The organism is Exiguobacterium sp. s11 (assembly GCF_018619015.1).
GTDB lineage: Bacteria > Bacillota > Bacilli > Exiguobacteriales > Exiguobacteriaceae > Exiguobacterium_A > Exiguobacterium_A indicum.
In genome coordinates, this window is record NZ_JACSNF010000003.1 from 1 (window position 1) to 115,343 (window position 115,343).

Below are 115,343 nucleotides of genomic sequence, written 5' to 3' on the forward strand. Positions count from 1 at the left end.
GCGCTCGACTTGCATGTATTAGGCACGCCGCCAGCGTTCGTCCTGAGCCAGGATCAAACTCTCCATGAAGTGTTTGACTTGCTCGTTGTGTGACCGAAGTCACGATTGACGAAGCTTGCGCTTCATTCGTTTTTGTATTCCGTAGAATACGATTTTTGCCTCATCGTTCAGTTTTCAAAGTTCGTCTGCCGCCTTAGCGACTTTAATAGATTAACAGGTTGTTTTGATTATGTCAACCATGCTTTTTAAAAAACTTTTCAGCCCCAACGAACCGTTTATAAAAGGCGTCTCGCTGGAACATTTATTAATATAACAACAAAATTCGACAAATACAAGCATTATTTCAAAAAAACTTTGCAAAGAGTTTAAATCCCCTTCGCAAAGTCTTTACCTTCTTAACATGGCTCCTACTGTAAACGCAATATTCGCTGGGCGTTCTGCTAACCGTCTCATCAAATACGTATACCAGTCCACACCATGCGGAACGTAGATGACGATACGATAACCTTGTCGAACTAACTCTTGTTGTCGTTTCGGTCGCATGCCTTGAAGCATTTGAAATTCAAACCGTGATGGATCAATCTGTTTTATTTGAGTAAAGTCAATGATTTGCTGGATGATCTGTTCATCATGTGTCGCGATTTGCGTGTAGTTCCCATTTAACAAATTAACTTTTACTAATTGAAGGTATGTCTCATCTACTGTCTTCTTCGGTTGAATATAGATTTCATCGTCTCCGTCATACGCCCCTTTGACGACACGTATTGTTGCGTGAAGATACTCTAAATCAAAACGACTTCGATAGACGTTTGCTTGTAGCGCAATCCCGACGTTTGGATAGTGTTCATGTACGCGTTCGAAGACTCGGACGATCGACTCGACCATCATCGCTTCTTCCATATTGACTGTCACACGCATGTTTTGTTGATCTGCAACCTCTGCAATACGACTTAACTGTTGATAGGCGATATCCGGATCGATTCTTAATCCGATCGATGTCAGCTTTAAAGATACTTGTGCGTCTAGATCGTATGCTTTGACCTGTCCGATGACTTTGATGCATTCATTTGCGATGTCTACAGCGTCTTGTTCTGTCTCGACGAACTCACCTAAACAATCTACTGTTGCGGCTCGTCCATCTTGATTGAATTGTCTCACCGTGTCGAGTGTCTCTTCTGCGCCCTGCCCTCCAACGAATAATGTCCCACCAAGCGGTAATCCGACTTTTCTAGCTAATTGAATCAACAGTCTATTCTCAGCCAAGTATTCGAATACGGGTCCAGTAATCTGCTGTAACATCTGAATCACCCTCTCTCTTCTTTCTTACCCTCTCCCAATAAAAAAACGTCTTTCTTCTATATAGAAGAAAGACGCAGTTTGGATTAATGCAACCAGATAAAGTAACCGAGGAATCCGAGTGACAACACGTACATGATTGGGTGCACTTCTTTTGCTCGTCCTTTCGCGATCATCGTGACCGGATAGAAGAGGAAACCGAATGCAATCCCTGTTGCGATTGAATACGTCAACGGCATCATGATGACGGTCAAGAAAGCGGGAACCGCATACTCGAATTTTTTCCAATCGATTTGGAGCAGTGAAGCTGCCATCAACACACCAACGATGATCAATGCGGGTGCTGTGACCGGTGCGGTGATGATTGCGAGCAATGGTGAGAAGAATAAAGCGAGACCGAAGAATAAAGCTGTGACGATCGCCGTCATTCCTGAACGACCACCTGCTGCGACCCCTGCACTTGATTCGATGTAAGAAACCGTCGTCGACGTTCCAAGGATCGAACCTGCTACTGTTGCTGTTGAATCAGCGATCAATGCGCGACCAGCGCGTGGTACTTTATTTTCTTTGATCAGACCGGCTTGGTTTGCTACCGCAACCAGTGTACCTGCTGTATCAAAGAAATCAACGAAGAAGAAAGTTAAGATGACGATCATCATTTGAACCGTGAAGATTTCATCGAAGTGAAGGAATGCTTGTCCAAATGTCGGTGCGATGCTTGGTGGTGCTGAAATGACTTCACCAAGACTTGTTGGAATCGGAATCAAACCGAAGATCATTCCAGCGACTGCCGTTAGGATCATTCCGAAGAAGATCGCCCCTTTGACACCACGCGTCATTAGGACCGCAGATACGACAAGACCAAATACCGCGAGAAGCGTTGTTCCTTTACTTAAATCACCAAGCGAGACGAGTGTTGCTTCATTCGCAACGACGAGACCACCTGTTTTTAATCCGATGAACGCGATGAACAATCCGATACCTGCTGCAACTGCCATTTTCAATGGTTCTGGAATCGCATTGATGATCATCTCACGAATACCTGAAGCTGTTAATACCATGAAGACGAGACCTGAGACGAGAACGCCTGAAAGTGCGGTTTGCCATGGAATACCCATTCCGATGACGACGCTGTAGGCGAAGAAAGCATTTAGTCCCATTCCTGGTGCGAGCGCGATTGGATAGTTCGCCAGTAATCCCATCGTAACGGAACCGATGATCGCAACGAGTGCTGTGGCACCGAAGACTGCTCCTGCGTCCATTCCTGCTTCGGCTAATGTATTCGGGTTAACGAATAAGATATACGCCATCGCGAAGAATGTTGTCATGCCGGCGATGAACTCTGTACGCATGTTCGTACCAAGCCCATTGAAATCAAAGAAACGCGCAATCGCATTTTCTTTTGCTTTCGGTTGGTGTGGCTGTTTCAATTGTGTGCTCATGATTGCCTTCCTTCCAAATAAGCCGTCTCCTTGAAAACAAAAAACGGCCCTTACCTAAGCGGTAAAAGCCGTTTCAATAAGCGCACGATGCTGCGTGTGCGCCGTAGTAGGAACCTTTACGGTGTTCCTGTAGAGACTTCCAGGCCCTATCCCCAGAATTATACGGCATTATTTATGTTTTTTTAGTGGTATGAAAAATAAGAACAGACACATCGTAGCACGGTCAAATTCATGGGTCAACCATAAAAGCGAAATTTAACTACTTATTTTATCCGAACGTTCGGTTTTGAAAACGGTTTTTTGAAGGCTATTTCATGATTGTTAGAAATCAGCCCTATCACTGAGCGTATATACTCTTAAAGTAGTCGGATAATAGTCCCTCTCCTTTAAAACGATCCTCTAAAACATTCTGTACCTGTTGCAATTCATTTTCACGTGTTCCGTAAGCATTTGAGAACGATCCAAGATAAGAATACGCATAAATTGCTTCATTCGGACATAATTCATGAGCACGTCGTAACATGGATGCTCCTTTTTCTTCCCACTCGTTGTACTCTCCAAAATAATAAGGGGTCATCGAAACCATATAACCAAAACACCATAGAAAGTCCTCATGGTTCATAAAAGGACGTAAACCATCATGTGTAACTTCCTTTAGTAAAGATTCTAATTCCTCAATATCTATATTGTTCTCTGTAATTCCTAATGGTCCATGTTCAAAGGAGACGTACCAACAAAAAAAAGCCCAGTCGAATGACTGTTTTGAGATCTTCGGGATGTTGTCTCCAAGAATTCAAAAGATATCGTTTAGCTTCATTCCATTTTTCTAGTTTTTCTAATTGATCAACTTCAGTCCATGTCCAGTCTATCATGAGGCAGTATCCCTCTTTTCCATTAGATGATGTATTCCATAATACAGGAAGAGTCCACGCATCTCAGCAAACTAGAACTAAAGTACCTAAATTCGTCGGTTTAGTTAAAAAACGTCCAACGGTTTCATAATTTCGTTCACAAAAAGCCCCCTTCCATTCACAAATCATGCGAACAAAAGAGAGCTTTATTTTGAAATAAAGTGGTTGAAGGTGAAACAGACTTCCTTTCACCTATCCCCTTTAAATCGTTGATACCACAAGCTTCATGAGACGAATCGTCTCAGTAAGCCCAGTACTTATTCCCACTCAATCGTTGACGGTGGTTTCGACGTCACATCGTACAGGACGCGGTTAACGTTCTGGACTTCGTTGACGATTCGAACCGAGATTTTCTCTAACACGTCCCACGGAATACGTGCCCAGTCTGATGTCATTCCGTCAATAGACGTGACAGCGCGGATTCCGACCGCATAGTCGTATGTCCGCTCATCGCCCATGACACCAACCGAACGGATTGGAGGAAGGACTGTGAAGTATTGCCAGATTTCGCGCTCGAGTCCAGCTTTTTTAATTTCATCACGAAGAATGAAATCAGATTCGCGGACGATTTCGAGTTTCTCATCTGTGATTTCACCGAGGACACGAATTCCGAGACCTGGTCCTGGGAACGGCTGACGCCACACGATTTCATCGGAAAGACCAAGTTCTTTCCCGAGTTCACGGACTTCATCCTTGAACAACGTGTTGATCGGCTCGATCAATTCAAACTGCATGTCTTCCGGCAATCCACCGACGTTGTGGTGTGACTTGATCGTTTGTGCCGTATCCGTACCACTCTCGATGATATCCGTGTAGAGCGTACCTTGGGCAAGGAAGTCCATGTCCGTTAGTTTTGAAGCTTCTTCATCAAAGACGTAGACGAACTCGTTGCCGATGATTTTACGTTTCTGCTCTGGATCTGAGATACCACGGAGTTTGTCGAGGAAACGGTCCTGGGCATCAATCTTGATGACGTTCATGTGGAAGTGATCCGCGAATGTCTTCATGACGCTCTCCGCTTCACCCTTACGCAGTAAACCGTGATCGACGAACATACATGTCAATTGATCACCGATTGCTTTGTGAATCAAGGCTGCGACGACAGACGAGTCGACACCACCAGAAAGTGCACAGAGGACTTTTTTGTCGCCGACTTGTTCTTGAATCTTCGCTACTTCGATTTCGATGAAGTTCTCCATCGACCAATCGCCTGCACATTTACAGACTTCAAAGAGGAAGTTCTTGAGCAATTCTTTTCCGAAGACCGTATGGTTCACTTCCGGGTGATACTGCACACCGTACATTTTCAATTCTTCATTCTTGATCGAAGCGATCGGACATGACACGTTCGTTCCATCGACGACGAATCCGTTTGGCACAGATGTGACGAGGTCGCTGTGGCTCATCCAGACCGTTTGTTCAAGCGGTAGGTTCGCATACATCGGTGACGGGTCTTGTAACGTCAATGTGGCTTTTCCATATTCACGATGTCCCGCACGTTCTACTGTTCCACCGAAATGTTGTGACATGAGCTGCATGCCGTAACAGATCCCGAAGATTGGAATACCGAGGTCGAAGATTTCTGGGTCACACCGGTACGCATCCTCTGCGTAGACGCTACGTGGACCACCTGAGAAGATGATACCAGCAGGTGCGATTTCCTTTACTTCTGCTGCAGTGATTTTATGCGAATGCAATTCACTATAGACACCAAGGTCCCGAATACGACGTGTGATCAATTGATTGTACTGTCCTCCAAAATCGAGGACGAGAATCATTTCCTGGTCCAAATGTGCTTCCAAATCTGTTCCCGCCTTTCTGATTTCATGCGCACCCTATGAAAAAAGCCCACTCTTCGCCCATGGATAAAATGGAAAAAGAGCAGGCCGCTTCACAAAAAAATGTATACGAAGGGTCTGTTCCTTCATAGTCAGGTCGTTTAAGGTGACCCGGTAGAGACTCTCGCGCCATATTCGCGAGTATATACAAAGGAGATTGCATGTGTGTGATTTACGTTGTTCCCATTGTAACTGTATCGTTTCGTAAATATCAACCCTCTACATGACGAATGATATTTTCGAAATATTCACGTTTTTTCTCGGCAGATAATGATTCTCCACCATAGACCATCCGTTCGTAAGCATCCGTCAACGGTCGCATCGCGTACGTCTCGTAGTACCCATCGACTTCGTGAGCGAGTTCCGCAAGCGTCCGACCATCTTGATAATGGAATCCTTTTTTATCAAGACGTCGCAAGAGGTACCGGTACATCCGTCGGAATCCTTCTGGTCGCTCGATTTGTCTCCGGAAGAAGAGAATCGCGAGTGTTCGAATGATTGGTTTTCGGAACAGGTAAAGGAACAAGAGAGCGAGTGCCGTCATAAGGATTGGCCAAAACGGAATTGACTTCTGCTCCGTCTGTCCGGCGCTAGTCGTCTGTTCTTCGTCGAGAAGATTTTCCTGCGGACGATTTGGTGTCGTCGTCTCTGTATTATTTTCTGTTTCGCGTTGTGGATTTGTTTGCTCCGTCTCGTTGTTCGTTTCTCGGTCAATCGTATATTGACCTGCTCCGTCGAAGCTAACAGTCGGCTCAAGCGGTACCCAGCCTGGTCCTTCAATGTAGACTTCGACCCACGAGTGGGCATTTTTATTTCGTACCGTATAACTGGTCACGGCGGAGCCGATGACATCAGACTCGCCTCCCGTGAACCCTTTTACCCAGCGTGCGGGTAATCCAGCTGCCCGAAGCAACACAGCGGCGGACGTCGAGAAGTTATCACAGTATCCGAGCTTCGTTTCGAACAGAAATTGATCGACGTAATCTTGATTTTCTCCTGGTACGGCGACTTCCTCCGTATTATATTCGAAGTTTTCTTCTTCGAAATAGTTTTCAATCGCTCGCGCCTTGTCCCACGGTGTTTCTTCACCCTCAACGATTTGATTCGCTAAATCACGGACACGTTGTGGTAATCCATCTGGTAGCTGCAGGTACCGACGTGTGTCATCCGCTGATAAATCGAGCGGCTCATCTGTCTGTAACTGCTCTTCTGTGAAGAGTGGATAGGCATATTCGATTTGATAGTTGCGCTGCTGATTCGTATCGTCGAGATACGAGATTTTTTGATTCTCAGGATCAACCAGTACATTTTGTCGTTGCTGGTCGACCGTCAACCGAACATTATCACCATTGTACGGAACGAACGGCAGTTCACGTGCCATCTCAAACGTTGCCGTCTCATTTCTTGTCTTGACCTCTTTTCCGAAATGCGAGAAGAAACCACGCGCATCGATTTCCGGATTCGATTCCGACAGCACCCACCCCTTGCCGGTATAGATATCTTTCGTCTCGACTCGCCAGTAGCGGTTCCCTTCACTTTCGACTTGGAAAACTTCTCGATCGTCCATCTGAAACGGTCCACCGAGTTGCTCATCATTGTTACCGTAGCCGACCTTTTGAATCGCATTTGACGGCTCTCCTTCACCTTCAAGACCGGACGTCAAATCGTACCAACTGTCTTGCCATGTCGCATTGATGACAGGACTTTGGACAGCAGCGACGATGACAGCACCCATGATGAATAAAGCACTCAGCGGACGAACGTAAGAAGCGCGCGGTCGTTCGTTAACTTCCGTCGCATAGAGTAATAATAAAGATAGAATGATCGGATAGAGAATGAACGTCTCTCCCGAATAATCCGTCCACGTATCGCAATAGGCGATAAATCCGATGACACCGAAGGCAAGACCAAACACAAATCCGCGATTCGGGAATGTCCGCCGTGCTAAATAAGCGATCAAGAAACTGATCAGTCCGATCGAAAGTGCAAAGGCTGGTCGTCCCGGTAACTCACCATTGATGACACTTTGAACATCTGAGCTGATTTCCGTAAAGATGCCCCATGGTGCTGCTCCCGGCGTCAAAATCAAATAAAACGATAGGAGTAGTCCACCGAGACTTCCGAGTAAAAAGTAACGCCGCGATAGATGCGACAACAGCAACGGCAGAAACAGCATCGGTAAGAAGGACCAAAGATGTTCAAACGTCGTCAGTTCGAGAAGTGGTGGCATGAAACACGTCAGGACGGATGCCGCGATGGCGTTCCAAATCAAGCGTCGCATCATCGCACTCCCCTCCGTTCTGGTGTATAGACATGAACGGTGGCTTCTTGATTAATCTTCGAAATCCATAGTTCATTGTTCGATTCAAGATCCGGTGTGATGAAAAGGACGTTCCCGCTCAATCGAAGTGCCTTAGACGAGTACTCCCATGACTCGATGAACGTCCGTGTCCGACTCGGCTGCGCCGTCATCAGGTAATGCGTCAGTTTCGCACCCTCGAGTGGTAACGATAACGATTGAACAGCATGTCCGACGAGGTGAATGCGGTAGCTCAGCCGTCTTTTATTTAGCTGATCCGTCGCTTCTGCCAGCATCGAGATGACGCGTTCGAAAGCTTCACCCGCTTCCGTCCCCTCATCAAAGACGATCGTCGTCTCCCGTTCCTGCTCTCGTTCAAACGTTTTCGTCATTAAACCTTGGCGTTTTGCCGTCGCTTTCCAGTCAATCTGATTCATCCGGTCACCACTGACGTATTCTCGGACACCAACGACAGTAAAGGACGACTGACGAAGATCAAGCGACACAGGGGAGATTCCCCCATCGCCGCGATCCTCCTCATGCGGAAGTTGAACGGCAAGGCGTGACGGTTCAATCGCAAGATACGTCTCGACCGGAAACATCCGTTTCCGCTTGAACAGACCAAACGGATCCGTAATTTCAACGATACAGCCAGGAATCTGGTAGACTCCTCGACGAATCGATGGAATCGTGTAGTCGATTTGCTCTGTCTTCCGGTAGTGGGCACGGAGCGGACGGCTGATATCGAGTTTTTCTTCGCTGAGTTCGTTTGGAATCGCCTCCGTCACCTCGACGGCTCCGACCAAAAACGGAAAACGCCGGCGAACCCGTAAGGAAACCGGGATATCTGTTCCGGCAACGAGCATCTTATTCGAGACTTCGCGCGTCGCCAGTGCCTGCGTGACGGGCCAAACGAGGAAGAGCGTCCAGTAGACAGTCAGACCGGCCATGACATAAAACAGCAAGGAAGCGACATTTCCGCCATCGACGCGCGCATATGTCCATAAGGCAACCGTCGTCAAAAGGAGTACAGCGTAACGCCAACCAATTTGCCACTTCGTCATAGGGACTCCACGTCTTGTTGGATAGGTACAGCAACCTCTTTTTTGATTTGTTCTAAAATCCGTTCTGACGATTGACCGTGATAACGCGCGTCCGCTGTCAAAATCAAGCGGTGTGACAGGACCGGAATCAAGAGATGTTTGACATCATCCGGTAAGACGAAACTGCGTCCTTCCATGTATGCCCACGCTTGCGCGACTTTCATCAAAGCAATCGAAGAACGGGGACTCGCGCCGAGATAAAGTGAACCGTTCGTCCGGGTCGCTTGGACGAGATGGACGATATATTTTTTGACGGGCTGTGAGACATGGACGTTCTTGACTTCTTCTTTCATCTGGAGCAATTGCTCGCGACCAATCACCGCTTCGAGCGTTTCAATTGGTTCATCCCGTTCGAAACGTGTCAGTAGCTTCATTTCCTGGTGGAAATCAGGATAACCCATTTTGACTTTGACGAGAAAACGGTCGAGTTGTGCTTCTGGTAACGGATACGTTCCTTCGTGTTCGATCGGGTTTTGTGTCGCCATGACGAAAAAGGGATTCGGAAGCGTATGAATCTCACCATCGACGGTGACGTTCGCTTCCGCCATTCCCTCGAGTAAGGCAGATTGAGTTTTTGGTGATGTTCGGTTGATCTCATCGGCTAAGACGATGTTTCCCATTAAAGGACCCGGTCTATATTCGAATTGGCTAGTTTTCTGATTATACATCGATACACCCGTCAAATCTGACGGAAGTAGGTCTGGCGTGAACTGAACACGTTTGAAGGTCAACCCGATCGATCGGCTGAACGCACGAACGAGCATCGTCTTCCCGACTCCCGGTACGTCTTCTAATAGGACGTGACCGCCCGCTAGTAATGCTGCCAATGATTGTGTGATGACATCTTCCTTACCAATGATGACTTTCTCTACGTTGTCGATAATCGCTTGAATCTCCTTAGTGTATGTTCGCATTGTCAGGCCCCTTGCTCTCGTAGTAGTTGAATTTTCTGACTTTTTATATCATCTCATATTCCGCTACGCTTTTAAAGAAATACGAGCAGTTTCTAGCACATGAAAAAGGGGGAACGCCGTAGCGTTTCCCCCTTATTTGTTTCAGGAACGAACACATGCCGTGATCCGTTCTTGAACCGTGCAGTTGCACGTAAAACACGAATACATCCGTGTCAATGGACAACGTTCGTCAAGTCCGGTGATCCTCTTCTTTCAGAAGCGACATGCGATCGTTCCCTCTACATTGGTAATCATTCATGTGCATCACCATCCTTTCATATATTGAATATTACCGAATATGTTATAAACGAAACGTCGAATTTTAATTATTTTTTTCGATACCGCGCATAGGTCGTCGCGAGTGCGACCGCAAGGACCAGCCCTTTGATGATATTCAACGAATAGTATGGAACAGACAGCATGACGAGACCATTTTCAAGAATCCCGACAAGACAAGCGCCAACGAGTGTGCCAAGCGCATTCGGCTTCCCTTGTCCTGCGAACGACGAGCCGATGAATGCGGCTGCGACCGCTGGCATCAGATAACCGGAACCGGCATTGATTTGTGACGATCCGACTTGTGACGCAAGCAAAATCCCACCGACCGCCGCAAGTAACCCAGCAATCAGATACGCGAGTGCCCGGTAGCGGTTGACACGAATTCCTGTCAGTCGTGCGGCTTCCGGATTCCCGCCGATGATATAGAGAAAACGACCGTGTCGCGTATGGCTTAAGAAGACGTGTGTCACAGCGACGACGACGAGCATGATGACGATGATCCAAGGTGCCTGGCTGATTTTCGCGAATGCCTCCGGAATCGTGCCGACTGTTGGTGTACCGTCCAAGCGCGGCATTCCGGCACTGATTGAACCACCACCGGTATACGTCATCGCGACACCTTCGACGATGAACATCGTCGCAAGCGTCGCAAACAAATCCGGAATCTTAAACCTGACGATGAGTAAGATGTTCACCAGAGCAACGCTAAGAGATAAGAGAAGTGCTAAACCAATTGAGACACCGAGCGGTAGACTGTACCAAACGAAGAACGAGACGACGAAAGAACTCGCAAGCGTCGCGGTCGACCCGACCGATAAATCAAATCCATTGACCGTCAAAGAAACGGTCAAGCCGATTGCGATAATCGTCACGATGGAGATACTTCGTAAAATATTAATCAAATTCGTCCCTTGTAGGAATGTTGGAGCCGTCGTCGCAAAAAACAGGACGAGGGCAAGGATCGCGAGGACGATCCCCCAGTCGTTCAAGAATCCGAGGACAGGACGTAAACCCTTCCCTCGGTTCGTTTGTTTTGATACTACCTCATTCATCGTTGCCCTCCTCCTGTCGCATACCACAACAAGGTTTCTTCTGATGTGTCCGCCGTCTTCGTTTCATGGACGATCCGTCCATCGAACATGACGTAGATTCGGTCCGTGACGGTCAAAAGTTCATCCCATTCACTCGTCGCGTAAAGGATCCCTTTTTGTTGTTGCGCGAGTCCGTCAATCAGACGATAGATATCTTGTTTGGCTCCGACGTCGACACCTTTTGTCGGTTCGTCCAAGACGAGTACAGAAACATCGGTCAGTAACCATTTTCCGATGGCGACTTTTTGTTGATTCCCACCGGATAGTTGACCTACTTCCTGTTTCACGTCTGTCACTTTAATGCCCAGCTCCTTGACCCATTGCGATGCCTGATCTGCTTCTTTGCGACGATCCATCAGCCCCCAGCGGTTGACGAAATCATGAGCTGCCGCTGCTGTTAGGTTTTCTGCGACAGAATCGGCAACAAGAATTCCTTCTTTTCGTCGTTCTTCTGGAACGAGACCGATTCCCGCTTGAATCGCAGCTTGTGGATTGCGAAGGCGATGGGCTTTTCCACCTATCCGAACTTCCCCTTCCTGAAACGGGCGATCACCGAACAATGCTTTGCATAATTCCGTTTTACCGGCACCGACAAGACCCGCGATACCAACGACTTCACCTGCTTGAACCGTCAAGGAGATATTGTGGACGTCCCCATTCGTAGCACTCTCGACCGTCAGTACGTTCGTCGCGTTTACCCGTGACGTTTTCGCGACAGACGTAAGCCGACGCCCGAGCATTTGCTCAACGACAGCTTCCTTCGTGATGTCTGTCAAAAGATGTCGTGAGATGAGTTGACCGTCGCGCATGACCGAGATGGAGTCGCAAATCTCATATAGTTCCTGTAAACGATGCGAGATGAAGATAATCCCAAGCCCTCGTTCGGCTAAACGACGCACGACTGAAAAGAGATGGCTTGTTTCCGCCTGACTGAGCGGTGCCGTTGGTTCATCAAAAATCAAAAAACGGCGTTCTTGGACGAGGGCGCGGGCAATCAATACGAGTTGCTTTTCAGCAAGCCGCAACTCCTCGACACGTGTCTTAATGGAAATATCCGCCTGTAATGTCGCTAACGCTTCCTTGGCACGCTGTATGTAACGGCGTTGGGATACGAAGCCAGTCATCGTTCCGTCCGTCAACAGATCGAGACAGATATTCTCAGCGACCGTCAAATACGGGACAAGCGCCACATCGACCTCTTGTTGGACGAGGTCGATTCCAATCTGTTTCGCATCACGTGGTGATGTGATGGACAACTCCTTCCCGTCGAGACGAATCGTTCCTTCGTCCGCCGTTTCCGCTCCGGATAAGACTTTCATCAACGTCGACTTACCGGCACCATTCGCACCGACAAGCGCGTGGATTTCACCGGATTTCACTTCAAACGAGACTTGTTTTAAGGCTTGCACTCCCGGAAACGCCAGTGAAATCCCGGTCATCTTCAAGTGATGATTGGTAGACGTCATTGTTTCTTATGGACGTCACGCAACCGGTCCATCCACGGTTCATTGAATTTGTCCGATGTACTCCATCCTTTGATGATCGTATCGAGATTGTACATCGTCGTATCCTGCTTCAACGCCTTCTGCTCCACGAGTTTCGCGTCGAGATCAAAGCTATCCGGTGTCTTCTCGCCAGCGATTTTCTTAGCCAGTAATCGCATGTCCGTTTGTCCAATCAAGAATGGATCCACCGCACTCGTCGAGACCCAGTTACTGCCTTTTTCACGCATCAGGTTGATATCCTGATTCGAGACATCGATCGAGATCAGCGGGATTTCTTGACGTTTATTATCCTTGAGCGATTTGTAAGCCCCTTTTGCAACTTCGTCCCATGCACCCCAAACCGCATCAATGCTTCCTTTCGGATATTTCGCGAGAATCGCATTCATCTTCGTTGCGATATCCCCTTGGACATCTTGGAAGTTTGTCGGTCCAACCGTCTCAAGCGTTTTGATCTTACCGTCTGCTTCGTACGTCTTGTAGATTTCCTGACGACGATCGAGTGGAGCAAAACCTGGTCCGAACCAGAGTTTGATGACACGGACCGGCTTTTTGTCCGTCACCTTCGTCACTTCATCGAGCGATAGCTTCGCGAGTTGATGATCGTTTTGGAACGTTTCCGTCACACCTTTTAACGTCGTTCCTTTTTTCTTCGTGACCGTATCGAACGTTACGACCTTCAGTCCTTTGTCGACCGCTGGTTTGATCATGTCATAGGCGTAGTCTTCCTTACCGTGCGAGATGATGAGCCCATCATAATCTTGCTGAATCGCTTGCGCGACCAGCTCCTTGAACTTGACGTCGTTACCTTCCGAAATGAACGTGCTGACCTTAAAGCCAAGCGCTTCGCCTTCACTTCGTGCGCCATCAAGGAATTGTTTCGTATGGTCGTCCGATGCTAGGTTGCGGATGACGGCGATCTTGACGTCCGATTGAACCCCTTTTGGTACATCCTTGACGACCTTCGTCGTCGTGGCTTCTCCATTCGCACAAGCCGTTAGTAACAGTGCCGGTGCTAGGACGGCGTAAGCTAGTTTTTTCATGACATATCTCCTTATCCGAGGGGTTGAAGCCCTGTTAATTGTTCAATCGTTTCTTCATTCGGTTGCGTGATGACACCAAGTTCGGTGATGATGCCCGTGATGAATGTGTGTGGTGTGACATCAAACGCCGGGTTGAAGACGGCGACGCCTTCCGGTGCTGTCGCAATACCTTGGACAGTCGTCACTTCTTGCGGATCACGTTCTTCGATTTCGATCGCGTCTCCGGAAACGAGCGAGAAGTCGAACGTCGAGAGCGGTGCTGCGACGTAAAACGGAATACCAAAAGCTTGAGCAAGCAATGCCAATTGGAACGTCCCGATTTTATTCGCCGTATCGCCGTTTCGTGTAATGCGGTCGGCACCGACGATAATCGCATCGATCTGTTTTTCTTTCAGCGTATGGGCGACCATGTTGTCCGTAATTAACGTGACATCGATGCCGGCACGTTGCAGCTCCCATGTCGTCAATCGTGCTCCCTGCAGTAACGGTCGCGTCTCACTCGCAAAAACGGATAATTCGATGCCGCGTTCTTTTGCGATGTAGAACGGCGCAAGTGCCGTTCCATAAGCAGCGGTCGCAATCGATCCAGCATTACAAATCGTTAGGATCCGGTCGCCTGACTGGAACAATTCCAGTGCATGAATCCCGATTTGACGTGACGTCTGCGCATCCTGGTCGTATAAGGCGACCGTCCGTTTTTCCAACCGTTCGCGAATCTCTTCTACCGAAGTCCCGTCTTGAATGATTGGATTCAGCTGATTGAGTACATTTCGCAAATTGACGGCCGTCGGTCGTGTCGCGAGTAACGTCGCTGATGTCTCAAGCAAGGCTTGCTTGTAGACCGGAAGCGCCGCTTCAAACCGGTATGCTTCTTGAACGAGCACGAATCCCCCAAATAAACTGATCGCAGGTGCGCCCCGAACGCGCAGTTGTTTAATCGCCTCAACGGCTTGCGCGAGATCAGCAATGACTTCATAGTGCTCTTCCTGCGGTAGACGTGTCTGATCGAGAATCGTCAAGACACGGTCTTCGTAACGGATACTTTGAACGAATGTAGTCATCGGCTAAGTTCCTCCGTTACGTCAAAGTTTCGTAAATCATCGAATGTCCGGCATTCTGTACGGCGTTTGATTAACGCCGCTCCTAGACGGAGCGCGTGACGTTTCCGCTCTAAGCGTTCCGTCGTTGAATCAATTGATTCTAAATCAGCGACCGGTGCAAGACCAATCGTCCGCCGAATCAATTCGCAACCGGCAAAGCCAAGGGCATCCTGCAAGATCGTGCTCAGTACATCATCGACGAGTCCTGATGCCTGGAATGGTTCGACGGCTTCCCGTTCCCATAACGCACGGAACGTTGAAGCGAACGTCAGCCAGAACGTATCGATATCCTTGATTCGGGCGTCACGTCGTGTAGGGTAATCCGGATATGCTGCGAAGAATAGATGCGCAATGAACTGCCCGACATCAAATCCGAATGGACCATAAAAGGCGAATTCTGGATCGATGACTTTCGTTTCCGTCGCCGAGGCGAAGATGCTTCCTGTATGTAGATCGCCGTGCAGCAATGCATCTCCTTTCGTGATGAAGAGCGCTTCGAGTTTTGCGACTTCGCGTTTCAACTCATCGTCTGCCCATAGACGTGCCACCTCTTCTTCGAGTCCGGCTTCAATCTCGTTCGTCTCCGCGTCATGAAATGGATCCGTGAAGATTAATTTTTCCGTGATGTCGCACAAGTCTGGATTGTAGTACGTTCGGGCGACACGTTTCTTTTCAACCGGACCAAGCGCAAAGTCCGATGTATGGAATAACGTCCGAGCGAGATAAGAACCGATATGTTCCGCAAGCAACGGATACTGTTCACCTGCGAGTAAACCGCTTCGAACGATCGTCAAATGCGAAAGATCTTCCATGACTGTATACGCTTCTTCGTGACTAGCATGAAAAACACGTGGTACGAACGGCACGGCATGCCGTGCGAATTCGCGGAGTGCGGATTGCTCGATCCACGCCCGCTCGAGCGATAACGGCCAGCTCTCACCGACGACCTTCGCATATGGTAATGCTTGTTTTAGAATCAAGCGATGTTCGCCTTCTCGAATCCGAAAGACAAGGTTAAGATTCCCGTCGCCAATCTCTTCTGCTTCGACGGTTCCGTCGCCGATCAGTCCTAATGTCCGAACACGATCAATCGCGTCCTGTTCCGTGAATGCTTTGTATGTCATCTCAGTTTCCCCCTATGTGATACACGAAAAAGCGCCTCTTTTCGTCATCGAAAAGAGGCGCACAAAAGTCACTGCGTCCTCTTATCTCTCAGACGAAACGTCTGTTGGATGTAGCACCGTGCCTAGTGGTCGGTTGCTGCGGCGTCATCGGGCCAATTCCCTCTGCCAACTCGCGATAAGAGTCGTATGTAGTTGTCGTGTGTGATATTGATTTGAATCTTACGCAATCGACTTCCTCGCTGTCAAATCGAAATCAAGCAGAAACGGACATCATTTTTAAGTCATCTATAGAAAGAGTATTTTCAAAAAAATAAATTTTCTAAAAATAGTTTGACAAGTCACGATTCTCATGTAAAAATTGCAATTAGATTTCACAATTTCATCCAAATTCTTATCAAGAGCAGACGGAGGGACAAGCCCTACGATGTCGCAGCAACCGACCTTTTGGCACGGTGCTAATTCTTGCAGCTACTAAGCTGACAGATAAGAGTCCACGTTCGAATCATTCATGGTCTCTTGTCGCTGACGAGAGACCATTTTTTTGTTGAAGGAGGAAAGACATGGCTTATATCACTGCTACTTATCAATTGGCTGCCCGTGATCGACTCGAGCAGCGCGCTGAACAACTCGCGCTTGGTCTGACAGTCGGTTCTTGGACGGAACTGAATCATCTCGAACAACAACAACTCGCCTCGTTCAAAGGGGAAGTCGTACATACCGAAGAGCGCGATGGCAAAGGATATATCACGATTCGTTACCCGGAACATAACGTATCGCGCGACTTTTCTGCGATTCTGACGACCGTCTTCGGGAAACTCTCACTCGACGGTGAAATCAAATTAACGGAATTGCTACTACCCGATACATTTACGTCGGACTTTCCAGGTGCGAAATTCGGGATCGAAGGGGTCCGTTCCTTGATCGGTGTCGAAGATCGCCCATTGTTAATGAGCATCTTCAAAGGAGTCATCGGACGCGATTTATCGTTCCTTCGTGATCAACTCGAAGGACAACTCGCTGGTGGGATTGATCTCGTCAAAGACGATGAGATCCTATACGACAATCCGTTGACACCGACGATTGACCGGGCACGAATCGGACGTGAGGTCATCGATGCTCACTTCCACCGGACCGGTAAACGTGCGTTATATGCGATCACACTCAGTGGTCCCGTCTTTACGCTCAAGGATCAAGCCAAGCGATTGATTGATGCTGGAGCGACTGCTTTCTTGCTGAATACCTTCACATACGGACTCGACGTCTTACGCGAACTGGCAAGTGATCCGGAAATCAACGTTCCGATTTTCAATCATCCGGCATATAGCGGTGCGTTGATCGCTAGCCCGAATCACGGAGTCGCAGCTCCTGTCTTACTCGGCACATTACCGCGCGCTGCTGGAGCAGACTTGACGCTATTCCCGTCTCCTTACGGCAATGTCGCTTTGCCAAAGGATGTCGCCCGTGGCATCGCGGTCGAAGCGACCCGTCTCGGGCAGACGAAATCGATCTTCCCGGTTCCTTCAGCCGGTATTCATCCTGGACTCGTCGCTCAACTCGTACGGGACTTCGGGATCGATTCCGTCATCAACGCCGGTGGCGGCGTACATGGTCATCCGCAAGGTGCTGCGGCTGGCGTCATTGCTTTCCGTCAGGCACTCGATGCGGCACTCGCAAATGAATCCCTATCGACGGCAGCATCGCGTCATGAAGAATTACGAATTGCCCTCGACGCTTGGGGGATCAAGTCATGACCGTACGGATTCTTTGTGACTTCGACGGGACGGTGACGACACAGGATAACATCATCGCACTCATGCAGGCATTTGCGCCAGCGAGTGACTTCGAACCGTTGAAACACGGCGTACTCGACCGGACGTTATCGATCCAGAGTGGTGTCGGGCAAATGTTCTCACTTCTGCCGTCTGACGGAAAAACAGCCTATCTTGACTTTTTGTTGGAGCGTGCGGTCATTCGCGACGGATTTTCGGAGTTACTGCAGTACAGTCGTCGTCAAGGCATCGATTTTTCGATCGTCAGCGGTGGAATGGACTTTTTCGTCGAACCGATCTTAGCGCCCTTCCTCGACCAAGAACAGATTTACTGTAACGTCGCTGATTTCAGTGGTCCATTCGTCCATATCGATTGGCCAAACGCCTGCGATGCCCATTGTACGAACGGGTGCGGCTGTTGTAAAACGTCCGTTGCCCGGACACTACGTAAAGACGGTGACGTCATCATCGTCATCGGCGACTCGGTGACGGACTTCGAACTCGCAAAACAAGCGGATCGTGTCTATGCCCGTGATTATCTGATCACGTTGTGTGAAGAGAACGATATCGCCTATACACCGTTTGAGACGTTCCACGATATCGTTCATGATTTAACACGAGCGGAGGTGACAACATGACATTCATGCGACGCTATGAAGAATTACGCGCCATCAAACAAGAGCTTGCGGCGCGCGATTGGTTCCCTGGTACGAGTGGCAATCTCGCCATTCGGACATCCGGTGTCCCGGTTGAATTCCTTGTGACGGCAAGCGGAAAAGATAAACGGCAGACGACTCCTGACGACTTCGTTCATGTCGATGCGACCGGTCAATTGATCGGTGAGCAATCCGGGCGTCCTTCTGCTGAGACATTACTTCATGTCGAAGTGTTCAATCAAACGGACGCCGGTTGTTCCCTGCATGTCCATACGATTGCGAACAATGTGATTTCGGAACTCTATGGCGATCAAGGCAGTATCACCTTTTCCGGTCAAGAAATCATCAAGGCACTCGGACACTGGGAAGAGGATGCGACGGTCACGGTACCGATCATTCCGAATCATGCGGACATTCCGACGCTTGCCGCTGCTTTTGCACCTCATGTCACAGCAGACAGTGGTGCCGTCCTGATCCGCAATCACGGGATCACGGTCTGGGCACCGACCGCCTTTGAAGCAAAGAAACACCTCGAAGCCTTCGAGTTTTTATTCAATTACACGTTGACGTTGCAATCATGCCGTCAATCCATTCATTAAAAGGAGGAATCATCTCATGGCAACAGTCTTATTCCAAGAAACAAACACACGGTATACGGATCAAACGGAAGTCGCTGACTTCCTCGCGTCACGCGGCGTTCTTTACGAACAGTGGGACGTTTCGAAACTTCCAGCGCCTCTCGTTGAAAACTTCACACTGACGGATGCAGACAAACAAACGATTCTCGATACGTTCGCTCCCGAAATCAAAGACGTATCAGAACGTCGTGGGTATCAAACAGCTGATATCATCTCACTTTCGGATACGACACCGAACCTTGATGAGTTGCTCGTCAACTTCCAGAAAGAACATCACCATACGGATGATGAAGTTCGTTTCATCGTCAGCGGTCATGGCGTCTTCGCGATCAAAGACGAAGAGGTCGGCTACTATAACATCGAACTCAATCCTGGTGATTTGATTTCCGTTCCTGTTAACACACGCCACTACTTTACGCTTCAAGACGATCGTAAAGTCGTCGCCGTCCGAATCTTCGTCACGACAGACGGCTGGGTTCCGATTTATGAAAACGAGACGTCAACGGTCTCTTAAGAACGATAAAAGCGGCGACTTTCTTCTATTAGGAAGGGAATCGCCGCTTTTTCTTATCGCACAAACATATCACTACATTGATACGTAACAGATATAATGAAGGAAAAGCGATGAGGAAGTGAGCGTCATGCATATTCGTCCCGTAACGGAACACGACTTACCAGCGATTCTCGCCATCTATAACGAAGGTATTGAAGATCGGATCGCAACGCTTGAGACCGACCAAAAGGACTTATCCTTCATGACCCAGTGGTATGAGGAACGAACCGATCGATATGCCGGTTATGTCGCTGAAGATGACACAGGTGTCCTCGGCTTCATTTCACTCGATCCGTATAATCCGCGTCCTGTCTACGCATCCGTCGGTGAGATTTCGGTTTATATCACCCGGACTCATCGTGGACAAGGGATTGGTACACGTTTGCTTGAAACGGCTGAGCAACACGCCCGTGATCATCAGATGCATAAACTCATTCTCTTCACCTTCCCATTCAATAAAATCGGACAAAAACTCTATATCCGCTCCGGGTTCCGGATCGTCGGAACGTTTAAGGAGCAAGGACAGTTGAACGGCGAATATGTCGACGTCATGGCGATGGAGAAACGCTTGCGATAGGATTCATTGAATGCCAGACGGGGAATAGTCAATCCGAGTCATTGAGAGAGGATGAACCTAATGGATATTCAACAAATTCGCAATGCAACACTCGTTGTCACGTATGCCAATCAAGTCTTACTAATTGATCCGTTCCTCGGCGAAAAAGGCAGCTTGCCTCCCTTCGGTCAAACACCGAATGCCGTCGCCAATCCACTCGTCGACTTACCGGTCGATGTCAAGACACTGCTCGATCCTGACGCCATCTTCGTCACGCACCTGCACGCTGATCATTTCGATGATGCTGCTAAACAACTATTACCCAAGCATTTGCCACTCTATGCGCAGCAAGAAGAAGACGCGCAGCACATCCGAGAAGCCGGCTTCACGAACGTCTCTTCCTTCGATTCCGGTGTGACGATCGGTGATATCCAAATCCATCGAACAGGTGGACAGCATGGTGTCGGTGAAATCGGCGAACGGATGGGACATGTGTCTGGGCTCCTCCTCACCCATCCGGACGAACCAACACTTTATATCGCAGGTGATACGATCTGGTGCGACGAGGTCGCGCATGCAATCGAACAACATACACCCGATATCATCGTCGTCAACAGTGGAGCCGCCCAGTTCTTGACCGGAGAGCCGATCACGATGTCACAGCGTGATCTCCTTGCCGTACACGAAGCAGCGGCGGAAGCAACAATCATCGTCTCGCACCTCGAGTCCGTCAACCACTGTCTCTTGCGACGTGATATGATTGCTGACTTTTTAACTGCTTTCCATCTCTCTGCCCATTTCCTGATTCCGGAGGACGGCGAAACGATGTCATTTTAAGAACAGTAACCTTCATTAAAAAGAAGTCCTGCTTTTCGAGTAACAATCGAAAGCAGGACTTCTTTTTGTTATGGGATGACAAGACCTAACAAGCGAGCAAAGGCGACTGCTTGCTCTTCCGTAATGACAGCGCCTGGTAAAAATCGCGGATCGATCGTAATACCAGAGAGTTCCGTCTGCCGGAGGTCGAGACCTTTTAACAGTGTTTCAATCCATTGGCTATCTGTAAGCCGGACCGCTTCGAGTTTCCAATGGGTCGGCTTCACTTCGAAGAACTGTGCTTCTTTCATCGTCGTTTCGCTCCAGTGTTGATGACGGACCGTACTGCGAATGAACTGTGCGTAATCCGCAAGCCCTTCCTGAATCGTTAAATGGTCAAGCGTACAATCTTCAAACTGGATGCCCGTCATCCGGCATCCGACGAAGGACACACGGTGAAAACGAGTTTCTTGGAAGTGACATCCCGTTAAGTCGCATTGCTCAAAACGAATATCTTCGAACGAACCACGGTCAAAGGTCAGATTCGCGAACGAGACATTTTGAAAACACACTTGATAGGCATCGATGCGTTCTGTCAGTTCACTCGGCATCGACTCTTTCTCATAACGCGCTCCTTTTAGATACGGGTCATCGATTTCGACTTGATCGAACGTCTCTGGCTGAAGCGTCTTCGGTAATTCTGGTAATCGGATAACGGTCTCTTTCAATGAAGGTTCCCCCTTTTTTCTCTCCCTTAGTGTACCAAACTCCTTTTATATGAGGAGAAATCGTTCGAATTCCCCTTTTTTCAACAGTTTTTATTTTGAGACACTTTGAGACCATGCTATAGTCAAGGAAAATCAAAATAAGAACATACGTTCTTTTATGTAAAGGAGTGATTCAGATGTTTCCTTCCGTCGTTTTACCACAAGATAAACGTATTTTTTGCGTCGACAGTGTGTCCTTCTACGCCAGCTGTGAATGCCAGTATCGCAATCTTCCTCCCTTGACGACACGCCTGGCGGTCGTCTCCGATTTAAAACGAAGCGGATCCGTCATTCTCGCTGCCACCCCTGCCTTAAAAGCACTAGGAATCAAGACAGCCGGTCGACTGTACGAAATGGAGCAATTGCCATACGCTGTTCGTCGTACGATTCAACTCGTCGAACCACGTATGCTCGCTTATATGAAGACGTCGATTCGTGTCCTGGATGTCCTGCACCAATTCGCCCCACCTGAAGCCATCCGCGTCTATTCGATTGACGAAAGCTTCATTGACATGACCGGAACCGATCGCCTATTTGGTTCCGACCTGCAAGCTGCTCTCAAAATTAAAGAAGCGATTCTGAAACAGACCGGCATCCACGTCCGCATCGGGATTGGTCCAAATAACGTCATCGCGAAACTGACGCTTGATTTAATCGGGAAAAAAGAAGGCATCGCGCGATGTGGATATGCTGATGTCGCACGACGTCTTCATGACTTTCCGATTCGGAAGATGTGGGGAGTCGGACACCGCATGGAACAACATCTGCAGATGATGGGGATTGAAACAATCGGTGATCTTGCCATGCGCCCTGTCGAAGAGTTACACGAACGCTTCGGTGTCATCGGTGCCGAACTGTGGCATCACGCTTGGGGACTCGACGCGTCACCGACACTGCTCCCCCCGCGTCATCTGTTCGAGAAAGCCCCTCAACGGACGATTGGACACGGTGTGACCTTAATGCAGGACTATTATCAGTTCGAACGTATCCAGAATGTGCTCAATGAACTGGTACAGGATGTCGCCGCACGTTGTCGCTTTTCGAATCAAGTCGGCTGGACCGTTCACATCGGTGTCCGTTATTCTCGAAACGTCGTCCGAAGTGGTTTCTCCCGTCAAATACGGTTGCCTTACCCGACATCCGATGAACGCATCATTTTGCGTCACGTCTTACAATTGTTCGAACCGAATTGGCTCGATGGGGAACCTGTTCGATTTTTATCCGTTGCAGTGGGGCATTTGACTGCCGATCAAGGCACCTTACAGTTGTCTTTGTTCGAGGATAATGCGCGGCTCTGGAAACGGCGACGGTTATTAAAAGCAATGGATGTCGTTAACCTCCGCTACGGAAAAGGAACGATTCGCCTTGCTGTCTCGTTTCTTGATACGAGTGTCGCCAAACGTCGCCTTCGTTTTGTCGGCGGTCATCCGGGAGGTGATCTTCATGACAGCGTATCGTGATCGGGGAAATTTAAAATGGATTCCTTTTCTCATGCCGGAACATTTGCAATTGCTGCGGGAATATTATGTCCAGATGCATCAGCTCGACTTGCCTGAAATCGATGAACAGTTGCAAGAATCATGGCACTTTCTGCTTCAAGAAGCTTTAATAGAAGGAAACGAACTTGAAATCACGTATTATAAGGAAAGTAGCTACGTGACGGTCGTCGGTTTCGTCGAACGATTAGAACCCGAACGTTCCGTTCTCTTTCTGCGCGGACGTGAAGTCATTGAAATTCCCTTCACACGAATCGTCCGGATCGAAAACGGGTAAGCTCTCATACAGATGGATGCTTTAAATCGTGCCCGGAAAGAAGGAATAGTCATGTTGGATTGGTTTACTTCTCTCCCCGTCGTCGTGCAAGCACTGCTTGCCGGAATGATGACGTGGGGGTTAACCGCACTTGGTGCGGCACTCGTCTTTGTCTTTACGACGATTGAAAAACGCGTCATGAACATGATGCTCGGTTTTGCTGCCGGCGTCATGATTGCCGCGTCGTTTTGGTCGCTGCTTGCTCCTGCGATCGAGTTCACGGAGCAGGATGGAGGAATCGCCTGGATTCCTGCCGCCATCGGTTTTCTCGCTGGTGGATTTTTCGTCCGTCTCCTCGACTTCGTTACGCCGCATTTGCACTTATCTGCACCACTCGAGACAGCGGAAGGTCCTTCGACAGGACTCAAGAAAACGACGTTACTATTTCTTGCGATCACGTTGCACAACATTCCCGAAGGTCTTGCGATTGGTGTCGCTTTTGGCGCCGCTGCCTTAAACATGGACGGGGCGACCGTCGCCGGTGCCTTGACGCTCGCACTCGGGATTGGGATACAAAACATGCCGGAAGGGGCTGCCCTATCGATTCCATTACGCGGTGAAGGGATGTCGCGCCGGCGCGCCTTCCATTACGGTCAATTGTCAGCGATCGTCGAACCAATTGCCGCGATGGTCGGAGCAGCCGCGGTCTTCTTTGTTCAACCGCTTCTCCCGTATGCGTTATCGTTTGCTGCCGGAGCGATGATTTTCGTCGTCGTCGAAGAATTGATTCCGGAATCACAAGCAGAAAACGGATCCGATTTAGCAACGCTTGGTTTGATGGTCGGTTTTACGGTCATGATGATTCTTGACGTCGCTTTAGGATGAAGCCGTTGCAAAACGAGCAGTGGATGATACCGTCTTCTGCTCGTTTTTCTGTTTGTAGATTCAGGCGCATTCTAGCAAAACCAATCGATTTGAAGTTTTTCTGACCTTGTGTCCTAACAGAAAAATTTCCCTATCTCTCATAACTATCTCAATGTGAATGGACACGACGGAGTGTCTTAGTCATATCCTATGGAATCTAGATAACTGCTCACTCTTATTCAAACGAATCTAGGCATCGGGTTTCGTCTGAAGCGCATCATACTTTCTCAGACCTGCGCCCGATATTCCGATTAGTTCTATCTCACAAGAATAAAACATGATATGTTTTTAACTAGCACATCGTATAGAAGGAGATTACCATGACAATCATTGAACTTTTAAAAGCGCTCTTACTCGGTTTCGTCGAAGGGATGACGGAATTTGCACCGGTCTCTTCCACGGGTCACATGATCATCGTCGATGACATGTGGTTGCAAACTACCGATTTTCTCGGTAAATATTCGGCGAACACCTTTAAAATCGTCATTCAGCTCGGATCGATTCTTGCGGTCGTCGTCGTCTTTTGGAAACGCCTCTTCAGCTTGATCGGTTTGTATAAGATTGAAGGCGAACATGACGCAGCAGGGACACACAAGTTAAAACTACGGCACGTCTTGATCGGTCTTCTACCAGCAGCTGTTCTCGGATTGTTATTCGAAGATTTCATCGATGAGAACCTCTTCTCGATTGAGACGGTCATCATCGGTCTTGCAGTCGGTGCCCTCTTGATGATTGCAGCCGATAAATTCGGACCAAAGGAACCAAAAACGACATCGCTTGATCAGATTACATATCGCCAAGCAGCACTCGTCGGTCTGTTCCAATGTATTTCCCTTTGGCCTGGCTTCTCTCGTTCTGGTTCAACGATTTCCGGAGGGGTCTTCCTCGGGATGAATCACCGGACGGCAGCTGACTTTACGTTCATCATGGCTGTACCGATTATGTTCGGTGCTAGTTTCCTTTCGCTCGTTAAGAACTGGGAGAACATTCAACCGAACCACTTCGCATTCTATGCTGTCGGTTTCGTTGCGTCGTTCGTGTTTGCCCTCTTATCGATTCGCTTCTTCTTGAAGCTGATCAACAAGATCAAACTCGTTCCGTTCGCCATCTACCGTCTTGTCTTAGCGGCTGTCTTAGCTGTCATCGTCTACATGTAAGTTCAAACCGTTAGCTATTTTAGCTGACGGTTTTTCATTTTTTTGAAACTAATTCAGTCGCTTAAGGGTATATAGGGATGAGACATAATTAAAGGAGTGAATGCCACATGGCACGCAGAAGTCGGAGTACATCAAAACTCCCAATCATCATCGGAGTCGTTATTGTTGCCGTGATTGCCTTTTTAGCAATCGGACAATACAATAGCCTCGTCAATGTAGAAGAAGATGTATCGAATAAATGGTCGCAAGTCGACAACCAAATCAAGCGTCGTGCGGATTTGATTCCGAATCTCGTTGAAACTGTCAAAGGTGTCGCGGGTCAAGAAGAAAAAGTATATGGAAAAGTCGCAGAAGCCCAAGCTGGTCTTGCGCGTGCTGCGTCAACCGAACAACGGATCGAAGCCGACCAACAAGTCACGTCTTCGCTTCGCGGATTGATTGCCTTGCAGACGACTTATCCTGAACTAAAATCAAGCGAACGGTTCCAATCTTTGATGGATACGCTGGAAGGAACAGAAAATCGTCTCGGGATCGCCCGCAAGGATTACAACGATGCTGTAACCCTCTATAACAAAAAACGTCGGAGCTTCCCAACGACACTCTACGCATCCGCCTTCGGATTCGAGAAAAAACCATATTACGAGATTTCAGACAGCGACCGGGAAAATCCGACCGTCGACTTTAACAGTGATTCGAAATGATTCGGCGGTGGACGCGACTTCTATTGAGCGCGTTCCTCGTCTTCTTCCTCTTCGTTCCAACAGCTAGTGCCGTTTCAGAACGGACGGGAGCAGCCTTCTTCATTCAGGATGATGCTCAGCTGCTCAACCCTTCGGAAGAAGCCGAACTCGCGCAACTCGGTCAGGAACTCGAACAATATACGACGGCACAAGTCGTCCTCAAGACGGTTCCCGATCTAAAGGGACAGGATTTAAGCTCTTACGCCAATGAAACGTTCCGGCGCCAAGGCATTGGTCAAGAAGGAAAAGACAATGGTGTTCTTGTCGTCGTCGCTCCAAACGAAAAGGATCGCCAATTTCGGATCGAGGTTGGGTATAAACTCGAAGGGATTTTGACAGACATCACAGCCGGACGTATTCTCGATCAATATGCTGTTCCTTATAAAGAGAACGGTGAGTATGGGAAAGCAGCGTCTGAAACATATAAAGCGGTCGTCAGTGTCATTTCAAAGGATCAGTCGCTTGAGTCACAGGATCCTCCGAAAACACAAAATAACGACGGACTTCCGCTTTGGACGAAGATTCTGATCGGTGCTGGATTACTGATCTTATTGTTCCTCGATATGAAGTTCACCGGTGGTATGTTCTTCTTCGCGATTTTGAACATCTTCTCCGCGATCATGCGTGGTGGCGGTGGAAATGGTGGCAGTCGTGGTGGTGGCGGAAGTTCTGGCGGTGGTGGTGCCGAACGGTAGAAAAGGAGTCGTTTTTTCATGAGGATCATCTTAGGGTATTACCTCCTCCTGACACTCATCGGATTTGTCTCGATGTGGCAGGATAAACGTCGAGCGCAACAACATGCTTACCGGACACCCGAAGCAACACTATTGACGATTGCTTTCCTCGGTGGTGCGCTCGGTTCTTGGATTGGTATGTACACAGTCCGGCACAAGACACGGAAAGCGAAGTTCCAATGGCTCGTTCCAATAGCCGCTATCTTGCATCTCGCTTTCTGGTTTGTTTACACTTCACAATGAAAGAATGTGACCGATAGAGAAGAGAACGTACGGAAATGTGTCCGTCGTTCCTTCTTTTTTTGTATGAGGTCAATGATTATGAATAACAGGTTTAATTTCTTTTTTGTTCAGGGTAAAGAATTTAACCAATTTAATAAATACATCTTTTTTTGATGTACTGAGAGGTGGACATCCCTTTATGTGGCATCCTTGCGCCGAATGTACGACATCAATCCGTTTCGTTGAAGCGGGAGCACTCCATATTCAATCACCAACGCCAGAAATCTATTCCTATCAATCGTTCGAACAGCTCGAACAGTTATTGACATCGCTCTTACGTGTAGCGGATTATCCAGTGTCGTGTCGCGCCACACAATCGCGTTACGTGACAGCACCTATCCTAGCTTCAGCGCTTCTAGAACAACTGAAGCATCGATCTGCGATTGATTTTATCCAGCATGGGGTCATGACGAGCCACCTACAACCGATTTATGATATCCAGCGTAACGTGCTCGTCGCGAACGAAGCCTTGCTACGAGCAGCTGATGACAATACGCCGATTTCACCAGGTGTCCTGTTTTCAACGGCCTCGAAGATGGGACTTCATTCCCGTCTCGATCAACGAGCGCGTGAAGAAGCCATCCGTGCGACGCACCATATTGGTGGCACAGCAAAAACGTTCATCAACTTCCTTCCTTCGACGATCTATAATCCGGAGTATTGCCTGCGCCATACGTTTGAGATCGTCGAACGTTATCAAGTCGATCCGAGTCGGCTCGTCTTCGAAGTCGTCGAAACGGAAAAAATTGAAGAAGTCAACCATTTGAAACACGTCTTCGAACAGTATAAAAAGCAAGGCATTCAAGTAGCACTGGACGATGTTGGCGCTGGTTTCTCGACACTCGATATGCTGTCCTTGCTTCAACCGGATTATATTAAAATCGATCGTTCCTTCATCGATCACTGCGATACAAACTCAGAAAACGAAGCCTTTTTACGAAAAGCCCGCCATCTGACACGAGAAATGGGGATTCAAATCTTAGCGGAAGGTATCGAACGGCAAGAAGAACTTGATCTTTGCCGCGAACTCGGCTTTGATCTTGGTCAAGGATACCTACTCGGTCGCCCTGCTCCTTACGCTCGTTTTGCGAAAGCACAATAAAAATACGCACATGGACCGTCTGATGATTCAGTCCATGTGCGTATCTTTATGTTAAGTCGTCGAAACGGAAACCGTCTCGTTCCGTGTGATAGCATCGACTAATTGTTCTGTTGATACAATCGGACGCAACAGACGACACAGTTCCTCTTTTGATGTCCGTAAAGCAAGTGCTTCGACGACATCGAGCGATAATGCGAAGTCTGCGAGTGTCGTCGGCTGTTCTTGTACAAGAAGATAGTCACGCAACTCTGCATAATCGTCATCATGTCCGAGTAACTTCTCCTGAACGAGTAGTCCGTAACCGACCTTACTCCCGTGTAAAAACGCATGCGTTTCTGGATGAGGCGATAACGCGTTATGCACTGCGTGTCCGATTGCACCACGCGTCGCCGCGTCACCAAAACCACCAATGCTTCCGGCTAACGGAATGACGGTTTCGACGAGATGTTGGATTTCAACGGGATACTCACGAAAACGCGTTTCCGTTATATTCGTCGACAAGATAAGATCCTTACAACGTTCAGCTGTCCGAAGCGCCATCTCAATGATGGGATCTTCAGCCGATGATCCGCTTAAGGCACGTGCTTCATACCACTTCGCTAGCGTATCGACGAGTCCCGCTACAAAATAAGCATACGGACTTGCTGCGATGATCCGATGATCGAGTAAAAGGGCTTCAATCACGACGGGGAACGTATCAAATCGGATGTACTGTCCCTCTTCGTTATACATGACACTGAGCGGAGTCCACGGAGCACAGTTCGAGACGATCGTCGGAATGACGATGACCGGGCGTTGTAATTGAAACGCGACCTGTTTTGCCGTATCGATGACACTCCCACCTCCGAGCGCGAGAATCACATCGTATGGAGCACATACCTGTTTGAAAGCTTCCACTTGTTGATCCGTACAATGCCCTTCAAATGAAAGACGTGGTAATGCTGGTAAAGCAAAAGCGGCTGCTTCATAGGCTTGACGTCCATGAATCAGGACTGCTGAACGATTACCTATCACTTCTTTGAGTTGATCGAGCGCGTTTTCCTCATGTATGTATTGCAAAACAGCTTGTCGAATCACAGAATCGCCTCCTAATATTTGTTATCGCTCAGTATACGCAAAAGAACCCGCTTCGGCAATCATTCGATTTTTATAAGAGGAGCGCGTACACTAGAAAAGAGAAGAATTTACTAAAAAGGAGTCGATGAATCGATGCAACAGATTACGTTAAACAACGGTATCAGCATGCCCCAACTCGGATATGGTGTCTTTAAAGTACCGGAAGAAGAAGTATATGAAGCGGTCAGCGAAGCACTCCGCGTCGGGTATCGTTCGATCGATACGGCGATGATTTACGAGAATGAAGAAGGTGTCGGTCGCGCACTGCGTGACTCCGGCATTCCCCGAGAAGAGATCTTTCTGACGACGAAAGTCTGGAATTCCGATCACGGCTACGAAGAGACACTTGCCGCTTTCGAGACGAGTCTACAAAAGCTTGGTGTCGATTATGTTGACTTGTATCTGATTCATTGGCCGATGCCAAAAGAAAATCGTTATGTCGAGACATGGCGGGCGCTCGAACATCTCTATGCCGAAGGGAAGACGCGTGCTATCGGTGTTTCGAACTTCCATATTCCGCACTTGGAACGAATTTTAGCCGAAGGATCGATCGTTCCTGCCGTCAATCAGATTGAACTCCATCCGTTCCTTAGCCAAGAAGCAATCCGAGACTTTTGCCGCAAGCACGGTATCGTCGTTGAAGCTTGGAGTCCGTTGATGAAAGGACGCGACGCGTTGACGCATCCGGTCATCGTCGATATCGCGAATCGTCATCAGAAAACGCCGGCTCAAGTCGTCCTCCGTTGGCACTTGCAACACGACATCGTCGCGATTCCGAAATCCGTCACGCCAAGCCGCATTCGCGAAAATCTTGATGTCTTCGACTTCAGCTTGTCAGACGTTGATATGCAAGCGATTGATCAATTGAACGCCAACGTGCGTACAGGATCAAATCCGGATCATAAATAAGGCGAGACGATTCTCATTTAATCTCCATACAAAAAGAAGGTACTTTTCGGATTTGATCCGGAAAGTACCTTCTTTGATGATGACCCTAACGCGTGATTCCAATCGATTATTTTAGCGGTCTAAATTATTTCCATGATCTTGCTTGGCGATGTCCTCCGATTGATGTTTCGATTGACGACGTTCTTCGCCGTCTTGCGTTGCATCATGTTCTTTTTCCTCGCGTTCTGTTTCCGGACGTCGGAAATCGTCATCCCGACGCATTGCAATATCCGGTTCTCGGTTCCCGTCGAGTTTTTTTGAATGATCGATTGCCTGCTCGTCTTGCGGCATCTTATCCGTACCGGCGCGATGCAAATCAATTTCCGCATGCTCTTCCTTCGAATCTTTATCAACATCAAGCGGATTACCGGAGCCGAGCTGTGCATTGGAGTTCGCATCTGATGACGTATGCGTCTCTTCGCCACTACCATAGCGAACTTTAACATCAGGATGCGTATTGTCTGTATTTAAATGTGGATCGAACTGGATGTCTTGGACTTCAAGTAACAGAACGAAGCCCCCACCTTCGACTTCCGTTTTGCGTTGTTCGATTTCATTGTCTGATAGATCAAGTGACCCAAACAAATCATCGACTTCTTGATCGCGTCCTTTGTTCCCACGAATCCGATCAATCCAAGACGGTTTCGTCGTCGCGATTTCTGCGTCCATTTGGCTACGGACGAGTGCGATGTTCGACTTCTCCTTGACGATGACGTAGAAGTCTTCCTCCCGATGCCCTTGAATGTGCAGTTCGTCCATTTTTGAAATCAATTCTTCCTCTGAATAGAACGTTCCGATATATTGTTTTGTTTTCATGGATGTTCTCCCCTTATTAACACGATTTGTCATGCGTGACTTCTATAAGGAGTATTTCCTCTTTTGCGTTAAAATATGCCAAAAAACATGCGTTCCATTAAAACGTCATCTGTTTGACATGTAAACGATCATTCGCCGACGAGTTTCAGACCAATCGTCGCACTTAAGACGAGACCGATACAAACCAGTCGCTTCCAGTCTTTTGATTCGTTATAGAGCACCATGCTGAGAATCGCACCGCCCGCTGCTCCGATTCCCGTCCATACCGCGTACGCCGTTCCCATCGGTAAACCATTCATTGCAAGCGTTAAGAATAGGAAACTGAGTCCGAATCCTGTTCCCATCAACAGTAAATTCTTCGCATTCTTATTTTGATTGAACGTATTGATCAAGACGACACCAAACATCTCAAAGATTCCGGCAATGATTAAATAAATCCAACTCATGCTGATTTCTCCTCTCCACTGACTAACTTCAGACCGATGACGCCGACGAGTAAGACAGCGATCAATGCTAATTTCATCACGGAAGCGGCTTGATCGAATAACACGATGTCCGTCACGACCGTTCCTGCTGTTCCGAGACCGACGAAGACAGCATAGACCGTTCCGACTGGTAAATGGTTACTCGCTTTAATTAGCACGGTAAAGCTAACGATGATACAGACGATCGTTGCAGCCCACTCAAGTGGTGTTGCCGCATGTTTTAATCCAATGACCCAGCCCACTTCAAAACACGCTGCGACGATGATGCCAATCCAATACTTTGCCATAATAATTGCCTCCTAATAGGTAAATTCAAATGAAAAAGCCCGGGAGCAAGCGAGACGATTCGCTTTACTCCCGGGCTTTTATCCCTCCGTTGCATGGACAAACGTCCATGTTCCTCCCTCGGTCCAGCCGTACGGAACCCTAGAGGATACTCCCTATTCCATTCGATACAACCACCCTAGCATGCCCTTTTTCCTATGTCAAACAGGAATCTGTTCTCCATCTGTCAAATAGAATCAAAGTGACTTCATCTGAATGAGGAGGATGCTGCATGCGTTATAAAATCAATGATCAACTTCGGATTCGTCGTTTTACACCAGAAGATGTAGAAGCGGTTCACGCCTATGCCTCACAACCCATCGTCAGTCAATTCCAGTCATGGGGACCGAATACCGAAACGGATACGAAACAATTCCTACACGATGCGCTTGAAAGTGAACTCGAGACACCAAGACGTCGTTATGTCTTTGCCGTGACGTTTCCAAGTGACGTCGTCATCGGTGCCGGTGAACTCGTCATCACAGACGTTGAGAATAAAATCGCCGAAATCGGATACGTCCTCTCGCCTGATGAATGGGGGAACGGATACGCGACGTCAATCGCCTCTTTCCTTCTCCAATTCGGTTTCGAAAAACTAGAACTACACCGAATCACGGCAACGTGTGACCCACGAAACGTCGCTTCCGAACGTGTCTTGCAAAAGGTCGGCATGACGAAGGAAGGACAGCTTCGCGAGACGGTCTACCTCGAAGACCACTGGCGTGATTCCTTGATTTACGGCATGCTCGACTGGGAATGGCAAGTGGATCACGAAGAAGATAACTAACATACGACTTCAAACGGTGTGCCGAGGCATACCGTTTTTTCATGAACAACCTCCTATTTTTTTGATTTTTATCAATTTTTAAACAAGCGCATGCTACACTATTCATAATGACAAATTTTAAGAATTGGAGTGAACCTCTTGATGAAAAAATGGACTGCTCATGTTGCTGGACTTGCCGCAACGTTAATGTTGAGCTCGGTTTTACCCGCACCCGCTTTTGCTGAATCGCCACCTGTTCAACCGACAGCAGAAACACAAACAGTCACCGAGACAACCGGGACGGCTTATTTGAAAGAGGATGCTGCGTTGCTACAAACGGCTGATTCCACAACGGTCATCCAACAACTACCAGCGGGAACGACATTCAAGACACTCGGTACGGACGGTGACTTCACTCGTGTCAGTTGGCAAGAAGGTACTGCTTATGTCGCAACAAACGAGTTAACGCAAACAGCACCTGTTTTTCAAAAACAAGCAACGCTGATGTCGAAAAGTTCACTCTCATTAGTTGCTTCACCATTTGATCCCACCGTCGTGACGACACTTCCCGCTTATCAGCGAATCGATACATACGGCACCTTCGACACGTTCACGCGTCTGAAATGGAACGAGCAATACGTCTATGTATCGACGACACAACTCGAGCAACTTCCGAAATTGGTTGGGACGCGTTATGCCAAACGAGCGACTTCTCTTTTCGTTGAGCCGAAGACGACGAGCGCGAAGACTGCCGTCACTCAAAATCAATCATTCGAAACGTTCGGAACGACGGGTACTTTTACACGTGTGGCGACTAAGACCGGTTACGCCTTCGTATTGACGACTGATTTAGCTGATACGCAGGTCGTGAGCCATCCAGAAACAGGAGTGCGTTACGTCCAACAGCAGACGACGGTCTATGCCACTGCGACTACGAAAGGAGAAGTCGTACAATCGCTTCCTGTGAATACTTCTCTTCAGACGTACGGCGTCGAGGGTTCATTTACACGAATCAAACGAAACGACGAGTATGCCTATGTATTGACGGCACATCTCGGTACGTTGAAATACTATCCAAAGACCGCACGCCTCTATGTTCAGCGCGCTACACCGATCTATAGTGCACCGAATGCTTCCGGCTCCATAATCGATCAACAAAAAACAAATACTTTATTAACGATCTATGGTAAAAGTGGCGTCTACAGTCGAATTATTTTCCGCGGAGTCCATGCCTACGTTAAAACAGCTGATCTTGGTAGTGAAAAAGTATACGCCGCAACCGGAACACGGTACGCCAAACGCAACTTGTCCGTCTATACGTCTGCTTCAACGAAAAGTAAAATGATGTATTCTGTCAAACGAGCTGATAAACTAACGATTTACGGCACGAGCGGTAGTTACACACGATTAAAAAAAGGGACGGTCTATGGTTACGTCAAGACGAGTGATCTCGTCACGAAAAAGCCGGATCTGTATGACGTTACCGGTCAACGTTACGTGACAGAGGACGACGTCGTCATTCGGTCACAGGCAAAACTGTCGGGTAAAAAAATCGGTACGTTGAAAAAAGGAAAATCGATCACCATCTATGGAAAAAGCGGTTATTTTACACGTGTCAAATATAACAATATCTTTGGTTTCGTCGATTCGAGTCGGATCGGACTAAATAAACCAAAAGCAAAAGCGAAAAAAGGGACAACGTTTTATGTCCATCTGGACCAAACGCCACTCTTCTCTGCTGACGTCGCTTACAGTCGGCCAGCTGCCTATTTGAAAAAAGGGACAAAATTGATTGGTCTGAAATCAATTGATGATGATTTTTGGCAAGTTCGCTTAGCCAGCGGTCAAACGGGTTACGTCCTCAACCCTTATATCAGCACGAGCAAACCCGATATGAAACTGACACAAAAAGCAATCAATCGAACGAAAATCTATACCGTCAAACAGACGACATCCTTCTTTTCGAGTCCAACCAGTCCAAAAGGCAGCGGACTCGTTGAGCAAGGCAAACGTGTTTATCCGCGTCACCGGGTCGGAAACTTCTATGTCATCCAGTCAGGCTGGACACCCGTCTATCTTCCGGTCTCAGCTGTGACGATTACGTCCGATAAACGGGTCATTAAAAAGAATAACACGCGCGGTGAAAAGCTGATTCAAGCAGCCGTCCAACATATCGGTACACCTTACACATGGGGATCGCAAAATGCCGTGAACGGTGGCTTCGATTGTTCCGGTTTGATTCACTACGCGACAAATAAGGCTGGAAAATACGGTGGTCGGACGAACGTTCGCGGCTACTGGTACGGTGCTTTCTTTACGAATCGCCGGACGAGTATCTCGAGTGGTAAACGCTCAGATATCGTCTTCTTCCAGAACACCTACACGGATGGTCCATCGCATATCGGAATCATGCTCGATAGCGAACACTTCATCCATGCGGGCGGTTCACAGCTCCAAATCAACTCGATTTATGAACCGCGTTGGCAAGAGCATTTCCTCGGATTTAAATCGATGTAAGACAAAAAAAGACGAAGCCGTCGAATTCGACGGCTTCGTCTCTTCTTATCGCAACACGTCAGAATGTCATCTCGACGTATTTCGTCACTTGTCGATCCATCAAGTACAACTCGATCTGTTCACGATAGGCTTTATAATGATCGGATGCGATATGCACTTCAAGTGCCTCTTCGTCCCGATACACTTCATACAGCATGAATTGATGCTCATCCTCGATCGATTGGTGCAAGGAATAACGTAAGCATCCTTCTTCTTTTTGTGAGTCATGATAGACCGTTTGTAGAATCGGGAAAACTTGATCCGCGAGTCCTGCTTTGATTGTAAGTACAGCGTTGACGACGATTTCTCCCATGTTTCATTATCCCCTTTCGTGATTACCTGTATCTGTACCCATTTTCACGAAAAAACACACGTCAAAGGAGCTTGAAGATGCAAACTCAACTTTTTGAAGCACTCGAACAATTCGAACCGACGATGATCGCGTTACGGCGTGATTTCCATCGACATCCGGAACTCTCTTTTCAGGAAGTCCGCACACCAGAACGAATTGCAAACTTTTACGCGGAACGGGGCATCCCTCACGAAACAGCCGTCGGAGGTCGTGGTGTCGTCGCGACGATCGAAGGCAAACACCCTGGCCCAACGATTGCGGTCCGTGCAGATTTTGATGCTTTACCACTTCAAGAAGAGACAACACTTGCTTTCCGGTCAATCCATCCCGGTGTCATGCATGCCTGTGGACACGATGGGCATACGGCGATGGTGATGGCTCTTGCTGCTACGCTCTATCCGTTACGGGATCAATTGCAAGGAACGATTCGAATCATTCATCAGCATGGAGAAGAGGTCTTTCCTGGCGGAGCCATCCAAATGATCGAAGCCGGCGTTCTCGAAGGCGTCGATGCGATTTTCGCGACACATCTCGAAAATGATTTACCGGTTGGTACGATTGGGTTTCGGGAAGGACATACATTATGTGCGATCGACGAATTCGAAATCATCGTTCATGGTCAAGGTGGGCATGCCCAGGCACCGCACAAAACAAAAGATGCGCTCGTCGCTGGGGCACAACTCATCTGCAACTTACAACACCTTGTCAGTCGACGGGTCGATCCGTTCGAACCCGCTGTTCTTGCAATCGGATCCTTCCACGCAGGAACGGCGCCGAACATCGTCATGGGTGAAGCACGCATCGTCGGGGAGATCCGGACGTTCAATGAGACATTGCGGCATCAGCTCCGACAAGAAGTCGACCTTGTCGCCAAAACGACGTGTGCCGGCATCGGTGCTACTTATTCGATTGACTTCACGACGGGTTACCCGGCGCTTTGGAATCATCCGGACGAGACAAAACTTGTTCAGGAAGCCGCTTCTTTCTTACCGGAAGCATCTGTCCGGTCACTCACACCGATGATGGCGGCGGACGACTTCGCACATTATCTAACACACGTCCCGGGAAGTTACTTCTTTACCGGCTCCGGATATACGGACGGTCGCATCAATCATCCACAGCATCATCCGCAATACGAAATCAACGAACAGGCGTTATTGGTTGGTGCGAAAACACTCGGAGCGACGGTTTTACGTGCCTTGAAACCTAAGGATTGACTTTATTTCTATGTGAATGGTATCATCACAACAATGATAACGAATGACATCAACTTCATATACCCTTATCAAGAGTGGACCGAGAGATCTGGATCGATGACGTCCCAGCAACCTGCGTATAGCAAGGTGCTACGACCAGCAAAGCGAAAGCTTTGGTTGATAAAAAGCGGCGACTCCTTTTGCAACCAAGCGAAGGAGTCGTTTTCGTTTTTCTCGCTGTCAGACATACAATGGGAGTTTCCCACGGAGAGGAAGAGACGGATGGAAAAAGCAACATTTGCAGGTGGATGTTTTTGGTGCATGGTGACACCATTTGAAGAATTACCAGGAATCGAGGGAATCGTATCAGGTTACATGGGCGGTCACGTCGACAATCCGACGTATGAGCAAGTCAAAACAGGAACGACGGGACATCTCGAAGTCGTCCAAATCACGTTTGATCCGAGCCTATTCCCGTACGAGCGTCTGCTCGAACTCTACTGGCCACAAACGGATCCGACGGATGCAGAAGGTCAATTCCAAGATCGTGGCACGCAGTACGCACCAGCGATCTTCTATCATACGGATGCGCAGCATGAAGCAGCAATCGCTTCCCGTGACGCCCTTGCTGCAAGCAATCGTTTCAAACAACCCATCGTGACGCGGATCGATGCCGCTTCTGAATTTTATCCGGCGGAAGAGTACCATCAAGACTTCCATAAGAAAAATCCAGAACACTATAAAAAAGATCGTGCTGTCTCTGGTCGCGATGCTTTCATCGAGCAGGAATGGAAAGATACGATGACGGTCTAATCACCTCGAACCACATACAGTAGCTGAGACTGATTTCAAACATCTCGTTCTTCCCCTACTTTCCAGTAGAAAGTGGAGGATGACCGAGATGTCACTGGAGTCAGTCTTTTTGTATGTAAACAAATGATGTATTCTTTACCAACACCCTCACACAAATTTGTAACCGTTTACAAATGAAGTCTTTTGTTTTACGGTTAATAAAAATTAACCGGTTAAAAAGGAGATGATTGCATGGAACAAAAAGCGATTCACATATTAGAGAGCTATGAACAGTTAAAAGTGATCAGTGATCCGTTACGAACAAAAATCCTCATGTTTCTCGTCGAAAAACCACACACGGTACATCAGTTAGCCCACTTGCTGACGTTATCCCGCGCAAAGATCCTCTATCATGTACGAGAACTTGAAAAGCATGACTTGATTCGCCTCGTCCGGACGGAAGAACAGGGCGGCAATCTATTGAAATACTATCAAGCGATTGCTCGAGGCTACATTCCTGCCGATCATCTACTGAACTTCGTCGAGACGAACGAAGCGACCCGGCAGTCGTATCTTGAGGTATTGGACCGAGCAAAGACACGCGTCCTCACCGCTCCAACTACTGCTTTTTCTCCTGTGTCTTCAAACGTTGAAGACTGGATGAGCTTATCGCTTCAAAAGGAACTGACGATGTCTGAAGCCAATTTTCGGCAATTTTCTACCAAATATCGTGCTCTATTGGACGAGTTCACACGGTCCCCTTCACTAGACGAAGAAGATAAAAAACACTTCTATATCATGACGACTGCCTTTGCAATTGATGAACCACTATTTGAGAATGACGACGTCTAAACCGGAGGTGCCATATGCTGCCTGTTGAAATGGATACGCAACAATCGCTGTTTAAAAATCGATCTTTTTTATTTTTATGGGGGTCCGGTATGTGCTCTGCCCTCTCCCTATCAACCTATCTGTTTGTTGAACAATGGTATGTCATCCATACGCTAAACCAGGCGTCATATCTCGGATTCGTCCTCATGGCCACCTTGTTACCCCGTATTTTTCTCATGTTGTTCGGTGGCGTCTTATCCGATCGCTATAAACGTTCGACGATCATGCGCATCTCGAGCGCTTTACGGATCAGTTTCATTCTCTGTCTTCTCGTATTACTTCATGCCGATCAGCTTACATTGCTGACGATTTTAGGATTTGCCTTTCTATTCGGTAGTGTGGATGCATTCTTTTCGCCGGCGAATGCTTCCTTACTGCCTACACTCGTTCCGAAAGAACAACTCACTAAAGCCAATTCTCTGATTCAAACATCTAATCAAATCGCCCTTTTTTCAGGTCCGATTCTTGGTGGGGTCATCCTCAGCTATTCTTCTTACTCGCACGTTTTTCTCGTAATTTTCGGAACACTCTGTCTGACGCTCCTTTTCACGTATGGTATTCGTGAATCTAAGATCAAGCGAGCACGTCAGCATTCAGCTCTCTTTGAACTAAAAGAAGGGCTACATTACGTCTTTCACCTTCAGCAACTCAAGCAGACACTTTTTCTTGTCATCTGTGTCAATTTCTTTTTCTTTGGACCACTCTTACTCGGAATCCCCTTACTCGTTCATGATGTGCTCCAAGGAGATGCGATGGATTTAAGTTATATGCAAGGGGCTTATCAAATGGGAATGCTCGGAGGGGCGCTCTGGAGTGGTTTTACGCAGAAGAAAGCAAATGGGCTTAACTCATCGGTCCGATTGATTGGCGCCTTAGGTTTGCTTTTCTTCCTGCTTAGTCAAGTCCAGCAGATTTTGTTGTACCTGATCATCCTGTTATCACTTGGTGTCCTTTCTTCGATCATCAATATTCGCTTCATTACGTTCATCCAGTCTCAGTGTGCGGAAAAGACGATGGGACGTGTCATGAGTGTCGTGAATGCCGCGTCAAATGGTCTCGTTCCATTATCTTACGCGCTCCTTTCGTTTCTACTGTCGTTTCACGTTTCGATCACGACAATCATGTTGTACTGTGGTCTTCTCATTATTGTTCTCTCGCTTTACTTCAGAAGACGCATGATCCAGGTCGAAAACTAGTCAAAAAAAGACAGTGGATTGGAATGCCACCGTCCTCGTTCTGTATTCGGTTATTACGAAACACGTTCTAGTTGATCCTTTGCCTGTTGTTCCGGTGCCACGACTTGATACCGTTTCAAGACGAAGATGCCACACACCATGACAGCGAGACCGATGAGCTGACCAAACGATAAGTCGATTTGCGGCAAACCGAACCAACCGAACGTATCAACGGCGAGGGCAAAGCTTAACTGCGAAATCAGAACGACAGAGATCGCGACGGACGGACCAAGTAACTGAATCCCACGCATGACACAAAAAACGACGCCGACACCGACAAGTCCACCAAACCAATAGAGTGGCGATACGTTTTGAATCTGTCCGATTGTTCCACCACGAAACAGAACATACGTGACACTTGCTCCGATGAAACCGACGAAGAAGACCAGCGTCGTCGTCGCCCAAGCGCCAAACGCGTCACTCATCCGAGCATTCAATACCGTCTGTAAACTGATTAACATCCCTGCCAACACGGCACACACGATGCCTATTATCATGTTCGTTCCTCCCTACTCATAGCTGTTGCCGTTCGCCTTCTCGCGAATCCCCTCCAGATCGACGATGATGATTTTCCCGCGTCGTCGAACGAGAGTCTCCTCTTCACACAATTTCGTGATGATCCGATTGAGATGGCGATAACTCGTTCCAAGCCAGTCGGCGACGTCATGTAAGTTCGACGTCCGCATCTCCTGATAAAATAAACTGTCACTGGCTTCAGAAGCGATCGATAACAAATACCCTGCAAATCGCTCTTCAACTGTATACAACACATGGTGCGACGCTGATTTCGAGTCGGCATACCACTTCGCTGTGATCGTGCGTAATAAGAATTGCAGAAAGACGTTCGTTGTATTGTGCTCGCGTAAAATCGCATACGGCACGCTCAACACATCGACATCGGTCACCGCCTCAACTGTATTCAACACTTCTCGTTCATTGATGAACTCGGCGTCACCAATCACTGTCAGTGGTGTTTTGAATCGTAAAATCCGTTGTTTCCCTTCTGACGAGGCAGCAGATATCTTGACCTTGCCTGCGACGATGAAGTACATCCGGTCGATTGTCGCACCGGTCGTACAGAGGAGTTCTCCTTTTCGGAAGGTTTCTTCACGCAACCAAGCGCGCGTCTCTTCCGTCAAAATCGTATCCAGTCCATATTGTTGGATGACGGTTTCCATGTTCGTTCCCTCCCTTTAGGCAAGTGAGAAAATCGCAACTCCTACAAGCATGAGACCCACACCAACCCATTGACCACGATTTCCTTGTTTTTTTAAGACACCGAACCATCCCTTTAAATCAATCACAAACGCACATAAAATCTGTGCGACGAGTAATAAACACATCGCCCATGTCATCCCGAGTTTTTGGATTGCTGTCAGTTCCGTTACGACGACTAGCACGCCAATCAAACCGCCACTCGCATAAATCCATGGTAACTGACGGAAGCCACCGATTTTCCGATCTCGTACGAAACTGTAAATGACTAAACAACCCATCAGACCCACAAAGTGGACGATCAATACGGACAACCACGGTCCGACGCCTGTCGCAAGGCGCGCATTGAATATGCCTTGCAGGGCGATGAACAGACCGCTCATCAAAGCAAACACGACTCCTTGCACGTCATCTCCTCCTTTAATCTCTACACTAGAGTAGACCTTACTCATGCCCTACTTGAAAAGGACAAATGTCCCATTTTCAAAAAAACATGAAAAAACCCGCTGTCCACAAGTGGAATCACGGGTCCATCCCTGTATGCTCATGTCATGAAACGAGTCGTCGTTTGCTTCAGCTGCTCCTCTGCTTCCGTCATCATGCGCGTAAACAACGCCGCAACAGTCGGCACGTCATGAATCAATCCCGCAACCAGTCCAGCGTTGACATACCCTTTCTCCTCATCGCCCTCAAGAGCGCCTCTGATATGATACGACTCATTCGTCTGATCGAGAAAAGCAGCAGGTGTCTCTGCTGTGAGTCGTTCGACGTAAGGACCATCAAGGACACGTCGGACGAATCCGACGGAACGTCCGATGATGCGTGTATCGGTATCGGCCGCATCCATTAAGTGCGCCTTGTATGCCGAATGAACCTTCGCCTCTTCCGTCGCGATCAATCGTGTTCCGAGCTGTGCACCAGCCGCACCAAGTAACAGAACAGCTGCTAGTCCACGCCCGTCACCAATCCCACCCGCTGCCAGGATCGGAATGTTGACCCGATCGACGAGTTGCGGAATCAAGGTCAGCGTCGTCAACTCGAGCGGTGAATTGATGCCTGCCGCTTCAACTCCCTCCGCTACGAGTACATCAGCGCCTGCCTGTTCTGCCTTTAACGCCTGTTTGACTGAAGCGACAACCGCAATCGTTTTGATGCCAGCAGCTTGAAGTCGCGCTATGTACGGTGCCGGATTTCCTGCCGACAAGGAGACGACCGGAATCTTTTCTGCGATCGCGAGATCAATCAGTGCTTCCGTATAGGGAGACACACGAATCGCGATGTTCAAGGCAAATGGTTGATTCGTCAGCATTCGTGTCTCGTGGATCCGAGACGCCACTTCATCAACCGACAATGTCCCGCACCCGAGCGTTCCGAGTCCCCCGGCATTCGACACCGCTGCCGCGAGCGCCGCATGACTAATGTTACCCATTCCTCCTTGAATCAAAGGATATCGAATTTTAAAGAGCTCACAAATCAGAAACATGTCTTTCCTCCGTTCTCGCCTTCACTCACATGCTATACTGACATGGAATGAATAGTAGTTCATCTTATTATAGAAAAGAGGTCATTCTGTTATGAAGATTCCGTATCAATCGATTCATCCGAACGTCGCCTCCGATGTGTTCATCGCTCCTGGCGCTTATCTGATCGGAGACGTCACGATCGGTTCCGAGTCTACCGTCTGGTTCAACGCTGTCTTACGCGGTGACGAAGGACCGATTACAATTGGGAAACGATGCAGTATCCAAGACAACGCGACGATTCATCTCTATGAAGGGGCACCCGTCGTCATTGAAGATGAAGTAACGGTCGGACATAACGCGATTTTACATGGTTGCAAAATCGGACGTCGTTCGATCGTCGGAATGGGTGCGACCGTTCTTGATCATGCAGAGATCGGTGAAGAATGCATCATCGGGGCGAACACGTTGATTCCATCAGGAAAAGTCTTCCCACCCCGTTCGCTGATCATCGGCTCACCGGGTAAAGTCGTGCGTGAACTGACGGAAGCGGACCTCGCGATGATTCAGGAGTCGATTGATTCTTATGTCGATAAAGGATATGCCTTCCGAAACATTCTCGCAGAATCTGCTAAACAGAACACATCTGAATGACACGAATGCGGGGCGGATCAACTGATCCGTCCCGCTCTTTTCATTCGAATATATGCTCACCGCTCTGCAAACAGCGGGTGTTCCGCCGCGTCGTACGAGGCACTGCGTTGAGACACATCGTGCGTCTCTTCAAAGATCGATTCGAAGAACCGACTCGCTGGTTGTGCGAGCAATCGGTAATATTGTTCGAACAAGAGCGCCGCGTGATGTCCGCTCCAAGCATCCGGTAACAGTTCTTGCGGTAATCCGGGATCCGTGAACAGAAACTTCCGGTACTCATGTACGAGCATCGTCCGTTCGACGAAACACTGTTCATCCGTCATTTCTCCGAGTTGGAGCTGACTTTGATGGACGATGTATTGCCGGCTGTAATCCGTGATGAACGTCTCGTAACGCTCCTGCAATTCCTCCAGCGGAAACGCGCGCTCGACAAGGGATTGATCCTGCTTCGGACCGTGGTATTCACCGACGAAGAAATCGACATACTCTTCGATCTCGTACGACGCGATCAATCGTTCCGCCTCTTTTTCAAGTGGGTTCGGTGAAATCCAAACCCCGTTCGATAAGTTGCCAAACCCACTCCACGTTAGTTCTTTGCGGAGCTCATCGCGAATCTGGCGTTTATCCTCCGGAATCGTGTACATCAGCGTCCGCCACTTCCCGTCCCAGTCGTGCGGTGTTGATCTGTATATCCGGCGTGCGGCCTCCTCCATCCGTTCCACCCCACGTGGTGTCAATGAATAGAAGCTTTTATTTCCTTGTTTCTCGGAGACGAGCCAGCCTTGTTTAACCATTCGGGATACCGCGACCCGAACGGCCTGCTCGTTATGTCCGAACTCTTTGACGAGTCGAATTAAACTCCCGACCCAGATTTGATTGCCGTAATGGCGAATGTAATCGCCGTAAATCGTAAAGATCATCGATTGGGTGTTCGCACTCATGGTATTCACTCTCTCTTCAGTCGTTCATAGTGTGTATCGTTAGTATACGGGTTATTTCAAACGTCGACCATCCTCATCTTCCTTCAAAGCGTGGTGGTCGTTTTTCAGCGAAGGCTTGTAGCGCTTCCTGACGATCAGCCGTCGGAATGACGACTTCATAAGCCTCTGTTTCGAGCTGTAGTCCTTCTTCGAGTGAGACATCCCGCCCTTGATCAATCGCTCGCTTCGCTTGGCGCAAGGCAATCGGACCATTCTGTAACATCTGATTAGCAAACTCAAGACACGTCGTCATCAACGCTTCCCGGGCAACAACGGCTGTCGCGAGTCCGTACCGTTCTGCTGTCATCGCATCGATTTTTTTCGCCGTGAAGATCAATTCCTTTGCCCGCGTCTCCCCAATCAGTCGTGGCAAGCGTTGTGTTCCACCGGCTCCTGGAATGATCCCGAAGCTGGTCTCCGTCAAGCCGACGAGTGCATCCTCAACGAGAAAGCGGAAATCACAGGCAAGGATCCACTCGAACCCACCGCCGAGCGCGTGACCGTTGACGGCTGCGATTGTTGGTTGCGGCAATTGTGCGATCGAAGTGAAGACATTGCGGATCGCAAGGACATTGCGCCGGACTTCTTCTTCGTTTAAATGCACGCGTTCTTTTAAATCGGCACCGGCACTAAATGCTTTCCCCGTTCCCGTAAACAGGACGACCCGCGCTTCCGGGTCGACCGATAACGCATCGACCTGTTCTTGCAAAGCGACAAGCGTCGGATAATCGAGACAGTTCAAACGTTCTGGACGATCAATCCGGACGATTGCGATATAGCCTTCTCGTTCTAAGTGAATCATACGAGTCCCTCCCGATCGACGACAAGTGCGATCCCTTGTCCGACTCCGACACACATCGTCGCGAGACCATACGTCCGGTTCGTTCGGCGCATCTCATGCAATAATGTCGTCAAAATCCGCGCTCCACTCGCACCGAGTGGATGACCGAAAGCGATCGCACCACCGTTGACGTTGACTTTTTCGCTTGGTAAACCAAGTGCTTCGATGCAGGCAAGACTTTGAGCCGCAAAGGCTTCGTTCAACTCGATTTGATCGAGCTGTTCGACCGTCAACCCTGCCCGCCGGAGAACTTTTTCCGTCGCGTCGATTGGTCCGATTCCCATGATGGCAGGTTCGACCCCTGCTGTCGCACTCGCCCGGTAATACCCGAGTGGCGTCAAACCGAGTTCGTTCGCTTTTTCTTCACTCATCAATAACAGTGCCGACGCACCGTCGTTGACACCAGATGCATTCCCCGCCGTCACGGTACCACTTGGGAATAACGGACGAAGTGTCGCCAGTTTCTCACGTGTCGTCTCGGGACGAGGATGTTCATCACGATTGAAGACGCTGACGTTGCCTTTCCGGTCCATTTGTGTGACCGCAACCAGTTCGTCCGTGAAGCGCTCTGTCTCGATTGCTCGTTTCGCGCGTTGTTGGCTTTCAAACGCAAAGTCGTCCTGCGCTTCGCGTGAGATCCCGTACTGACGGGCGACGTTCTCGGCTGTCTCCGGCATCGAATCCGTTCCGTATTGATCTGCTAAACGATCATTGACGAAGCGCCAACCGATCGTCGTATCGTACATCGTCTGATTGCCACGTGGGTTGGCCTGATCCGGCTTCGCGAGAACGAACGGTGCACGCGTCATGCTTTCCGTCCCACCAGCGATATAGATATCGCCTTCACCTAAGGCAATCCCTCGTGCCGCCGCGATGACAGCGTCGAGCCCTGACCCACATAAGCGATTAATCGTCGTACCAGCGACTTCGACCGGTAGACCAGCTAGTAGTCCCGACATCCGGGCGACGTTACGATTGTCTTCTCCCGCCTGATTCGCATTACCGAAAATGACTTCCTCGATCGTCTTCGGATCGACTTGTGGATTACGCTCAAGCAACGCTTCGATGACGCGTGCTCCTAAATCATCCGGACGAACCTGACGCAAGGCGCCGTTATAGCGACCAATCGGTGTCCGAACGGCATCGATGATGGCGACCCGTTTCATGATGTCACCTCGCGATTCGTATAGTCATAGACGCCACGACCGGTTTTACGACCGAGTCTGCCCGCTTTGACATACTGTTCGAGCAGTGGTGCCGGACGGTATTTTTCGCCGAGCTTCTCATGCAGATACTTTAAGTTGTGAAGCCGAGTATCAAGTCCGACCAAGTCCCCGAGTTCGAATGGTCCCATCGGATAGTTTAAGCCGAGTTTGATCGCTTTATCGATCTCTTCTGGTGTCCCGAGTCCTTCTTGTAACATGTAGAACGCTTCGTTTCCGACGAGCGCACTGATCCGCGAAGTCACGAACCCAGGAAACTCACGGATGACGACCGTTTCCTTCTGCATCTGACGCGCTACCTGTTCAAGAGCTGCAACCGTCTCATCCGATGTCTCAAGACCACGAACGAGCTCGATCAGTGGCATCAGATGGACCGGATTGAAGAAATGCATCGCCATGACCCGGTCCGCCCGGTTCGTAAAGGACGCAATTTCCGTTGGACTCATCGTCGACGTGTTCGTCGCGAAATAACAGTCCGGACGTGTATTCGCTTCTAGCGTTTCAAAGACTTGCTGTTTGATGCTGAGTTGTTCCGGTACTGCTTCAATGACGAGATCCGCTTGTTGTGCCGCCTCAGCTAGGTCGGTCGACAGATGCAGTCGATCGAACAGTCCCTCGACCTCACTTGTCGTCATCTTGCCACGGATGATGCCTTTTTCCGCGATTCGTTCTAATTCTTGCAGTGCTCCTTTGACGTATTCCTCTTTGATATCAACGAGTGTCACCTGAAATCCGCGGTGTGCGGCCACATAAGCGATACCACGCCCCATGACGCCGGATCCGACGACGACGAGTTGTTCTACCATCTGAATTCCCCCTTATCCCCTGTGCTGTTAAAAAAGGCTGGACTTCCCGACGGAACTCCAGCCTTCCCTCTTGCTTATAGTCCGAACGGATTGAGTGGACGACTGCCGTAATACGACAAGATACTTTTTGTTTCCGTGTACAGATCAAGCGTCTCGATACAGAGTTCTCGACCGAAGCCCGATTGTTTGTAGCCACCAAACGGTGTGCCCGGGAAGGCAGAGAACGGACAGTTGACCATGACGATGCCGGCTTTGATTTGATTCGCGACACGTGTCGCTTTCGCGCCGTCTTTCGTCCAAACGGCTGATCCGAGTCCAAATGATGTATCGTTCGCTAGGCGAATCGCTTCTTTTTCATCTTTGAACGGCATGACGACGACGACCGGTCCGAAGATTTCTTCATTGACCGCTTTCATCTCGTGCGTGACGTCCGTGATGATCGTCGGTGCGTACCAGAAGCCTTTTTCGTATCCTTCTGGCGCTGTCGCGTGACCACCCGTGACGATTGTTGCCCCGTCCGCTTTCGCTGACTGGACGTATCCATCGATGACATCGACTTGTTGTTGGTCGATGATCGCTCCGACGTGTGTTCCTTTATCGAATGGATTACCAAGGACGAGTTGTTTTGTCTTCGCGACGAATTGCTCCATGAACGCTTCGTAGATCTCCTCGTGGACATACAGGCGCGAGCGCGCTTCACACGATTGACCGCTGTTATAGAAGATGCCGAACAACGAACCATCAACGGCTGCCGTTACGTCCGCATCTTCAAAGACGATGTTCGGTGATTTCCCACCGAGTTCGAGCGTGACTCGTTTTAACGTCTCCGACGCACGTCCCATGATGTCTTTTCCGACTGGCGTCGAGCCCGTGAAGGCGACTTTATCGACGTGAGGATGTTCGACGAGATGGTTGCCGATTTCGCGTCCGGATCCCGGGATGACGTTGACGACACCTGCTGGTACACCAGCCTCTAGACAAATCTCACCGAGAATGATCGCTGTCAACGGTGTCAAGGTCGCTGGTTTGACGACGACCGAGCAACCGACGGCGATTGCTGGTGCGACCTTCCAAGCTGCCATCATTAACGGATAGTTCCACGGAATGATTTGTGCACAGACACCGACCGCTTCTTTTTCCGTGTAGTTATGGAATTGTCCCGGTACGTTATTGACGACACCACGATGACCGACGATTGCACCCGCATAGAACTCAAAGTCTTCAATCGCTTGTGTGACTTGTCCTTGCGCTGCTGCCAGTGATTTCCCTGTATCAAGAATCTCCAGTTCGACGATTTCATTGAAGCGAGAACGCATGATGCTCGCAATCTTATTCAAGATTTGCGCCCGACGCCCGACCGGCCACATCTTCCACTTCCCGTGATCAAACGCATCGCGTGCCGCTTGAACAGCACGATCGGCGTCTTCCTTCGACGCTTTTGCGACTTCCGCGATTACTTCGCCCGTTGCCGGATTGTATGTTTTGAACGTCTCGCCTGTTGAGCCCTCGACCTGTTCGCCGTTGATGAGCAAGTGATAGACGGACCGTTTCATTTCAAGTGTTTTTTCATGTACTGTCGACATTGTATTCACTCCTGTTCCTGTTGATTGAAAATCGGTGATCGTTTTTCGAGAAACGCTTGCATGCCTTCTGTTTGATCGGCTGTCGCGAACAAGAGATAGAAGTTACGGCGTTCGTGCTCCATCCCATCCTGTAACGATAAATCGACGGCTTTGTTTGCCGCGTCCTTGATCAACCGCAACGCCATGCTCGGTTGGTTCGATAACCGCTCTGCCATTGCCAGCACCGCCGCTTCGACGTCAGCCGTCACCCGGTTGATGATACCGAGTCGTTCCGCTTCCTCTGCCTTCATCCGGTCGCCAGTGAAGAGCCACTCGAGCGCCCGTGTCCGACCGATACATTTCGTTAAACGTTGCGTCCCCCCTGCTCCCGGCATGACGCCGAGTCCGACTTCCGGGAATCCAAACTGTGTCTCAGGATCGGCGTAGATTAAATCACAAGCAAGTGCCAGTTCAAAACCGCCGCCAAGGACGAAACCATGGACACCTGCGATGATCGGCTTTTTGATTCGGCTGATTCGGTCCCAGTCCGCGAACGGATCGAGGAGTTCCATCGAGATCGGTGTCGCCTCGAGCATCTCCTCGATATCGGCGCCCGCTGAGAACGATTTTCCGTTTCCGGTCAAGACGATGACCGTCACCCGTTCGTCTCGGTCGAATGTCTCCATCGCCTCGACGATTTCCCGGACCATCATCCGGTTCAGCGCATTGTATCGTGCCGTTCGGTCGAGTCGAATCCGACCGATCCGATCAACCATTTCCGTCTTAACGTACTGTTGTGTCGGCATGGACATCTTCACCAATCATCAATGTGACGAGATCCCCCGCAAAGCTCATCAAGTCTTTCCCGGATGCTTTTCCTTCGAGCGAACGCATGCCTGCTTGCATCGCTTCCTGACTTTCATAGACCATCTCGCACATCAAGTAATACTTTCCGTCTCCGCCCATTGGTGAGCCGACGATTTTCGTGACATTCATTTCTTGCAGTCCTGGAATTTTTGCTGTCAATGGACCATGGACCTCAAAATAGTGCTGATCGAATGCTTCCTTGTTTTCTGGGTGTTTGTACAGTGCGATTAATTTTGCCATCTTGATTACCTTCCTTCACATGAGAGTAGAGACGGGTTTCATCGCCTCGAATGGATTTTTACACGATTTACAGTAGAGAATACTTCGACATGCTGTCGGTCCGAATAAGTTTTCCATCGTCACATACGTCGATCCACAATACGGACAGTCAATCTCCCACTTCCCTTGCTCAAACCGAGGAGGAGCGATACCGAATGCCTTCAATCCTTGCATGCCTTGTTCCGTGATCCGGTCCGATGTCCACGGTGGATCAAACCGGAACTGGACGTCGACCTGTTCGACATTTGGAATCACCTGCAAGGCGGATTCGGTGTTTTTTTTAATGATTTCAAGCGCCGGACAACCGAGGAACGTCGGGAGAAGCGTGACGCGCACCAGGTAACCATGCTCCGTCGCTTCCGCGTCCATCGTCTCGACCATGCCAAGATCTAAAATACTGACGCTATCAATTTCCGGATCCTTCACCCCGTTCAGGGCTTCCCGGATTGCATCCTGGAGTGTCGTCGTCATGCTCCCCTCTCCTTTCACCACGTCGCCGTCTGATCGATCAAGTAGACTTCTCCGAGTGTCGCAAGCGCGTCGTTCAAATCTTCCGTGTGATCGCCGTCCCGCCCGTTACGCGTCATCTGCATTTCCGGAAGTGTCACGTTCAATTCGACGAGTAACGGTGTGATCGTCTGATACCAACGATCGAGTAAAATCCCTTGCCCTTCGATCAACCGCATCTCTTCGATCAATTGACCGTGTTCGCCATAATCGAACATGTCACCGAAGTCATAGAGGACTTTTTCTAGGGCTGCATCCATCTTCTGCCGCGCCGTCTCCGTCGATTGATAAAGCTGGGTAAACCACGTTTGCCAGTGCAGCAAATGATAGTACAACTCCATGTTGATCTTGACGGCAGCCGTAGCGAGTGGCTCGTAACTGCTCGACTTCAAAGCATCAATCCGGATCTTTTTCGCGACCGTGTAGCAATAGTTCCGTACGACGGCGAATGCCCAGTCATATTCAGGCTTCTCCATGTAGTAGCCAGGTCCATTGACACGTTCGACGAGAATCGAATTTTTCCGTTCATGCGCTAGTCGGACATGAGCTAATGCATCAGCATTTCCTTCGCCGAGTTCTTCGAGGAGTTGGTAATACATCGCCGCGTGTCCCATTGAATCTTGCGCAATCGAAGACGAAGCGACGTCCTCTTCGATATGCGGTGCGAGTCCGAGCCATTCCGAACCACGATACGCGTAAAGGAAATCATCATCCGCGAGTTGATAGAGTAAGGAGGCGAGTGCCGTCCGTTCGTGTTCCGTCATTTGGAATCGCCTCCTTGCCAAGACATGATCTCTTTTTCATCGAGCATCTGTTGCTCGTAATGACGCCATTTTTTCTTCAAGTAGCCGTACCCTTTCGTCGTCCGGTAGTCCTTATTATCAAGGCGTTGTAACATCTGCTTCTCATCGGGTGATAAACCACGGATATCTTCGCGTTTGACGACCCAGATGTCGACGACCGGTTCCCGGCGCATGAAGTTTTCTTGCGCCATCAACAGTGCCATCTCCTTATTCGGAGCGAGCAAGCTGAATTGATGGGTGAACGCCGCGTTCGGCGTCCGTTTGCTAAAGACTTCGAATTCGTGATAAAACGTCTCGTTCATCGTGCTTTCCCCTCTCATGCCTTCGTTTCAGCGAGTGCATCCCGTACCCAGGCGTTATTTTCATAAGATGTCCGGCGCAAGTCCAGTCGCTCTTTCGAACGTGGTCCTCCCCCTTGGATGATCGTCTTGAATTTTGTCCAGTCTGGCTGTGCATATTCCCACTGCCCTGTCTCTTCATCAAAACGTAACGTCGGATCCGGAATGACGAGTCCGAGTGAACGAATCCGTGGTACGTACTTCGTAAAGAAGTTTTGTCGGAGCTCTTCATTCGTTTTCGTCCGAATCTTATAGGCGATCGTCACGTCCTGTTTTGATGTCCCGGTCGTCTCTTTCGAGGCTGGTCCAAAGAACATCAACAAGGATTCCCACCACTCATCCAGTGATTCCTGAATCATCGCCCGCTGTTCCGGTGTCCCTTCCGCGAGTGCCATGATGATCGACTCTCCGTGTTGCGCATGGAAGACCTCTTCCGCACAGATCCGTTGTAAAGCCCGTGCGTAAGGTCCATATGAAGCACCGAGCATGTTCGTCTGCGTGATGATTGCCGCCCCATCGACGAGCCAACCGATCATCCCGGCATCGGCCCATGACCGCGTCGGCATGTGGAAGACGTTGTGGAACTTCAATCGTCCTGTGAACAAATCATCCATCAAATCCCCACGTGTCTTGCCATACGGTTTCATCAAATCCTCGACGACACGAAGCAACAGTTGTCCATGCCCCATCTCATCCTGGACCTTCGCCATGATGCCGAGCTTCCGGCGAAGTGATGGTGCTTTTGGAACCCATTCTTTTTCCGGAAGTGCACCCATGATTTCACTGATACCGTGCATCGAAATCAATTTAATCAGCGTGTCCCGGTAAAAAGCAGGCATCCAGTCATCGGCTTCGATCTTTTCACCTTGCTCGATTCGTTCCTTGAAGCGTGCTAATTTTTCTTCTTCCGTCAGTTGGACGGGTTCGAACAGTTGTGTTGCATCATACATGCTAGTTCCTCCTTTGAATCAGACGAGTGATGTCGAGCGTCGATCAACGATCCGAACGGCTTTCCCTTCCGATCGTGGTAACCCTTGGTGCGGGTGACAGACGAGATCAATGGAAATGAGGCATTCCGACTTGATGGCGTCACATATCGAACGCCTTTGTCGCTCCGAGATATTTTCGAATTCGATATGTAGCTCAACGGCATCGAGTCCCGCTTTACGCACGAGATGGATTTGATAATGTGGCGTCACGTCCGGTTGTTGGAGCAAGACTCGCTCGATTTCTGACGGAAAGACGTTGACCCCTCGGATGATCAGCATGTCGTCTGTCCGCCCTTTGACACGTGACATCCGTGTCGTCGTCCGACCACAAGCACACGCTTCGTGCGTGATCGATGCTAAGTCACCTGTCCGGTAACGAATGATTGGAAGCGCTTTCTTTTTCAAGCTTGTAAAAACGAGTTCCCCGACCATGCCATCTGGTACCGGTTCCCCCGTAACGGGATCGACGACTTCCGTAATGAATAAGTCATCCATGATATGCAGACCTGCCTGCTCCTGACATTCCATCGCGACACCTGGTCCCATGATTTCACTGAGTCCATAAATATCGAATGCCTGTAGATCAAAGGTCTGTTCGAGTGTCTGACGCATCTCTTCCGACCAGGGTTCAGCTCCGAAGATGCCGTAACGCATGCTTGTCTTTCGTGGATCGATGCCCCGTTCGATCATGCGTTCTGCTAATCGCAAAATATACGAAGGTGTCCCACAGATGCCATCCGGTCGGAAATCCTCGATCAATGTGATTTGGCGATCCGTATTGCCGCCGGAAATCGGCAAGATTGTCATACCTAGTTTTTCAGCACCTGCATGAAGACCGAGTCCACCTGTGAACAGTCCGTAGCCGTATGCATTGTGCAACAAGTCGGCTGATGATCCACCGGCTAAGACTAAGCTACGTGCTACGGCACCTGCCCAGTCGTCTAAATCTTCTTGCGTATACCCGACGACGGTCGGTTTACCACTCGTACCAGACGAGGCGTGAATTCGAGTGACCTGTTCTCGTTCGACGGCAAATAGCCCGAACGGATAATGATCGCGTAAATCTTGCTTGCGTGTGAAGGGAAATTTTCGTAGATCTTCGATCGTTTGAAAATCATGTGCCGTCATCTGCAATGTCTGCAGACGTTCTTGATAGAACGGGACGCGCGTGACGTGTTCCATCGTTTGACGTAATTGCTCCATCTGCAGCTGCTCCCGCGTTTGCGCATTCATCGTTTCGTGATGTTGATCGTACATACCTGCACCTCCTCATCATGTATACAATAATTAAACGGTCGTTTATTTTTAGTTATATGTTTAACGTACGATACGTTCACAATGTTGTCAATCTTGTTTTGTTAAATGCTCCCAAACGATTCTCGCTTTATCACTTCAACGCACCTTAACAGTAAATCAATCGGCTTATAAAGCTATTTTCTCATAATCGAGAGTCTTTTTTGGAAAATATTTCTGAAATGATTTGCTCATTTTGTAACGTGTTGATAAAATATCGTGTGACAAGTGTTATACTATTTTTGGTAAGACCACTTGATTGAATGAGGATTTGTTGTAGTGAAGGGGGATCACGATGAAGCCAGGTTTAGCTGTCGGGGATACAGCAGAGATTCAAGCGGTCGTCTCGCAAGATATGTTTGCACAATTTGAAGGTCAATTGGTTCATCCCGCATACTCGACTGTTTCGATGGTCTACCATATGGAATGGGCAGCACGTCAACTTATCCTGCCTTACTTAGAGGCAGACGAAGAAGGTGTCGGGGGTGCGGTTTCGTTGAAGCATCTTGGCATGGCAGCTGAAGGCGCACGATTGATCGTGACCGCTACAGTAACACGCGTCACAGCACGTCGCGTTGACGCTGACATCGAAGTTCGAGACGGACAAGCGGTCATTGGAACAGGAGAAGTAACACAATTCATTTTAGAAAAAAGCCGGATTCAAGAAAAATTGCAAGTGAATGCTCCAACAAAATGAAAGCGCTTACTTATATTTGATAGAGGAGGACTCTACTATGAACATGTTAAACCCATCTACGAATCCAACGCTCTCGATCATGGAAAAAATCGCGGGTCACGAGCAAGTCGTCTTTTGCAACGATCCTGTCTCAGGGTTACAAGCAATCATCGCCATCCACGATACGACGCTCGGTCCCGCTCTCGGTGGTTGCCGCATGGCGCCTTACGCTTCTGTCGATGAAGCACTTGACGATGTCCTCCGCCTGTCACGTGGCATGACGTATAAATGCGCTGCCGCTGATGTTGATTTTGGTGGTGGTAAAGCCGTCATCATCGGTAATCCGGCAACAGATAAATCACCAGAGCTTTTTCGTGCCTTCGGTCGCTTCGTCGATTCGCTCGGCGGACGTTTTTACACCGGAACCGACATGGGTACGACGATGGATGACTTCGTTCATGCTAGTCGGGAGACGTCACGCATCGTCGGCATTCCGGAAGCCTTTGGCGGAAGTGGCGATTCATCGATCCCGACGGCTGAAGGTGTCGTCTATGGACTCCGGGCGACGATCGAGACGTTATTTGGTTCAAACGACTTAAGTCGCGCGACTTACGCGATCCAAGGACTTGGCAAAGTCGGCTTCAAGGTTGCCGAACAACTGTTACTCGCCGGTGCGACGATTTATGTTTCAGACGTCAATGAAGCCGCGCTCGCAGCAATCGTAACTCAAGCCGAAATGGCACCCGGGACAGTTCGCGTCGTCTCACCTCACGAAATCCATCTAACAGACGCTGATATTTTCGTTCCATGTGCATATGGCGGTGTTATTCACGCCCAAAATATCGCCCTCTTACCGTGCAAAGCCATCTGCGGTTCGGCGAACAATCAGCTTGCAGATGAACAGCTCGCGCACGTCTTGATGGATCGCGGCATCTTGTATGCACCAGACTATATCGTCAACGGTGGTGGATTGATCCAAGTCGCTGACGAACTGTACGGAGCAAATCACGAACGGGTTCTCCTGAAGACGCGTCACATCTATGACGCCGTGCTCGAAGTCTTCAAGGAGTCGCAAGCAGAGAACATCACGACGGTCGAAGCCGCGAACCGGATGTGTGAAAAACGGATGCAGATCCGGGCAAAACACAACAACATCTTCACGAATACGACAAAGCCAAAATGGGATATCCGTAACCACTGAAGGAGGGACTGACATGGAGCAACATTTTCCGATTCAACGCATCATCGATGAAGAAGGTCGTATCATCGACGCCTCAAAAGAACACGATCTGACGAAAGAGCTCGCCCTCACCCTATATGAACAGATGCATCGGATCCGGACGTTCGACCGGAAGGCGATCAACTTACAACGCCAAGGGCGCCTCGGCACTTATGCACCGTTCGAAGGACAAGAGGCGGCGCAAGTCGGTAGTGCACTGGCGTTGTCAGAGCAGGACTGGTTATTCCCAACGTACCGAGATCACGGTGCGACGTTGACGTTCGGTGCCGACATGGTGCGGACGCTTCTCTACTGGAACGGTCGTGTCGAAGGTTGCGTGCCGTCTGAGAAACACATCTTCCCTCCTGCCGTTCCGATTGCGACGCAAATTCCGCATGCCGTCGGCGCCGCGTGGGCGGAAAAACGAAAAGGTACGACGAACGTCGCGGTCGCCTACTTTGGTGACGGGGCGACGTCTGAAGGTGACTTCCACGAAGGGATGAACTTCGCAAGTGTCTTCCAAGCACCAGTCATTCTGTTCAACCAAAACAATCAATTCGCGATTTCTGTTCCGATCGAAAAACAGATGCATTCCGAAACGATCGCACAAAAAGCGATCGCCTACGGGATGCCAAGCGTCCGGATCGATGGGAACGATGCATTTGCCGTCTATTTCACGATGCAAGCAGCCGTTGCGCGTGCCCGTTCTGGCGGTGGACCGACATTGATTGAAGCCGTCACATGGCGATTTGGTGCGCATACGACAGCAGACGATCCAACGAAATACCGTGATCAAGCCCGATCGCGTGACCGGGTCGATCCGCTCGATCGACTTGAACAATTCTTACAACATCAAGGCTACTTTGACGAAACCTGGATGCAACAGCTACAGGAACGGCACCAGGCAGAAGTCGAAGCGGCAGTAACTGCGATGGAGCAATTCAAGGCACCAGACGTCAATGATCTGTTCGACCATACGTACGCGACCTCACCGGTTGATGTCCAGCAACAAAAAGAAGCGTATCTGCTAGCAAGGGGGAAATGAGATGGCAACACCAATCAATCGTCAAACAGAGATGACACTCGTTCAAGCTGTCACGGATGCCCTGCGGACAAAATTGTCGGAGGATGAGACAACCCTCGTCCTTGGAGAAGACGTCGGAAAAAACGGTGGTGTCTTCCGAGCGACGGACGGCTTACAGGAAGAATTCGGGGAAGACCGAATCGTCGATACACCGCTCAGTGAAGCCGGCATCGTCGGTACGTCGATCGGTCTTGCCATCAATGGCTTTAAACCGATCGTCGAGATTCAATTTCTCGGCTTCATCTACCCTGCCTATGAACAAATCATGACGCACGTCTCCCGGATCCGGATGCGAACGATGGGACGGTACAGTGTGCCGATGGTCATCCGTGCCCCTTATGGTGCCGGCATCCGGGCCCCGGAAATCCATTCCGACAGCACAGAAGCGCTCTTTACATCGATGCCTGGTCTCAAGGTCGTCTGCCCGGCAACGCCATACGATGCAAAAGGGTTATTGATTGCTGCGATTGAAGATCCAGATCCCGTGTTGTTCCTTGAGTCGATGCGCAGTTATCGCTCATTCAAAGAAGTCGTACCGAGCGAATCGTATACCGTTGAGATTGGAAAAGCACGCTGCGTCAGCGAAGGAACAGACGTGACGTTAATTGCCTGGGGGGCAATGGTTCAAGTAGCTCAAAAGGCAGCAACGGCTGCACAGGAACGCGGCATCTCTTGCGAAGTACTCGACTTACGGACGCTCTATCCGCTCGACCGGGAAACGATCGCTGCTTCCGTTCAAAAGACAGGTCGTGCCGTCATCGTGCATGAAGCCGCAGCAATGGGTGGTCTCGGTAATGATCTCGTGACTTTGATTAATGATACGGCGTTTCTTTATTTACGGGCACCGATTGCCCGCGTGACCGGTTTTGATGTTCCCGTTCCGCTGTTCGCCCTCGAAGACCATTACATTCCGACGCCAGAACGTGTCCTTGCGACGATTCAGCGTACGGTCGAGTTTTAAGGAGCTGAATGCCATGATCGAAGTTAAATTACACGATGTTGGTGAAGGAATGACAGAAGGTGAAATCGCCCATTACCTCGTTCAAGTCGGAGACCATGTCACGACGGATCAACCAGTCGTCGAGGTTGCGACTGATAAGATGGTCGCTGAACTACCGGCTCCCGTTTCCGGGATCGTCAAGGAAATCATCATTCCGGTCGGTCAGACGGTGCAAGTCGGTACGACGTTATTGCACATCGAAGCAAGTAACGTTTCCGACATGCCGGTCGCGGTAACACCTAAAGCGTCGTCCGCTCCTGAACCAGCATCGGTTGCTGTCACCGCCCCACCTGTTCAAGTTTCTCCAGCAAAACGTGTCCTTGCGACACCGTATACGCGAAAAATCGCCCGTGATCACGGGATTGATATCGAAGCTGTCACGGCTTCCGATCCATCGGGTCGTGTCTCCGAGGACGATGTGCTCCGCTTCGTCCAGGCTGCTACTTCTCCGCAAGAGACAGCTGTACCAATCATTGAAGAGGTCACGTACCAAGAGACATCTCCGGAAACGATTTCGTTTTGCGGCATTCGCAAGCAAATCGCGAAAAAGATGACCCAATCACTTTACACGATTCCCCATGTCACTCACTTCGAGGAAGTCGACATGACGCGTTTACTCGCACTACGTGCCGAATGGAAAGCAGCTGGACGAAACATCAACGTCAACGCCTTCTTCATTAAAGCCTTGATTGTTGCCTTAAAAGAGTATCCTGTCTTTCATGCCAAACTCGATGAAGCAAATGCATGTATTCGATTAGAGCAGGATTTCCACTTTGGCATGGCAACCGAAACACCGGACGGGTTGATGGTTCCGGTCATCCGTCATGCCGATCAGCTCTCACTGACGGAACTGCATGAACAATTGGTCGCGTTGCAACAACGTGCTCAAAACGGTGCCTTGCGCGCAGCGGACTTAAAACCAAGCACTTTTACGATGAGTAATGTCGGTCCGCTCGGCAGTACGGGAGCAACACCAATCATCAACTATCCGGAGACAGCACTGATTGCCTTCCATAAGACGAAAAAACGAGCCTGTGTCGATGAGAATGATCAAATCGTCGTTCGCTCGATGATGAATTTGTCGATGTCGTTCGATCATCGTGTCGCAGACGGGGCAACGGCTGTTGCCTTTACGAACCGATTCGTGTCACTGATTGAACATCCGACTACCCTACTTCTGGAGTTGATCTAACATGGTTGTTGGCGAACTTACACAAGAACGGGATCTTCTGATCATCGGTGGAGGTCCCGCAGGTTATACGGCAGCGATCCGTGCTGCACAAGGCGGTCGAAACGTTACATTGATTGAACAAGCTGAACTCGGTGGACTTTGTCTGAACCGAGGCTGTATCCCGTCCAAGGTCTATGCGCATGCGGCAGAAGAGATGTTACGCTTGCCGCATCTTGAAGACCTTGGATTCACCGCCCCTGCTGTCCATGATTTCAGTAAACTGAGTGCTTACGGGAATCGTGTCGTGCAACAATTACGTCAAGGAGTGGTCGCCCTCTGTCAGGCGAACCAGATTGAGCATATCACTGGTGCAGCCTCCTTCCTGTCAGAGGACCGGATCGGCGTCGAGTCGGGCCATCAGTTCGATACGTACCGGTTCCAGGACGTCATCATTGCGACCGGCAGTCACAGCATCCAGCACGAGGAATCGTGCCGCTTGAATGCCGAACAGCTTTATCAACTCGAGCAACTACCAGAGAGCTTATTGATCATTGGATCTGACACGCTAGCACTCGAAGCGGCCGCCTGTTTCCATGCACTTGGGACAGAGGTGACGTTGTTCGCGGATCAATTGCCACTCGAACCAAGCCTTGAAAAGGAACTGAAGCGGACATTCAAAAAACAAAAAATCCGTCTCGTGTCGGATGTCGTGACACGTATCGAGGCTTCATCGGACGCGACCGTCACCGTCATGAAAAACGGAGAAGAAGTCGCCTATCAGGGTGCCTATCTGTTCCAGTCCCTTTCCCGGATCCCGAACAGTTTGACACTCGGTCTCGAACGGATTGGTGTGACGCTTGCAGAAGACGGGACGATTCCAGTTGACGCAACTGGACGAACGAATCAACCCCACATTTACGCAATCGGTGATGTCACACAGGGTCCACAGCTCGCCATCCGTGCGATTCATGAAGCGAAGCGAACGGCAGCCCACTTGTCTGGTCAAGACGTCGATCCGACGACACCGTATTATCCGACGGTTCTACGAACCTTCCCACCGATTGCTTCGATCGGGATGACGGAACAAGAAGCGGTCGAAGCCGGACATGCTGTTCAGAGCGGACAGTTCCCGCTGAATGCAAACGGAGCGACGACGATCGAAGGTGGTAGTGGATTCGTCAAGGTCATCGCTGACGAGCAAACATCACTGATCCTTGGTATTCACATGATTGGGGACGATGCCCATCGTCTCGTCGGACAATTCACCCAAGCACTGGAACTGACAGCAAAACGGGAAGATCTCCTCTTCCCTGTCATGGCACATCCGAGTCGAAGCGAAGCCTTGACGGAATCGATGGAAGCCTTATTTGGTCAATCGATCCATCTTCCACCACGTCAACAGGTCGGATCGCGCGCGTAATCCAAAAGAGGTGCCTCTGCGTCAGAAGCACCTCTTTTGGATTCATCACTTCATTTCGCGTAGAAAGGAAAACATGTCATGGAACTGTACTTCACTCGTTTGCACTGGAATACGCATACGTTTCCGGTCGCTGCTACAGCAGATGGTCTCTGTTATGTTGGCGCTTGGGATGAACCGGAGGATTTATTCGACGACTGGTCGCGGAAACACTTCCCCCGAGCCGATTGGATTGCTTCTGATACCGCGCTTGCCCCGTATACGGAACAGCTACTGGCTTATCTGAATCAACAGTCGACGACACTGTCCTTTCCAATCGCACCAGTCGGTACCCCGTTCCAACTTGAAGTCTGGCATGCTCTACGCGCGGTACCGTACGGTCAAACCGCCACCTACTCCGATATCGCGGAACGTCTCTTTCGACCGAACGCGACTCGCGCGATTGGCACGGCAATCGGGAAAAATCGATTACTGCTCGCGATTCCGTGTCACCGGATCATTGGCAAAAAAGGCGATCTGCTCGGCTATCATGGCGGTCTGAATATGAAGCGGACACTACTCGCGCTCGAGCAACGTCTCTGATTCTCGTCCCTCTTCGCTGAACGATAGAGCGAACAGAATCCCGAACGGATCGCGGACTTGCGCATACCAGCCTCCAAAGTCTGCTACCGCAAGGGGGGTGACGATTTGACCGTCTGTCGTTAATCGCAGATACACTTGTTCAAGCTCCTCAAGCGACGTAAAAGTTCAACAACAGATGGAGCGAAGAAGAGGTATTCGGTGCGTCACCCTCGTCCCAGAGCATCAATTCAAACGCCCCATTGGATAAATGTGCGTGATAGACGGTATCTTCTGCTTCATCAAGTAAGAGACGACGACGTGTCATCGTAAATACGTTTTCGTAGTACACGATCGCCTGCTTGGCTTGTCCCGAAAAAACGAGACAAGGAGTAGCGGCATACTGCATGAAAAGTCCTCCTTTCATTATGCTTTAGTATTACCTTTCGCACTTTTCTTCCGATTTCCTTCTATACACAAAAAGCCCCACTTTCCTGTCTAACCGGACACGGAAAGTGGGGCTTCTTCTTCAAATCCATTAAGACACTACACCAAAGCGATAAGCTGTTTTCCAGTGATAGGTCTCACCGGGTGACAACAAGATTGATGGAAAATCAGATTCATGGACTGCATTCGGATGCACTTGTGCTTCAAGGCATAAACCAAGTGATGGTCGAGCCGGAACACCGTGAACCGTATAATCGGTCAGTAGTTGCGTTCCCGTATAGAGCACGACCGCCGGCTGATTCGTTGTCACGTCGACGAAACGACCGGACACCGGATCTTCAAGTCGAAGTGTGTCATCCCGCAATACAAAGGGATGATCATAGCCGTTTCCAACAGCAATCGTCTCGGGATGCTCAAGCGTAATCCCGTCACGAATCGACTGACCGTTCCGGAAATCGAACGGGGTTCCGGAGACGTCCCGTTGTTCCCCTGTCGGTAAGCCGTCTGGCTGGACCGGTAAGTAGCAGTCGCTTGGTAACGTCAAGACATGATCTAACACATCCCGCTTCGCATTTCCCGATAAGTTGAAGTACGTATGATTCGTCAGATTGAGTGGTGTCGTCTGATCCGTCACGGCCGTCATCTCAAGCGTCAGTGTTGTTCCCTCTAATCGATAATGCACGTCGAGTGTGACCGTTCCCGGATAACCTTCTTCTCCATCCGGACTGTTCAAGCGCAAATGGAACAACGTATCCGTCGCTTCAATGACATCGAACCATGCTTGATCGAATCCGTGAATCCCCCCATGCAAATGATTCGCGCCGTCGTTTGCGACGAGCGGATAGACCTGTCCCGCTACTTCGAAGCGCGCCTGTCCGATTCGACCAGCGACGCGTCCGACGATTGCCCCGAAGTAAGGCGAGTGCTGTTGATAATCTTTCACTGTCTCGAGACCGAGGACGACACTTTCCAAATGACCATCCCGATCGGTCGTCCGGATATCTTGGATGATGCCGCCGTAGTTCCAGAGTGTCACTTCGATGCCTTCCTGGCGTAACGTATGTCGGATCAACTCTTTCTCAAGTAGTTGCGTCATCGTTGTTCCTCCACCGGTTGGCGCGTCACGAGTTGAACGAATCGCCCGAACGCCGCCTGACCTTCTTCCGTCTGTTTAAAGACGCCACAGTCCTCGAGACCACGTACGAATTTCGCAGCGACCGCTTGCTCGACGTATATCGTGACATCTTGTCCGACGTACGCTTGTTTTAGTTCCTGCGCCCAGTCAGCATGCGCGACAGCCACTTCGTCGACTTCACCTGTGATGAACTGTTCGACCTGTTGCAACTCTTGGAGCAGGCGTGCCGGTAAGACCGCTAGTCCCATCACTTCGATCAAACCGATATTTTCCCGCTTGATGTGGTGAATATCGGCATGCGTATGGAAAATACCGTCCGGATGTTCTGCTGACGTCCGGTTGTTCCGTAAGACGAGATCGAGCTCGAATTGTCCATCACGTTGACGGGCGATCGGCGTCACCGTATTGTGTCGCGTCTCACCGGTATGTGAACGGATCTCTTGGCTCTCATCCGTATACGTCAACCACGTCTCATAGACGGTCGTCGCAGCATCGAGTAGTGCCGACGCATCCTCACTCTTCAGACGCAACACACTCAGTGGCCAGTGTAAGGTTTCGCCAGTGACTGTCGGCTGATCCGGGAACGTAAAGGATGTTAAAGCGTTTGCCCGGTCCATCGCAAACGTATAGCGACCGCCCTGATAATGATCATGCGTCAGAATCGATCCGCCGACGATCGGCAGGTCCGCATTCGAACCAGCAAAGTAATGCGGGAACTGCTCGACGAAGGCGAGCAGACGTGCAAACGCATCCCGATTGATGACCATGTCACGATGTTCCTGTGACAGAATGATGCTATGTTCGTTGTAATAGACGTACGGTGAGTATTGTAATGCCCACGGTTCTTCCAGCAGTGTCAGTGGAACGATTCGGTGATTTGCTCGGGCTGGATGATTCGCACGGCCCGCGTAACCGACGTTTTCGACGCACAACAGACAGGTCGGATAGTTCGACGTCGTCGGTACCTCCGTCCGAGCTGCTGCGATTTCACGTGGATCTTTTTCCGGCTTCGATAGGTTGATCGTGACATCGATCGTCCCATAAGCCGTATCCGCTTGATAACGTTTATTCTTAGCAATCCGTTTCGTTTGAATATAGTTACTTGCTTGACTGAGCTGATAAAAATAATCCGTCGCCGCTATCGGTGATTCAGCGTACAGACGACGGAATGCCGCTGTCACGTCAGACGGACGAGCGACGAAGATATCCATCACATCTGCTGCGAACTGCTCTTTGTCTTCAAGACGCGCCGGCAACTGCCCACTTACGATCAACACTTCAATCATGTCATCCAAGATATCGGGAATCGGGCGAGATGGTACGTCTGCCTGTTCTTCAAAATCAACTTGACCGACCCGCGCTAGAATCCGGTTCCGAGCGTAGATCGCATCTTCCGGTTCAATCAAGCGTTCCTGGATTGCTTGCGCTACTAACTGTTGGATGAGTTCATTCATCGCCGTCACTCTCCTCATTCTATCTCTCTTTAACGAACGCTCGTCCGGTACCCTTCTGGATGATGTGCATGCCAGTTCCAAGCATCACGGATGATCGTTTCGATGTCGGTGCGTTGTGGTGTCCAGCCGAGAACTTCTTTTGCTTTGGCGGATCCGGCGATCAAGATACTCGGATCCCCTGCACGACGTTCAATGATGCGTTCCGGAATCGGATGTCCTGTCACGCGACGGGCTGCTTCGATGATTTCTCGCACGGAAAACCCTTGGCTTGAACCGAGGTTAAAGACTGCGCTGTCGTTGCCGTCCGCTAAATAATCGAGTGCGCGTACATGGGCATCGATCAAGTCTTCAACATGGATGTAATCGCGAATGCACGTGCCATCCGGCGTTGGATAATCATCGCCATAGATCGAAATTTCTGCCCGTTGTCGGTTGGCGACTTCAAGGACGAGCGGAATCAAATGTGTTTCTGGTGTATGATCTTCTCCGATTTCACCTGTTACCCGTGCACCGGCGACATTGAAGTAGCGTAACGCGACGTAACGTAAGCCATACGCTTGTTCAGACCATCGCATCATCTTCTCCATCATCAACTTCGTCTCGCCATATGCATTCGTCGGACGCGTTTCCGCTGTCTCGAGAATCGGCATCTGTTCCTGTTCACCGTATGTCGCTGCCGTCGAAGAGAACACGATCTGTTTGATGCCGTGCGCGATCATCGCTTCGAGCAACACTTGTGTCCCGTAAACGTTGTTATCAAAGTAGCGTAATGGTTCCGTCATCGACTCGCCGACGAGTGAAAAAGCAGCGAATTGAACGACTTGTTCAATCGTCTCTTCCGTAAAGACGCGATCGAGAAAAGCACGATCGCGAATATCTCCTTCATATAAATGTGCTTGCGGATGAACCGCTTCACGGTGACCGGACTGCAGATGGTCGATGACGACGACATCCTTTCCGGCATCAATCAATTGATAGACGGCATGGGAGCCGATATAACCAGCTCCACCTACGACTAACGTTGCCATTTAGATGACCTCCCGTTCGATTTCACGTGCTCCGTCACCGACCGTCGCCGTATAGAACGTCGCCGGGTATCCGATCCGTGCTTCATAATGTTCGCCGACAGCTTGTTTGAAGGCGTCGACTGCTTCGTCTTCAACGATCGCAATCGCACAGCCACCAAAACCAGCACCTGTCATCCGTGCGCCGAGCACGCCCGGTTGTTCCCAAGCCGCTTCGACGAGTGTATCGAGTTCAATCCCTGTCACTTCATAATCTTCCCGTAACGAGACGTGTGACGCGTTCATCAACTGACCGAACGTCGTCAGTTCTCCCGCTTCAAGTGCTGCTAGTGCCTGAAGCGTTCGTTCATTCTCTGAAATCGCATGGCGTGCGCGACGCATCAAACGTTCGTCTTCCCATGCGACTTTTGCAAATTCTGAAGTCGTCCATTGTCCGAGTGCTTCCCGTGGCGTGAATTGATTGAGATAAGCGAGTGCTGCCTCACATTCCGCCCGGCGTTCATTGTATTTCGAATCCGCCAGTTCACGGCGTTTGTTCGTATTCATGATGATGATCGTATACCCCGTCAAATCGAGTGGGGCATACGTATAATCGAGCGTCTCACAATCGAGCAACAATCCCGCTCCCGCTTTTCCCATGCCGATCGCAAACTGATCCATAATACCACTGTTGACGCCAATATAACGGTTTTCGACTTGTTGACCGAACCGGACGAGATCAAGACGTGGAATCTCTAATCCGTATAATCGGTCGAGCAAGACACCGATGACGAGTTCAAGCGAAGCCGATGATGAAAGACCAGCTCCATTCGGGATGTCACCTTGAATCAGGATGTCACATCCTGAGTCGATTCGATACCCTGCTTCCTGTAAGACTGTAATCATACCCTTCGCATAGTTCGCCCAACCGTGCTTCGCATCATACGCAAGTTCGTCGAGCGCGACTTCGATGATGCCGTCTTGCTCAAAATTCAGTGAGTAAAAGCGGAAACGTTGATCGTCTCGTTTTCGTGCGATCGCATGCGTGCCGAACGTCAACGCACATGGAAAGACGTGACCGCCATTGTAATCCGTATGTTCGCCGATTAAGTTGATCCGTCCTGGTGCAAAGAAGCGATGCGTCGACGGTGAGCCAAACCGCTGTTCAAATTGTTCTTCTAACGTCTGGTCTGTCATACGATCGTCTCCTTTGATTCGAGTAGTGAGAGCGCACGGTGGACTGGCTGAATCCGCAAGCAGCGGGCTTCATAGTCCGTCGTGTAAGAGAATGTTAAGCCTTGTTGCATCAAATAAGCGCCGCTTAACGTCCGGTCCTCGACTTGATAACGCATTGCTGGGTCGAGTCCTTTTAGCTTGAAGTGATACTGATGTGTTCCGTATTGTCGAAGTGGTGCGATCGCAAGTAGGACCGTTTCTTCTTCTGATGTATACTGCATGACGCTTGGCGTCTGTTGTGTAAAAGCAGATAAGCGATACTGGATACCGCGTTGAATCGTCGGACGAATCGCTTGATATGTCTCGATCCAACCTTTTGCTTCCGCAAGTTCATCCGTTGACCATTCGCTCAAGTTACCACCAATGCCGAGTGTGCCTTGCATCGAGGAGACGAAGCGTGTTGCAAGCGGTACGTTGCGTCCATTTAACCAGTTCGGTCCGTCCGTCACCCAGCAACTCATCATCTTCGCATTGTAGGCATACGAGAAGTCATGCTGAATTTGTAAGCGATCGAGTGGATCGGTGTTATCACTCGTCCAGACTTGTTCTGTCCGTGAGAGGATTCCAAGGTCGATCCGTCCGCCACCACCGGCACAGGCTTCGAAGTCGACCGTCGGATGCAAGCGACGTAATTCGTCAAAGATCCGGTACAATGCATCGACGTGACGTTTCCATAGTTCTTGCTGTCGATCCGTCTGGTCTTTTGGAACGCCTGGTTCCGAGAAGGCACGGTTCATATCCCATTTGATGTAGTCGATCGCATGACGCGTCAGCAAATCATCCATCATCTCGAGAATGAATTGCTCGACTTCTGGTAATCCAAGGTTTAAGACGTATTGATTCCGAGATGTCGTCCGGACTGCATCGCGCGCATGGTAAATCCAGTCTGGATGCGATCGGTATAGATCAGAATCCGGATTGACCATCTCCGGTTCGACCCAAAGACCGAATTGTAACCCTTGTTGTTTCACATACGAGATCAAAGGCTCTAGACCGTTCGGAAATTTTTCCCGATTAACGTGCCAGTCCCCGAGTCCCGCTTGATCGGAATGGCGTTCACCGAACCAACCGTCATCGACGACGAACAGCTCACAACCGATTCCTGCTGCCAGATCAACGAGTTCACGTTGACCAGATTCCGTCACATCGAAATACGTCGCTTCCCATGAGTTATAGAGAACTGGACGCTCCGTCGCACGCGGCATGATGACGTCACGCTGGAACGCATGCGCATGGGCGCTCATTTCCGCGAAACCGTCCGCATAGCCGATGTAGAACGTTGGTGTCATCAACTGTTGTTGATGTGATAGTTTCCAACTGAAGTCAAACGGATTCATGCCACCTGATAGTTGGACAAAACCGAACGCATCTTGTTCGACGTGAATCGCCCAGTTGCCGGAATAAGCAAAATGTCCGTAGACGATTTCACCGCTGTCTTCTGTCGCATCCTGCTCGAGTGCGAACCAGGGATTCGCTTGGTGACTCGTCACCCCACGCCGACTTTCAATCGTCTGGCGCCCTGGTGTCACCGGTGTGATCTGTTTCTTGAACTCACCTGTCCACATCCCAGCGAAGTGATGCAGTTTTAAATGCGGTTGATGCCAGCGGCCCATCGCGAAGGACTGGGCTGCTGTCAAACGAACAGGTAATCGGCCTGTGTTTTCGACGACGATCGAACGACCGATGATGTCGTAATCGGCGAACACTTCGTACTGAACTCCGACTCGCATCTCCTGCAAGGGATCAAACAGCCAGAGCGTCAATTTCGTTTCTGTCTGCTCGGAGCGTTCAAACTGGAACTGGTGAATCCGTTGCCCGTCCTCTCGTTCCGACTTCAAAGTCGGTTCCGTGTACAACATCTCACCGAATGGTACGAAATCGTACGTCGCGACGCCGTCTGGCGATTCAAACGAACTGTGCGCGACGACCGGACTCGGTAACGCTTCATAATCATCCCGGTATGGTAACTTGGCACCGAAATAGGTGTGAATCAGCTTACCGTTCACACCGATCGTGACGACGTGAGCGACCCGTTTCCCTTCGATGACGAAACGACGTCCTGCTACTTCAAAGATTGCCATGGTTCTCTTCCTCCTTACGTCGTCAGAATCAGTGTCTCAAGTGGTGCGAGCTGGACCGTTCCACGATATGTCTCATCTTTTGTCAATGCTTTGTATGTGCCGTCTAACATAACGTCCCGCGTTTCTTTCGTGTCATGGTTCATCAAGAAAAGAAAATCGCGTGTTTCGCCGTAACGACGCACGATTTCGACTTGATCCGGCGCCTCGATCATCTCGATGCCGGCCTCAGTGAACGCTTGACGGTAAATCGTATCAATCATCGCGTCATCAATCGATGAGCCGATGTAGGTAATCATTCCTTTATAGGCATTGCGCGTCACAGCCGCTACACCCTCGTAGAACGTATCTTTATAAACAGCAAGCGTCTCTGCTGTCGTAGGTGTGATGAGATCACACCAGAGGCGGGCTGTTGAAGATTGTCCTGCCATCTCGCCGATGCCTGCCACCTGATGTTGCTGAACGGATTGGAGTGACTCGTATTCGTCGATCTCGATGCCCGCATACGGTGCGAACTTACCTGGTAACGTCGTCGGTACGACATGATTCCGTGCATCCTTCACGCCTGTCCGGTACGTGAAGATGACGTGACCGCCTTGTTCCATGTACGCAATCAAGGCGTCATCGAACGTTGGATTCGTCAAGAAATAGAGCGGAACGATGATCAGTTTATAACGAGATAGATCATCACCTGGGAAGACGATGTCGGTTGCGACTTGTTGACGAACCGCTCCACCATAGAAGCGGACGAACTCCGTCCGGAAATCAAACGCATCACTGTGTGGCTGGTGTGTCCACGCCCAGACGTTTTCTTGATCGAAATAGACACCGACTTTCGCGTCGTAACGGCTAGCGTTGATCTCATCGCCATACGTATTCAGTTCCGTCATGATCTGCTTGACTTCTTCGAATTTCCGTTTCGGTTTGCCATCATGATCGATGATGCCGTGACAGAACTCCTCTGTTCCGAAATGAGCAGCCCGGAAGCGGAAGTAGACGATCGCTTCTGCTCCCCGCGCGACCGCTTGGTACGTCCAGAGGCGAATGTGTCCTGGTCGTGGCAAGTAACCGATTTTGCTCCAGCCCTGTGCGCCACTCAATTGCTCCATGACCCAGAACCCTTTTCCTTGCTTCGAAGAGCGGCAAAGATCGTGATCACTCGCCATCTTCTCGAACCGGTTCGGCTCAGGTAGTCCACCCCAGACTGGGTAGTTATCGAACGCCACGTAATCAAGGTCTTGCGCCATTTGTTGCTGATTGACCGCCATGTCACTGTAGACCAGGTTGTGCGTGATGAAGACGTCTTCGGGAATGTAGCGACGTAAGACATCAACTTGTAATTTGTTGTAGTACGTATAGCCGTCGGCACAGAAGCGATCGAAGTCGACGAGCAGTGATGGGTTGTGTTCCTGATAGACTTTACGCGGTACCGGGATTTGCTCCCACGCCGTGTACGTCTGACTCCAGAAGACGGTTCCCCACGCTTCGTTCAAGGCATCGAGCGTTCCGTAACGGTTTTCTAACCAACGCTGAAAAGCAGCGCGGTCGACATCGCCGTAAGAACGATCCGATTTCTCATGCCCGTATTCATTATCCGTTTGCCACCCGATGACACGAGGATGTTGACCGTATCGTTTCGCCATCTCTTCCGTGATCTTGACGGATAGACGCTGGTACGTTTCGCTGTGGACCGTATAATGGCGACGAGCACCAAAGCTGATCGTCACACCGTTCTCATCGATCGGTAAGATTTCTGGATACTTCGTACATAACCAAGCCGGTGGTGTCGCAGTTGGTGTTCCGAGTACGATATCGAATCCTTCCGCACTCAAGCGTTCGATGACGTCATCCCAAAAGCTGAAGTCATAGACGCCTTCTTCCGGCTCCATCATCGACCAAGCGAATTCCGCGAGACGAACGACGTTGACGCCAAGTTCCTTCATCAGTCGGAAGTCTTCCTCCCATAGTGCTCGTGGTGTTTGTTCTGGATAATAATCGACTCCTAAATACATTGTGCTCCCCCTTACGCAAAAACAATTATTTTACTGCACCCGCCGTCATTCCTTTTTGGAAGAAACGTTGGAAGAAGATATAGAAGATCATCGTCGGTAAACTGATCAAAACAAGTGATGCGTAGATTTTTCCTGGATCCCCACCGAGCGCATCCTTGAAGAAACTTGGTGCCATCGTCACTGTCTGATAGGCAGGATCCGTCATGAACGTAAGAACCATCAAGTATTCGTTCCATGAGTTAAGGAACGCATAGATTAAAGCTGTTGCGAGCGCTGGTTTTGCGAGTGGTAGCATGACTTTGAAGAACACTTCAAGAATCGTCGCCCCATCGATATACGCCGCTTCCATCAGTTCGTTTGGTAGTTCATCAAAGTATCCTTTGATGAGCATCAGACCGAATGGTAAGAAGAACGCAACTTCCGCTCCGATCAGTCCCCAGTGGTTGTTCAGTCCGTCAAACGAACGGAGCGTGAAGAACAATGGAACGATCATCGAAGCGACGGGTAACATCAGACCCGCTAAGACCATGTTGAACAACAGGCGTTTTCCAGCAAACTCAAGTTTCGAGAAGGCAAACGCCGCGAATGCCAGAATCGTGATCGAGATGATGATCATGAAGAAGGCAACGAAGAAACTGTTGAAGACGAACGTTGGGAAGTTCGGGTTTTGTAGTGTCGCGATATAGTTGTCGAATCCATTGATTCGGAGACTCTCTTTGAACATGACGAAAATCGGGAATAACCAGACGATTGATGCCAGCACCAATACAAGGTTGATCATCCAGCGGCTTTTTTTAGATTCTACATCCATGGGTCGTTCCTCCTTAGTTATCCATTTTCTTTTGTACGCGCAATTGGAAGTACGTGATGAGCAGGGCAATCGTCAATAGGATGATGGCAACAGCACTCGAGTAACCGACTTCCTGTTGCAACATCGATTTCCGGAATAGATAAGTCGAAATGAACTCCGTCGACGATCCCGGTCCGCCGGCTGTCGTGATCCAGACTAAGTCAAACGTCTTCAGACCACCGATGACACCGAGGATCGAAAGTGTGAACGTCGTTCCTTTCAAGTTCGGGAAGACGATGCTCCACAGTGTCCGGAAGAATCCAGCTCCATCGATTTTTGCTGCTTCGAAGATTTCCTTCTCAATCGTCAACATCGCCATGTAGTACATGACCATTGAAGAACCCGTCCACTGGAAGATGTTGATTGCAATGACGGAATAAAGCGCGATGTCCGGATCACCGAGCCAGTTCTGTTCGAAGCTACCGAGACCAATCGCACGGAGGAACTCATTGATGTAACCAAACTGGAAATCATAGATTTGTGAGAATGCCGCACCGAGTACGACAGGGCTCAAGACGACCGGGAAGAAGAAGACCGACTTCATCGCCGTCCGCAATGGTCCCGGTGTATGCAGGAAGTACGCCAAGACAAGACCGATACCGGCTTGGATCGTGACTGTTAAAATCGTGAAGATGAACGTATTCTTCAGCGAGAGATAGAAGTCTGGATCTTGGAACATCTCAGCATAGTTGTCGAGTCCGACGAACGCTTTGTCAAACGAGATTCCGTCCCACGAGAAGAACGAGTTATAGGCGTTATAGAAGATCCCATAATAGATGAAGCTGACAACGAACAAGACGATCGGGGCAACGAAAGCCCATCCGACCATGTTCCGCTTCATGTTCTTTTTCTTCTTTGGCGCAGGCGTACGTGTCGCTACCGGCTGGAGCGGTTCTGCTTTTGGTTTAATCGGCAATTCCTGTCGCTCTGTCTGCATATGGATTCCCCACTTTCCTCAAGTCCAAAAATCAGGAAGTGGCACGCAGGCGTACCACTTCACTGTCGAGTCTTATTTCGCTGATTGATCCGCTGCGTCTTGAACGCGTTGTAATGCTTCTTTCGGATCTTGTCCTGTCGCGATGTTTTGAAGTTCCTTACCGAGGATATCGTTTAATTTCGTATCCCGGATACCACGGCTAGCAACCGCTTTTGCTAATGTGTCGTTCAACATCTTGTACGACTCTTTTTCACCTTCCGTTGTGAAGGCAGCATCCGAATCGACTTTGACGTCCTTGATGCCAGGTGCCATCTCGAACTCACCCATGTAGACTTCTTGTCCTTTCCCTTGGCTCATGAAAGCGATGAACTCCGCTGCACCCTCTTGTTGTTTTGACTCTTTGTTGACACCAAGTGCCATATCGATCGATGCGATGACAGGTTGCTCTGTTCCGCCTGCTAAGTTCGGGAGTGGAACGAATCCGAGCTCATCATCGATTTTCCATTTTTCTTTTTTCTCTTTCGTCGTCATCGAGTGTGCTTCCCATGAACCGATGACCCACATCGCTGCTTTTTTATCGAAGAACTGGTTCATCCCGTCATTGTATGTCGCTAGACCAAGTGCACCTTCTTGGAAGACTTTATCCTTGAAGAGGTCTTGCCAGATTTGTGCTGTTTTGACCATCTCGTCGTCTGTCCACTTCGCTTCACCCGAAAGAACTTTTTGGATGTAACCTGGCGCCACTTGGTGACTGAGGACGTTGTAGACGTCGATATCGATCCACGCATCTTTTGCTCCGAGCATGAGTGGGATGACTTTATCACCTGAGTCTTTGATCTTCTTGACTGCGCTGACTGTTTCTTTGTAGTTCTTCGGTGGTGTCACGCCGTATTTGTCGAGCATCGTCTTGTTGTACATCAAGTACGCTTGACCTGTGAACCCGATTGGGACCGCGTATTGTTTACCGTCGAGTGTCGTCTGTTCGATTCCAAGCTCGACGAACTTATCTTTCCAGCCTTTGCCGGCTGCTTTATCCATGTACGAATCAACCGGTACGACACGATCCTTGTACTGTTGGATCATCGGTTCTTTTAGACCGATGATGTCTGGACCCTTACCTGACAACATCGCGACTTGTAATTGTTTTTCATAGTCTTCACTGTAGCGTTTGAATTGAACGACGTATTTATCTTGCGATTCGTTGAACGCATCAACAACTGCTTTCCCCGCTTCAGGTTGTGGCGCCCAGCCCCACCATGTGACGATCGTCTTACCGTCTTTCGTTTTCGTTTGTTGCTCGTCTTCGCCACCACAAGCAGCAAGGAATGCGGATAATGTCAGGACAGATGCTGCAGCAACGAGTTTCGTTTTTTTGAATTTCATGTAAGAGCTCCCCTTTTATGTGTAAGTAGTCAAGCGTATCGTCTAGCGTGTTCCCCTTCGATTAGTGCTTGTCGGCACCATTCTTCGATCACCTTCGTCTGAATCGGCATTCCCTGGAGCTGAATCAATACACGGGCGATCAATCGAAGACGGTATGCCAGCGTATCGACGTCCGGTCGGACGAAGAGATATAACTCTCCACCCAGCGTCAGACAACCGGCAGAGCGCATGTGTTGCATGAGTGCGCGTAATTCAATGTATCCGCTCTCATTTTTTCGAATGTGTAGCTCGGATGAACGGATCGTCAGGACCCCTTGTACCGATGACATCCGGAATTGAAACACACCGTCACGTCGTGGTCGGACGAGCACGATATCCTGCTCGTCTGTCGGGACATCGCCTGGACCCTGTTCTGTCATCTGTTGCGTCGACCGATGAAAATAAAAACCGCGGATTGCTCCGTAACGCCCGAAAGCTTCACGGTACGAAACCCATGGATCGTGTGGTTCCATTGCGCGATGCCTCCCTTTCCTGCTTCAGCTTGATTAGCCCCTGCTAACCTGCATCCACCTCCACTTAGTTGACCATGAACTTAGTAAATTAAATTTATTATCTAACTTTACATCGACTATAGCACATCACTTTTTCATTTGTAAACGGTTTCATCGAAATATTTTTGAATAACAAAACCGATTCCATCTCCTGCTGGTTCGCAAGACATGGAATCGGCTCATTAAATCGTTTGAAATAAACTGTTTGTCGCAAGGGCCGCAGCACTGAGCGCTCCCTGTTTTTCACCCCACGGGACCATCTTGACATCGGTTTCACGTGAAGCAGCGGTCAACGCCGTGTGCTCGACCCGTTCCTTGATTTGATCAACGATCGTAGGTGCGAGCTCGAACATCGGTCCCCCAAGTAAGATCCGGCGTGGATTCAAAAGATGAATCGTATTCAAGACCCCGATTCCGATATATTCCCCCGCCCGTTCATACGCACGAACCGCCTGCTCGTCTCCCTCGTTCAATCGCTTGCGCAAATCAGCAAGCGTCGAGACTTGTGGATCAACGACAGCATAATCCCGTAACAATGCTTTTTCGCCTGCTAATGCTTCTAGGCATCCTCTGTTCCCACACGAACAAATCGGTCCATCGAGATCAAGACGCATATGTCCGACCTCTCCCGTAATATGATGTTGTCCGTCGACAAGCTGTCCATCGAGCACATAAGCACCCCCGATGCCTTCCCCGGCATAGAGATAAAAGAATTGTTCGACCCCGACGCCTTCACCGAATAATAGCTCAAACGAAGCGAGTGCTCGAACATCGTTTTCGATGAAGACAGGATAGTCAAAGCGTGCTTCAAGTTGTACCTTCAACTCGACGTCATGCAGGTGGAAACGTGGAGCAAACAAGATGACACCTGTCTCCGGATTGACCATCCCGTGGACGGAGATCCCGATTCCGTGAATCGTTCCTCTTCCTTCTGTCTGTGCAATCAAGGTCTCGCATAAGCGACCGATGGCTTCAATCAATTCTTCATTCGTCTCAAAACGTCCCACGGCTTCGGACTCATGAATCGTATTACCACTTAAATCCGCAACGACACCGATGAATTGGTGACTTGTTGCATCGATGCCGATGACGTATTGCTCTGTTGCGACGAGTTCGAGCATGATTGGTTTTCGTCCCCCATTTGATACCCCAAGTTCTCGCTCCGTCACGAGTTGTTCTGCAATCAATTCACTGACGATGTTCGATACCGTCGGCTTCGTCAAGTTCGTCCGTTGTGCTAACTCGACCCGCGAAATCGGTTGATGCATCCGGATCAGCCGCAAGACGAGTGCTCGATTATAAGAACGCATCCATTTAGAATTACGCGGTGTTTCTTTCGCCATGTCCCCCTCAACCCCTTTGGTCTGTCTCTTTACTATCTTCGCATATTTTGTAAGGGATTTCACGGTCTCACACAAAAACCGTTCATCTGCTGAACGGTTTTTGTGCACTTTCATGCTTCGTCATATGGTTGTTCCAAGATCAAGACACGTGAACCGTCCGGATTCTCGGTCAGTTCGATTTCGACGATAGCTTGACCGACAAGCAAGACGATTGGTAGAGAAGGATCATTTTCACGGAAGAAACCGATTTTCCCGTGGTGTGCGTCCATATAGTCTGCATATAAAAATGTGCCGTTGACGTGTAACTCATCCTTCATGCGATTAAACGTCAGACGTGGCACACCGTACCAGGCTTCCCCATTCAAATAAAGCAATGGACGCTCGCCGACCGATTCATTCATCGCCCGTCGGACCTCGATTGCCCCCGTCGTATCGTAATACAATCGATCCTGACCACGTGTCGCGATGACGATCGGATGTTTTTGATACAAGACGACTTCTAAAATTTCATCCGCTTGTTCGACGAAATAACCAGTCTGATCCGACTGGGCAAAACTAATCGTATATAGCTGCATCCAGGAAACAATATCCGTCACTTGAACCGGTTTATGAAAAAGCGCAGAAACAAGCAGTGTTTCTTGCGGAGTCACAATCAGATTGACGGAGATATCCGCTAAGCGGATCGTCCGGATTTGTGTCGAAGGATACGTATGGTCATAACTCGGAACAAGCATCGCTTCATAGTGATCATCCTTTTCGACCAGTTCAATCGATGGCATGCGTCGATCAAAATCCGCAATTTGAATTCGTTTCATCCGACATCTCCTCTCACCTTCTCGAACAGCCTCACGCAAGTTATTACCCAATATCTGGTTTTCGTGCACTCCCCTGAATTCAAAAAACCGGAACGCATGCGTCCCGGTCATTGTAGGTACAAATCATATAGTAGATATAGAATGCCTCCGACGATGATTAAAAATGAGAAGATGCCCGTTTTCCCAAAAAAGACGCGATCGACGGTTTCATCTCGTTCGAATCTTTGCTTCGTCATGTAGTACCGCTCCCTTTAACAAGCTCGTAGTACTTCTCTTTTTCGACGTCTCGTATCCAATCCCTTGTTATGATCTGTCATTTCGTTCCATTTGCGAAATAAATCAATGTTTCGGTCTCATCTTCTGTCAACGGTCGTCCTGTCTCTTCTGCATATAAGGTCCGCATGTCCTTCAGTCGTCCTCGGGTCGCTTCTGTTACGCGAATGGCTCGATGCAACATGTTGATCTCTTCTTCAAATTCCGACTTCGGCATCGCTTCTCCATGCGACCAGATATAATAGTCGGCATCTAAACGATCGAGTGTCGTTAGTAAACGCGTCGTCCGTTCGACCGTATAATTCCACTTCGGTGAAAAGATATCGGCATACATCGCGTCGCCTAAGAACACGACGCGTTCTTCCGGAATGTAGACGAGTAGGCTGCCGGGAGAATGATCATTATCGACCTCGATCAGTTGGCAATGCACGCCGCCTAAATCAAGCTCCAATTGTCCTTCAAAGCTGATTGTCGGTAAAACGACTTCGATATCACGTGTCGCTCCGAACTCGAGCTTGATCGCGTCCGCACAAAACGGAATCTCGATGCCTTGATCCATTCGTTCTTGTAACGCTTCATCCGTCCAAGCGTAGGGTTGCATCTCCTCCATATGCGTGACCGTTTGCTTAGTCGCAATCGACGGCAGACCAAGATGTTTCATGCCAAAAATATGATCCCAGTGCCAGTGGGTCAATGCCAATAAGTCAGGTGATCCAAGATTGTGTGTCTTCATTTCTTCTAAGAATAGTGCTGCATGGGCTGACGAGTTTCCCGCATCGATCATCAATTGATGCTTTTCCCCACGCACGACGGCGAGAATCGGGCGGTCCGTCTCGCTGACCGGTGTCTGATACCAAATCCGTGAAGTCAGTTGTTTGAAGTGTTGCATGCTCTACCTCCTTATCATCTGCTCTTAGTATACGTCATGACAAAACCGGGTTCATCTAGAAGACGAACCCGGTCTGGTTAGTTCTTATTTTTTAGCGTTTGGTCGAAACGGCCACCAGACCCCTTTACCAAACGATACTGTGATCGCTGGAATCAAGAGCGGTAAGACGATCAATCCATATAAGAGTAGACCTGTGATGACGATCGTCGCGATTTGAACGAGACTCAAGACACCAGACGGCATCATCGCTCCGAACGTTCCTGCGAGGATGATCGCTGCCGTGATGATGACAGATCCCATCTTTTTCATCGACAGGAACATCGCTTCCTTCGTATCGAGTCCCTTGATCGTCTCTTCCCGGAAACGGTCGAGGAGGAAAATCGAGTAGTCGATACCAAGGGCAATCAACATAACGAATCCGAAGAACGGAACGGCCCAACTGATACCGTCATATCCAAGTCCATTGACGAAGATCAGCTCTGCGATCGACATCGACGTATAATACGTCAGCAATAACGAACCGATCATAAACAACGGCATGATCAACGAACGGAACATGATTGCTAGAATCACGAAGAGACTGATCAGCATGACCGTCACTGTTCGTTTGAAATCGGCTTTCGACGTATCATTTAAATCACTGTTGACGCTTGAGATACCACCGTATGCAACGGTGCTGTCTTCAAACGGTGTCCCTTTGATTGTCTTCGCTGTCGTCTCTTTGATGGCAGCGACGGTTTGAATCGCTTGCGGCGAATACGGATCATCTTCAAGAATGACTTCGAACTTCAATCCCGTCTGTTGATCGATGGCGTAACGATCAATCGCTGGTTTAAAGGCTTTATCAGACAGCGTATCTTTTGGAACGAACACACCTGTCCCCCGAATCGATGTCGCTTGTCCCATCTCGGTTAGAAGGTCGGAAATGTCTTCAAGACCACTTTCGATTTTCGTTAATCCTGCGTTTGCCTGACCGACTCCATCCGCGAGTTGCGTCAACCCACTTCCAAGTTGACCCGCTTGCGCACCTTGAGACGCGATACCACTTGCGGCTTGACTAATGCCGGCTTGAACTTGGCTCAATTGACCAGACAAAGCATTCAACGTTCCGACGGTTTGCGGGATGTTTTGGGTCGATTGTAGACCTTGACCGACGAGCGTCAACTGTTGGTTAATTTGCCCAAGTCCGTCTGCTGCTTGTTGCAACTGACTCGCACCTGCTGAAGCCGCATCTCCTGCCGGTAGCTGTCCTGTGATACCGTTGAGATTATCTTCAACGGTCGTCAGACCAGACTGAACATCCGTAAGACCAGCGGTAGCTTTCTTCATGCCATCAGCAACTTGTTTTAATTGACGATCGACGTAGAAATCGTTGATGACTTCGCCTGTCGGACGAGAAATCGAACGAACAGATTTGACCCCATCAATCTTCACCAGTTCACGACTGAGTTGTTCTACATAAGGAACTGTTTTTTCAGTAATCAAATCATCATCACTCTTCAGGATGACGTTGACCGGGAGCGACTCACCTGCCCCAAATCCATCCGAGATCGCATTGAGTCCTTTGACCGTCTCATACTTCGCACCAATCTCATCGACGGTATTGAACGAGAGGTCGTCATCATACGTAAAGAGTGTCGGAACCGTGACGATCGCAACGATGATCATCGCGAGCAACGGACGACGAATCGACAAGCCACCATAATGTGCCCAGAGCTTGCTATCCTGGTGACTCGCTGCCTTCTTCGATGGCCAAAATAGCTTTTCTTTTAATGTGGCCATGAAGAATGGGACAAGTGTGAACAAGACAAGTAAGAGTACGGCAATCCCAACCGCAACGGCGACCGACGATTTAAAGATCGGGAAGTCCGCAAAACCGATCGCTGAGAAACCGACAAGCACAGCGAGACCACTGATGAGTAATGTACGCCCTGCTGTCTTATACGTATTGACGATTGCTGTCTCAACGTCATGTCCTGCCGTCAACTCTTCCTTGTACCGGCTCAGGAGCAAAATACAATAGTCTGTCCCAATCCCGAACAGGATGGCGACGAGGAATATTTGCGTATAGTTCGATACCGGGAAGCCGAACCAATCGACGAAAAAGGCGACAAGTGATTGGCTGATCAGGTACGTAAACCCAACCGCAACGAGTGGAACGAACGGTGTGACGACTGAACGGAAGACGAGCAGAAGTAGTCCGAAAATCAATCCGACGGTAATCAGTTCCGTCCGCTTCAGTCCCTCTTGCGAGCTCGTATTAACGTCATCGTTGATTAACGCTTCACCCGTTAGATAAATCGTTTGATCCTTTGGTAAAAGATCCGTCCGGATTTGTTTTGCCAGTTTGACGATCTCTTCTTGCGAACCGTCGACCGTGATTGGCACGAGAACTGTCTTTTTGTCTTTTGAGACGAGCTGTCCTTCCGTCTCTTTGTTTTCAAACGGATCGAGCACATCCGTGACCGGACGATCAAGTGCTTCTAAATCCTTAACGATTTGCCCGATTGATGTTCGATCGGCATCGCTGACTTTGTCTTTGAGCGGAATGACAAGCGAGATCGTTTTTTCACTTGCCCCCGCTTTTTCTAAAATGTCAGCTGCCCGTTGTGAATCGGCATCATTTGCAAGCTGAATCGCACCTGCTTCTTCTGCTTGTTTAGCCAAGTTTGGTGCTGTAAATAGTAAACCTACTGTGACGATGAGCAATAACGCAAGAATTGCCCAACGCCATTTGACGATTTGTCGCATATCCGATTCTCCTCTTCCTTCGATTCTGTCTTTAGTCGTTCAACTGCAAAATCTCTTTGATCTTCTTAAAGGTTTCGATGAACTGGATTATTTCTTCTTCCTCGACCTTTCCTTCAATCAAATTTTCAAGATACGTATAGATTTCTTGCTCCGCTTCAGTTGCCACTAACCGACCTGATTCCGTCAGTGAGATATACTTCGTCCGGTGGTCGTCTTCTCGACGTTCGACGATGACGAGACCTTTTTCCGTCAACTTTTTCAGCCGATTCGAGATGGCACTTTTGTGAACACCCTGCACTGCCGCGAGACGCCCAGACGAAATCGGTCCATATTTTCCGACGAGCTTCAACACATGAAGTTGTTCCGGTGAATACATTTGCCAAACGGGTGCTTCGACCGACTTCAACACGCGTTCTGTTCCGTGGATCATGACTTCTTCAAACAGGAGGACTGCTTCACGTAAATTGTCTTTCATTTTTAGTTTACCCCCTAAACTTATGAAGTTAGTTTAGCCCCTCAACTAGAAGTCTGTCAACTCTAAACTGTCACAACTTACCGATGCAGAACATGACCAATTTCTGTATGATAAAGGAAGAGAGGAGCGTGCTTATGTTGACTTTGTTTTGGATTGCGTTAGTCATCTGTCTCGTAGGTCTTGTCTTTACGTTACGGATTGCCAAGCAACCAGCAGAAGAAAAGTATGACCACAAAACTTCGGCCAAAAACATGTCTTGGATGTATTTCATTTTTCTTCCGATCATTTTGATTTTATTAGGCATCTTCTATTATTTTTTAACATGACATAAAACAGCACACATCAACCGATGTGTGCTGTTTTATGTCACTTCAAGGTTTTCGGACGGACGATATAGATATCGCATTTTGCATAACGGGAAATGTTTTCAGAGACACTCCCGATCATGATGCGTTCCATCGCATTCATCCCGACCGCCCCGCAGACGATCAACCCAGCACCAACACGTGGTGCGATGACCTTCGGAATCAATGTTTTTGGAGAGCCATTTTCGATGACCAGTTCAACTGTCTCGACGCCTGCTTCTCGTGCCCGCTTCTCGTAACGATCGAGCAGTCCTTGTGCATATTCCGTGACGTTTTGATCAATGAAACGCTTATTGGCACGTACATTAGCAAATGTCTGAATATCGATGACATGGGCGATGACGAGTTTGGCATGATCGAGTTTGGCGAATTTCACTGCCTTTTCAAAGGCAAGATCTGCCGTCTTTGATCCATCGACTGCCACTAAAATCGTATGATACTGGCTCTCCATCAAGAATCATCCTTTCTGCACGACTCTCTTACAGCATCCGGTCATTTTCATTTTCGAGGGCGCGGTTTTCGTGATCGAGTTTTCGTTCTGCCTCGATCCCTTCTGGTTCTGTCTCCAAAATACTTTTTGGTTCCGGCGCAGGACGAGAAGCCCCTGCTTCGTCTGCCAACAGGACATAATCGCCTTGCTGGACACGTAAGACATGTTGACGAATATCCGACTCCGGTAATCCGAGTTCCGTGAAGGCGGTTTGAATTTCCTCAGCCGAAGCCGGTTTGCCTGTAAATCGCTCAAATAGCGTCCGTTTACCGGAGACCAGTTGCGCTGCTGATTGCCCGCGTAACATCGCCATATCGGTTTTGTCTTGCAACACGACATACAAATCTTCTTCTAGATAACCCGCAAAGTGTAGATCCTCAATTTTTCGAATCAAATCCGTCTCATTTTGATAGACACCAATCCATTGTTTTTTTCCCATGACACACGTCTCCCCCTTTTATAGCAACTATATGAGATATACCCCAAATTCATCTAAAACATGACTAGGATGAAGAAGACTTCGGCGATTGCTGTCGAAAAAGACGTTGCCGTTTATAGAAGACGTAATAGCACAAGAGTAAAACACATACGATCCCGATTCCTGTTACGATTTGTTGCACAAGAGCGAGGCGATCGTTAAAGAACAGTCCAATCAAATACCAGACGAGGGTGAGACCAAACACCCAGTCGGAATGAATGATGACAAACAAGAGTCCACCGATAACAGCTAATGCGAGCGCAATCGTGCTCCATTGGGTTTCGGAAAGACTGAATAGCGAAGTGAACTGAAAATCCGACAAGATCCGAAATGGTAAAATCAATAGCATCGTACTGATCCAGGCAAGCAACACTGAAAATGGAGAGCGCATCCACGGCGAACGCCGGGGATGGTGTTGAATTTTCATATAGACTAAGCAAAGGCTGATGAAAGAAATCGTCGTCGAGACGAGTTCCCAAGGGGGGCCACTCATACTACTGATTCCAAGCGTCACGAGTGATAATGCAAGCCACCCTCCGATATCTTCAATCAGTTCTCGATCCGCAGGAAAGGCACGTACCGGTCGAATACACCAAATCAATAATGTCGTAAACACGACACCGGCAATGGCGTCAAAGAATGGTGCAGGAACAAGAGGTAACTTAAGAATGGTCATCGGCTGTTGCCAAACGACGCGTGCTAGCATTGCAAAGAGGAATGCTCCTACATTCATCAAGCGTAAAAATGTTAAATACTGCACTTCTCTTTTCACCTCCTCGTTCAGTCTGTTATTTAATTCCCGCTGTAGAAGTCTGAAAAACTAAAATGTCGCTTTGTTCTGTTGCCAAATTACGGTACGATGAAAGGAAAAGGAGGAACGAGAATGGACGCATTTTTACTACCCTATCAATACAATTTCATTCGGAATCAAGTCGAGCTGCTGCAACATCAATTCGCAGCTGTTCATGACCCCGATGTTCGTGATGCTGTTCGGTACAGTGCCGCTGAAAAGATATTTGATCTATTGCCAATACTTACACCGGAACAGGAAATCTTGCTGACGAACATTCGTGACGCTGAATCCGAACAGGATCTCCTCGCGTATTTAGCACATGTCGAACCGTTCGTCCAACCGTTTCCGAGTATTTCTGAATCACGGATCCGACAGCTCTTTAAAAAAACGAAAAAGTTACACATTCCGTCACTTCACTCCTTTGAGTGGACACACACGACGTTTTTAAGCTGGAACGATACCGGAAATCGGAAAAAATATTTCGTCTATCCCTTGAATGGTGAATGGATTGGCGTAGAAGGTACCTATCTACCATCGATTCAAAAAGGGATTTGTGCGATTTGTCATACGTATAGTGATATTACACTCGTAACTGTCACGACACGCCGTTCGACTGAACAGCATCAGACGATTGGTCATCATATGTGTATCGACAGCGATGCATGTAATCAAGCTGTGACGAATCCAGAAGTCATTGAAACGTTCTTAGCACGCACGCAAAAGAAATGATCAGCATCAAAAAAACACGTTCGTATGACTGACCCGATAAGGTTCGGTATACGAGCGTGTTTTTGAATGTGACGACGTTCATGTGTTCGTTATCGCTGGATCATGCAAGCAAAATTGATTCTTCCCGCGACGTTTTGCCTCATACATCGCTAGGTCTGCTTGCTCGATCAAATCTGATCGAGAGGCTGCATGCGCCGGATAGATCGCTCCACCAATGCTTGCCGTTACGGGAAGTGGAATGATGCCATGGTGAAACGGCTTTTTGAACAAGGAAACGAGATGTTCTCCACACTGCACCACTTCTGCTTCTTGTTCAACGTCAAACAATAAGACGACGAACTCATCTCCGCCTTGTCTTGAAATGACTGTATTGGGCGGCAATTTCTTTTGTAAGCGCGTCGTGACATCGACGATGAGTTGATCTCCGACGCGATGACCGTACGTATCGTTAATCTCTTTGAAGTGATCGATATCGATAAAGAATAATCCGACTTGTCCTTCACTCGCTTCCGCCCGGTACAAGGCATCTTGGAACAGTCGCGCAAACAGATACCGATTCGGTAACCCTGTTAAGGCATCGTGGTATGCCATGTGCCGCATCTCCTCCATGGCAGTTGCTAATGCTTCCGTTCGCTCTTCCACCTTCGCTTCGAGATTTTCGCGCAACCGTTGATTGTCAACGACAATCCGGATTTGACGGGAAATCAATAACGGGATCGCAATCATCAAACCAATCGTCAAACCGTTCCAACTAATCGTTTGCCGTGCCATCGTCACGAATAGAATCAATAAGAATAAGTAAGGTGTAATTAAACGTAAGACATCAATCCATCTCCGTGTAACGTCAAGAGGAACGAGAGATTCTTCAGCGTCAAAGCGATATGCGGCAAGCCCGACAATCAGGACAGTCGCTAACCATAACGGATCGAGCCCACTCGAAGGAAACGGATAATCAAATCGTTCTAGGACGACGTATAGGAGGTCGGCAAGTAATTGAAAATGAAATGCGAGTAGAATCAATAATAGCGAGCTTCCATTGCCACGTTTCATCAAACCAAAGAATAAGACAATCATTCCACCGAGCAACAATAGATCACCAATCGGATAACGAAGCCATAAAAGCGTTTCGATCGTCAGCAAGGCATTTCCTTCTAAATAAGGTGTCACTAAATAGTGCCACGAAAGAGATCCTGCAACGACTAAAATGATGAACTCATCAAACAAAAAGACCCGCAAATTAACTTCTTGTCGTCGATTACGCAGGAAATAACCGAAAGCAATGATATAGATCAAGATTTGAAGACTAAAGATCAAGTCGATCCAATCAAACGGTTCCGTTCGTGTACGTCCTTGAAGGAAATAAAGGAGTTGTCCACATTCACCTAGACCGAGCATCGTATTGGCAAACAATAAAAGAAGAAATAAACGAGAGGTAAAAGGACGTCGCATTTGGCGACGTCGTGCCTGCCAAATTAAATAGAGAGAGACCGAGACACCACCAATCGTGAACAGACTATTGACGACTTGTCCGATTACTGTATCCGTCCCAACGTATGTCACCCAACCGATGTGTAAAAGAAGCCAAAAAACAACGACTCCTAACCAATTCTGATACACGGCGATCCCCCTCCTTTTTTAATCATAGTCCGTTTGTCCTATAGGTATATCGGTTCATCATTGCATTTTATTCACCTTTTTTTATTTTATTGGAATCTTTTTTTTGACAAGATTACTCGTTTTAAACATAAGAAAAAACCGTGATCGCACCTAGCGGATTGAACACGGTTTAGTTGGAATGTATTCTAGTTCTTTAAATAGAACGTCGATTTTCTTCTGTCGACTCGATCGATTCGGTCAGACTGAGGGGTAATACGATGATGAAACGACTGCCTTTTCCTACTTCAGATTCCACATGAATAACACCCTCATGCTCTTTGACAATTTCCTTACAAATTGATAACCCGAGTCCCGTTCCACCGATTCGACGTGTATCGGAATTATCGACGCGATAAAATTTATCAAACAAGTGGGCAAAGGCATGATGCGGAATTCCAATTCCTTCATCTTTCACTTCAATGATGGCTTGATCGTCTTTCGTATCAATCCAGACGTCAATACGCCCACCATCCGGAGAGTACTTGATCGCATTGTTGATCAAGTTATTCATCAATTGTTTGATTCGGTCCTCATCTCCTAAAATGAACGGACGATCCGGACTAAGCAATTGCAAATGAAGATCGTGTCGTTCACTTGAAGCGTCGTATAAGGACATCACCTGTTCAGTCAGGCTAAATAAATCGAGATGTGCCATTTGGTATAACTGCCCACCTGACTGCATGCGCTGAACATCTAAAAAGTCCGTGACAAGGTTTGATAACCGTTCCGTCTCGTTATGAATCGTCGCTAGATATTTCTTCTGTTTCGAGTCATCGATTTCTCGATTCAACATCAATTCTGTAAAGCCGTAAATCGAAGAGAGCGGTGTCCGCAACTCATGCGACACGGTTGAGACGAGTTCTGTTTTGAGACGATCGGCTTCTGTTTCCCGGGTAATATCTCGTAAAACAAGAATGATTCCCTTCCATCCACCAACGACATCAATACGTTCCGCGTAGACTTCCAGATGAGCTGTGTTATTTCGAATATCAAATCGGACCTTTTCCGGTGAAATCTCACCGGAACGAATCAAATCTAGATACGTATTAAAAGCCTCTACATCATCCACCAACTGGCGCATCACATCGATGACATACTCACTCGACGGTAACGTCCGATCTACTGTGAATTCCGATTGAAGTTCTGGAATCAATTCAAACAATGGACGGTTGACGTATAACTCTCCATTTCCATCTTCAAGATAAATGATCGCTTCTCGGATGGAGTCTAACACTTGCTCAGTCTTTTCTTTTTCTTGACGCATTCCTTCATACGAACGCGTACGCAGGAGCGATAACGTCATCTGTTGCGCAAACTCGCGAATATCCGTCAACTGTTGCCCTTTATAGGCAGATTTATAACGAACCAGATAAATCGCTGCAATTAGTTCATGCGTTTCCGGATCTTCGATCGGAATCGTCACTTCATACGTGCTAAATGAATACGGATAGTCTTTTTGACGCGTGACTCGTTTTTCCGATTGGATAAATTCCATCTGCCGAACCGATCGATTGATGACGGACATCTCATCTTTCAGGAGAACTTTTAAATAATCCATCGTCATCCCATTCGTTGTCGCACCCATGAACGCTCCTTCTTCATAGAGCAATAGTGCACCGTACTCAGAAGAGGTGATATCGATCATCTTTTGAACGATTGCCGGATACGATTCGACGGTTTCGCGAACAGCAAGCGCCTCTGTCAGTTCGCTACGTAATCGGAGCTTTTCCTCATTCTTTTTCGTCGTTTGATACGCTTCTTCGAGTTCTTCTTGTTGCGCCTGCAATTCTTCTTGTTGCGCGAGCAACTCTTCACTTTGCGCCTGCAACTCTTCATTTTTTCCTTGCATCGCATCCGTATGGGCATTCGTCGTCACGACCATCCGATTAAAGGCTGCGCGCAATAATCCGATTTCGTCTGGTCGCTGCTCGGCAGCTTTATCAATCTTAATCGGTTCTTTTCGAGCAAGTTTTTGATTATCATCAATCAAACGTAACAATTGCCGTGTCATCCGGCGAAGGAACGGGTGCACGAAGAGAAGGATGAAGGCAATGAGCACAACGATACTTGATATCCAAATCCATTGTGACTTTGCGACTTCACTCCGCAGTTCCCCGACAGCCGTTTCTTGTTGTTGGCTGAGATTCGTCCGGTATTCATCAAGTGCTGCAGAGGCTTTTTCAATGTCTGGTGTAATATCAATCGAACCATCGGCAGTTGGCTTTAATCGCCCTTGATCGACAAGACGCTCCGCAATCGGTAAAGAAAACAGACTATCCCCCTGTAAGAAGTCCTCATTGATCCGATTCGCCTTTTTCTCATTGACGTAAGACTGGGTCAACGGGAACAAGGCATCATAGTATAACTCATATAAATTCGTCATTTGCGCTGCGAATTCTTCTTCTTCATCCGTTTTTGCGTTTCGCATGAACCAATCCGTCTCACTTTTGATATCTGTTCGGAGCGCCTGAATCTCATCAAACCGTTCTTGGTTACCAAAAATGACGAATCCTCGCAATCCAAACTGGACGGTTTGCCAATTGTCCCACAAATCATTGGCCCGGCGATTTTGTTCACTGATCGTCTCGAGATTCTGTTTTGATGTTTCGATTCGTCCTTCCATATAGTCATAGACAAAGAACGAAGTAATCGATACTACGATCAGTACCGCATAAAAAACAGTCAGCAACTGCCGACCGATTCGTCGCCGAATCCAATTCACCATGAATGTATCCTCCTCATCATTCATCGAATGATGCTTTTTCATTTGTTTCTTTAAATATAATAGAAACGCTTTCGAAGCAACAGCTAGGATATACAAAAAAAGACCTTTTCTCGGAATGTACCCGAAAAAAGGTCTTTTTATCCGCTTATTTTTTTGCTTTCTTCACTGTCACAGAAGTCACAGGGCTCACTTGACCACGCGTATTCTTAACGTAGACGGAAAGCTTCGCTTTTGCTTTTTGCTTCGGAATTTTGACGGAATAGTTGCCTTTTGCAGAAACCGTTCCTTTTCCGATGACTTTTTTCTTCGCATCTTTTACATAAACACTTAATTTCTTTTCAGCTGTCCCGGTTACTTTCGTTTGTCCAGCATAGACGGATTTCACTTTCGGTGCTGCTGGGGCTGGTAGGACTTTTACGATCGTCGGTTTACTTGTGCGTTTAGCAATATCCGTCACTGTGACGATCAAGCTTGAACCACCGACTTGTTTTGGTAATTTCGCACTGAAGTGACCTTTTGCGTCGACTTTCGCTGTGGCGATTTTCTTTTGTTTTGCATCTTTGACAGTAACCGTACCGCCCGCAAGAGCTGTACCTGTCATTTTTGTTGCACCGGCAAGTACTGGTTTAACTTTTGGAGCTGCTGGCGCTTTTCCAGGAAGGATTTCTGTACGTTCTGACGTGATATCCAGTCCATTTGTGTAACGAATTGTTAGGACCGTACCTTTGTTTTGACGTGGAATCGTCACACTATATTTTCCGGATTTAGCTGTAGTAGAACCCAACTTCTTAGTGGACCATACTTCCACTTTTGTTCCGGTTTTAACCGTTCCTGTGACAGTCAGTTTATTATCATATACGTTGTTGACAGTTCCGTTCAGATTCAATTGCGAAATTGCCCGAGGAATACTAACTTTACCGTATCCTGAAACCGGACTGACATAGGCAGGAAACTTGAATTCAAGCTCTTCTCCCTCTTCTTCCTCAAACCAATCATTCGGATTTTCGAAAGCTAGTGGTTCTGCACTTTTTTGTAGAATTTGTTCGATTTGTTTAGGTGTTAGTTTAGGATTAAGTGACTTCAAGATTCCCGCAACAGCTGCGACGTGTGGTGAAGCCATACTTGTTCCATCCATATACACCGTATTTCCGTCTGGAATCAAACTCGCTACTTTTGAACCCGGTGCAACGACATCAAGGCCGACTCCATAATTCGAGTAATCTGAAACCATACCGAGCGTATTCGTCGCTCCAACAGAAATCGCATATTCCGAGTTTGCTGGGAACCCGACCATCATATCGTAGTCGTTTCCTGAAGCCGCAACGACCGTAACACCATGATCTGCTGCATATTTCATCATATAAGCCATCGTGCGGCTTTCACCGCCACCAAGACTCATATTGATGACTTTCGCTCCATGATCAACAGCATATTTAATTCCAAGTGCGATGGCATCCGTTTCTCCTTCGCCATTTGCATTCAATACTTTAACCGGTAAGATTTGTGCCGACTGATGAATCCCTTGGATCCCGTAATCATTGTTGATTGTCGCTGCGATGACACCTGCCACGTGTGTTCCGTGACCATTATCATCAATCGCGTCGCCATCTCCGTTTACGGAAACATAGTTCTTCTCATTCGCAATATCAACTTTCCCTTGTAAATCCTTTAAGCGATAATCAACACCTGTATCGATGACCGCAATTTTGACAGGTGCTAATTTTTTCCCACTAAATCGTTTTTGGAACTCCTCAAAACCAATTCCAACATTCGGGAACTGTTCGAAGACTGTTTTCTTATTGATGGCCCATTGGTAATCAAAATTGATATCACTTGTTGCTTTGTAAGTTTGAATCTTTTCCACATATTCGACTGCTGATGAGCGACCAATCGATTGCTTTAATGCTGACGCTGATTGTCCCTTCACCGTTGGATCTTCTGTCACTACAATGAAATCACCAGCTTTACCAAGCGGTAAACGCTCAACATCTGCTGATTGAATTCCAGCAATTTTCATCGAACTGACTGTTTTCCCTGGCTTTAACTTAACGATGAATCGCGTAGTTTCTTTTGACTGAATGTTCATCCCTAATGTTCCGAACGTATCGTCTAACGTACTGCCGCTCATCTCAGATATCTTCATTTTTTTGGCATATCCATCGATTTCTTCTGCAATCACAGCAGGCGATGCATCGCGTGATAATGTATAAAGACGGTCAACGGCTTGTTGATCGGCTTTCGTCAACGTGTACGATGTTCCACGAACGAGAGCCTCCATTGCAGGCTTCAATGTTTTTAAATCTTCGTATGCTTGTTGACGCTTTTCTTTATTGAATAAAAGCGTTTTGACGACGTAAGGTGACGCTTTGTAGTAAAGCGATGTCAAAGCACGTCCTGCATCCGATTGGCTCAATACTTGCTTTTGGATCGAGTGCATGAGTGCGAGCATCGGCTTTTCTTCTTTTGTTTGTTTGAGTGCTTCTTCTGCCATACAGCTGATGTCATTGATTGGCTCATACTCGACAGGTAATTTGACATTGTTATACGTCAACTTGACATGAGCGGCTTTCGTCGTCTTACCTTCTTCGATGTTCGGGTAATATTCGACTTTGACATAATACGGTCCATCCCATGCATATGGAACGGCTAATTTTGTAAGGTTTTTTTCATCTGGCTCCGCCTCTGTCCGGTAACGATCAAACGTATCGTCTTCCGCAGCCATCGCTTCACTCGGATACGCCGTTACTTGAACAGGTTGATCCGTATCAATCGATAGTTCGAAGTGTGACGCGGTCTTTTCTACACCCGCTTCATGGTTGACGCGGTACCAATATGTATTTTTTTCTTCCGTTCCCGTTTCAAGCGTCGTCTCTTGTCCTAGTTTCAAGAGCGTTGCTTTAGCAAGGGCTGTGTCCGCCTTTGCTGTCGTAGGTCCTACTCCAAGCGTCAAAATCAGACAGCTCAGCATGACCCAAATCACCAGTTTCTTCACACATGTTCCTCCTTCAAGATGGATGTACTTTATCTTGATTATAAACAGGATATGGATAAAATGGATATTTATTTTATGGATGTATCTTACAATTTTGAAAGGAAAGGCATCCGATGCATATGAGCACCGGATGCCTTTTAATGATTATTTAAAATCTGCTACATATTCACCGTATCCTTCTTGTTTCAACTCCTCTTTCGGAATAAAACGTAAAGCGGCTGAGTTCATACAATACCGAAGCCCTGTTGGCTCTGGACCATCCGAGAAGACATGTCCGAGATGGGCATTTCCATGTCGACTTCGGACTTCCATCCGTTTCATGCCGATTGCAAAATCACTTTTCTCAATGATATTACCTGGCTCAAGTGGTTTCGTGAAACTCGGCCATCCTGTCTTCGAATCATATTTATCGTTTGATGAAAACAATGGTTCTCCAGAAATCAGATCGACATAGATACCGTCTGCTTTCAAATCGTGATACGGATTATCAAACGCCGGTTCCGTTCCGTCTTCTTGAGTCACTTTGTACTGGATGGCGGTTAATTTCTTTTTGATTTCTGCATCTGATAATTTTGGATACGTTGGAAGATCGAGCTTTGGCTGATCGTTCCAGTAGCGATTGATGAAGTCGTCGCGTCCAGAAGCTGCCCGGTAAAACTTATACTTTTTCTCACTCTTCAAATAGTAATCCTGATGATATGCTTCCGCTTCATAAAAAGGACCAGCCGCAATCAACGGTGTGACGATTTTATCATCGAAGACTTGTTGTTTCTCTAAATCTTGTTTCGATTGTGCTGCGATTTCTTTTTGTTTCTCATTCGTATAGAAAATCGCCGTCGTATAAGACTCACCACGGTCGACGAATTGACCATCTGCATCCGTCGGATCAATCTGGCGCCAGTAGACATCTAGTAATTGTTTATACGAGATGACGTTCGGATCAAATGTGATCAATACCGCTTCCCGATGACCTGTCGTCTCCGCTGACACTTGGTTATACGTCGGATTTTCAACATCACCGCCTGTATAACCAGAAATGACGGACTTGACTCCTTTTAACTCTTCGAACGGGGGCTCCATACACCAGAAGCATCCGCCAGCTAAAATCGCTGTCTCTTCTGGTTGATAACTCAATTCCTTACTGCCACTTGATTTTGCCTGCTGTTGCTGGAACACGAAGTATCCCCCGACCATGATGACGATGAGACCGATGACTGATAAAATCGTCCACATTCGTTTCTTCATCTCCCTTCGCCTCCTTTATTTAGCTTACGTCGCGTGACGTCTATTGGATGTTCTTTTATTTAACTGTACCCCGCTAATGCCGTCTTGTCGTAGCATGTGCTCAAAAGAAGCACATTCATTTGATCCTATCTAAGATATATCTTTTTAATAAAAAAGCAGCTGACGATGTGTCAGCTGCTTTTGTGCGTGCTCAATGATTAACGCACGCTTTCTTCTTTGATTTTTTGCGGTTTCATGATTTTTGCTTCTTTTTTCTGACGCATGCGTTCCGCGTTCATCAGTCCCCCTAACATCAGGACGACAGCGGACAAATAGAACCATGTCATCAAGACGATGATTCCGGCAAGCTGACCGTAAAGACGATCGTAACTACCGAACTCAGCGTAGTAAGAGAAGAATTCCGAAACGACTTGCCAAGCGATCGTCGCAAAAATGGCTCCAGGGAGTACTTGACGAACCGTTAGTCGGACACTCGGTAAAATCCGATATAATAAGATGAAAAAGACAAGTAAGAACAACGTCCCGAGTCCCCAGCGGAATAAGAACCAGATCCACGAATAGTTCGTCACGAAATCAGCGACGATTGCAAAGTGGTTGATGAAACGCCGTGTTAACTTTTCTGAAATCGGAACAATCAATGAAATCGGTAAGATGATCATCATCCCGATCGTAAAAGCGAAGTCTTGCAACAGTCCGCGCCAGAATGGCGCTTTTCGTGTCACTTCGAGCGCATCGTTCAGCGAGCGGACAAGTGACTGGACCGACATCGAAGCAAGCCAAAAGGCAGCAAGGAAACTGATCGAGGCAAGTTTGAAGCCGCCTTGATCAAAGATTCCAACGACGTTCCGCTGAATCAAATCGTACGTTTCTGCCGGAGCAAACGGTCGAATTAAATCCAGTACGTTATCGGACGTAAATGGTAAGAACGAGACGATCCCAACTACGAATAATAAGAACGGGAATAAGGACAACATCAGATAATAGGCGAGCTGAGCCGATTTATCAAAAAAGGCTTCACCAAAAAAACGGGCAAATACAGGTTTGATTAAAGACATACAAATTTCCTCACTTTCAACTAATTCTCTAGACTATCCCCCATTTCGTACTTCCTTTAAACTTTTGGAAGTCTTTTGAACTTATAACAACCTTATACATCATTCAAGTTTGGCGCTTCGGTTCTGCGCGGGGTACACTAGGAACAGAGATTGTATCGTACTTGTTTTTCAGAAAGGATTTAGATTCGTGTACTCACTCATTCAAACCGAAGCAGAACGCTTCTTTACTTCTTATATAGAGCAATACCCCGAAATGGCCGGACGTCAGCAAGAAGTCATCCGTTCGATTGAAACGACAGGAACGTACGAACAGACGGCTTCCGAGCTCGCGTTCGGTGCCAAGCTCGCTTGGCGGAACAGTAACCGATGTGTCGGACGTCTCTTTTGGGAACAACTCCATGTCTTTGACGCGCGGGATGCGTTGACCGTTGAAGCGGTCCGCGACGCGTTATTTGAGCATATCCGGTTCGCGACGAACGAGGGACGAATTCGCTCAACGATCACGATTTTCCATCCGACACGTGTCCGGCTGCATAATCACCAACTGATCCGCTACGCTGGTTATGAGACCGCAACAGGAATCATCGGCGATCCGGCTTCCATCCAACTGACGCGCCAATGTGAAGCACTTGGCTGGTCCGGAGCACGTACCCCCTTTGATATTCTGCCCCTCTTGATTGAACTCGATGGACAAGTCAGTCTGCATCCGATTCCAGATGAGCTCGTGCTCGAAGTCAGCATCACACATCCTGACTATGATCTGTTCGGTGGTCGCGAAGTCCGCTGGTATGCTGTGCCGATGATTGCCGACATGCAGCTCGAGATCGGTGGCATCGTCTATCCGTGTGCCCCGTTCAACGGATGGTACATGGGAACAGAAATCGGTGCTCGTAACCTCGCTGATACGGATCGTTACGATCTGTTACCGCTCGTCGCGACACATCTCGGTCTGAATACCTCACGTGAACGATCGCTTTGGAAAGACCGAGCGCTCGTCGAACTGAACGTTGCCGTACTCGAATCGTTCGAACGTGCCGGTGTGACGATCGTCGATCACCATACGGCTACCAAACAGTTCGCTCGTTTTGAAAAAAATGAAGCCGCGTGTGGTCGTGATGTCACCGGGGAATGGTCCTGGCTCGTGCCACCGATGAGTGGGGCAACGACGCATATGTTCCATAAGGATTACGACTCGGAAATCAAACGACCGAACTTCTTTCCAAAATCAACACAGACGGCACCTGTAACCCGCTGTCCGTTTCACCAAGGAGTATTGAAATGAATTATGTCGAACAGTTACGTCAAAAAATCGGTCATGACCCAGTCATTCTCGTCGGTTCCGTCGTCCTCGTCGTACAAAATGAACACATTTTGCTCGAACAACGCAACGAAACACAAGCCCGCTTTGGTTTACCCGGAGGATTGATGGAATGGGCGGAATCACCGGAAGAGACCGCGCGTCGGGAACTCGCGGAAGAGACGGGATTAGAAGTGGAACGATTAACGTTACTTGATGTCTACTCTGGTCCGCAATACGTGACGACCTTAGCGAACGGAGACGTGTTTCAAAGCGTCACTCTCGCCTATATCGGTGAACATCCGATCGGAACGTTAAAGCAAAGTGATGAAAGCATCAAGCTCCAGTTCGTACCGCTTGATGACTTACCTGATCATTTGGTAGGCTCTCACGCTCGAATGATTGAAGACTACAAAAACCGCCGCTAAATGAATAGCAGCGGTTTTTGTTTATAGCGACTGACGCATGATGTATTGTTTCAAATCCCGCTGAGTCCACCCTTCAGAACGTAATGCCTCCCAAACCTGCACATCTGTTGATTGATAATGGTAGGTCGTTCCCGGTAAACGACGGACGACTTCTGTCGCATGTCGTGCTTTTTGTTCTGCTGGACCTACGACTGACAAGAGAGATGATCCGGCTACTGCCACTACACTTGCTTCTAATTGGTAATAATCCGTTTGTAATTGCTGCATGACATGAGGATCTTGCTGCCAGATGTATTCCCCTTGTCCATGGTATTGTTTTAAAAACTCCACTTCTTCGATCGTCGGCAGAGCGGCTTCTTGACGTTCATCCGTTAAATGAAAATATCCGATTTCTCCAACAATCTTATAGTGAAGCGATTCATACAAGCGAATTGCCGGATCGTTCCCTTGAATGACTTCAAGCATCAGACCATCCATTCCGATTTCTTTAGCATGGCTCAGTTGTGCTTGATACAAGGCTTTCGCGATCCCAAGACGACGATATTGTGGTGAAATCCCCAGTCCCCCACACCGCATGATGCGTTGACCCTCGATCTCCTTCCAACCGTTCAGCCAGAGACCGACCGGTATTTCTCCATGATAGGCAACGAATGAATGCTCCAATTGGTTCCCGTCTCGTTCGATGATGCGCTCTTGGAATTCTGCTTCCGATAAGTGCAGTGGAATCAAATAATCTTGGAATCCACCCTGCATCGCTTTGTACGCCGTTTTTACGCCAGGTGCGCGTTGAATATGAATCATCGAAAAACCTCCTTTTCCACTGAGCTGTTTCGCTTTCGTTCGCCTCATTTCCTGCATACAAAAACACCCTTGTCGCCAAGGGTGTTAGTCGATTCATTGATGGAGTTTCGAACGCTTGCGTCCATATCCGAAGTACAACAGTAATCCAATGGCTGTCCAGACAAAGAAGGCAATCCACGTGAATGGTTGTAAGTTGAACATGAGCATGATACAAGCAAGGACTGACAAAATCGGTAAGACTGGGACGAACGGAACCTTAAAGGCGCGCTTCAAATCGGGACGCGTCCGGCGTAGGACGATGACCGCGATCGAGATGAGCGAGAAGGCTGCCAGTGTTCCGATGTTGATCAATTCAGCAAGTGTACCAAGCGGCACGAATCCAGCGATTAAACCAGCAGTCGTTCCGAGAATCCAAGTCGCTTTAACTGGTGTGTGTGACTTTTCATTGACGTCTGAGAAGACTTTCGGTAATAATCCGTCACGGCTCATCGCGAACAAGAGACGGACGAGACCAAATGTCATGACGAGGATGACCGTCGTCATACCAACGATGGCTCCTAAGTCAACGAATCCAGCGACCCAGTCTTGGCCAGCCACTTTTAAGGCAAGGGATACTGGGCTATCAACACCTTCAAACTGTTTGAATGGAACGATTCCGACCATAATAGCAGAGACCACGACGTACAAAACGGTAACGATCGCAAGCGATCCTAGAATCCCAATCGGTAAGTTACGTCCCGGGTTTTTGACTTCTTCTGCTGCCGATGTGACGGCATCAAATCCAAGATAAGCGAAGAAGGCAATCGCTGATGCTTGCAGGACACCGCTCATACCGAACGGCGCAAACGGCTTGTAGTTGCCTGGTTCGATATACCAGATCCCGACGACGATGAACAAGACGACGACGGCAACTTTGACGAGTACCATGATGTTGTTGACGCGTTTTGTCTCTTTAATCCCAAGCGAAAGCAAGAGCGTGATGACCATCAGAATCAAGAACGCTGGTAAGTTAAAGAACGTTTCGCTTCCTGGTACAGCACCTGGAGCAGCTGTTAAAGCTGTCGGTAAATGGAGACCAAAGCCTGCTAACAGTGACTGGAAGTACCCTGACCAGCCGGTGGCAACGGCACTCGAAGCAAGTCCGTATTCTAAAATGAGACACCAGCCGATGATCCAAGCCACGACTTCCCCGATCGTTGCATATGTATACGTATATACACTACCTGAGACGGGAATCATCGACGAAAATTCAGCATAACAAAGGGCTGCGAGCGCACAGACGACAGCGGAAATAATGAATGAGATCGGTAAAGCAGGTCCTGCATAAAGAGCGCCCGTTCCTGTCAGAACGAAAATTCCGGTCCCGATGATGGCACCGATTCCGAGTAAAATGAGGTCAAACCCTGATAAGTGACGTGCCAGTTTGGAATGTTGTTTCATGTCCATCATTACACTGACATCTTTCTTGCGAAGCAAACTCATGTTTCATCCTCCGAACTTTTCTCTTTTTTCTGAATATTCAAATCATTGAGGTAATTGACTTTCTTATCATAACAAACGATGTCAGGTTCGATAAGTCTTTTTTTCTGTATTTTTTCACAAAGTGGTCAAACCACTTTTGTGAAAATGCGACAACGCTTTGATGCGTCAACGCAAAAACACCCTTTCCTCAAAATGAGAGGAAAGGATGTACTCGTATTACGGACGATCGTTTGGATGATCGAGGTTAGGACCTTTATGATCATCTGGATCGATCGGGTAATCATCTTGCTGTGCTAAATCGTTTTCTGGCAATGCACCTTTTGGTGTACCATGTGTCGTCTCATCTGTTGAAGAAGAGCGCGCTGAACGTGGTGCACGATCTGGTGTGACATCATCTGCTGCTTGTGAAGCTGCACCTTTTGCTGCATCTTTCAAGCTCGGTGATGAAGAAGTCGATGCTGACTTACTTGGAAGGTTCGATGTGTCAACTTCCGTGTTCTCTGCTTTCTTTTGCAGACGATCGAGGTAACGCGATGCATTATCACGTCCACCGAGACCAAAGGCAAGACCGAACGCAAGCGCAAGTGCTCCCAAGATCAAGATGAAGGCTGAGTTGACGATCGTATCAGCAACACCCAATTGATCAAGTGCCATGAAGACAGCAAGTGCAAGAATCGCATACTTCGCAACGCTTGAGAGGACTTTTAGTTCAGAGTTGCCGAACAAGCTGTCCATCGTACGTTTGACGAGGTTGCTGACGATGATCCCGATTGCGAGAATGATGATCGCTGTCAAGACGCTCGGTAAGAACGCAAGGACGGCACGACCGAGGTCGACCATGAAGTCAAGACCAATCAAGTTGAATGCTTCGACGACGAAGAGAACGACGATGACGATCTCAACGAGTGCACCTACGATTGAAGCTAGTGATGTAGAAGCTTGGTTCGCATCCCATGAACCGATCTTCAAGTGACGTGTCAGGTTGTTGAATCCAAGACGTGATAAGAGATCCGTAACGAATTTCTTGATGAAACGTCCGACGTAAAGACCGACAAGAATTAGAACGACACCAACGATGATGTTCGGAATCATACCAAGGACATCGTTCAACATGTTGATCGCTGGTCCTGTGATTCCTTTAATGTTCAATTGATCAAGTGCTGAAATCGTGATTGGAATCAGAATCAAGATGAAGACGACTGTTCCGAGAATCGACGAAAGTGATTTCGCATCTTTTTGATCCGTTGATCCAAGGTTGAAGCGAGCTGCAAATTTATCCGTTCCAACAGCATGAAGGAAATTCGTCACGATATCGCGGACGATTTTCGCTACGAGGAAGCCGACGAAGAAGATGGCTGCCGCAGCAATCAAGCGTGGAATGAATCCAAGGAATGACGATAACAATTGGCTGAACGGTTGTGAGACACTCTCAATGTTCAACGCACCAAGTACACCTGGTAGGAACAGAAGCAAGACGAGGTAGAAGACGATCTCCCCTGCGATTTTTGGATAACCTGAAAGATCTGTCTGACCTTGAAGCATCTTGTTCGAACGTACTTTGTCGTTCGCCATCAGCTTCGTACCTGCTTTGACGATGATCATGCGGAGAACGACCGCGATGACATATGCCAAGAGGAGGATGAGGGCTGCTTTCAGGATATTCGGTATTGCCGCGAGCAATGTACTCATCGTATCCGCAAGTGGTCCCGCAATGATGTTCAGATTAAGGATATTGAAGACCAAGATTAGGACGAAGACCATGAGAATCCAAAAGACGACAGTCCCGATAATTTTTTCAGGTGTCCACTTTTTCTTCTTTGGTGGCGCCCCTTCTTTTTGAGGCGATAACTTGTTGACGACCCCAGATTTCTCTAACGCTTTTTGAATCCCGTTCGCAATCAGCTTAGCAATGAGCCATCCAATTAAAAAGACGATGATCGCTCCAAGCAAGTTGCCGAGTGATCCGAGAATGCCGTTCAAGTTCAACGACGTTCCGTTCCAAATGTTATTCATCCTGCCACACTCCTTCACATAAATAAAATTATATATTTCTGACACTTCTTTAATTTCCCCAGCTAAAGGATTTATTAAACCCGTGTTCGTACCAGAATGTGGCGTTTTTTGTTTTCAATACAAAAAATGGGATGTTTGCTATATGTGAGGATACACTGCTACAACAATCATTTCGGAAAAAAGCAGTATCGTCTAAATGACGACACTGCCTTATATCAAACGACTTCTTTTTCAGAGAACTGACTATTGTACAGATCTGCATAAAACCCGTCTGCCTCGAGTAATTCTTCATGTGTGCCCTGTTCGATGACACTTCCTTGATTCATGACGAGAATCAGATCGGCATCCTTGATCGTCGACAGACGATGGGCAATGACGAAGCTCGTCCGCCCTTCCATCAAGCGACGCATCGCTTGCTGGATGAAGACCTCTGTCCGTGTATCCACACTAGAGGTCGCTTCATCGAGAATCATGATCGGAGGATCGGCAAGAACGGCCCGAGCGATCGTCAACAACTGTTTCTGACCTTGCGAGATGTTCGAGGCTTCCTCGTTCAAGACCGTATCATACCCGTCCGGCAACGTCCGGATGAAGTGATCAGCGTGCGCTGTTTTGGCTGCGGCGATGATTTCTTCCTCTGTCGCTCCACTTTTACCGTAAGCAAGATTATCCCGGATCGTACCGTTGAAGAGCCACGTATCTTGTAAGACCATACCGAATGTCGTCCGTAAGTCTTCGCGTGACATCTCGCGGGTATCGATACCGTCAATCCGGATTGTCCCCCCGTTCAACTCATAAAAGCGCATTAATAGATTGATCATCGTCGTCTTACCAGCACCGGTTGGTCCAACGATCGCGACCGTTTGTCCCGGTGCGACATCAATGTTCATGTCCTCGATCAAGAGATCAGTTCCGTAACCAAAATCAACGTGTTCGAACGCGACCGCTCCTTCAGCCTGCGCGAGACGGTGCGTCGTCACTTCTTTGATCTCTTCTTCCTCATCTAGTAATTCGAAGACACGTTCTGCTGCTGCGACCGTCGATTGGACGATGTTCGCGATGTTCGCCGTTTGTGTGATCGGTTGCGTGAACTGGCGCGTATAGGTGATGAACGCTTGAATATCCCCGATCGAGATCGCCCGTTGCGTAACGAGAATCCCGCCGACGATACTGATCAGGACGTAACTGATATTTCCGATGAACATCATCATCGGCATGATGATCCCGGAGATGAACTGTGCTTTACGTCCTGCTTCATACAACTCTTCGTTGACGGCATCGAACTGTTCGACTGCTTTACGTTCATGCCCGAACGCCTTGACGACCGAGTGTCCGGTATACATCTCTTCGACGTGACCGTTCAATTGGCCAAGTGTCCGTTGTTGGTCAGCAAAGTATTTTTGGGATCGTTTCAAAATCGGACGGATCGCAAAAATCGAAACCGGTAATGAGACGAGCGAAATCAGCGTTAACAGCGGACTAATCGTCAACATCATGATCAGAATCCCGACGATTGTCACGATTGAGGTGATGAACGATGTCACACTTTGTTGTAACGTACTCCCAATCGTATCGATATCGTTCGTCACACGGCTGAGTGTCTCCCCGTTCGGACGACCATCGTAATATTTCAATGGCAGGCGTTCGAGTTTATGATTGACGTCTTCGCGTAAATCGTAGACTGTTTTTTGAGCGATACCTGACATCAAATACTGTTGCAAGTAATTGAACAGACTACTGATGATATACAGTCCAGCAAGCCAGAGCAGGATCTGTCCGATTTTCGTGAAATCGATCGCTGCTCCCGGCACACCTTGGAACTTCGCATACGCCCCTTCAAACAATTCCGTGATTGCCGTCCCCATGATTTTCGGACCGGCAATCATGAAGACCGTACTGAGGATGGCTGCAAGGAAAACTCCAACGAGCGCCGTCCGACGCGGACGCAGATACCGAAGCAGACGACGGAACGTTGCTTTGAAATCCTTTGGTTTTTCACCAAGCATCATCATATTTCCGCCACCGGGACCACCAGGCGGAGGACCGCCGGCAGGTCGTTTCTTCTCACTCATGCGATTTCCTCCTCTGATAGTTGTGACTTAACGATTTCCTGGTAAACGGCATTGTCAGCAAACAATTCATCGTGCGTTCCGATTCCAGCGACTTTCCCTTCATCCAGGACGATGATTTGATCGGCATCGATGACGGTACTGACACGTTGAGCAACGATCAAGACCGTCGCTTCGCGTGTTTCTTCCCGTAACGCTTTCCGAAGAGCCGCATCGGTCTTGAAGTCGAGCGCTGAAAAACTGTCATCAAAGACATATAGATCTGGTCGACGAACGAGGGCCCGAGCAATCGACAACCGTTGTTTTTGCCCACCAGAGACGTTCGATCCGCCTTGTTCGATCCGCGCATCGTAACCATCCGGCATCCGTTCGATGAAGTCCGTCGCTTGCGCGATGTGCGCTGCATGCGCGACCTCTTCATCTGTCGCGTCCTCTTTCCCGAAACGAATGTTTTCGGCAATCGTACCCGTGAACAGTAACGCCTTTTGGGGAACAAAGCCGATTTTCGACCGCAGTTCTTCTTGCGGTACATCCTGGCTATCGACACCGTTAACCCGGATACTCCCTTCCGTTACGTCATAAAAACGGGGAATCAAATTGACGAGCGTTGATTTACCAGAACCGGTCCCACCGATCACAGCCGTCACTTCACCTGGTCGTGCCGCAAAACTAATATCGGATAAAACGGGTGTCTCAGCTCCTGGGTAACGGAACGTGACACGATCAAAGACGAGCGTTCCTTTTTCACGGTCAGCGGTTTGTGTTCCCTCATCTGTCATTGTTGGTGTCATCTCGAGGACTTCATTGATCCGTTTCGCCGAGACGGCTGCCCGCGGAATCATGACGAACATGACTGAAGCCATGACGAGAGCGAACATGATTTGCATGACGTACTGGATGAACGCCATTAAGTCACCAATCTGCATACCACCATTATCGATCCGGATGCCCCCGAACCAAATGACACCGACAACGGTCAAGTTCATGACGAGCATCATCACCGGCATCAAGAACGCCATGATTTTATTGACCTTGATCGAGACTTCTGTCAAATCCGCGTTCGCTTTTGTCAATCGCACTTGTTCATCACGTTCCCGGTTAAAGGCACGGATGACACGGATCCCCGTCAAGTTCTCCCGCAGGACGAGGTTCAGACGGTCGAGTCGTTTTTGGACTTTCCCAAACAACGGAACCCCTTTCCACAGGATCAACAGGATTGAAATCACAAGGACCGGCATCGCCGCGACGATGACAAGTGATAGTTTGGCATCTTTTGAGACAGCCATGATCAATCCACCGATGAACATGATCGGCGCACTGACGACCATCCGTAACATCATGATGACGACTTGTTGGACTTGTGTGATATCGTTCGTCGTCCGCGTAATCAATGACGCCGTTCCGACTTGGTCGAACTCTTGCAGGGAGAACCGTTCGACATGGTTGAAGACTTGGCGACGAATATCCCGTCCGAGTCCCATCGACGCCTTCGATGAATAATAACTAGCGGCAACGGCAGCTAACGCCCCGACACCGGTTACCCCCAGCATGACGGCACCAATTTTCCAAATATACGCGGTATCGCCGGTAACGACGCCTTTATCGATGATGTCCGCCATCAGTGTCGGTAAATACAAATCGGACATCGACTGCGCAAAAACCAAGACGAGCACAGCAAGGACCGCCCATTTATAGACCGTCAACCGTTTGAGTAACTTAATCATCCGAACATCCTCCTTTCAGATCTGGACGTAAAATCTGACCGATTCCCTCAGCAATCACTGCGTGTGTTTCAAGCATTTGTTCGAATACGTCCGAGTCAATCGTCGCAAGCACTTGCTCCAGTTGACGTTGCATCCCCTTCTCTTGTTCCTTGATGTCGGTGACGAATTGCTGACCTTGATCACTAAGCTTTAAGACGACTTCCCGTCGATTGTCGGGATTCGTCTCCCGAATGACCCAGCCCGATTGGACGAGACCTTCAATCGACTGACTGAGGGTACTTTTCGGTAAGTGCGTATGTGCAGCGAGCTCTTTTTGCGAGATCGGTCCACGCGGTGCAATCGTCATCAAGCTATGAAATTGCGGTAAACTGAGTCCGTTTTCCTGTGCCGTCTGGTGTGCTGCCCGGACGAGATGACGCTGGACGTTCCAAAACGACTGCATCATCGCAGTCGAACGGGTCGTTTCCGTTTGATCCATCTTGTTTCGCCTCCTTGTTCCATTTCAAATCGTTCCAAAAGGAACAATTACTTATATAAATTAAATTACGCTGATTATTTTCGATTGTCAACGAAAAGGCAATGTGAAAAATCACATAGTTTTGCTATGCTCAAGGAAGACAAGGAGTGAGCATAGATGAGACATGAAATGGGCTTATTCGAAGAACCGTTTCGTTCAATCGAACAAGGACGAAAGACCGTCGAGATTCGACTAAATGATCCAAAACGACAACAGGTACACGTCGGTGATCAGATTTGGTTCACGCATACGGAAACGAGCGAGACACTACTTGTTCGTGTAACAAAACGACAAGTCTTTCCTGATTTCCGAGCGCTTTATGAACACATCCCAAACGAAGCTATCGACTGTGTCGGTTGGTCGCTCGATGAACTCGTAACGTCGACTTACTCGATCTATTCAAAAGAAGCCGAGCAACAGTACGGGGCACTGGCTCTGACGATCACATTAGAACCATAAAAAAACGTCTTTTCTATGCTTACAGTAGAAAAGACGTTTTTTCGATTCATTCCGGTTCGACGTGAACATGGATATCGTAGACACCATATTCTTCTGTCAGCGTATCCTCGACACGTGTCGCAATATCGTGCGCCTGATGGATATTCAATGTGGAGTTGACGAGGATAACAACATCGACGACTTCATTGTTGCCGTAGTTACGTCCTTTGATTGACTTGATCCCTTTGACACCTTCGAGATCGAAGATGACATCTTCATACATCTTCAGCTTCTTCTCATCGAAACCATCCGTCAGTTCGTGTGACGCTTCCGTGAAGATGTCCCATGCTGTCTTACAGATCAAGAAGCCAACGATGATCGCGGTCACGACATCGAGCCATGGCATACCGAACTGTGAACCAACGATCCCGATTGTCGTCCCGACACTGACCCACGCATCGGATAAATTATCTTTCGCTGCTGCCATGACGGCTTTACTATCAATCTCCTCGGATAATTTCTTATTGTAGCGGTAAACGAAGTACATCACGAGGGCTGAACCGATTCCGACGTATGCTGCGAGGATATCCGGTGACTCCTGTTTGCCTTCGAACAACGTCGAGATTGTATCGATCAAGACTTGAAGACCGACTGCCATCATGATGAAGGAAGCTACGAGCGAGGCAATCGTCTCACTTTTCCAGTGTCCGTATTTGTGATCGTCATCTGCCGGACGTCGTGAAATCCGTAAGCCGATCAAGACCGCGATCGAAGCAATGATGTCAGTCGCGTTGTTCAAACCGTCCGCCCGGAGTGCGGCGGAATCTGCTGTATACCCAATGATTAATTTTAAAGATGATAACAAGATATAAGCTGCAATACTGATCATCGCACCGCGTTCGCCGCGTTTTAGATTATCGTATTTTTGTTGTTCCATTCTCGTCGCCCCCACTTTCTCTGCGATTAGCAAACCTCATCGTACCAGTCGGAAATCGAGTGGGTCTAGAGAAATCATTTTGTTTCAAACTAGGTAATTAACAAATATGCAACAATGTTTTCCTACACCAAAACTGGTTCAATAGAGTCATGTGGCGTTTTTGGAGAAAATCAGCAACATTACCTTAAAGAGCAACCAACTTTTTTGACTTGTCAGACTCTTTAACGAACATAATTCGTGCAAGTTCTGAAGGGAATCGGTAGACTAAAGGTACAACACCAAGAGGAGGAGTTCTCACAATGGCAGAATTCATTAAGAGTGAAGAAACATTCAAGGAATTGATTTCAAGTGATGCACCGGTCATCATCAAGTTCGAAGCAGACTGGTGCCCGGACTGCAAACGGATGGATTACTTCATGCCGGACGTCGAGTCACAATTCGACCACTTACCAATCCACACAATCGACAAGGATGAGTTCCCTGAAATCGCATCGAACCACGATGTCATGGGGATCCCAAGCTTGCTCGTCTTCAAAAACAATGAAAAATTGGCGCACTTGCACAGTGCGAATGCCAAAACACCAGAAGAAGTTACAGCGTTCCTAAAGCAAAACTTCAACTAAGCAAAAATAACCTGACGCCTCAGCGTCAGGTTATTTTTTATGTATCGATCTGATTTGGAGTGCTACTTCAATCCGTCTCAACTTTTCTTAAAAAAGATACGGGTGAATAGATTCGTAATCGTTCCAGCTATAGCTGCTTCGATCAGGGCTACGACTACAATCGCTAAAATATCCTGCATACCTAGTGATCCTAAGAAATTAATAAGGTTCAGAATAAAAAATAGAATGAAGAAAATTAGATAATCTCGTTTTCGCATCGTAGTCTTCCTACTCAATACATATTTGTCGTCTTTTATCGCTACAACACTACCATACATAATGATTTCTAAGGATTACATAATTGAAAGGAACAACGAGCCTCTACAAAAAAGTAGTCTTTCTCCCGCTCGAGAAAGACTACTTTTGCTTATTTAACGTTCACACGCGATACCGTCTTTATCCCGGTCGCTCTTCGTGTTTACGTTATACGTCGCAAAGCTCACGTACGCCTTGTACTTTGTTGCTTTGTAGATCGGTTTTCCATTCTTGTCATACCCTGTCCGATTTTTTAGCCCCGCTTTTTTCGCAACGCCGCCTTTGTACGTCTTCTGCATTTCCGTACAGTTTTTGAAGGCTTTTGCTTTCGTTGCCGCTTCACTAGCTGCTGGAACATGGATCAAGGCGAGACTGACGACACCTGCGAGTACAAGCCGACTCCATTTTTTCATAGGGATTCCTCCTTTTTTCAAAAAACAACGATTCGTCTTTTGATTATAAGAGGTTATTTTTAAAAAAATGGCTATTTTTTGTAATTTATATCGATGATTGTGTTTTTTGAAATTCAGCGAATATAATGCGAACTAACGAGTTCACCTTTTAAAATCGACGTCGGAATCTTAAATTCGACGATGCCCATATATCCTGGAGCGATACTGTACTCGTCAAACGATAGGACTAATTTGTGATCTGCCGTAATATAGAAGTTTTGTTTTGCGGAAATCTGCTTGAACTGCTCGTCCTCCGGTACATCCGGTGTTCCTTCGACGAAGTAGACTTTCCCTTCATCCGTCTTCATTTGCCGACGCATCTCTTCTTTTAGGTAATCACTGATCGTCGTGATATATCCGTCATCCTTGAACAAAGATGGTAATGTCAGGATGAGCTGTTGTTTCTTATCGATCGTATCGTACTGGACGCTTTCTGATGCACTCGCCCGTGTTTCAGTGACGGTTCGACCGATCGACAACAAGTCTTCCGTATCCGTCTTGACGTCATAGCGGCTATCGACGGCAAATGCCCCTTCCTGTCCGTGCGTCTCCTGCTCAAACTTTTCGTAGAGCGCTTGTCCTTCCGCAATATACTTTTCGTTCAATTGTTGCTCGAGTGCCTTGTCCGGTAACGTCACTTGAGGTGCTTTGATATCAGCCGACTGGTGTGTCTTCGTCTCTTTCCAGTCAATCGTCACGATCTCGGTCAGTTGACCAAAGACCGGCACCTTCGCCATCGCGTCCGCAAATGATGTATTACTATTTAATCCACCAACGAATAACGTGATCGCGGCGGCTGTAATCAATACGGATCGTTTCGTCCGCGAAGGACGCGTCCGGCGCTCGACTTGGGCAATCATTTCATCGAGTTCTTTTGGAACCGGTGGTTGTTGGTATGCCTGCTTCAGATCATCAAGTTTGTTCGACATCTAAATCATCTCCATTCAATTTCATTTTCAGTAAGGTCAATCCTTTATACAGCCGGGACTTGGTCGTGCTTAAATTCAGCTCCAAAATCGTTGCGACGTCTTTTAAGATCAAGTCCTCGAAATAGTGTAAGATGACGACTTCCCGGTACATAACTGGGAGCTCCTCAAGCGCCTGTCGCAAATCGGAATCGGGATACGTATCTTCTTTTGTTGCGACGAGTTCGATCAGTCGATCCGTATCGTAACTGATACTATGCTGACGCTTCCGGATCGCATCAATCGCTGTTCGTGTCAAAATCTGATAGAACCAGGCTTTCATCCGTTCCTCATCTTCGAGTCGATCGAGCGATTGCAACGCTTTTTGGATGCTGTCCTGAATCACATCCAGACTATCCTGTTCATTTTTCATATAACTGTAGGTCAACCAGTAGAGATTCGGTTTGTATTGCTTTAAAAAACGGACGAATGCTTTTTCCCGTTTTCTCATTTGACGAGAGGTCATAGGCCGCGGCTCCTTTTTTCGATATCGTTCTGTGTATACATCATTAAGACGGGCGAGTCGAGAAAAAAGTTGACGACACAACAAAAAAAGGTGACACCAAGTCACCTTTTCATGGAGCAGACTTCATTAAGACCAGGATAATCAATAAAAACGGAACGATGAAAAGTAATGGAACGCCGACGATCGTGACACATCCCACATCGATTTTCCGTTGTTTTCGGCGTTCACGTTTCCCCGTCCGTTCTTCACGTTCATTTACGGGACTTAACATACAACTCACCTTTTCTACTTAATAATGCAAATGTCGTGATGTATCACTCCACATTTTCACCTGAAGTAAAATGAGCGCGATACCGTACAAGACACTCATGTATAACGAAAATTCACCAAACAGGACATTCGTCCAAGCATTTAATCCAAACAATGGAATGACAAAAATAAAATACAGTAAAAACTCAAGACTCGCCAATAGATCAAACCAAAGTGTCTCTGAAAACATTCCTTCGAGCAACCAGACACCATAAATATACAGTGTCGAAATCAGACCGAACCAAAGATACCTCGCGATTAATCGATACATCTTCTCTTCCTTTATGTAAAACAGCGAGCCGACTAAATAGCCGAACCAGATGACTGAAGCAATGCTTTGCCATCCATTTATCGTTCCGTCGGGATGAAGTATAGCGGACCAGCCATTGATGCCAATCATACTCATTAAAATTAACAGAAAGAGCAGTCGATATGGTATGTTCCTTTGACGCATGATATGTTTCCTCCCCAAAGCATGAGTACCTATCTTTTCTTTTACTTAATATTCCATATGATAGGTTTTGTTCCTCTTCCATTTCAATAAATTATTCGTCTTTGTCGTTTAAACCACAACAAGGCAATGGACGTGTCCATTGCCTTGCCTTAGTCATTCCTTCACTTTGAGATTCACATCATCAATCATCACATCATGGGCAGCGAACGGCGAACCTTCTGCGCGTCCCATCAGGAACTTCAACGCCCCCGTATCCGCTTGTCCCATCGTAAAGGTATAGCTGTACGTCTTCGGTGTCGTCGTGATTGGCTCGACTTGACTGAAGTAACGCGTGTACGAAACATTTTCGACTGTCACTTCGATCGGACGCAGCACGGTCGACGATGCCGTGAAACTCAATTCATATGTTTTGTCTTTCGCGAGCGACAAGTTCCCTTGCTCGAGCAAGACACTCCATGGTTCTTGTCCTTCCGCTCCAATCTTTATGCGTGCTGCTTCATTGACAGCTTCGATAGCGGCTTGCGCATCATAGTGGACGTATGACGACCACGACGTCAATCCGTTTGTAAACGAACCGTTCTTCAGTGGTGACGGATCGACCGGCACTGGTGTCACATCGATCAATTCCACATCATCGAGCGAGATTTTTCCCGCTTGTCCACTGAAGTCAAAGACAAGCTGATTGTCATCCGCCGTTTGTGAAGCCGTAAACGGAATGTCGACGGTCGTTGCTTGTTTCGTCAACGGTACAGTCGTCTGCTTCAATTGCTCTTGTGCCCCAGTGATCTTCACCTGAAGTGATTTCGCTTTTTTCGCACCTGCTGTGAATCGAAGCTGATACGCATGCCCGGCTTCTAGTTGAAGTCCCTTTTGCGTTAAACGTGCCGTCGTTTTTTGTCCATGTCCTTCATAACGGAAATCACGTGACTCAGGATCAACAGCCCCTGTCGTCCGCTTGTTACCGTTGAAGTGCCAATACGTCAAACGGTCCATCGCTCCTTGATCGAACGTCCCGTTGTAGACGAGATTCCCGTCCGGTAGTGCCGGTTTTGTTGCATCTTCATCGATGACGCCGCGCGGAATCTGTTCGACACGGACGTTCCCGATCTGAACACCCGCTTTTTCAAGTCCGAGGTTGAACTCAAGACGTGCTGCGAGATCCGTCTCTGCCGCCATATCGAATGTGAACGTATGCCGTTTGACGCTCGGTGTCAGAGCAATCGACTGTTCATTCGAATATTTCGTGTACCCACGCTCTGCTCCACCGCCGACTTTGACCATCATCTTCCGGTCTGCTGTGCTGCTCGCGTCAAAGCTGACTTGGTAACGTCCACCTTGCGCGAGGGATACGTTTTGAATCAACTGATGGGAGTACGTCTGTGAACCCGGCTGATCAATCGTGACGTCCGCCATCCGTTGCCCCTCTTTTTCAATGATCGCAAGACTTCCTTTGCCACCGAAGTCCGGGGGCGTGACGTAGTTCCAGTACAGCGGATTAAACGACTGATTCCCGGTGATCATCGTGACCGGTTGTTCAAATGCTGTGTCGTAGACGAGGTTACCATCGATCGGTTGCTTGGCTCCGTCCGGTAACGTCACGTTTTCGTAGCTCGGTTCGACCGGTTCACGGTACGCTCGATTTTTCAAATCATAGACCCGGACGTAGTCGACTTCCATCTCGGCTGGGAACTTCGTCGTCGCATCGACTTCTCCATCGAACCAACCACCGACCGCGAGATTCATGACGAGATAGAAGTTTTGGTCGAACGGTGCCGGATAACTATAATTCGTCGCTGCGTTCAAGCCTTTACTGTACCAATCGTTTTGTGTTTGATAGAGATTGCCGTCAACGTACCAGCGGAGTTCGCCCGGCTCCCATTCGACTGCGTACGTATGCCATTGGTCGATCCGCTGTCCGTCTGGGAAGTGATAGTCTTTCCCCGTGTATTTATTGTTCGGCCAGTTTTCTCCGTAGTGAATCGTTCCGGCGACCTTGTCCGGCTGACTGCCCCAAGCTTCCATGACGTCAATCTCACCGGACGCTGCCCAGGCCCCGTATTTATCTTGCTCCGGTAACATCCAGAACGCAGGCCAAAGCCCTTTTCCGGTCGGGAGCTTCGCTTTGATCTCATAACGACCGTACGTCTTACTGAATAATCCTTTCGTCTTTAGCTTCGCTGACGTGTAATCGTATGTACCGAGATCATCCGTCGTCTTTTCCTGCTTCGCCTTGATGACGAGTTTCCCGTTGCGAATAAACGAGTTATCTTGCTTCGTCGTGTAGTATTGTTTTTCATTGTTGCCCCAACCCGGTGAGACCGGTTGTCCGTTCGCATCCTTGATCCAGTTCCCCGTATCATACGTCCATTTCGTCCGGTCGAGTTGTTTTGTCTGAAACTCATCCGACCAGACGAGCTTCCACTTCGTCTCTTTTTTGTCTGTCTTCGCGTCGACCGCTTGACCGCTCAGCAATAAACCGGTCCCGACTGCCAGTGCTACCCATGTCTTCATGTCTGTTTCCTCCTCTTAGTCAAAAAGAGGCAAGGACGAATGTTCGACCTTGCCTCCTTTGTCACGCTTCTTGTGGAATCATTGCCTTATGTTGCTCGATGACGCCCGCGTACCAGTGGGCGCTGTCTTTCCAAATCCGTTCCTGTGTCTCGAAATCGACGTAGAGAATTCCGAAACGCTTATCATAGCCGAAGCTCCACTCGAAGTTGTCGAGCAGTGACCAAAGATAATAGCCTTGGATGTTCATCCCTTCTTCGTTTAAATCAGACACCGCTTGGAGGTGTTGTGCGACGTAATCAATCCGGTTCTGGTCAGCGACGCGACCATCGACCAATTCATCGTCGAATGCCGCACCGTTTTCCGTGATGTAGATTGGTAAATCCGTATACTCGGCACGCAAACGACGAATCAAGTCCTTGAATTCGCTCGGGGCGATATCCCAGCCCATACCTGTCTTGTCGTAATCCGAGTACGCATCCTTCTGCAGGAAGTCGTTCGCGGCACTGAACTCGACGAGGTTACGGCTATAGAAGTTGATCCCGAAGAAATCACACGGGACGGAGATCGTCTCCATGTCGCCTTCCTCGATGAACGCGTACGAATGGACGTATTTCGAGAACAGGTTCATCATGTCGACTGGATACTGACCTTTGAAGACTGGATCGAGGAACCATCGATTCGCATATCCGTCTGCATTGTTCATCGCCAGCTGATCGTTGACGGAATCCGTCTTCGCATACTTCGGTGCCAAGTTCAACGTGATACCGATCGGTGTGACCGATTTGAACTCACCCTTCAACAGCTCGACTGCCTTTCCGTGTGATAACAACAAGTGGTGCACGGCACGAACGGCTTCGTTCATATCCGTATGACCTGGTGCATGTTGTCCGAGATGGTAGCTGAGGAAGCCAGCACACCATGGTTCGTTATGTGTGATCCATGAATCGACGATCCCGTCGAGTTCGGTGAAACACGCGCGGGCGAAGTCAAGGAACCAGTCGACCGATGCCCGGTTGACCCAGCCGCCTTCTTCATGTGCCCAAAGTGGTAAGTCCCAGTGGTACAGCGTCACGGCTGGCTTGATGCCTTCTGCCCGCAGACGTGTCGCGAGTTTCTTATAGAAGGCCATGCCTTCCGGATTGTAGACCCCTTTTTGCGGGAAGATGCGTGGCCAGGCAATCGAGAAGCGGTACGTGTCGACGCCGAGACGTTTAATGTGCTGAATGTCTTCTTCATAACGGTGATAATGGTCACACGCGACATCACCGTTATTTTTTTCGAAGACTTTTCCGTCCTCATCACAAAAGGCATCCCAGATCGAAGGCGTACGTCCGCCTTCGTTGTGGGCTCCTTCGATTTGATACGACGATGTTGCCGTCCCGAATACGAAGTTCGGTGCAAATTTCATATGTGTAATCTCCTTTAAGCTACTTATTCTTTAACGGCACCTGCCGAGATACTGCTGACGATATATTTCGAGAGGAACAAGAAGGCGATCATGATCGGTACGACGGAAATCGCAATTCCGAGATAGAGCGAGCCTAAGTTCTCTGCGACTTGTGACCCTTTCAAGAAGCCCATCAAGACCGGTAACGTATACTTCTCTGGGGAGAAGAGTAAGACGAGCGGCATGATGTAGTTGTTCCATGAACCGATGAACGTAAAGATCGACATCGTCGCGATCGCCGGCATCATCATCGGTAAAGCGATCGTATGGAAAATCCTGAACTCACTTGCTCCGTCCATCCGTGCTGCCTCGATCAAACTCGGGTGCAGGACGGTCTGGACATATTGTCGGACGAAGAAGACCGTGAACGGACTCGCGATTGCCGGAACAATCAATGGGATATAGCTATCGAGCAAGCCGAGATTCTTACTTAGTTCATAGAACCCGATCAAACCGAGTTGACCCGGCACCATCATCATGACAAGCATGAAGACGAACATCGCGTTCTTCCCTTTGAACTGATAGAAGGCAAATCCGAATGCTGTCAACGCCGAGAAATACCCCGACAAAACGGTGACGAGGACGGCAATGATTAAGCTGTTCTTGAAACCGGACCAAATGTTGACGTACGAACTGAGGGCGGCGTAGTTCTCAGCAAGCGAGTTCCCCGGGATCAACGAGAACCCGGACAAGACTTCTTCGTTCGAGCGCGTCGCGTTGATGATCATCATCAAAAACGGGATGATACAGGCGATCGTCAAGACGACGAGACCAATATAGATGACACTTTTGCCGAACCAGGCTTTCTTTTGTTTCGGTGGTGGCGTCAACTTGAGCGGGCGTTTGGAACGCTCCGGTTGTTCCTCCGTTTGTGGCACGATCCGACGTGCTTCTGCATTTCGTTCCATCGGTCAGGCTCCTTTCGGTGAACGTTCTTTTCGGAACATCCCTTTGAAGACGATGATTGAAAAGACGAGCGTGATGGCAAACAGTCCGTATGCGACAGCAGCGGCGTAGCCATAGTTGTTGTATTTGAAAGCTTGATTATAGAGATAGAGCACCATCGTGTTCAAGGCACCATCTGGCGCACCGACACCATCCGTGATCAACATCGGCAGGTCGAACAATTGCAGACCACCGATCAAGGACGTGATCATGATGTAGAGCAAAATCGGTTTTAAGAGTGGCAACGTGATGCGTGAGAAAATCTGCCAACGTGTTGCCCCGTCAATCAAGGCTGCTTCGAAGTAGTCCTTCGAGATCCCGGATACGCCCGCCATGACGACGATGAACGAGTGACCGAGCCACATCCATGTCAGGATAAGCGAGACGGAAATTTGTGCGGTCACCGGTTGCGTCAACCAGTTGATCGGCTCCGAGATGATTCCGATTTTCATCAACATCATGTTCAGTGAACCATGCTGCCAGTCGAGCAAGATGCCGAACAATAAGGCGACCGAGCTGATCGTGATCAAGTTCGGTAAGTAGAACGTCGCCCGGAAGAAGGCAAGCCCTTTTAATTTCAACTGGAGATCCGAGAACAACAAAGCGAGCAATAAAGCGCCACCGATCTGAAGGATGAAGTTCAGACCCCAAATCTTCAGAGTGTTAAAGAACGCTTCGATGAAGTACGTATCCCCGAGTAACCGCGTATAGTTCGCGAGTCCGACGAGTTGTTCGCCTTCAGCGCCCGTGTAGTTCGTGAAACTGTAATAGAAAGTCAAAGCAACCGGATAGATGCTGAAGATCAAGAAGACGATCCAAAACGGTGCGATGAACAGATACCCATGGCGATCGAGTTTTTTCACAGGTCAAACCCCTTTCTTAAACAAGAAGAGGTGAGGCGAGGATCGCCCCACCTACTCTCCTTATTCCGGTACTTTTACGTCCGGATACGCGTTTTTGACTTTTTTGTAGAACTCAGCAAGTGCTTCGTCTTTTGATTTTTTACCTTGGACGTATTCCATGACCGATGCACCATACAATGTATCGAGCTGCTGGTCATACTTCGTGACGATTCCTGGTGTGATCTTGTCTGCTTGATCAAGGAAGAACTCATAGTTGTTCTGTCCGCCGAGAAACTCATCTTTGAAGTCGGTCTTGATTTTTTCAGTAACTGGTTTGTACGCTAACACGTCACCTGTTTCTTTTGCCCAATCTGTTAAGAACGCTTCGTCTTGCGTCATCATCTTGACGAAATCATACGCAAGCTTTTGTTTCTTCGAATCTTTGTAGACACCTAACCACGTACCACCCCAGAAGTATGGGCTCGGTCCGCTTGTGACCGCCCAGTCACCCGCTGATTTTTTCGCGTTTTCTTTGAGGACACTGTGAAGACCCCATGTCGGGAGAACGTAAGAGAAGACTTCTGTTTCAGTCTCTTTACCGTTTTCTTTGACTTTGACCGGTTTATCCATGCCTGCGAACCATGATGGTGACCATTCTGGTGCAAGTGCTGTGTATTGTTTCGTCCGAAGTTCTTTTGCATAATCCATGTAATCCTTCTTGTCTTGTGTCAAGACGAGCTCTTGCTTATCGTTGACCCAAGGTTGTGGGTCGTTCCCTTGTGCGAACCAACGGATTGATCCTTCATCCGGGAACATCTTGTAGCCTTTGCTCTTCATTTTTTCAGCGACTTCGAAGACGCCGTCCATCGAGTCCATCATGCCGCCGATTTCTTTTGGATCGTCTGTACCGAGAACTTTTTTCGCGATGCTTCGTTTGTAGTAGACGCCACCTGGTGTCGTTTGCCATGACAGCGCACGCACGTTGCCGTCCTTATCTTTCCCCATGTCATAGACGTACGGAATATAGTCATCTTTGACTTCGCCTGCGTTGAATGGTTTTTCAGAGAGGTTCGCCCAGTAGCCGGCATCAACCCACTGTTTCAAGAACGCGATCTCACCTGTGAAGATATCCGGTGCGCCGACGCCACTTTCAAGAGCTGGTTTCAACTTCGTCGGGTAGTCGGCGATTGGCACGATCGTCAATTCGACTTTGACTCCGTTTTTCTCTTCGAACTTTTTGATAGGCTCTTTTAACTCATCCGTGAACGACCAGATTTTCAAGACTTCTTTCCCGCCGCTCGTCTTTTCTTCGCTGCTACCTG

The 115,343-nt window shown here is 48.5% G+C and carries 113 protein-coding genes, 1 rRNA gene and 5 riboswitches (1 of these 119 running past the window's edge); of the genes, 35 read left to right on the forward strand and 79 right to left on the reverse strand.

Annotated features, from left to right (window positions below; translation table 11 throughout):
- The 13 genes from KNQ12_RS11015 to mtnK form a co-directional block, all read right to left on the reverse strand.
- Positions 1 to 69, reverse strand: a 16S ribosomal RNA gene (locus KNQ12_RS11015); the annotation flags it as partial.
- Positions 70 to 387: 318 nt separating this feature from the next.
- On the reverse strand, positions 388 to 1,299 hold the full coding sequence (locus tag KNQ12_RS11020) for a proline dehydrogenase family protein (RefSeq protein ID WP_214748619.1): 912 nt from the start codon (positions 1,297 to 1,299) through the stop codon (positions 388 to 390).
- Positions 1,300 to 1,382: 83 nt separating this feature from the next.
- Complete coding sequence (locus KNQ12_RS11025) at positions 1,383 to 2,687, reverse strand: NCS2 family permease (protein WP_035398981.1); 1,305 nt, start codon at positions 2,685 to 2,687, stop codon at positions 1,383 to 1,385.
- A 135-nt stretch (positions 2,688 to 2,822) separates the two neighbouring features.
- A riboswitch (purine riboswitch) is annotated at positions 2,823 to 2,924 on the reverse strand.
- A gap of 151 nt (positions 2,925 to 3,075) precedes the next feature.
- Complete coding sequence (locus tag KNQ12_RS17030; RefSeq protein ID WP_145981741.1) at positions 3,076 to 3,315, reverse strand: hypothetical protein; 240 nt, start codon at positions 3,313 to 3,315, stop codon at positions 3,076 to 3,078.
- Between the two features lie 591 nt (positions 3,316 to 3,906).
- The gene (guaA, locus tag KNQ12_RS11035; protein WP_051353615.1) at positions 3,907 to 5,427 is read right to left on the reverse strand and encodes a glutamine-hydrolyzing GMP synthase; all 1,521 of its coding nucleotides are present in this window, start codon (positions 5,425 to 5,427) and stop codon (positions 3,907 to 3,909) included.
- A 129-nt stretch (positions 5,428 to 5,556) separates the two neighbouring features.
- A riboswitch (purine riboswitch) is annotated at positions 5,557 to 5,658 on the reverse strand.
- 40 nt (positions 5,659 to 5,698) lie between these two features.
- The gene (locus tag KNQ12_RS11040; RefSeq protein ID WP_214748607.1) at positions 5,699 to 7,771 is read right to left on the reverse strand and encodes a transglutaminase TgpA family protein; all 2,073 of its coding nucleotides are present in this window, start codon (positions 7,769 to 7,771) and stop codon (positions 5,699 to 5,701) included.
- On the reverse strand, positions 7,768 to 8,850 hold the full coding sequence (locus KNQ12_RS11045) for a DUF58 domain-containing protein (RefSeq protein ID WP_058265594.1): 1,083 nt from the start codon (positions 8,848 to 8,850) through the stop codon (positions 7,768 to 7,770). Before KNQ12_RS11045 ends, KNQ12_RS11040 begins: the two co-directional genes overlap by 4 nt.
- Entirely contained in the window at positions 8,847 to 9,803 is a 957-nt protein-coding gene (locus KNQ12_RS11050) for an AAA family ATPase (protein WP_023467045.1), read from the reverse strand. The genes KNQ12_RS11045 and KNQ12_RS11050 overlap by 4 nt, the downstream gene beginning before the upstream one ends.
- Before the next feature lie 365 nt (positions 9,804 to 10,168).
- A complete protein-coding gene (locus tag KNQ12_RS11055; RefSeq protein ID WP_214748604.1) occupies positions 10,169 to 11,173 on the reverse strand; it encodes an ABC transporter permease in 1,005 nt (334 codons plus the stop codon).
- Entirely contained in the window at positions 11,170 to 12,678 is a 1,509-nt protein-coding gene (locus KNQ12_RS11060) for a sugar ABC transporter ATP-binding protein (protein ID WP_058265593.1), read from the reverse strand. The genes KNQ12_RS11055 and KNQ12_RS11060 overlap by 4 nt, the downstream gene beginning before the upstream one ends.
- Positions 12,675 to 13,757 carry a sugar ABC transporter substrate-binding protein gene (locus KNQ12_RS11065; protein WP_214748600.1) on the reverse strand — a complete coding sequence of 361 codons (1,083 nt, stop codon included), beginning with the start codon at positions 13,755 to 13,757 and terminating at the stop codon, positions 12,675 to 12,677. The genes KNQ12_RS11060 and KNQ12_RS11065 overlap by 4 nt, the downstream gene beginning before the upstream one ends.
- 11 nt (positions 13,758 to 13,768) lie before the next feature.
- On the reverse strand, positions 13,769 to 14,818 hold the full coding sequence (mtnA, locus tag KNQ12_RS11070) for an S-methyl-5-thioribose-1-phosphate isomerase (protein WP_214748597.1): 1,050 nt from the start codon (positions 14,816 to 14,818) through the stop codon (positions 13,769 to 13,771).
- Entirely contained in the window at positions 14,815 to 15,981 is a 1,167-nt protein-coding gene (mtnK, locus tag KNQ12_RS11075) for an S-methyl-5-thioribose kinase (protein ID WP_214748594.1), read from the reverse strand. Before mtnK ends, mtnA begins: the two co-directional genes overlap by 4 nt.
- A 78-nt stretch (positions 15,982 to 16,059) precedes the next feature.
- A riboswitch (SAM riboswitch) is annotated at positions 16,060 to 16,163 on the reverse strand.
- A gap of 206 nt (positions 16,164 to 16,369) precedes the next feature.
- A riboswitch (SAM riboswitch) is annotated at positions 16,370 to 16,471 on the forward strand.
- 70 nt (positions 16,472 to 16,541) lie between these two features.
- Here mtnK and KNQ12_RS11080 point away from each other — a divergent pair.
- The 6 genes from KNQ12_RS11080 to KNQ12_RS11105 all read left to right on the forward strand — a co-directional run bounded on the left by KNQ12_RS11080 (position 16,542) and on the right by KNQ12_RS11105 (position 20,990).
- Positions 16,542 to 17,732, forward strand: a complete 1,191-nt coding sequence (locus tag KNQ12_RS11080) for a 2,3-diketo-5-methylthiopentyl-1-phosphate enolase (protein ID WP_214748591.1) — start codon at positions 16,542 to 16,544, stop codon at positions 17,730 to 17,732.
- Positions 17,729 to 18,388 carry a 2-hydroxy-3-keto-5-methylthiopentenyl-1-phosphate phosphatase gene (locus KNQ12_RS11085; RefSeq protein WP_058265588.1) on the forward strand — a complete coding sequence of 220 codons (660 nt, stop codon included), beginning with the start codon at positions 17,729 to 17,731 and terminating at the stop codon, positions 18,386 to 18,388. Before KNQ12_RS11080 ends, KNQ12_RS11085 begins: the two co-directional genes overlap by 4 nt.
- A complete protein-coding gene (locus KNQ12_RS11090) occupies positions 18,385 to 19,005 on the forward strand; it encodes a methylthioribulose 1-phosphate dehydratase (RefSeq protein ID WP_058265587.1) in 621 nt (206 codons plus the stop codon). Before KNQ12_RS11085 ends, KNQ12_RS11090 begins: the two co-directional genes overlap by 4 nt.
- A 16-nt stretch (positions 19,006 to 19,021) precedes the next feature.
- A complete protein-coding gene (locus tag KNQ12_RS11095; protein ID WP_023467032.1) occupies positions 19,022 to 19,558 on the forward strand; it encodes a 1,2-dihydroxy-3-keto-5-methylthiopentene dioxygenase in 537 nt (178 codons plus the stop codon).
- A gap of 127 nt (positions 19,559 to 19,685) precedes the next feature.
- Complete coding sequence (locus KNQ12_RS11100; protein WP_214748588.1) at positions 19,686 to 20,174, forward strand: arsinothricin resistance N-acetyltransferase ArsN1 family A; 489 nt, start codon at positions 19,686 to 19,688, stop codon at positions 20,172 to 20,174.
- Between the two features lie 60 nt (positions 20,175 to 20,234).
- A complete protein-coding gene (locus tag KNQ12_RS11105; RefSeq protein WP_058265586.1) occupies positions 20,235 to 20,990 on the forward strand; it encodes an MBL fold metallo-hydrolase in 756 nt (251 codons plus the stop codon).
- A 68-nt stretch (positions 20,991 to 21,058) separates the two neighbouring features.
- Here the strand turns inward: KNQ12_RS11105 and KNQ12_RS11110 are convergent, their stop codons facing one another.
- Positions 21,059 to 21,697: a pentapeptide repeat-containing protein gene (locus KNQ12_RS11110; RefSeq protein WP_058265585.1), complete on the reverse strand. Its 639-nt coding sequence runs from the start codon at positions 21,695 to 21,697 to the stop codon at positions 21,059 to 21,061.
- A 176-nt stretch (positions 21,698 to 21,873) separates the two neighbouring features.
- Between KNQ12_RS11110 and KNQ12_RS11115 the strand changes: the two genes are divergently transcribed.
- The 8 genes from KNQ12_RS11115 (at position 21,874) to KNQ12_RS11150 (ending at position 28,427) form a co-directional block, all read left to right on the forward strand.
- Complete coding sequence (locus KNQ12_RS11115; RefSeq protein WP_214748585.1) at positions 21,874 to 23,196, forward strand: Y-family DNA polymerase; 1,323 nt, start codon at positions 21,874 to 21,876, stop codon at positions 23,194 to 23,196.
- Positions 23,180 to 23,509, forward strand: coding sequence for a YolD-like family protein (locus KNQ12_RS11120; RefSeq protein ID WP_023467027.1), 330 nt, complete (start codon positions 23,180 to 23,182; stop codon positions 23,507 to 23,509). The genes KNQ12_RS11115 and KNQ12_RS11120 overlap by 17 nt, the downstream gene beginning before the upstream one ends.
- Positions 23,510 to 23,560: 51 nt before the next feature.
- On the forward strand, positions 23,561 to 24,373 hold the full coding sequence (locus KNQ12_RS11125; RefSeq protein ID WP_023467025.1) for a ZIP family metal transporter: 813 nt from the start codon (positions 23,561 to 23,563) through the stop codon (positions 24,371 to 24,373).
- Positions 24,374 to 24,732: 359 nt separating this feature from the next.
- Entirely contained in the window at positions 24,733 to 25,569 is an 837-nt protein-coding gene (locus KNQ12_RS11130) for an undecaprenyl-diphosphate phosphatase (protein WP_023467024.1), read from the forward strand.
- Between the two features lie 107 nt (positions 25,570 to 25,676).
- The gene (locus KNQ12_RS11135) at positions 25,677 to 26,270 is read left to right on the forward strand and encodes a LemA family protein (protein WP_023467023.1); all 594 of its coding nucleotides are present in this window, start codon (positions 25,677 to 25,679) and stop codon (positions 26,268 to 26,270) included.
- Complete coding sequence (locus KNQ12_RS11140) at positions 26,267 to 27,004, forward strand: TPM domain-containing protein (protein ID WP_058265583.1); 738 nt, start codon at positions 26,267 to 26,269, stop codon at positions 27,002 to 27,004. Before KNQ12_RS11135 ends, KNQ12_RS11140 begins: the two co-directional genes overlap by 4 nt.
- A gap of 18 nt (positions 27,005 to 27,022) precedes the next feature.
- Positions 27,023 to 27,286, forward strand: coding sequence for a DUF1294 domain-containing protein (locus KNQ12_RS11145; RefSeq protein ID WP_023467021.1), 264 nt, complete (start codon positions 27,023 to 27,025; stop codon positions 27,284 to 27,286).
- A gap of 178 nt (positions 27,287 to 27,464) precedes the next feature.
- Positions 27,465 to 28,427 carry an EAL domain-containing protein gene (locus tag KNQ12_RS11150; RefSeq protein WP_214748582.1) on the forward strand — a complete coding sequence of 321 codons (963 nt, stop codon included), beginning with the start codon at positions 27,465 to 27,467 and terminating at the stop codon, positions 28,425 to 28,427.
- A 51-nt stretch (positions 28,428 to 28,478) separates the two neighbouring features.
- On the opposite strand, the gene KNQ12_RS11155 is transcribed toward KNQ12_RS11150, so the two are convergent.
- Positions 28,479 to 29,504 (reverse strand): iron-containing alcohol dehydrogenase family protein, encoded by a 1,026-nt coding sequence (locus KNQ12_RS11155; RefSeq protein WP_035399001.1) that lies wholly within the window; start codon positions 29,502 to 29,504, stop codon positions 28,479 to 28,481.
- A gap of 132 nt (positions 29,505 to 29,636) precedes the next feature.
- Between KNQ12_RS11155 and KNQ12_RS11160 the strand changes: the two genes are divergently transcribed.
- Positions 29,637 to 30,452 carry an aldo/keto reductase gene (locus tag KNQ12_RS11160; protein WP_058265582.1) on the forward strand — a complete coding sequence of 272 codons (816 nt, stop codon included), beginning with the start codon at positions 29,637 to 29,639 and terminating at the stop codon, positions 30,450 to 30,452.
- Positions 30,453 to 30,563: 111 nt separating this feature from the next.
- Here the strand turns inward: KNQ12_RS11160 and KNQ12_RS11165 are convergent, their stop codons facing one another.
- The 3 genes from KNQ12_RS11165 to KNQ12_RS11175 all read right to left on the reverse strand — a co-directional run bounded on the left by KNQ12_RS11165 (position 30,564) and on the right by KNQ12_RS11175 (position 32,079).
- The gene (locus KNQ12_RS11165; protein WP_058265581.1) at positions 30,564 to 31,307 is read right to left on the reverse strand and encodes a general stress protein; all 744 of its coding nucleotides are present in this window, start codon (positions 31,305 to 31,307) and stop codon (positions 30,564 to 30,566) included.
- 128 nt (positions 31,308 to 31,435) lie between these two features.
- On the reverse strand, positions 31,436 to 31,753 hold the full coding sequence (locus KNQ12_RS11170) for a DMT family transporter (protein WP_023467016.1): 318 nt from the start codon (positions 31,751 to 31,753) through the stop codon (positions 31,436 to 31,438).
- Positions 31,750 to 32,079 carry a DMT family transporter gene (locus tag KNQ12_RS11175; RefSeq protein WP_029340708.1) on the reverse strand — a complete coding sequence of 110 codons (330 nt, stop codon included), beginning with the start codon at positions 32,077 to 32,079 and terminating at the stop codon, positions 31,750 to 31,752. The genes KNQ12_RS11170 and KNQ12_RS11175 overlap by 4 nt, the downstream gene beginning before the upstream one ends.
- Before the next feature lie 269 nt (positions 32,080 to 32,348).
- Here KNQ12_RS11175 and KNQ12_RS11180 point away from each other — a divergent pair, with 269 nt between their 5' ends.
- Positions 32,349 to 32,903: a GNAT family N-acetyltransferase gene (locus KNQ12_RS11180; protein ID WP_023467014.1), complete on the forward strand. Its 555-nt coding sequence runs from the start codon at positions 32,349 to 32,351 to the stop codon at positions 32,901 to 32,903.
- Between the two features lie 141 nt (positions 32,904 to 33,044).
- Positions 33,045 to 35,399 carry an SH3 domain-containing C40 family peptidase gene (locus KNQ12_RS11185; RefSeq protein ID WP_251055834.1) on the forward strand — a complete coding sequence of 785 codons (2,355 nt, stop codon included), beginning with the start codon at positions 33,045 to 33,047 and terminating at the stop codon, positions 35,397 to 35,399.
- 58 nt (positions 35,400 to 35,457) lie between these two features.
- Here KNQ12_RS11185 and KNQ12_RS11190 read toward each other — a convergent pair whose 3' ends face one another.
- On the reverse strand, positions 35,458 to 35,751 hold the full coding sequence (locus tag KNQ12_RS11190; protein WP_214748579.1) for a putative quinol monooxygenase: 294 nt from the start codon (positions 35,749 to 35,751) through the stop codon (positions 35,458 to 35,460).
- Between the two features lie 77 nt (positions 35,752 to 35,828).
- On the opposite strand from KNQ12_RS11190, the gene KNQ12_RS11195 reads away from it, so the two are divergent.
- The 4 genes from KNQ12_RS11195 to KNQ12_RS11210 all read left to right on the forward strand — a co-directional run bounded on the left by KNQ12_RS11195 (position 35,829) and on the right by KNQ12_RS11210 (position 39,865).
- Positions 35,829 to 37,007: a M20 metallopeptidase family protein gene (locus KNQ12_RS11195; RefSeq protein WP_214748575.1), complete on the forward strand. Its 1,179-nt coding sequence runs from the start codon at positions 35,829 to 35,831 to the stop codon at positions 37,005 to 37,007.
- Between the two features lie 62 nt (positions 37,008 to 37,069).
- Positions 37,070 to 37,173: riboswitch (SAM riboswitch) on the forward strand.
- Between the two features lie 95 nt (positions 37,174 to 37,268).
- Positions 37,269 to 37,799: a peptide-methionine (S)-S-oxide reductase MsrA gene (gene msrA, locus KNQ12_RS11200; RefSeq protein ID WP_214748572.1), complete on the forward strand. Its 531-nt coding sequence runs from the start codon at positions 37,269 to 37,271 to the stop codon at positions 37,797 to 37,799.
- A gap of 231 nt (positions 37,800 to 38,030) precedes the next feature.
- The gene (locus KNQ12_RS11205) at positions 38,031 to 38,630 is read left to right on the forward strand and encodes a winged helix-turn-helix domain-containing protein (RefSeq protein ID WP_023467009.1); all 600 of its coding nucleotides are present in this window, start codon (positions 38,031 to 38,033) and stop codon (positions 38,628 to 38,630) included.
- Between the two features lie 14 nt (positions 38,631 to 38,644).
- The gene (locus KNQ12_RS11210; protein ID WP_214748569.1) at positions 38,645 to 39,865 is read left to right on the forward strand and encodes an MFS transporter; all 1,221 of its coding nucleotides are present in this window, start codon (positions 38,645 to 38,647) and stop codon (positions 39,863 to 39,865) included.
- A gap of 53 nt (positions 39,866 to 39,918) precedes the next feature.
- Here KNQ12_RS11210 and KNQ12_RS11215 read toward each other — a convergent pair whose 3' ends face one another.
- The 4 genes from KNQ12_RS11215 to KNQ12_RS11230 form a co-directional block, all read right to left on the reverse strand.
- Complete coding sequence (locus tag KNQ12_RS11215) at positions 39,919 to 40,401, reverse strand: DMT family transporter (protein WP_214748566.1); 483 nt, start codon at positions 40,399 to 40,401, stop codon at positions 39,919 to 39,921.
- 12 nt (positions 40,402 to 40,413) lie between these two features.
- Entirely contained in the window at positions 40,414 to 41,082 is a 669-nt protein-coding gene (locus KNQ12_RS11220) for a Crp/Fnr family transcriptional regulator (RefSeq protein ID WP_214748563.1), read from the reverse strand.
- Between the two features lie 15 nt (positions 41,083 to 41,097).
- A complete protein-coding gene (locus tag KNQ12_RS11225) occupies positions 41,098 to 41,526 on the reverse strand; it encodes a DMT family transporter (RefSeq protein WP_214748560.1) in 429 nt (142 codons plus the stop codon).
- A gap of 137 nt (positions 41,527 to 41,663) precedes the next feature.
- On the reverse strand, positions 41,664 to 42,602 hold the full coding sequence (locus tag KNQ12_RS11230; RefSeq protein ID WP_214748558.1) for an NAD(P)H-dependent flavin oxidoreductase: 939 nt from the start codon (positions 42,600 to 42,602) through the stop codon (positions 41,664 to 41,666).
- Between the two features lie 91 nt (positions 42,603 to 42,693).
- Here KNQ12_RS11230 and KNQ12_RS11235 point away from each other — a divergent pair, with 91 nt between their 5' ends.
- Positions 42,694 to 43,233, forward strand: coding sequence for a gamma carbonic anhydrase family protein (locus KNQ12_RS11235; protein ID WP_214748555.1), 540 nt, complete (start codon positions 42,694 to 42,696; stop codon positions 43,231 to 43,233).
- A 56-nt stretch (positions 43,234 to 43,289) separates the two neighbouring features.
- Here the strand turns inward: KNQ12_RS11235 and paaX are convergent, their stop codons facing one another.
- The 12 genes from paaX to KNQ12_RS11295 form a co-directional block, all read right to left on the reverse strand.
- Positions 43,290 to 44,174: a phenylacetic acid degradation operon negative regulatory protein PaaX gene (paaX, locus tag KNQ12_RS11240; protein WP_023467002.1), complete on the reverse strand. Its 885-nt coding sequence runs from the start codon at positions 44,172 to 44,174 to the stop codon at positions 43,290 to 43,292.
- A 73-nt stretch (positions 44,175 to 44,247) separates the two neighbouring features.
- Complete coding sequence (locus KNQ12_RS11245; RefSeq protein WP_023467001.1) at positions 44,248 to 45,015, reverse strand: enoyl-CoA hydratase-related protein; 768 nt, start codon at positions 45,013 to 45,015, stop codon at positions 44,248 to 44,250.
- The gene (locus KNQ12_RS11250; RefSeq protein WP_214748552.1) at positions 45,012 to 46,220 is read right to left on the reverse strand and encodes an acetyl-CoA C-acyltransferase; all 1,209 of its coding nucleotides are present in this window, start codon (positions 46,218 to 46,220) and stop codon (positions 45,012 to 45,014) included. The genes KNQ12_RS11245 and KNQ12_RS11250 overlap by 4 nt, the downstream gene beginning before the upstream one ends.
- Positions 46,217 to 47,083 (reverse strand): 3-hydroxyacyl-CoA dehydrogenase, encoded by an 867-nt coding sequence (locus tag KNQ12_RS11255; RefSeq protein WP_214748549.1) that lies wholly within the window; start codon positions 47,081 to 47,083, stop codon positions 46,217 to 46,219. Before KNQ12_RS11255 ends, KNQ12_RS11250 begins: the two co-directional genes overlap by 4 nt.
- Positions 47,084 to 47,157: 74 nt before the next feature.
- Positions 47,158 to 48,666, reverse strand: a complete 1,509-nt coding sequence (locus tag KNQ12_RS11260) for an aldehyde dehydrogenase family protein (RefSeq protein ID WP_214748547.1) — start codon at positions 48,664 to 48,666, stop codon at positions 47,158 to 47,160.
- A gap of 5 nt (positions 48,667 to 48,671) precedes the next feature.
- Entirely contained in the window at positions 48,672 to 49,451 is a 780-nt protein-coding gene (locus KNQ12_RS11265; RefSeq protein ID WP_214748545.1) for an enoyl-CoA hydratase/isomerase family protein, read from the reverse strand.
- A complete protein-coding gene (locus KNQ12_RS11270) occupies positions 49,429 to 49,752 on the reverse strand; it encodes an EthD family reductase (protein WP_023466996.1) in 324 nt (107 codons plus the stop codon). Before KNQ12_RS11270 ends, KNQ12_RS11265 begins: the two co-directional genes overlap by 23 nt.
- 15 nt (positions 49,753 to 49,767) lie before the next feature.
- Positions 49,768 to 50,262, reverse strand: a complete 495-nt coding sequence (paaD, locus tag KNQ12_RS11275; protein WP_149426766.1) for a 1,2-phenylacetyl-CoA epoxidase subunit PaaD — start codon at positions 50,260 to 50,262, stop codon at positions 49,768 to 49,770.
- A 14-nt stretch (positions 50,263 to 50,276) separates the two neighbouring features.
- Positions 50,277 to 51,062, reverse strand: coding sequence for a 1,2-phenylacetyl-CoA epoxidase subunit PaaC (gene paaC / locus KNQ12_RS11280; RefSeq protein WP_214748542.1), 786 nt, complete (start codon positions 51,060 to 51,062; stop codon positions 50,277 to 50,279).
- Positions 51,059 to 51,403, reverse strand: coding sequence for a 1,2-phenylacetyl-CoA epoxidase subunit PaaB (paaB, locus tag KNQ12_RS11285; protein ID WP_023466991.1), 345 nt, complete (start codon positions 51,401 to 51,403; stop codon positions 51,059 to 51,061). Before paaB ends, paaC begins: the two co-directional genes overlap by 4 nt.
- A 14-nt stretch (positions 51,404 to 51,417) precedes the next feature.
- On the reverse strand, positions 51,418 to 52,389 hold the full coding sequence (gene paaA, locus KNQ12_RS11290) for a 1,2-phenylacetyl-CoA epoxidase subunit PaaA (protein ID WP_087681930.1): 972 nt from the start codon (positions 52,387 to 52,389) through the stop codon (positions 51,418 to 51,420).
- A gap of 18 nt (positions 52,390 to 52,407) precedes the next feature.
- The gene (locus KNQ12_RS11295; RefSeq protein WP_214748540.1) at positions 52,408 to 53,685 is read right to left on the reverse strand and encodes a phenylacetate--CoA ligase family protein; all 1,278 of its coding nucleotides are present in this window, start codon (positions 53,683 to 53,685) and stop codon (positions 52,408 to 52,410) included.
- Positions 53,686 to 54,016: 331 nt separating this feature from the next.
- On the opposite strand from KNQ12_RS11295, the gene KNQ12_RS11300 reads away from it, so the two are divergent.
- From KNQ12_RS11300 to KNQ12_RS11330, 7 genes are all read left to right on the forward strand, one after another.
- On the forward strand, positions 54,017 to 54,418 hold the full coding sequence (locus tag KNQ12_RS11300) for a thioesterase family protein (RefSeq protein WP_214748539.1): 402 nt from the start codon (positions 54,017 to 54,019) through the stop codon (positions 54,416 to 54,418).
- A 37-nt stretch (positions 54,419 to 54,455) separates the two neighbouring features.
- On the forward strand, positions 54,456 to 55,598 hold the full coding sequence (locus KNQ12_RS11305) for a Glu/Leu/Phe/Val family dehydrogenase (RefSeq protein WP_214748537.1): 1,143 nt from the start codon (positions 54,456 to 54,458) through the stop codon (positions 55,596 to 55,598).
- A gap of 13 nt (positions 55,599 to 55,611) precedes the next feature.
- On the forward strand, positions 55,612 to 56,661 hold the full coding sequence (gene pdhA / locus KNQ12_RS11310) for a pyruvate dehydrogenase (acetyl-transferring) E1 component subunit alpha (RefSeq protein ID WP_214748535.1): 1,050 nt from the start codon (positions 55,612 to 55,614) through the stop codon (positions 56,659 to 56,661).
- A gap of 1 nt (position 56,662) precedes the next feature.
- Positions 56,663 to 57,661: an alpha-ketoacid dehydrogenase subunit beta gene (locus KNQ12_RS11315; protein ID WP_058265564.1), complete on the forward strand. Its 999-nt coding sequence runs from the start codon at positions 56,663 to 56,665 to the stop codon at positions 57,659 to 57,661.
- A gap of 13 nt (positions 57,662 to 57,674) precedes the next feature.
- Positions 57,675 to 58,892, forward strand: coding sequence for a dihydrolipoamide acetyltransferase family protein (locus KNQ12_RS11320; RefSeq protein WP_214748533.1), 1,218 nt, complete (start codon positions 57,675 to 57,677; stop codon positions 58,890 to 58,892).
- 1 nt (position 58,893) lies between these two features.
- Positions 58,894 to 60,291, forward strand: a complete 1,398-nt coding sequence (locus tag KNQ12_RS11325) for a dihydrolipoyl dehydrogenase family protein (protein WP_214748530.1) — start codon at positions 58,894 to 58,896, stop codon at positions 60,289 to 60,291.
- A gap of 78 nt (positions 60,292 to 60,369) precedes the next feature.
- Complete coding sequence (locus KNQ12_RS11330; RefSeq protein WP_214748527.1) at positions 60,370 to 60,870, forward strand: methylated-DNA--[protein]-cysteine S-methyltransferase; 501 nt, start codon at positions 60,370 to 60,372, stop codon at positions 60,868 to 60,870.
- Here the strand turns inward: KNQ12_RS11330 and KNQ12_RS11335 are convergent.
- From KNQ12_RS11335 to KNQ12_RS11415, 18 genes are all read right to left on the reverse strand, one after another.
- Complete coding sequence (locus KNQ12_RS11335; protein ID WP_214748524.1) at positions 60,844 to 61,005, reverse strand: hypothetical protein; 162 nt, start codon at positions 61,003 to 61,005, stop codon at positions 60,844 to 60,846. The genes KNQ12_RS11330 and KNQ12_RS11335 overlap by 27 nt on opposite strands.
- Positions 61,006 to 61,018: 13 nt before the next feature.
- Positions 61,019 to 61,255: a VOC family protein gene (locus KNQ12_RS11340; RefSeq protein WP_214748521.1), complete on the reverse strand. Its 237-nt coding sequence runs from the start codon at positions 61,253 to 61,255 to the stop codon at positions 61,019 to 61,021.
- A 129-nt stretch (positions 61,256 to 61,384) separates the two neighbouring features.
- Positions 61,385 to 62,389, reverse strand: coding sequence for an aldose epimerase family protein (locus KNQ12_RS11345; protein WP_214748518.1), 1,005 nt, complete (start codon positions 62,387 to 62,389; stop codon positions 61,385 to 61,387).
- Positions 62,386 to 63,882 carry a UDP-glucose--hexose-1-phosphate uridylyltransferase gene (locus KNQ12_RS11350; protein WP_214748517.1) on the reverse strand — a complete coding sequence of 499 codons (1,497 nt, stop codon included), beginning with the start codon at positions 63,880 to 63,882 and terminating at the stop codon, positions 62,386 to 62,388. Before KNQ12_RS11350 ends, KNQ12_RS11345 begins: the two co-directional genes overlap by 4 nt.
- A gap of 29 nt (positions 63,883 to 63,911) precedes the next feature.
- Entirely contained in the window at positions 63,912 to 64,910 is a 999-nt protein-coding gene (galE, locus tag KNQ12_RS11355; RefSeq protein ID WP_214748514.1) for a UDP-glucose 4-epimerase GalE, read from the reverse strand.
- On the reverse strand, positions 64,911 to 66,083 hold the full coding sequence (locus KNQ12_RS11360) for a galactokinase (RefSeq protein ID WP_214748511.1): 1,173 nt from the start codon (positions 66,081 to 66,083) through the stop codon (positions 64,911 to 64,913). It lies immediately after the preceding gene.
- Positions 66,080 to 68,203 (reverse strand): alpha-galactosidase, encoded by a 2,124-nt coding sequence (locus KNQ12_RS11365; protein WP_214748508.1) that lies wholly within the window; start codon positions 68,201 to 68,203, stop codon positions 66,080 to 66,082. Before KNQ12_RS11365 ends, KNQ12_RS11360 begins: the two co-directional genes overlap by 4 nt.
- Positions 68,204 to 68,217: 14 nt before the next feature.
- On the reverse strand, positions 68,218 to 70,212 hold the full coding sequence (locus KNQ12_RS11370; protein ID WP_214748505.1) for a beta-galactosidase: 1,995 nt from the start codon (positions 70,210 to 70,212) through the stop codon (positions 68,218 to 68,220).
- A 25-nt stretch (positions 70,213 to 70,237) separates the two neighbouring features.
- Positions 70,238 to 71,023 carry a carbohydrate ABC transporter permease gene (locus tag KNQ12_RS11375; protein WP_023466970.1) on the reverse strand — a complete coding sequence of 262 codons (786 nt, stop codon included), beginning with the start codon at positions 71,021 to 71,023 and terminating at the stop codon, positions 70,238 to 70,240.
- A 13-nt stretch (positions 71,024 to 71,036) separates the two neighbouring features.
- Entirely contained in the window at positions 71,037 to 71,999 is a 963-nt protein-coding gene (locus tag KNQ12_RS11380) for a carbohydrate ABC transporter permease (RefSeq protein WP_055970127.1), read from the reverse strand.
- A gap of 72 nt (positions 72,000 to 72,071) precedes the next feature.
- Entirely contained in the window at positions 72,072 to 73,382 is a 1,311-nt protein-coding gene (locus KNQ12_RS11385) for an ABC transporter substrate-binding protein (RefSeq protein ID WP_035399053.1), read from the reverse strand.
- Between the two features lie 29 nt (positions 73,383 to 73,411).
- A complete protein-coding gene (locus tag KNQ12_RS11390) occupies positions 73,412 to 73,894 on the reverse strand; it encodes a hypothetical protein (RefSeq protein ID WP_035411111.1) in 483 nt (160 codons plus the stop codon).
- Between the two features lie 221 nt (positions 73,895 to 74,115).
- Entirely contained in the window at positions 74,116 to 75,276 is a 1,161-nt protein-coding gene (locus KNQ12_RS11395; RefSeq protein ID WP_214748502.1) for an ROK family transcriptional regulator, read from the reverse strand.
- Between the two features lie 110 nt (positions 75,277 to 75,386).
- The gene (locus KNQ12_RS11400) at positions 75,387 to 76,091 is read right to left on the reverse strand and encodes a hypothetical protein (RefSeq protein ID WP_214748499.1); all 705 of its coding nucleotides are present in this window, start codon (positions 76,089 to 76,091) and stop codon (positions 75,387 to 75,389) included.
- A gap of 107 nt (positions 76,092 to 76,198) precedes the next feature.
- Positions 76,199 to 76,327: a hypothetical protein gene (locus KNQ12_RS17145; protein WP_255359383.1), complete on the reverse strand. Its 129-nt coding sequence runs from the start codon at positions 76,325 to 76,327 to the stop codon at positions 76,199 to 76,201.
- A 77-nt stretch (positions 76,328 to 76,404) separates the two neighbouring features.
- Positions 76,405 to 77,253 (reverse strand): MBL fold metallo-hydrolase, encoded by an 849-nt coding sequence (locus KNQ12_RS11405; protein ID WP_214748495.1) that lies wholly within the window; start codon positions 77,251 to 77,253, stop codon positions 76,405 to 76,407.
- Positions 77,254 to 77,337: 84 nt separating this feature from the next.
- A complete protein-coding gene (locus KNQ12_RS11410; protein WP_214748492.1) occupies positions 77,338 to 80,004 on the reverse strand; it encodes an MMPL family transporter in 2,667 nt (888 codons plus the stop codon).
- A gap of 31 nt (positions 80,005 to 80,035) precedes the next feature.
- The gene (locus KNQ12_RS11415) at positions 80,036 to 80,479 is read right to left on the reverse strand and encodes a MarR family transcriptional regulator (protein ID WP_029343331.1); all 444 of its coding nucleotides are present in this window, start codon (positions 80,477 to 80,479) and stop codon (positions 80,036 to 80,038) included.
- Between the two features lie 134 nt (positions 80,480 to 80,613).
- On the opposite strand from KNQ12_RS11415, the gene KNQ12_RS11420 reads away from it, so the two are divergent.
- Positions 80,614 to 80,805: a hypothetical protein gene (locus KNQ12_RS11420; RefSeq protein WP_029343330.1), complete on the forward strand. Its 192-nt coding sequence runs from the start codon at positions 80,614 to 80,616 to the stop codon at positions 80,803 to 80,805.
- A 40-nt stretch (positions 80,806 to 80,845) separates the two neighbouring features.
- Here the strand turns inward: KNQ12_RS11420 and KNQ12_RS11425 are convergent, their stop codons facing one another.
- The 3 genes from KNQ12_RS11425 to KNQ12_RS11435 form a co-directional block, all read right to left on the reverse strand.
- Positions 80,846 to 81,295 (reverse strand): universal stress protein, encoded by a 450-nt coding sequence (locus KNQ12_RS11425; RefSeq protein WP_023466954.1) that lies wholly within the window; start codon positions 81,293 to 81,295, stop codon positions 80,846 to 80,848.
- Positions 81,296 to 81,323: 28 nt separating this feature from the next.
- Positions 81,324 to 81,773 (reverse strand): general stress protein, encoded by a 450-nt coding sequence (locus KNQ12_RS11430; protein ID WP_214748489.1) that lies wholly within the window; start codon positions 81,771 to 81,773, stop codon positions 81,324 to 81,326.
- A 64-nt stretch (positions 81,774 to 81,837) separates the two neighbouring features.
- Positions 81,838 to 82,572: a hypothetical protein gene (locus KNQ12_RS11435; RefSeq protein WP_214748487.1), complete on the reverse strand. Its 735-nt coding sequence runs from the start codon at positions 82,570 to 82,572 to the stop codon at positions 81,838 to 81,840.
- Positions 82,573 to 82,695: 123 nt separating this feature from the next.
- On the opposite strand from KNQ12_RS11435, the gene KNQ12_RS11440 reads away from it, so the two are divergent.
- Positions 82,696 to 83,334 (forward strand): FusB/FusC family EF-G-binding protein, encoded by a 639-nt coding sequence (locus tag KNQ12_RS11440; RefSeq protein WP_214748485.1) that lies wholly within the window; start codon positions 82,696 to 82,698, stop codon positions 83,332 to 83,334.
- 78 nt (positions 83,335 to 83,412) lie between these two features.
- On the opposite strand, the gene KNQ12_RS11445 is transcribed toward KNQ12_RS11440, so the two are convergent.
- The 5 genes from KNQ12_RS11445 to KNQ12_RS11465 form a co-directional block, all read right to left on the reverse strand.
- Positions 83,413 to 84,951, reverse strand: coding sequence for a diguanylate cyclase domain-containing protein (locus KNQ12_RS11445; RefSeq protein WP_353047623.1), 1,539 nt, complete (start codon positions 84,949 to 84,951; stop codon positions 83,413 to 83,415).
- Between the two features lie 193 nt (positions 84,952 to 85,144).
- On the reverse strand, positions 85,145 to 87,715 hold the full coding sequence (locus KNQ12_RS11450; protein WP_214748482.1) for a HAMP domain-containing sensor histidine kinase: 2,571 nt from the start codon (positions 87,713 to 87,715) through the stop codon (positions 85,145 to 85,147).
- A gap of 145 nt (positions 87,716 to 87,860) precedes the next feature.
- On the reverse strand, positions 87,861 to 90,707 hold the full coding sequence (locus KNQ12_RS11455; protein ID WP_214748480.1) for a S8 family peptidase: 2,847 nt from the start codon (positions 90,705 to 90,707) through the stop codon (positions 87,861 to 87,863).
- A gap of 144 nt (positions 90,708 to 90,851) precedes the next feature.
- A complete protein-coding gene (gene msrB, locus KNQ12_RS11460; protein ID WP_214748477.1) occupies positions 90,852 to 91,952 on the reverse strand; it encodes a peptide-methionine (R)-S-oxide reductase MsrB in 1,101 nt (366 codons plus the stop codon).
- A 197-nt stretch (positions 91,953 to 92,149) separates the two neighbouring features.
- A complete protein-coding gene (locus KNQ12_RS11465) occupies positions 92,150 to 93,007 on the reverse strand; it encodes a YihY/virulence factor BrkB family protein (RefSeq protein WP_023466934.1) in 858 nt (285 codons plus the stop codon).
- A gap of 187 nt (positions 93,008 to 93,194) precedes the next feature.
- Between KNQ12_RS11465 and KNQ12_RS11470 the strand changes: the two genes are divergently transcribed.
- Together KNQ12_RS11470 and KNQ12_RS11475 are read left to right on the forward strand one after the other, a co-directional pair.
- Positions 93,195 to 94,289 carry a nitric oxide synthase oxygenase gene (locus tag KNQ12_RS11470; protein ID WP_214748474.1) on the forward strand — a complete coding sequence of 365 codons (1,095 nt, stop codon included), beginning with the start codon at positions 93,195 to 93,197 and terminating at the stop codon, positions 94,287 to 94,289.
- Entirely contained in the window at positions 94,286 to 94,732 is a 447-nt protein-coding gene (locus KNQ12_RS11475) for an NUDIX hydrolase (protein WP_214748471.1), read from the forward strand. The genes KNQ12_RS11470 and KNQ12_RS11475 overlap by 4 nt, the downstream gene beginning before the upstream one ends.
- 21 nt (positions 94,733 to 94,753) lie before the next feature.
- On the opposite strand, the gene KNQ12_RS11480 is transcribed toward KNQ12_RS11475, so the two are convergent.
- From KNQ12_RS11480 to KNQ12_RS11505, 6 genes are all read right to left on the reverse strand, one after another.
- On the reverse strand, positions 94,754 to 95,533 hold the full coding sequence (locus KNQ12_RS11480; protein WP_214748468.1) for a GNAT family N-acetyltransferase: 780 nt from the start codon (positions 95,531 to 95,533) through the stop codon (positions 94,754 to 94,756).
- 93 nt (positions 95,534 to 95,626) lie between these two features.
- Entirely contained in the window at positions 95,627 to 97,015 is a 1,389-nt protein-coding gene (bcaP, locus tag KNQ12_RS11485; RefSeq protein ID WP_214748465.1) for a branched-chain amino acid transporter BcaP, read from the reverse strand.
- Positions 97,016 to 97,231: 216 nt separating this feature from the next.
- On the reverse strand, positions 97,232 to 99,028 hold the full coding sequence (locus tag KNQ12_RS11490; RefSeq protein ID WP_214748462.1) for a mechanosensitive ion channel: 1,797 nt from the start codon (positions 99,026 to 99,028) through the stop codon (positions 97,232 to 97,234).
- A gap of 215 nt (positions 99,029 to 99,243) precedes the next feature.
- Positions 99,244 to 101,100, reverse strand: coding sequence for an ABC transporter ATP-binding protein (locus tag KNQ12_RS11495; RefSeq protein ID WP_285222535.1), 1,857 nt, complete (start codon positions 101,098 to 101,100; stop codon positions 99,244 to 99,246).
- Positions 101,097 to 102,821: an ABC transporter ATP-binding protein gene (locus KNQ12_RS11500; RefSeq protein WP_214748459.1), complete on the reverse strand. Its 1,725-nt coding sequence runs from the start codon at positions 102,819 to 102,821 to the stop codon at positions 101,097 to 101,099. The genes KNQ12_RS11495 and KNQ12_RS11500 overlap by 4 nt, the downstream gene beginning before the upstream one ends.
- On the reverse strand, positions 102,814 to 103,299 hold the full coding sequence (locus tag KNQ12_RS11505; protein ID WP_023466926.1) for a MarR family winged helix-turn-helix transcriptional regulator: 486 nt from the start codon (positions 103,297 to 103,299) through the stop codon (positions 102,814 to 102,816). The genes KNQ12_RS11500 and KNQ12_RS11505 overlap by 8 nt, the downstream gene beginning before the upstream one ends.
- Positions 103,300 to 103,455: 156 nt before the next feature.
- Here KNQ12_RS11505 and KNQ12_RS11510 point away from each other — a divergent pair, with 156 nt between their 5' ends.
- Entirely contained in the window at positions 103,456 to 103,797 is a 342-nt protein-coding gene (locus KNQ12_RS11510) for an ASCH domain-containing protein (protein WP_214748456.1), read from the forward strand.
- A 46-nt stretch (positions 103,798 to 103,843) separates the two neighbouring features.
- On the opposite strand, the gene KNQ12_RS11515 is transcribed toward KNQ12_RS11510, so the two are convergent.
- Complete coding sequence (locus KNQ12_RS11515; RefSeq protein ID WP_214748453.1) at positions 103,844 to 104,713, reverse strand: cation diffusion facilitator family transporter; 870 nt, start codon at positions 104,711 to 104,713, stop codon at positions 103,844 to 103,846.
- A gap of 299 nt (positions 104,714 to 105,012) precedes the next feature.
- On the opposite strand from KNQ12_RS11515, the gene KNQ12_RS11520 reads away from it, so the two are divergent.
- Complete coding sequence (locus KNQ12_RS11520) at positions 105,013 to 105,336, forward strand: thioredoxin family protein (RefSeq protein ID WP_023466923.1); 324 nt, start codon at positions 105,013 to 105,015, stop codon at positions 105,334 to 105,336.
- Positions 105,337 to 105,413: 77 nt separating this feature from the next.
- Here the strand turns inward: KNQ12_RS11520 and KNQ12_RS11525 are convergent, their stop codons facing one another.
- The 11 genes from KNQ12_RS11525 to KNQ12_RS11575 all read right to left on the reverse strand — a co-directional run.
- On the reverse strand, positions 105,414 to 105,593 hold the full coding sequence (locus KNQ12_RS11525) for a hypothetical protein (RefSeq protein WP_023466922.1): 180 nt from the start codon (positions 105,591 to 105,593) through the stop codon (positions 105,414 to 105,416).
- Positions 105,594 to 105,746: 153 nt separating this feature from the next.
- Positions 105,747 to 106,043, reverse strand: a complete 297-nt coding sequence (locus KNQ12_RS11530; protein ID WP_214748450.1) for an excalibur calcium-binding domain-containing protein — start codon at positions 106,041 to 106,043, stop codon at positions 105,747 to 105,749.
- Positions 106,044 to 106,156: 113 nt separating this feature from the next.
- Positions 106,157 to 107,011: an anti-sigma-V factor RsiV gene (gene rsiV / locus KNQ12_RS11535; RefSeq protein ID WP_214748447.1), complete on the reverse strand. Its 855-nt coding sequence runs from the start codon at positions 107,009 to 107,011 to the stop codon at positions 106,157 to 106,159.
- Entirely contained in the window at positions 106,995 to 107,498 is a 504-nt protein-coding gene (locus tag KNQ12_RS11540) for an RNA polymerase sigma factor SigV (RefSeq protein WP_041255271.1), read from the reverse strand. The genes rsiV and KNQ12_RS11540 overlap by 17 nt, the downstream gene beginning before the upstream one ends.
- Before the next feature lie 124 nt (positions 107,499 to 107,622).
- Complete coding sequence (locus KNQ12_RS11545; protein ID WP_214748444.1) at positions 107,623 to 107,784, reverse strand: hypothetical protein; 162 nt, start codon at positions 107,782 to 107,784, stop codon at positions 107,623 to 107,625.
- Positions 107,785 to 107,802: 18 nt separating this feature from the next.
- Positions 107,803 to 108,276 (reverse strand): hypothetical protein, encoded by a 474-nt coding sequence (locus KNQ12_RS11550; RefSeq protein WP_023466917.1) that lies wholly within the window; start codon positions 108,274 to 108,276, stop codon positions 107,803 to 107,805.
- A 153-nt stretch (positions 108,277 to 108,429) separates the two neighbouring features.
- Positions 108,430 to 110,787 carry a carbohydrate binding domain-containing protein gene (locus KNQ12_RS11555; RefSeq protein WP_214748441.1) on the reverse strand — a complete coding sequence of 786 codons (2,358 nt, stop codon included), beginning with the start codon at positions 110,785 to 110,787 and terminating at the stop codon, positions 108,430 to 108,432.
- A 61-nt stretch (positions 110,788 to 110,848) separates the two neighbouring features.
- Entirely contained in the window at positions 110,849 to 112,195 is a 1,347-nt protein-coding gene (locus tag KNQ12_RS11560; protein WP_214748438.1) for a GH1 family beta-glucosidase, read from the reverse strand.
- A gap of 23 nt (positions 112,196 to 112,218) precedes the next feature.
- Complete coding sequence (locus tag KNQ12_RS11565) at positions 112,219 to 113,142, reverse strand: carbohydrate ABC transporter permease (protein ID WP_214748436.1); 924 nt, start codon at positions 113,140 to 113,142, stop codon at positions 112,219 to 112,221.
- 3 nt (positions 113,143 to 113,145) lie between these two features.
- Positions 113,146 to 114,042: a carbohydrate ABC transporter permease gene (locus KNQ12_RS11570; protein WP_023466912.1), complete on the reverse strand. Its 897-nt coding sequence runs from the start codon at positions 114,040 to 114,042 to the stop codon at positions 113,146 to 113,148.
- 60 nt (positions 114,043 to 114,102) lie between these two features.
- Positions 114,103 to 115,343: the 3' portion of an ABC transporter substrate-binding protein gene (locus KNQ12_RS11575; RefSeq protein WP_023466910.1), read on the reverse strand. It continues 67 nt past the right edge of the window; only the last 1,241 of its 1,308 coding nucleotides appear in the window; the start codon falls outside the window, past its right edge — the gene reads right to left on this strand; its stop codon occupies positions 114,103 to 114,105.

Excerpts from the sequence above, each read along its gene's own strand:
- KNQ12_RS17145 (WP_255359383.1), bottom strand. The coding sequence starts at position 76,327 with ATGACGAAGCAAAGATTCGAACGAGATGAAACCGTCGATCGCGTCTTT.
- KNQ12_RS11495 (WP_285222535.1), bottom strand. The coding sequence starts at position 101,100 with ATGAGTGAGAAGAAACGACCTGCCGGCGGTCCTCCGCCTGGTGGTCCC.
- msrB (WP_214748477.1), bottom strand. The coding sequence starts at position 91,952 with ATGAAGAAACGAATGTGGACGATTTTATCAGTCATCGGTCTCATCGTC.
- KNQ12_RS11210 (WP_214748569.1), top strand. The coding sequence starts at position 38,645 with ATGCTGCCTGTTGAAATGGATACGCAACAATCGCTGTTTAAAAATCGA.
- KNQ12_RS11205 (WP_023467009.1), top strand. The coding sequence starts at position 38,031 with ATGGAACAAAAAGCGATTCACATATTAGAGAGCTATGAACAGTTAAAA.
- KNQ12_RS11560 (WP_214748438.1), bottom strand. The coding sequence starts at position 112,195 with ATGAAATTTGCACCGAACTTCGTATTCGGGACGGCAACATCGTCGTAT.
- KNQ12_RS11230 (WP_214748558.1), bottom strand. The coding sequence starts at position 42,602 with ATGTTTCTGATTTGTGAGCTCTTTAAAATTCGATATCCTTTGATTCAA.
- KNQ12_RS11380 (WP_055970127.1), bottom strand. The coding sequence starts at position 71,999 with ATGCAGACAGAGCGACAGGAATTGCCGATTAAACCAAAAGCAGAACCG.
- KNQ12_RS11325 (WP_214748530.1), top strand. The coding sequence starts at position 58,894 with ATGGTTGTTGGCGAACTTACACAAGAACGGGATCTTCTGATCATCGGT.
- KNQ12_RS11095 (WP_023467032.1), top strand. The coding sequence starts at position 19,022 with ATGGCAACAGTCTTATTCCAAGAAACAAACACACGGTATACGGATCAA.
- KNQ12_RS11555 (WP_214748441.1), bottom strand. The coding sequence starts at position 110,787 with ATGAAGACATGGGTAGCACTGGCAGTCGGGACCGGTTTATTGCTGAGC.
- KNQ12_RS11480 (WP_214748468.1), bottom strand. The coding sequence starts at position 95,533 with ATGATTCATATTCAACGCGCACCTGGCGTAAAAACGGCGTACAAAGCG.
- paaC (WP_214748542.1), bottom strand. The coding sequence starts at position 51,062 with ATGACGGAACACGAACGGACGGCACTCGCCTCCTTACTCTATCAACTC.
- KNQ12_RS17030 (WP_145981741.1), bottom strand. The coding sequence starts at position 3,315 with ATGACCCCTTATTATTTTGGAGAGTACAACGAGTGGGAAGAAAAAGGA.
- KNQ12_RS11465 (WP_023466934.1), bottom strand. The coding sequence starts at position 93,007 with ATGTCTTTAATCAAACCTGTATTTGCCCGTTTTTTTGGTGAAGCCTTT.
- KNQ12_RS11085 (WP_058265588.1), top strand. The coding sequence starts at position 17,729 with ATGACCGTACGGATTCTTTGTGACTTCGACGGGACGGTGACGACACAG.
- KNQ12_RS11060 (WP_058265593.1), bottom strand. The coding sequence starts at position 12,678 with ATGACGTCTACCAATCATCACTTGAAGATGACCGGGATTTCACTGGCG.
- KNQ12_RS11315 (WP_058265564.1), top strand. The coding sequence starts at position 56,663 with ATGGCAACACCAATCAATCGTCAAACAGAGATGACACTCGTTCAAGCT.
- pdhA (WP_214748535.1), top strand. The coding sequence starts at position 55,612 with ATGGAGCAACATTTTCCGATTCAACGCATCATCGATGAAGAAGGTCGT.
- KNQ12_RS11300 (WP_214748539.1), top strand. The coding sequence starts at position 54,017 with ATGAAGCCAGGTTTAGCTGTCGGGGATACAGCAGAGATTCAAGCGGTC.
- msrA (WP_214748572.1), top strand. The coding sequence starts at position 37,269 with ATGGAAAAAGCAACATTTGCAGGTGGATGTTTTTGGTGCATGGTGACA.
- KNQ12_RS11130 (WP_023467024.1), top strand. The coding sequence starts at position 24,733 with ATGACAATCATTGAACTTTTAAAAGCGCTCTTACTCGGTTTCGTCGAA.
- KNQ12_RS11450 (WP_214748482.1), bottom strand. The coding sequence starts at position 87,715 with ATGGTGAATTGGATTCGGCGACGAATCGGTCGGCAGTTGCTGACTGTT.
- KNQ12_RS11545 (WP_214748444.1), bottom strand. The coding sequence starts at position 107,784 with ATGTTAAGTCCCGTAAATGAACGTGAAGAACGGACGGGGAAACGTGAA.
- KNQ12_RS11295 (WP_214748540.1), bottom strand. The coding sequence starts at position 53,685 with ATGTACGATCAACATCACGAAACGATGAATGCGCAAACGCGGGAGCAG.
- KNQ12_RS11250 (WP_214748552.1), bottom strand. The coding sequence starts at position 46,220 with ATGAAACGGGTCGCCATCATCGATGCCGTTCGGACACCGATTGGTCGC.
- KNQ12_RS11120 (WP_023467027.1), top strand. The coding sequence starts at position 23,180 with ATGACAGCGTATCGTGATCGGGGAAATTTAAAATGGATTCCTTTTCTC.
- guaA (WP_051353615.1), bottom strand. The coding sequence starts at position 5,427 with ATGATTCTCGTCCTCGATTTTGGAGGACAGTACAATCAATTGATCACA.
- KNQ12_RS11050 (WP_023467045.1), bottom strand. The coding sequence starts at position 9,803 with ATGCGAACATACACTAAGGAGATTCAAGCGATTATCGACAACGTAGAG.
- KNQ12_RS11440 (WP_214748485.1), top strand. The coding sequence starts at position 82,696 with ATGGACGCATTTTTACTACCCTATCAATACAATTTCATTCGGAATCAA.
- KNQ12_RS11420 (WP_029343330.1), top strand. The coding sequence starts at position 80,614 with ATGTTGACTTTGTTTTGGATTGCGTTAGTCATCTGTCTCGTAGGTCTT.
- KNQ12_RS11330 (WP_214748527.1), top strand. The coding sequence starts at position 60,370 with ATGGAACTGTACTTCACTCGTTTGCACTGGAATACGCATACGTTTCCG.
- KNQ12_RS11165 (WP_058265581.1), bottom strand. The coding sequence starts at position 31,307 with ATGAAAACAAAACAATATATCGGAACGTTCTATTCAGAGGAAGAATTG.
- KNQ12_RS11525 (WP_023466922.1), bottom strand. The coding sequence starts at position 105,593 with ATGCGAAAACGAGATTATCTAATTTTCTTCATTCTATTTTTTATTCTG.
- KNQ12_RS11125 (WP_023467025.1), top strand. The coding sequence starts at position 23,561 with ATGTTGGATTGGTTTACTTCTCTCCCCGTCGTCGTGCAAGCACTGCTT.
- KNQ12_RS11390 (WP_035411111.1), bottom strand. The coding sequence starts at position 73,894 with ATGGAACCACACGATCCATGGGTTTCGTACCGTGAAGCTTTCGGGCGT.
- KNQ12_RS11255 (WP_214748549.1), bottom strand. The coding sequence starts at position 47,083 with ATGGTAGAACAACTCGTCGTCGTCGGATCCGGCGTCATGGGGCGTGGT.
- rsiV (WP_214748447.1), bottom strand. The coding sequence starts at position 107,011 with ATGTCGAACAAACTTGATGATCTGAAGCAGGCATACCAACAACCACCG.
- KNQ12_RS11505 (WP_023466926.1), bottom strand. The coding sequence starts at position 103,299 with ATGGATCAAACGGAAACGACCCGTTCGACTGCGATGATGCAGTCGTTT.
- KNQ12_RS11140 (WP_058265583.1), top strand. The coding sequence starts at position 26,267 with ATGATTCGGCGGTGGACGCGACTTCTATTGAGCGCGTTCCTCGTCTTC.
- KNQ12_RS11170 (WP_023467016.1), bottom strand. The coding sequence starts at position 31,753 with ATGAGTTGGATTTATTTAATCATTGCCGGAATCTTTGAGATGTTTGGT.
- KNQ12_RS11235 (WP_214748555.1), top strand. The coding sequence starts at position 42,694 with ATGAAGATTCCGTATCAATCGATTCATCCGAACGTCGCCTCCGATGTG.
- paaD (WP_149426766.1), bottom strand. The coding sequence starts at position 50,262 with ATGACGACGACACTCCAGGATGCAATCCGGGAAGCCCTGAACGGGGTG.
- KNQ12_RS11345 (WP_214748518.1), bottom strand. The coding sequence starts at position 62,389 with ATGACGCAACTACTTGAGAAAGAGTTGATCCGACATACGTTACGCCAG.
- KNQ12_RS11080 (WP_214748591.1), top strand. The coding sequence starts at position 16,542 with ATGGCTTATATCACTGCTACTTATCAATTGGCTGCCCGTGATCGACTC.
- KNQ12_RS11270 (WP_023466996.1), bottom strand. The coding sequence starts at position 49,752 with ATGGCAAAATTAATCGCACTGTACAAACACCCAGAAAACAAGGAAGCA.
- paaA (WP_087681930.1), bottom strand. The coding sequence starts at position 52,389 with ATGTATGATGCAACACAACTGTTCGAACCCGTCCAACTGACGGAAGAA.
- KNQ12_RS11220 (WP_214748563.1), bottom strand. The coding sequence starts at position 41,082 with ATGGAAACCGTCATCCAACAATATGGACTGGATACGATTTTGACGGAA.
- KNQ12_RS11395 (WP_214748502.1), bottom strand. The coding sequence starts at position 75,276 with ATGGCGAAAGAAACACCGCGTAATTCTAAATGGATGCGTTCTTATAAT.
- KNQ12_RS11260 (WP_214748547.1), bottom strand. The coding sequence starts at position 48,666 with ATGTCGACAGTACATGAAAAAACACTTGAAATGAAACGGTCCGTCTAT.
- KNQ12_RS11175 (WP_029340708.1), bottom strand. The coding sequence starts at position 32,079 with ATGGCAAAGTATTGGATTGGCATCATCGTCGCAGCGTGTTTTGAAGTG.
- KNQ12_RS11145 (WP_023467021.1), top strand. The coding sequence starts at position 27,023 with ATGAGGATCATCTTAGGGTATTACCTCCTCCTGACACTCATCGGATTT.
- KNQ12_RS11065 (WP_214748600.1), bottom strand. The coding sequence starts at position 13,757 with ATGAAAAAACTAGCTTACGCCGTCCTAGCACCGGCACTGTTACTAACG.
- mtnK (WP_214748594.1), bottom strand. The coding sequence starts at position 15,981 with ATGACATACAAAGCATTCACGGAACAGGACGCGATTGATCGTGTTCGG.
- KNQ12_RS11160 (WP_058265582.1), top strand. The coding sequence starts at position 29,637 with ATGCAACAGATTACGTTAAACAACGGTATCAGCATGCCCCAACTCGGA.
- KNQ12_RS11370 (WP_214748505.1), bottom strand. The coding sequence starts at position 70,212 with ATGTATTTAGGAGTCGATTATTATCCAGAACAAACACCACGAGCACTA.
- KNQ12_RS11340 (WP_214748521.1), bottom strand. The coding sequence starts at position 61,255 with ATGCAGTATGCCGCTACTCCTTGTCTCGTTTTTTCGGGACAAGCCAAG.
- KNQ12_RS11055 (WP_214748604.1), bottom strand. The coding sequence starts at position 11,173 with ATGAATGAGGTAGTATCAAAACAAACGAACCGAGGGAAGGGTTTACGT.
- KNQ12_RS11265 (WP_214748545.1), bottom strand. The coding sequence starts at position 49,451 with ATGCCGACACAACAGTACGTTAAGACGGAAATGGTTGATCGGATCGGT.
- KNQ12_RS11360 (WP_214748511.1), bottom strand. The coding sequence starts at position 66,083 with ATGACAGACCAGACGTTAGAAGAACAATTTGAACAGCGGTTTGGCTCA.
- KNQ12_RS11490 (WP_214748462.1), bottom strand. The coding sequence starts at position 99,028 with ATGAATAACATTTGGAACGGAACGTCGTTGAACTTGAACGGCATTCTC.
- KNQ12_RS11530 (WP_214748450.1), bottom strand. The coding sequence starts at position 106,043 with ATGAAAAAATGGAGTCGGCTTGTACTCGCAGGTGTCGTCAGTCTCGCC.
- KNQ12_RS11305 (WP_214748537.1), top strand. The coding sequence starts at position 54,456 with ATGAACATGTTAAACCCATCTACGAATCCAACGCTCTCGATCATGGAA.
- KNQ12_RS11045 (WP_058265594.1), bottom strand. The coding sequence starts at position 8,850 with ATGACGAAGTGGCAAATTGGTTGGCGTTACGCTGTACTCCTTTTGACG.
- KNQ12_RS11385 (WP_035399053.1), bottom strand. The coding sequence starts at position 73,382 with ATGAAATTCAAAAAAACGAAACTCGTTGCTGCAGCATCTGTCCTGACA.
- KNQ12_RS11350 (WP_214748517.1), bottom strand. The coding sequence starts at position 63,882 with ATGAATGAACTCATCCAACAGTTAGTAGCGCAAGCAATCCAGGAACGC.
- KNQ12_RS11180 (WP_023467014.1), top strand. The coding sequence starts at position 32,349 with ATGCGTTATAAAATCAATGATCAACTTCGGATTCGTCGTTTTACACCA.
- KNQ12_RS11245 (WP_023467001.1), bottom strand. The coding sequence starts at position 45,015 with ATGATTCACTTAGAACGAGAAGGCTATATCGCAATCGTCCGGATTGAT.
- KNQ12_RS11550 (WP_023466917.1), bottom strand. The coding sequence starts at position 108,276 with ATGCGTCAAAGGAACATACCATATCGACTGCTCTTTCTGTTAATTTTA.
- KNQ12_RS11365 (WP_214748508.1), bottom strand. The coding sequence starts at position 68,203 with ATGGCAATCTTTGAAGTAGCAGGACGTCGTTTCGTCATCGAAGGGAAA.
- paaX (WP_023467002.1), bottom strand. The coding sequence starts at position 44,174 with ATGAGTGCGAACACCCAATCGATGATCTTTACGATTTACGGCGATTAC.
- bcaP (WP_214748465.1), bottom strand. The coding sequence starts at position 97,015 with ATGAGTTTGCTTCGCAAGAAAGATGTCAGTGTAATGATGGACATGAAA.
- KNQ12_RS11195 (WP_214748575.1), top strand. The coding sequence starts at position 35,829 with ATGCAAACTCAACTTTTTGAAGCACTCGAACAATTCGAACCGACGATG.
- KNQ12_RS11475 (WP_214748471.1), top strand. The coding sequence starts at position 94,286 with ATGAATTATGTCGAACAGTTACGTCAAAAAATCGGTCATGACCCAGTC.
- KNQ12_RS11150 (WP_214748582.1), top strand. The coding sequence starts at position 27,465 with ATGTGGCATCCTTGCGCCGAATGTACGACATCAATCCGTTTCGTTGAA.
- KNQ12_RS11430 (WP_214748489.1), bottom strand. The coding sequence starts at position 81,773 with ATGGGAAAAAAACAATGGATTGGTGTCTATCAAAATGAGACGGATTTG.
- KNQ12_RS11515 (WP_214748453.1), bottom strand. The coding sequence starts at position 104,713 with ATGGAACAACAAAAATACGATAATCTAAAACGCGGCGAACGCGGTGCG.
- KNQ12_RS11040 (WP_214748607.1), bottom strand. The coding sequence starts at position 7,771 with ATGATGCGACGCTTGATTTGGAACGCCATCGCGGCATCCGTCCTGACG.
- KNQ12_RS11540 (WP_041255271.1), bottom strand. The coding sequence starts at position 107,498 with ATGAGAAAACGGGAAAAAGCATTCGTCCGTTTTTTAAAGCAATACAAA.
- KNQ12_RS11135 (WP_023467023.1), top strand. The coding sequence starts at position 25,677 with ATGGCACGCAGAAGTCGGAGTACATCAAAACTCCCAATCATCATCGGA.
- KNQ12_RS11020 (WP_214748619.1), bottom strand. The coding sequence starts at position 1,299 with ATGTTACAGCAGATTACTGGACCCGTATTCGAATACTTGGCTGAGAAT.
- KNQ12_RS11500 (WP_214748459.1), bottom strand. The coding sequence starts at position 102,821 with ATGATTAAGTTACTCAAACGGTTGACGGTCTATAAATGGGCGGTCCTT.
- KNQ12_RS11425 (WP_023466954.1), bottom strand. The coding sequence starts at position 81,295 with ATGGAGAGCCAGTATCATACGATTTTAGTGGCAGTCGATGGATCAAAG.
- KNQ12_RS11100 (WP_214748588.1), top strand. The coding sequence starts at position 19,686 with ATGCATATTCGTCCCGTAACGGAACACGACTTACCAGCGATTCTCGCC.
- KNQ12_RS11190 (WP_214748579.1), bottom strand. The coding sequence starts at position 35,751 with ATGGGAGAAATCGTCGTCAACGCTGTACTTACAATCAAAGCAGGACTC.
- KNQ12_RS11320 (WP_214748533.1), top strand. The coding sequence starts at position 57,675 with ATGATCGAAGTTAAATTACACGATGTTGGTGAAGGAATGACAGAAGGT.
- KNQ12_RS11375 (WP_023466970.1), bottom strand. The coding sequence starts at position 71,023 with ATGGATGTAGAATCTAAAAAAAGCCGCTGGATGATCAACCTTGTATTG.
- KNQ12_RS11400 (WP_214748499.1), bottom strand. The coding sequence starts at position 76,091 with ATGAAACGAATTCAAATTGCGGATTTTGATCGACGCATGCCATCGATT.
- paaB (WP_023466991.1), bottom strand. The coding sequence starts at position 51,403 with ATGAACGAGACGTTTTATCACGAATTCGAAGTCTTTAGCAAACGGACG.
- KNQ12_RS11215 (WP_214748566.1), bottom strand. The coding sequence starts at position 40,401 with ATGATAATAGGCATCGTGTGTGCCGTGTTGGCAGGGATGTTAATCAGT.
- KNQ12_RS11415 (WP_029343331.1), bottom strand. The coding sequence starts at position 80,479 with ATGAAAGACAATTTACGTGAAGCAGTCCTCCTGTTTGAAGAAGTCATG.
- KNQ12_RS11115 (WP_214748585.1), top strand. The coding sequence starts at position 21,874 with ATGTTTCCTTCCGTCGTTTTACCACAAGATAAACGTATTTTTTGCGTC.
- KNQ12_RS11510 (WP_214748456.1), top strand. The coding sequence starts at position 103,456 with ATGAGACATGAAATGGGCTTATTCGAAGAACCGTTTCGTTCAATCGAA.
- KNQ12_RS11105 (WP_058265586.1), top strand. The coding sequence starts at position 20,235 with ATGGATATTCAACAAATTCGCAATGCAACACTCGTTGTCACGTATGCC.
- galE (WP_214748514.1), bottom strand. The coding sequence starts at position 64,910 with ATGGCAACGTTAGTCGTAGGTGGAGCTGGTTATATCGGCTCCCATGCC.
- KNQ12_RS11520 (WP_023466923.1), top strand. The coding sequence starts at position 105,013 with ATGGCAGAATTCATTAAGAGTGAAGAAACATTCAAGGAATTGATTTCA.
- KNQ12_RS11410 (WP_214748492.1), bottom strand. The coding sequence starts at position 80,004 with ATGCGACAAATCGTCAAATGGCGTTGGGCAATTCTTGCGTTATTGCTC.
- KNQ12_RS11090 (WP_058265587.1), top strand. The coding sequence starts at position 18,385 with ATGACATTCATGCGACGCTATGAAGAATTACGCGCCATCAAACAAGAG.
- KNQ12_RS11405 (WP_214748495.1), bottom strand. The coding sequence starts at position 77,253 with ATGCAACACTTCAAACAACTGACTTCACGGATTTGGTATCAGACACCG.
- mtnA (WP_214748597.1), bottom strand. The coding sequence starts at position 14,818 with ATGACTACATTCGTTCAAAGTATCCGTTACGAAGACCGTGTCTTGACG.
- KNQ12_RS11185 (WP_251055834.1), top strand. The coding sequence starts at position 33,045 with ATGAAAAAATGGACTGCTCATGTTGCTGGACTTGCCGCAACGTTAATG.
- KNQ12_RS11565 (WP_214748436.1), bottom strand. The coding sequence starts at position 113,142 with ATGGAACGAAATGCAGAAGCACGTCGGATCGTGCCACAAACGGAGGAA.